At 55.6% G+C, this 85040-nt stretch carries 93 protein-coding genes, 1 tRNA gene and 1 pseudogene; 45 read left to right on the forward strand and 50 right to left on the reverse strand.

Annotation, left to right across the window (positions count from 1 at the left end):
• Positions 1–185: 185 nt before the first annotated feature.
• On the reverse strand, positions 186–1178 hold the full coding sequence (locus tag ACR0ES_RS16630) for a hypothetical protein (RefSeq protein ID WP_480559520.1): 993 nt from the start codon (positions 1176–1178) through the stop codon (positions 186–188).
• 350 nt (positions 1179–1528) lie between these two features.
• Between ACR0ES_RS16630 and rpsJ the strand changes: the two genes are divergently transcribed.
• From rpsJ to ACR0ES_RS16650, 4 genes are read left to right on the forward strand one after another with little or no spacing between them, the layout of a single operon-like run.
• Positions 1529–1843, forward strand: a complete 315-nt coding sequence (rpsJ, locus tag ACR0ES_RS16635; protein WP_008756422.1) for a 30S ribosomal protein S10 — start codon at positions 1529–1531, stop codon at positions 1841–1843.
• Between the two features lie 18 nt (positions 1844–1861).
• Positions 1862–2587, forward strand: coding sequence for a 50S ribosomal protein L3 (gene rplC / locus ACR0ES_RS16640; RefSeq protein WP_171638102.1), 726 nt, complete (start codon positions 1862–1864; stop codon positions 2585–2587).
• Positions 2584–3201: a 50S ribosomal protein L4 gene (gene rplD, locus ACR0ES_RS16645; protein WP_480487328.1), complete on the forward strand. Its 618-nt coding sequence runs from the start codon at positions 2584–2586 to the stop codon at positions 3199–3201. Before rplC ends, rplD begins: the two co-directional genes overlap by 4 nt.
• Positions 3198–3494 carry a 50S ribosomal protein L23 gene (locus ACR0ES_RS16650; protein WP_170609990.1) on the forward strand — a complete coding sequence of 99 codons (297 nt, stop codon included), beginning with the start codon at positions 3198–3200 and terminating at the stop codon, positions 3492–3494. Before rplD ends, ACR0ES_RS16650 begins: the two co-directional genes overlap by 4 nt.
• A gap of 283 nt (positions 3495–3777) precedes the next feature.
• On the opposite strand, the gene ACR0ES_RS16655 is transcribed toward ACR0ES_RS16650, so the two are convergent.
• From ACR0ES_RS16655 to ACR0ES_RS16665, 3 genes are all read right to left on the reverse strand, one after another.
• Positions 3778–3990: a DUF1127 domain-containing protein gene (locus ACR0ES_RS16655; protein WP_209505835.1), complete on the reverse strand. Its 213-nt coding sequence runs from the start codon at positions 3988–3990 to the stop codon at positions 3778–3780.
• A 165-nt stretch (positions 3991–4155) separates the two neighbouring features.
• The gene (locus ACR0ES_RS16660) at positions 4156–4617 is read right to left on the reverse strand and encodes a hypothetical protein (protein WP_480774307.1); all 462 of its coding nucleotides are present in this window, start codon (positions 4615–4617) and stop codon (positions 4156–4158) included.
• Between the two features lie 21 nt (positions 4618–4638).
• Entirely contained in the window at positions 4639–5007 is a 369-nt protein-coding gene (locus ACR0ES_RS16665; RefSeq protein ID WP_171638091.1) for an antibiotic biosynthesis monooxygenase family protein, read from the reverse strand.
• 77 nt (positions 5008–5084) lie between these two features.
• On the opposite strand from ACR0ES_RS16665, the gene ACR0ES_RS16670 reads away from it, so the two are divergent.
• Positions 5085–5516 carry a MarR family winged helix-turn-helix transcriptional regulator gene (locus ACR0ES_RS16670; RefSeq protein ID WP_267364814.1) on the forward strand — a complete coding sequence of 144 codons (432 nt, stop codon included), beginning with the start codon at positions 5085–5087 and terminating at the stop codon, positions 5514–5516.
• Positions 5517–5617: 101 nt separating this feature from the next.
• On the opposite strand, the gene rpmD is transcribed toward ACR0ES_RS16670, so the two are convergent.
• From rpmD to rplB, 18 genes are all read right to left on the reverse strand, one after another.
• Complete coding sequence (rpmD, locus tag ACR0ES_RS16675; RefSeq protein ID WP_267364815.1) at positions 5618–5806, reverse strand: 50S ribosomal protein L30; 189 nt, start codon at positions 5804–5806, stop codon at positions 5618–5620.
• 12 nt (positions 5807–5818) lie between these two features.
• Positions 5819–6388 (reverse strand): 30S ribosomal protein S5, encoded by a 570-nt coding sequence (gene rpsE, locus ACR0ES_RS16680; protein WP_209505839.1) that lies wholly within the window; start codon positions 6386–6388, stop codon positions 5819–5821.
• A 186-nt stretch (positions 6389–6574) separates the two neighbouring features.
• The gene (gene rplR, locus ACR0ES_RS16685; RefSeq protein ID WP_010437103.1) at positions 6575–6934 is read right to left on the reverse strand and encodes a 50S ribosomal protein L18; all 360 of its coding nucleotides are present in this window, start codon (positions 6932–6934) and stop codon (positions 6575–6577) included.
• 11 nt (positions 6935–6945) lie between these two features.
• Positions 6946–7479: a 50S ribosomal protein L6 gene (gene rplF / locus ACR0ES_RS16690; RefSeq protein WP_170467582.1), complete on the reverse strand. Its 534-nt coding sequence runs from the start codon at positions 7477–7479 to the stop codon at positions 6946–6948.
• A gap of 11 nt (positions 7480–7490) precedes the next feature.
• A complete protein-coding gene (gene rpsH / locus ACR0ES_RS16695) occupies positions 7491–7883 on the reverse strand; it encodes a 30S ribosomal protein S8 (protein WP_209505841.1) in 393 nt (130 codons plus the stop codon).
• 13 nt (positions 7884–7896) lie between these two features.
• The gene (gene rpsN, locus ACR0ES_RS16700) at positions 7897–8202 is read right to left on the reverse strand and encodes a 30S ribosomal protein S14 (protein ID WP_142639784.1); all 306 of its coding nucleotides are present in this window, start codon (positions 8200–8202) and stop codon (positions 7897–7899) included.
• A gap of 19 nt (positions 8203–8221) precedes the next feature.
• Entirely contained in the window at positions 8222–8782 is a 561-nt protein-coding gene (gene rplE / locus ACR0ES_RS16705) for a 50S ribosomal protein L5 (protein ID WP_480484777.1), read from the reverse strand.
• Complete coding sequence (gene rplX, locus ACR0ES_RS16710; protein ID WP_010437096.1) at positions 8775–9086, reverse strand: 50S ribosomal protein L24; 312 nt, start codon at positions 9084–9086, stop codon at positions 8775–8777. The genes rplE and rplX overlap by 8 nt, the downstream gene beginning before the upstream one ends.
• A 2-nt stretch (positions 9087–9088) precedes the next feature.
• Positions 9089–9457 carry a 50S ribosomal protein L14 gene (gene rplN / locus ACR0ES_RS16715; RefSeq protein WP_005621870.1) on the reverse strand — a complete coding sequence of 123 codons (369 nt, stop codon included), beginning with the start codon at positions 9455–9457 and terminating at the stop codon, positions 9089–9091.
• Between the two features lie 75 nt (positions 9458–9532).
• Positions 9533–9763 (reverse strand): 30S ribosomal protein S17, encoded by a 231-nt coding sequence (gene rpsQ, locus ACR0ES_RS16720; RefSeq protein ID WP_209505845.1) that lies wholly within the window; start codon positions 9761–9763, stop codon positions 9533–9535.
• A gap of 4 nt (positions 9764–9767) precedes the next feature.
• Complete coding sequence (gene rpmC, locus ACR0ES_RS16725) at positions 9768–9974, reverse strand: 50S ribosomal protein L29 (protein ID WP_209505847.1); 207 nt, start codon at positions 9972–9974, stop codon at positions 9768–9770.
• Positions 9975–10177: 203 nt separating this feature from the next.
• Positions 10178–10681 (reverse strand): hypothetical protein, encoded by a 504-nt coding sequence (locus ACR0ES_RS16730; RefSeq protein WP_480871359.1) that lies wholly within the window; start codon positions 10679–10681, stop codon positions 10178–10180.
• Positions 10682–10830: 149 nt separating this feature from the next.
• Entirely contained in the window at positions 10831–11451 is a 621-nt protein-coding gene (locus ACR0ES_RS16735) for a 2OG-Fe(II) oxygenase family protein (protein WP_480871360.1), read from the reverse strand.
• 236 nt (positions 11452–11687) lie between these two features.
• Complete coding sequence (rplP, locus tag ACR0ES_RS16740) at positions 11688–12101, reverse strand: 50S ribosomal protein L16 (RefSeq protein WP_267364819.1); 414 nt, start codon at positions 12099–12101, stop codon at positions 11688–11690.
• Positions 12102–12113: 12 nt separating this feature from the next.
• Positions 12114–12824 carry a 30S ribosomal protein S3 gene (gene rpsC, locus ACR0ES_RS16745; protein WP_209505853.1) on the reverse strand — a complete coding sequence of 237 codons (711 nt, stop codon included), beginning with the start codon at positions 12822–12824 and terminating at the stop codon, positions 12114–12116.
• Positions 12824–13204: a 50S ribosomal protein L22 gene (gene rplV, locus ACR0ES_RS16750; protein ID WP_039538267.1), complete on the reverse strand. Its 381-nt coding sequence runs from the start codon at positions 13202–13204 to the stop codon at positions 12824–12826. Before rplV ends, rpsC begins: the two co-directional genes overlap by 1 nt.
• Before the next feature lie 3 nt (positions 13205–13207).
• Entirely contained in the window at positions 13208–13486 is a 279-nt protein-coding gene (gene rpsS, locus ACR0ES_RS16755) for a 30S ribosomal protein S19 (protein WP_005980699.1), read from the reverse strand.
• A gap of 3 nt (positions 13487–13489) precedes the next feature.
• Positions 13490–14332, reverse strand: a complete 843-nt coding sequence (gene rplB / locus ACR0ES_RS16760; RefSeq protein WP_170531634.1) for a 50S ribosomal protein L2 — start codon at positions 14330–14332, stop codon at positions 13490–13492.
• 295 nt (positions 14333–14627) lie between these two features.
• On the opposite strand from rplB, the gene ACR0ES_RS16765 reads away from it, so the two are divergent.
• Positions 14628–15749, forward strand: a complete 1122-nt coding sequence (locus ACR0ES_RS16765; RefSeq protein ID WP_480496039.1) for a hypothetical protein — start codon at positions 14628–14630, stop codon at positions 15747–15749.
• Between the two features lie 74 nt (positions 15750–15823).
• Here ACR0ES_RS16765 and ACR0ES_RS16770 read toward each other — a convergent pair.
• A pseudogene (locus ACR0ES_RS16770) lies at positions 15824–15922 on the reverse strand (50S ribosomal protein L23); the annotation flags it as partial.
• Positions 15921–16955 carry a fatty acid desaturase gene (locus tag ACR0ES_RS16775; protein ID WP_480508542.1) on the reverse strand — a complete coding sequence of 345 codons (1035 nt, stop codon included), beginning with the start codon at positions 16953–16955 and terminating at the stop codon, positions 15921–15923. The gene ACR0ES_RS16775 and the pseudogene ACR0ES_RS16770, both read right to left, overlap by 2 nt.
• A gap of 319 nt (positions 16956–17274) precedes the next feature.
• Between ACR0ES_RS16775 and rplO the strand changes: the two genes are divergently transcribed.
• The 18 genes from rplO to ACR0ES_RS16865 all read left to right on the forward strand — a co-directional run bounded on the left by rplO (position 17275) and on the right by ACR0ES_RS16865 (position 33628).
• A complete protein-coding gene (gene rplO, locus ACR0ES_RS16780; protein ID WP_480496037.1) occupies positions 17275–17748 on the forward strand; it encodes a 50S ribosomal protein L15 in 474 nt (157 codons plus the stop codon).
• Between the two features lie 110 nt (positions 17749–17858).
• Positions 17859–19223, forward strand: coding sequence for a preprotein translocase subunit SecY (gene secY / locus ACR0ES_RS16785; RefSeq protein WP_209505860.1), 1365 nt, complete (start codon positions 17859–17861; stop codon positions 19221–19223).
• The gene (locus ACR0ES_RS16790) at positions 19220–19864 is read left to right on the forward strand and encodes an adenylate kinase (RefSeq protein ID WP_267363761.1); all 645 of its coding nucleotides are present in this window, start codon (positions 19220–19222) and stop codon (positions 19862–19864) included. Before secY ends, ACR0ES_RS16790 begins: the two co-directional genes overlap by 4 nt.
• Positions 19865–19880: 16 nt before the next feature.
• Positions 19881–20240: a hypothetical protein gene (locus tag ACR0ES_RS16795; protein ID WP_480871361.1), complete on the forward strand. Its 360-nt coding sequence runs from the start codon at positions 19881–19883 to the stop codon at positions 20238–20240.
• Positions 20241–20504: 264 nt separating this feature from the next.
• Positions 20505–20873: a 30S ribosomal protein S13 gene (gene rpsM / locus ACR0ES_RS16800; protein ID WP_209505862.1), complete on the forward strand. Its 369-nt coding sequence runs from the start codon at positions 20505–20507 to the stop codon at positions 20871–20873.
• Positions 20874–20888: 15 nt separating this feature from the next.
• Positions 20889–21278, forward strand: coding sequence for a 30S ribosomal protein S11 (rpsK, locus tag ACR0ES_RS16805; protein ID WP_170462414.1), 390 nt, complete (start codon positions 20889–20891; stop codon positions 21276–21278).
• A 114-nt stretch (positions 21279–21392) separates the two neighbouring features.
• Entirely contained in the window at positions 21393–22409 is a 1017-nt protein-coding gene (locus ACR0ES_RS16810) for a DNA-directed RNA polymerase subunit alpha (RefSeq protein WP_209598874.1), read from the forward strand.
• Positions 22410–22584: 175 nt separating this feature from the next.
• The gene (rplQ, locus tag ACR0ES_RS16815; RefSeq protein ID WP_480871362.1) at positions 22585–23007 is read left to right on the forward strand and encodes a 50S ribosomal protein L17; all 423 of its coding nucleotides are present in this window, start codon (positions 22585–22587) and stop codon (positions 23005–23007) included.
• A gap of 110 nt (positions 23008–23117) precedes the next feature.
• Positions 23118–23525 (forward strand): hypothetical protein, encoded by a 408-nt coding sequence (locus ACR0ES_RS16820; RefSeq protein WP_480871363.1) that lies wholly within the window; start codon positions 23118–23120, stop codon positions 23523–23525.
• A gap of 65 nt (positions 23526–23590) precedes the next feature.
• A complete protein-coding gene (locus ACR0ES_RS16825; RefSeq protein ID WP_480484767.1) occupies positions 23591–24976 on the forward strand; it encodes a trypsin-like peptidase domain-containing protein in 1386 nt (461 codons plus the stop codon).
• Between the two features lie 3 nt (positions 24977–24979).
• Positions 24980–26290: a replication-associated recombination protein A gene (locus tag ACR0ES_RS16830; protein ID WP_480774299.1), complete on the forward strand. Its 1311-nt coding sequence runs from the start codon at positions 24980–24982 to the stop codon at positions 26288–26290.
• A 186-nt stretch (positions 26291–26476) separates the two neighbouring features.
• Positions 26477–27520, forward strand: coding sequence for an RluA family pseudouridine synthase (locus tag ACR0ES_RS16835; protein WP_480871364.1), 1044 nt, complete (start codon positions 26477–26479; stop codon positions 27518–27520).
• Positions 27517–28188 carry an HAD-IA family hydrolase gene (locus ACR0ES_RS16840; protein WP_480508505.1) on the forward strand — a complete coding sequence of 224 codons (672 nt, stop codon included), beginning with the start codon at positions 27517–27519 and terminating at the stop codon, positions 28186–28188. Before ACR0ES_RS16835 ends, ACR0ES_RS16840 begins: the two co-directional genes overlap by 4 nt.
• 3 nt (positions 28189–28191) lie before the next feature.
• Positions 28192–28899 carry an ATP12 family chaperone protein gene (locus tag ACR0ES_RS16845; protein ID WP_480871365.1) on the forward strand — a complete coding sequence of 236 codons (708 nt, stop codon included), beginning with the start codon at positions 28192–28194 and terminating at the stop codon, positions 28897–28899.
• Between the two features lie 205 nt (positions 28900–29104).
• Positions 29105–30121 carry an amino acid ABC transporter substrate-binding protein gene (locus ACR0ES_RS16850; RefSeq protein ID WP_480474036.1) on the forward strand — a complete coding sequence of 339 codons (1017 nt, stop codon included), beginning with the start codon at positions 29105–29107 and terminating at the stop codon, positions 30119–30121.
• A gap of 128 nt (positions 30122–30249) precedes the next feature.
• The gene (locus ACR0ES_RS16855; protein WP_480474035.1) at positions 30250–31518 is read left to right on the forward strand and encodes an amino acid ABC transporter permease; all 1269 of its coding nucleotides are present in this window, start codon (positions 30250–30252) and stop codon (positions 31516–31518) included.
• A gap of 1 nt (position 31519) precedes the next feature.
• Complete coding sequence (locus ACR0ES_RS16860) at positions 31520–32824, forward strand: amino acid ABC transporter permease (RefSeq protein WP_480484763.1); 1305 nt, start codon at positions 31520–31522, stop codon at positions 32822–32824.
• 12 nt (positions 32825–32836) lie between these two features.
• Complete coding sequence (locus tag ACR0ES_RS16865; protein ID WP_480484762.1) at positions 32837–33628, forward strand: amino acid ABC transporter ATP-binding protein; 792 nt, start codon at positions 32837–32839, stop codon at positions 33626–33628.
• Between the two features lie 44 nt (positions 33629–33672).
• Here ACR0ES_RS16865 and ACR0ES_RS16870 read toward each other — a convergent pair whose 3' ends face one another.
• The 8 genes from ACR0ES_RS16870 to ttcA all read right to left on the reverse strand — a co-directional run bounded on the left by ACR0ES_RS16870 (position 33673) and on the right by ttcA (position 41634).
• A complete protein-coding gene (locus ACR0ES_RS16870) occupies positions 33673–34170 on the reverse strand; it encodes a SixA phosphatase family protein (protein ID WP_480774297.1) in 498 nt (165 codons plus the stop codon).
• Positions 34167–34853, reverse strand: a complete 687-nt coding sequence (locus ACR0ES_RS16875) for a ferredoxin (protein ID WP_480774296.1) — start codon at positions 34851–34853, stop codon at positions 34167–34169. Before ACR0ES_RS16875 ends, ACR0ES_RS16870 begins: the two co-directional genes overlap by 4 nt.
• 22 nt (positions 34854–34875) lie before the next feature.
• Positions 34876–35739: an acetylglutamate kinase gene (argB, locus tag ACR0ES_RS16880; protein WP_480774295.1), complete on the reverse strand. Its 864-nt coding sequence runs from the start codon at positions 35737–35739 to the stop codon at positions 34876–34878.
• A gap of 60 nt (positions 35740–35799) precedes the next feature.
• On the reverse strand, positions 35800–36453 hold the full coding sequence (gene yihA / locus ACR0ES_RS16885; RefSeq protein ID WP_480559544.1) for a ribosome biogenesis GTP-binding protein YihA/YsxC: 654 nt from the start codon (positions 36451–36453) through the stop codon (positions 35800–35802).
• Positions 36450–37187 (reverse strand): MOSC domain-containing protein, encoded by a 738-nt coding sequence (locus ACR0ES_RS16890; protein WP_480484758.1) that lies wholly within the window; start codon positions 37185–37187, stop codon positions 36450–36452. The genes yihA and ACR0ES_RS16890 overlap by 4 nt, the downstream gene beginning before the upstream one ends.
• Positions 37184–39013 carry a membrane protein insertase YidC gene (gene yidC / locus ACR0ES_RS16895; protein WP_480484757.1) on the reverse strand — a complete coding sequence of 610 codons (1830 nt, stop codon included), beginning with the start codon at positions 39011–39013 and terminating at the stop codon, positions 37184–37186. The genes ACR0ES_RS16890 and yidC overlap by 4 nt, the downstream gene beginning before the upstream one ends.
• Before the next feature lie 126 nt (positions 39014–39139).
• A complete protein-coding gene (locus ACR0ES_RS16900; protein ID WP_480871366.1) occupies positions 39140–40675 on the reverse strand; it encodes a putative bifunctional diguanylate cyclase/phosphodiesterase in 1536 nt (511 codons plus the stop codon).
• Positions 40676–40740: 65 nt separating this feature from the next.
• The gene (gene ttcA, locus ACR0ES_RS16905; protein WP_480774293.1) at positions 40741–41634 is read right to left on the reverse strand and encodes a tRNA 2-thiocytidine(32) synthetase TtcA; all 894 of its coding nucleotides are present in this window, start codon (positions 41632–41634) and stop codon (positions 40741–40743) included.
• A gap of 114 nt (positions 41635–41748) precedes the next feature.
• On the opposite strand from ttcA, the gene ACR0ES_RS16910 reads away from it, so the two are divergent.
• Complete coding sequence (locus ACR0ES_RS16910) at positions 41749–42684, forward strand: alpha/beta fold hydrolase (RefSeq protein ID WP_480871367.1); 936 nt, start codon at positions 41749–41751, stop codon at positions 42682–42684.
• On the opposite strand, the gene yidD is transcribed toward ACR0ES_RS16910, so the two are convergent.
• From yidD to rpmH, 3 genes are read right to left on the reverse strand one after another with little or no spacing between them, the layout of a single operon-like run.
• Positions 42681–42914, reverse strand: coding sequence for a membrane protein insertion efficiency factor YidD (gene yidD / locus ACR0ES_RS16915; RefSeq protein ID WP_209598859.1), 234 nt, complete (start codon positions 42912–42914; stop codon positions 42681–42683). The genes ACR0ES_RS16910 and yidD overlap by 4 nt on opposite strands.
• Positions 42911–43336 carry a ribonuclease P protein component gene (rnpA, locus tag ACR0ES_RS16920; RefSeq protein WP_480833386.1) on the reverse strand — a complete coding sequence of 142 codons (426 nt, stop codon included), beginning with the start codon at positions 43334–43336 and terminating at the stop codon, positions 42911–42913. The genes yidD and rnpA overlap by 4 nt, the downstream gene beginning before the upstream one ends.
• A gap of 26 nt (positions 43337–43362) precedes the next feature.
• Complete coding sequence (rpmH, locus tag ACR0ES_RS16925; protein ID WP_005980833.1) at positions 43363–43497, reverse strand: 50S ribosomal protein L34; 135 nt, start codon at positions 43495–43497, stop codon at positions 43363–43365.
• 296 nt (positions 43498–43793) lie between these two features.
• Between rpmH and ACR0ES_RS16930 the strand changes: the two genes are divergently transcribed.
• The 4 genes from ACR0ES_RS16930 (at position 43794) to ACR0ES_RS16945 (ending at position 47489) form a co-directional block, all read left to right on the forward strand.
• Entirely contained in the window at positions 43794–44525 is a 732-nt protein-coding gene (locus ACR0ES_RS16930) for a TVP38/TMEM64 family protein (RefSeq protein ID WP_480487299.1), read from the forward strand.
• A 3-nt stretch (positions 44526–44528) separates the two neighbouring features.
• Positions 44529–45947, forward strand: coding sequence for a dihydrolipoyl dehydrogenase family protein (locus tag ACR0ES_RS16935; RefSeq protein ID WP_480871368.1), 1419 nt, complete (start codon positions 44529–44531; stop codon positions 45945–45947).
• Positions 45948–45965: 18 nt separating this feature from the next.
• Positions 45966–47348, forward strand: a complete 1383-nt coding sequence (locus ACR0ES_RS16940; RefSeq protein WP_480484751.1) for an ATP-binding protein — start codon at positions 45966–45968, stop codon at positions 47346–47348.
• A gap of 64 nt (positions 47349–47412) precedes the next feature.
• Positions 47413–47489 (forward strand) — tRNA-Arg (locus ACR0ES_RS16945).
• A 591-nt stretch (positions 47490–48080) separates the two neighbouring features.
• On the opposite strand, the gene tcmP is transcribed toward ACR0ES_RS16945, so the two are convergent.
• Both tcmP and ACR0ES_RS16955 read right to left on the reverse strand, forming a co-directional pair.
• Positions 48081–49214, reverse strand: a complete 1134-nt coding sequence (tcmP, locus tag ACR0ES_RS16950; RefSeq protein WP_480871369.1) for a three-Cys-motif partner protein TcmP — start codon at positions 49212–49214, stop codon at positions 48081–48083.
• A gap of 30 nt (positions 49215–49244) precedes the next feature.
• Positions 49245–50072: a DUF5131 family protein gene (locus ACR0ES_RS16955; protein WP_480871370.1), complete on the reverse strand. Its 828-nt coding sequence runs from the start codon at positions 50070–50072 to the stop codon at positions 49245–49247.
• A gap of 213 nt (positions 50073–50285) precedes the next feature.
• On the opposite strand from ACR0ES_RS16955, the gene ACR0ES_RS16960 reads away from it, so the two are divergent.
• Together ACR0ES_RS16960 and ACR0ES_RS16965 are read left to right on the forward strand one after the other, a co-directional pair.
• Positions 50286–52418 (forward strand): DEAD/DEAH box helicase, encoded by a 2133-nt coding sequence (locus ACR0ES_RS16960; RefSeq protein ID WP_480871371.1) that lies wholly within the window; start codon positions 50286–50288, stop codon positions 52416–52418.
• Entirely contained in the window at positions 52418–53086 is a 669-nt protein-coding gene (locus tag ACR0ES_RS16965; RefSeq protein ID WP_480871372.1) for a DUF2290 domain-containing protein, read from the forward strand. The genes ACR0ES_RS16960 and ACR0ES_RS16965 overlap by 1 nt, the downstream gene beginning before the upstream one ends.
• A gap of 175 nt (positions 53087–53261) precedes the next feature.
• Here the strand turns inward: ACR0ES_RS16965 and ACR0ES_RS16970 are convergent, their stop codons facing one another.
• On the reverse strand, positions 53262–53777 hold the full coding sequence (locus ACR0ES_RS16970; RefSeq protein ID WP_480871373.1) for a hypothetical protein: 516 nt from the start codon (positions 53775–53777) through the stop codon (positions 53262–53264).
• Positions 53778–53988: 211 nt separating this feature from the next.
• Here ACR0ES_RS16970 and ACR0ES_RS16975 point away from each other — a divergent pair, with 211 nt between their 5' ends.
• From ACR0ES_RS16975 to ACR0ES_RS17005, 7 genes are all read left to right on the forward strand, one after another.
• On the forward strand, positions 53989–54213 hold the full coding sequence (locus tag ACR0ES_RS16975; RefSeq protein ID WP_480871374.1) for a helix-turn-helix domain-containing protein: 225 nt from the start codon (positions 53989–53991) through the stop codon (positions 54211–54213).
• 5 nt (positions 54214–54218) lie between these two features.
• Positions 54219–55169, forward strand: a complete 951-nt coding sequence (locus ACR0ES_RS16980) for a Tn7 transposase TnsA N-terminal domain-containing protein (protein WP_480871375.1) — start codon at positions 54219–54221, stop codon at positions 55167–55169.
• Positions 55166–57304 (forward strand): transposase, encoded by a 2139-nt coding sequence (locus tag ACR0ES_RS16985; RefSeq protein WP_480871376.1) that lies wholly within the window; start codon positions 55166–55168, stop codon positions 57302–57304. Before ACR0ES_RS16980 ends, ACR0ES_RS16985 begins: the two co-directional genes overlap by 4 nt.
• On the forward strand, positions 57297–58289 hold the full coding sequence (locus ACR0ES_RS16990) for an ATP-binding protein (RefSeq protein WP_480871377.1): 993 nt from the start codon (positions 57297–57299) through the stop codon (positions 58287–58289). Before ACR0ES_RS16985 ends, ACR0ES_RS16990 begins: the two co-directional genes overlap by 8 nt.
• Entirely contained in the window at positions 58286–60103 is a 1818-nt protein-coding gene (locus tag ACR0ES_RS16995) for a TniQ family protein (RefSeq protein ID WP_480871378.1), read from the forward strand. Before ACR0ES_RS16990 ends, ACR0ES_RS16995 begins: the two co-directional genes overlap by 4 nt.
• 210 nt (positions 60104–60313) lie before the next feature.
• Complete coding sequence (locus tag ACR0ES_RS17000; protein ID WP_480871379.1) at positions 60314–61126, forward strand: nucleotidyltransferase domain-containing protein; 813 nt, start codon at positions 60314–60316, stop codon at positions 61124–61126.
• 254 nt (positions 61127–61380) lie between these two features.
• Positions 61381–62604: a hypothetical protein gene (locus tag ACR0ES_RS17005; RefSeq protein ID WP_480871380.1), complete on the forward strand. Its 1224-nt coding sequence runs from the start codon at positions 61381–61383 to the stop codon at positions 62602–62604.
• A 425-nt stretch (positions 62605–63029) separates the two neighbouring features.
• On the opposite strand, the gene ACR0ES_RS17010 is transcribed toward ACR0ES_RS17005, so the two are convergent.
• The 4 genes from ACR0ES_RS17010 to ACR0ES_RS17025 form a co-directional block, all read right to left on the reverse strand.
• Positions 63030–64574: a peroxidase family protein gene (locus ACR0ES_RS17010; protein WP_480871381.1), complete on the reverse strand. Its 1545-nt coding sequence runs from the start codon at positions 64572–64574 to the stop codon at positions 63030–63032.
• Between the two features lie 199 nt (positions 64575–64773).
• Positions 64774–66222, reverse strand: coding sequence for a trypsin-like serine protease (locus tag ACR0ES_RS17015; RefSeq protein ID WP_480871382.1), 1449 nt, complete (start codon positions 66220–66222; stop codon positions 64774–64776).
• 34 nt (positions 66223–66256) lie between these two features.
• A complete protein-coding gene (locus ACR0ES_RS17020; RefSeq protein ID WP_480871383.1) occupies positions 66257–68920 on the reverse strand; it encodes a S8 family serine peptidase in 2664 nt (887 codons plus the stop codon).
• Positions 68921–68941: 21 nt separating this feature from the next.
• On the reverse strand, positions 68942–70552 hold the full coding sequence (locus tag ACR0ES_RS17025; protein WP_480871384.1) for an AfsR/SARP family transcriptional regulator: 1611 nt from the start codon (positions 70550–70552) through the stop codon (positions 68942–68944).
• Positions 70553–70980: 428 nt separating this feature from the next.
• Between ACR0ES_RS17025 and ACR0ES_RS17030 the strand changes: the two genes are divergently transcribed.
• The 5 genes from ACR0ES_RS17030 to ACR0ES_RS17050 all read left to right on the forward strand — a co-directional run bounded on the left by ACR0ES_RS17030 (position 70981) and on the right by ACR0ES_RS17050 (position 75186).
• On the forward strand, positions 70981–71211 hold the full coding sequence (locus tag ACR0ES_RS17030) for a hypothetical protein (protein WP_480871385.1): 231 nt from the start codon (positions 70981–70983) through the stop codon (positions 71209–71211).
• Positions 71208–72131, forward strand: coding sequence for a hypothetical protein (locus tag ACR0ES_RS17035; protein WP_480871386.1), 924 nt, complete (start codon positions 71208–71210; stop codon positions 72129–72131). The genes ACR0ES_RS17030 and ACR0ES_RS17035 overlap by 4 nt, the downstream gene beginning before the upstream one ends.
• 1 nt (position 72132) lies before the next feature.
• Positions 72133–72528, forward strand: a complete 396-nt coding sequence (locus tag ACR0ES_RS17040) for a hypothetical protein (RefSeq protein WP_480871387.1) — start codon at positions 72133–72135, stop codon at positions 72526–72528.
• 359 nt (positions 72529–72887) lie between these two features.
• Positions 72888–74933 carry an OmpA family protein gene (locus tag ACR0ES_RS17045; protein ID WP_480871388.1) on the forward strand — a complete coding sequence of 682 codons (2046 nt, stop codon included), beginning with the start codon at positions 72888–72890 and terminating at the stop codon, positions 74931–74933.
• 34 nt (positions 74934–74967) lie between these two features.
• On the forward strand, positions 74968–75186 hold the full coding sequence (locus ACR0ES_RS17050) for a hypothetical protein (protein WP_480871389.1): 219 nt from the start codon (positions 74968–74970) through the stop codon (positions 75184–75186).
• 542 nt (positions 75187–75728) lie between these two features.
• Here the strand turns inward: ACR0ES_RS17050 and ACR0ES_RS17055 are convergent.
• From ACR0ES_RS17055 to ACR0ES_RS17070, 4 genes are all read right to left on the reverse strand, one after another.
• Positions 75729–76586 (reverse strand): DUF302 domain-containing protein, encoded by an 858-nt coding sequence (locus ACR0ES_RS17055; RefSeq protein ID WP_480871390.1) that lies wholly within the window; start codon positions 76584–76586, stop codon positions 75729–75731.
• A 16-nt stretch (positions 76587–76602) separates the two neighbouring features.
• Positions 76603–76977, reverse strand: a complete 375-nt coding sequence (locus ACR0ES_RS17060; protein ID WP_480871391.1) for a DUF4345 domain-containing protein — start codon at positions 76975–76977, stop codon at positions 76603–76605.
• Positions 76978–77103: 126 nt separating this feature from the next.
• Positions 77104–78666: an arylsulfatase gene (locus tag ACR0ES_RS17065; RefSeq protein ID WP_480484940.1), complete on the reverse strand. Its 1563-nt coding sequence runs from the start codon at positions 78664–78666 to the stop codon at positions 77104–77106.
• Between the two features lie 358 nt (positions 78667–79024).
• A complete protein-coding gene (locus ACR0ES_RS17070; RefSeq protein WP_480871392.1) occupies positions 79025–79918 on the reverse strand; it encodes a GNAT family N-acetyltransferase in 894 nt (297 codons plus the stop codon).
• 347 nt (positions 79919–80265) lie between these two features.
• Here ACR0ES_RS17070 and ACR0ES_RS17075 point away from each other — a divergent pair, with 347 nt between their 5' ends.
• Together ACR0ES_RS17075 and ACR0ES_RS17080 are read left to right on the forward strand one after the other, a co-directional pair.
• A complete protein-coding gene (locus tag ACR0ES_RS17075; protein ID WP_480871393.1) occupies positions 80266–81282 on the forward strand; it encodes an amidohydrolase in 1017 nt (338 codons plus the stop codon).
• Positions 81283–81432, forward strand: coding sequence for a hypothetical protein (locus ACR0ES_RS17080; protein ID WP_480871394.1), 150 nt, complete (start codon positions 81283–81285; stop codon positions 81430–81432).
• A gap of 134 nt (positions 81433–81566) precedes the next feature.
• On the opposite strand, the gene ACR0ES_RS17085 is transcribed toward ACR0ES_RS17080, so the two are convergent.
• From ACR0ES_RS17085 to ACR0ES_RS17100, 4 genes are all read right to left on the reverse strand, one after another.
• The gene (locus tag ACR0ES_RS17085; protein ID WP_480871397.1) at positions 81567–82940 is read right to left on the reverse strand and encodes a transposase; all 1374 of its coding nucleotides are present in this window, start codon (positions 82938–82940) and stop codon (positions 81567–81569) included.
• A gap of 210 nt (positions 82941–83150) precedes the next feature.
• The gene (locus ACR0ES_RS17090; protein ID WP_480871395.1) at positions 83151–84059 is read right to left on the reverse strand and encodes a sigma-70 family RNA polymerase sigma factor; all 909 of its coding nucleotides are present in this window, start codon (positions 84057–84059) and stop codon (positions 83151–83153) included.
• A complete protein-coding gene (locus ACR0ES_RS17095; RefSeq protein ID WP_170592554.1) occupies positions 84056–84517 on the reverse strand; it encodes a carboxymuconolactone decarboxylase family protein in 462 nt (153 codons plus the stop codon). Before ACR0ES_RS17095 ends, ACR0ES_RS17090 begins: the two co-directional genes overlap by 4 nt.
• Before the next feature lie 238 nt (positions 84518–84755).
• Positions 84756–85040: MarR family winged helix-turn-helix transcriptional regulator (locus ACR0ES_RS17100; protein ID WP_480871396.1), on the reverse strand; the 285-nt coding region annotated here is incomplete at its 5' end.

The following is an 85040-nucleotide window of genomic DNA, read 5'->3' on the forward strand; positions in this document are numbered from 1 at the left end:
CCGCGAAGGCGGCCGCACCGTCGGCGCCGGCGTCGTGTCGAAAATCGTAGAATAATCCGTAGGCCGGGCTTCAGCCCGGCACATCGGTGAACAAACGAAGGCCGCTCCATAAGGGGCGGCCTTTTTGTTTACTCTAACCATACGCCGAAGAACCTTGGCTCAGAAGGCGGTGCAGTCGCGAGTTTTCATAGTGTGGAAAAATCGATGTTGAGATAAAGTAGCTCCTCCCCGTCTTCGCTAAAGGTGGCTCTCACACCCATGCCATAAGGTACTGCCTTTAGAATGCGAGTCACAATGCCGGATGTTGGAAAGCGTGGGCCATTTCTCTTGATCGACCATCCGCCGTCGACGCGTAATGTGCCATCTCGGTTCTCGTAGGGTTTTTCGGAACTGATATTCTCGCCCACACGAAAGCCTTGGGCTTCTAGCCAAGATGCAGCCTCAGCCACTCCACCCCATTCGTGTAGCAACCTGAACATGCAGACCTTTGCGTCTCCGATCGTCGAAATCTCATCCCAATCCATTCGCAGCAGATCTTCGCGGATTCCAGCATCTGCGCCGCTCTCAAGGCAGGATTGTGTATCTGGAAACCTGTATGATGCACGCACAACACTGATGTTCATTCTGTGTGAAAACTGTAACTGGAACTCTGGCTGACCAGTATTTAATGGCACCGCTGAAAAAATCAGTGCCGTTGCGAGTGATTTCAGAAAGTAAAGAAGTAGGCCCAGAATCAAGAGTGCAAGGGTTTTCTTTGGGAGGTTTGCATTCCGAAAACCCTCAGGTTGCCAGAGATACTCTTGCTTGATCTTCGGACTTTTCATCCAACGAAGCGTCACCAAGCTTAGTAGGGCCAGAACAAGGAATACACCCAGCAAAATGTAGGAGAAGCCCATTGGAGCACTCAGTAAAAGTGCGATTGCAAGTAACATGGTCCAAGGTGCAACCAATCGTTCTGGATCGATCATTCTGGGCGAAAAACAGAAGGCGAGAATTGAACCCAAAAGGAAGAGGGGGGAAGTCAAAGTAAACAACAGCATCAGTAAAAAAAACTGTATCGCGATTGCGTGGGTATAATGGATGTTGGGATCGTCGTTAAACAGGTGTGCAATATCAAACGCGCCCACATGCAACAAAGCAGGGAAAACAAGTGAATTGGATAACAAGGCTTCCGTCAAAGCGTAGGGTTTCCCACTGATTATAAAAGCAAGTGCGGGTAAGTCTGTCAGATACTTAGACCCAAGGACTACTCAGTTTAGAGTGGTATTCAAGTCGGGTATTCCCAACCAAAAAGTGAAAATTCAGATGCTTCGCGTCGATGTCGTTCTCGGTTCGACACGTGTCTCTCAGCTGCCGTCTGAGAGAGAACCAACTTCCCCCTTGCCAAACCCCGCCAACCCCACTAATACGCGCGAGTTCTCAACAAGAACGTCAAGGCGGGGTGATTCCCGCCTTTTGGGTTCGATGAGGGTTGGCGATGCGCGTCTGTCCTCCTCTCAACCTCAACGCCTGATAAAAGGCTGTTACTATGCAAAGCCAAAATATCCGTATTCGGCTGAAGGCATTTGACTATCGCGTTCTGGATGCCAGCACGCAAGAGATCGTCAACACTGCCAAGCGGACCGGCGCGAATGTGCGCGGCCCGATCCCGCTGCCGAACAAGATCGAGAAGTTCACGGTTCTCCGTGGCCCTCACGTTGACAAGAAATCCCGCGACCAGTTCGAGATCCGCACGCACAAGCGTCTGCTCGACATCGTTGATCCGACCCCCCAGACCGTTGACGCGCTGATGAAGCTCGACCTGGCTGCTGGTGTGGACGTCGAGATCAAGCTGCAGTCGTAAGATCGGAGGGTATAGATTATGCGCTCTGGTATTATCGCAAAAAAAGTTGGCATGACCCGCCTGTTCATGGAAGACGGCAAGCAGATCCCTGTGACCGTTCTTCACCTGGACAACCTGCAGGTTGTTGCACAGCGGACCGCTGAAAAAGACGGCTACACCGCCGTTCAGCTGGGCGCTGGTGCTGCCAAGGCAAAACGCACCTCGAAAGCCATGCGCGGCCACTACGCCGCTGCCAAGGTCGAGCCCAAGCGCAAGCTGGCCGAGTTCCGCGTCTCCGAAGATGGCCTGATCGAAGTGGGCGCCGAAATCTCGGCAGAGCACTTCCTGGCCGGTCAGAAGGTTGACGTTTCGGGCACCTCGATCGGTAAAGGCTTTGCCGGTGCGATGAAGCGCCACAACTTCGGTGGTCTGCGCGCCTCGCACGGTGTGTCGATCAGCCACCGTTCGCACGGCTCGACCGGTCAGTGTCAGGATCCGGGCAAGGTGTTCAAAGGCAAGAAGATGGCCGGTCACATGGGTGCTGCCCGTGTTACCACCCAGAACCTCGAGGTTGTCAAAACCGACGCCGACCGTGGTCTGGTCTTCATCAAAGGCGCCGTTCCCGGACCGAAATCGGGCTGGGTCACCGTCAAGGACGCCGTGAAGAAGAAAGCACCGGAAGGCCTGCCTTTCCCGGCTGCTGTGAAATCGGCTGCAACCGAAGCACCTGCGGAAGAAGTATCCGCGGAAGGTGGTGAAGCATGAAACTTGATGTAATCAAACTGGACGGCGGCAAGGCCGGCGACATCGAGCTGGATGCAGACCTGTTCGGCCTCGAGCCGCGCGCGGACATCCTGCACCGTGTGGTCCGTTGGCAGCGTAACAACGCGCAGGCCGGCACCCACAAGGTCAAGACCCGCTCGGAAACCAGCTACTCGACCAAGAAGATCTACCGCCAGAAGGGCACCGGTGGCGCACGCCATGGTGACCGTAACGCGCCGATCTTCCGTAAGGGTGGTGTTTACAAGGGCCCGACCCCTCGTTCGCACGGCCACGACCTGCCGAAGAAGTTCCGCAAGCTTGGCCTGCGCCACGCTCTGTCGGCCAAAGCCAAAGCAGGTGAACTGGTTGTGATCGAGAACGCCGAATCCGAAGGCAAGACCGCCGCACTGGCCAAACAGGTTGCAAACCTGGGCTGGAAACGCGCTCTGGTCATCGACGGCGCGACCGTGAACGAAGGGTTCCTGAAGGCGTCGCGCAACATCGAAGGTCTGGATATCCTGCCGTCGATGGGTGCAAACGTTTATGACATCCTCAAGCGTGACACCCTGGTGCTCACCAAAGCGGCTGTCGAAGCACTGGAGGCTCGTCTGAAATGAGCGCGAAGGCAGAACACTACGACGTGATCCGCAAGCCGATCATCACCGAAAAGTCGACCATGGCGTCCGAAAATGGCGCGGTTGTCTTTGAAGTGGCGATCGAAAGCAACAAGCCGCAGATCAAAGAGGCCGTTGAGGCACTGTTTGGTGTGAAGGTCAAAGCGGTGAACACCACCGTGACCAAAGGCAAGGTCAAGCGGTTCCGCGGCCAGTTGGGCCGTCGGAAAGACGTCAAGAAAGCATATGTGACCCTGGAAGAGGGTAACACAATCGACGTAAGCACTGGTCTCTGATCCAACGCTTACAGCGACACTTTTCGGCCCCGGTGGATCACTCCTCCGGGGCCGATTTCGTTTCAGACGTCAAAGCTCTGGGTTTGCGCGTCGGGGCAGGGCGGTCACACGCCCTCCAGCGGCCGCTCAGGGCGATTCTGGCGTCACCGGCACTGTGGGCCGCATCAAACAGCTATCGCACCCTCTGGCGGCCGCTGAGCGGCCTGCTCGCGGGGCAGGGCCTGCGCTGGACATAGAAAAGGCGCCCTAAGGCGCCTTTGGGTCGTTTCAATAGTGTGAATGGTTACGAGCAATATACGTGCCGGTGCGCGATATCTGCGATGTCGCAGCGGCGGATGCCGATATCGTCCAGCTCACGGTTGCTCAGACGCTGCAACTCGGTATAGGTGCGCTGATACTCAGCAGCACGTGCACGGGCTGTTTTGATCCGTGTGATCATGTCAGCGATCCGGGTGCCGAAGTTGAAGCCGGTATGGGTCAGTGTCGCAGTTGTCATCTCCGTATTCCTTTCTCGTATCAGGGCGTATTCCCTGACGTTTCCTTTTGAGTTCCTTCATTGGACAAGGCAGAGATAGGAGCGTTTGCTATCGCTAACAACGCAGATTTTGGTCTAGCCGATATGCATCTGTTGAATGGCTATACATGTCGTGGGCCACGTCAATCACACGCCGCTTTCATTTCTTTCGCGCGTTTTTTTGCGGGCGGCCATCGCCCGACCATCACGTATGCTCAGCCCCATCAGTGTCAGATTGGTCGCCCCGGCAATCAGTTCGATGATCTGTACAATATAGAAGCTGGTATCAAACGAACCCGCGTTTGCCTTTGCGCTCAGGTAGACAGCGGCTGGAACAAGGACGATGAGCCCGTTCATAGCAATGATCGGCATCCGTTTCTTTTTGGCGAGCGCAGGGGCATCTTTTCGACGACGCCCAAGTGTCGCCCCGGATGCACCGACAATCACCATTGCAGGCACCAGAACAAAGAGCCCGCTGACGATCATGGACTTTACTGCCGCGACGGTCTCATGGTTTGCAAATAACTCACTGTACAAAGTGGATGTCCAGAATACGAGGATCGTAAGAAAGCCTACTACTCCGGCGATGGGGTGGATGGTTCTTAACATGTTGCTACTCCCAAATGAGGGTCAGGCGACGCAGTGGTTTTCGACTGCGAGCTTGCGAAGAAGATGTGGCCGGGCCACTGCGCTTGCTGGATAGTCCGCGATCCGACGCTGGAACTCGGGATGAGTGAATGCGTCGCGAAAGCTTTGCACGTTCTGCCAGATCGCGTAGTTCACAAAGGTCGAACTGCCCGCGATACCCTGATGGAGCTGGGTCGAGATATATCCCGGTTGCGATTTCATGAAATCCGCATCATGCGCCCATGCCCGAAGCAGCGCCTTTTCGTCTTCGGCGTCCACCGTAAACAGGTTGATCAGCACCACCGGTCCTTCCTCGGTCTGCATCTGATCTGCCAGCGTGACGATCGTGTCCAACTCTTTGATACGAGCCATTTCGGTTCCCTTCGATTCTGAAATATAGCAAGCTATATAAAATTGCATAGCATGCTATTCAAGTGTAAATCCAGGACATGGACTTCGAAAAAGAAAACTCGGCCGGGTATCTGGTTAATCACATGGCACGATTGTTCGCAAAGGAGTTGCAGCAACGCATTGCGCCCTTTGGCATCGTCGTCGGACAATTCCCAATCTTGCTGGAACTCTGGCTCAAAGACGGTGTGACGCAAAAGGATCTGCTGACCAAAATTGACGTCGAACAGGCGACATTGGCTAACACGCTTAACCGTATGGAACGTGATGGCTTGATCAAAAGAACGAAGAACCCTGCTGACGCCAGGGCTCAATTGATTTGGTTGACCGAGAAGGCCGCAGCACTTCGCAACAGCGCCTACGAGGCAGCTCAGAACGTGAATGCCGATGCATTACAGGTCTTGAATGACCCTGAGCGCGCACAATTCATGAACTATATGCGTCGAGTCATAGGCGGCATGCGCTCAAGGTGAATTGACGGAGGATCAGTTCACGGCACCGGCAGGCAAGCCCTTAAACAAAAAACGCCCCCGACCGAGGTCGGAGGCGTTTCTAAGTCTTCGAAGCTGCGGGCTTAGCCGCGCTCTTCGATGATCTCTACCAGATGCGGGATCTTGCGGATCATGCCGCGCACCGAAGGAGTATCCTCCAGCTCACGGGTTCTGTGCATCTTGTTCAGGCCCAGGCCGATCAGGGTTGCGCGCTGTTCGGCGGGGCGGCGGATCGGCGAACCGACCTGTTTGACGACGATGGTTTTTGCCATGACGTGCTCTCCTTATGCTTCTGCTTCAGCAGCAGCCGGTGCGTCGTCCCGCTTGGGCAGGATGTCAGCAACCTTTTTGCCACGACGTGCGGCAACCGAACGCGGGCTCTGCTCTTTCTGCAGGCCGTCGATGGTGGCGCGGATCATGTTGTAGGGGTTCTGCGAGCCCAGCGACTTGGAGACAACGTCCTTGACGCCCAGCATTTCGAACACGGCACGCATCGGACCACCGGCGATGATACCGGTACCTTCAGGCGCGGCGCGCATAACCACTTTACCAGCGCCGTGACGGCCCTCGATGTCGTGGTGCAGGGTCCGACCTTCGCGCAGCTGTACGCGGATCATCTGACGCTTGGCTTGCTCAGTCGCCTTGCGGATGGCTTCAGGTACTTCTTTCGCTTTACCCTTGCCAAAGCCGACGCGGCCTTTCTGATCGCCGACAACCACCAGAGCGGCGAAGCCAAAGCGCTTACCACCTTTTACGGTTTTCGACACGCGGTTGATTGCGACCAGGCGATCTGCAAATTCCGGCGTTTCTTCACGGTCGCGGCCACGGCCCCGACGGTTTTCACGTTCTGCCATTTGGCATCCCTTTTCCTCTAGAGGCGCTTGCGGCGCCAATTGCTCAATCGAAGTGAACCCCTGAATGACATTCTGGGGCTCCCCGATCATCGAGGCGGGCGGACCCGCCTTCAAAGTGCCGGTGCCGGGCTGAAGCCCGGCCTACGGCGTCGTATCCGGTAGGCCGGGCTTCAGCCCGGCACACCATCAGATCTTCAGGCCACCTTCACGCGCAGCGTCGGCGACAGCCTTCACTTTGCCGTGGAACAGGAAGCCGCCACGATCGAAATAGGCCTCTTCGACGCCCGCCTTCTTGGCACGCTCGGCGATGGCCGCGCCCACTTTGGTGGCCGCTTCGACGTTGTTCTTGCCAACAACACCCAGGTCTTTTTCCAGGGTCGAGGCCGAGGCTAGGGTCACGCCACGTACGTCGTCGATCAGCTGAACAGAGATGTTCTTGTTCGAACGGTGTACGGACAGGCGCGGACGACCCGCGTTGACCTTGCGAAGTTTGTTCCGAACGCGCAGGCGGCGCTTCAGAAACAGGGTTCTTTTGCTGTTTGCCATTGTCTGCGTCCTTACTTCTTCTTGCCTTCCTTGCGGAAGATGAACTCGCCCTTATAGCGGATGCCCTTGCCTTTGTACGGCTCGGGGCGGCGCCACTCGCGGATTTTGGCCGCGGTTTCGCCCACCAGCTGCTGGTCGATACCTTCCACAACGATCTCGGTCTGCTTCGGTGCGGTGATGGTGACACCTTCCGGAGCTGTGAAATCAACATCGTGGCTATAGCCCAGGTTCAGCTTCAGGGTGTTGCCCTGCATCTGCGCCCGGTAACCAACACCCTGGATCTCCAGCTCTTTTTTGAAGCCTGTGGTCACACCGGTTACCAGGTTGGCAACCATGGTGCGGCTCATGCCCCACTGCTGGCGGGCACGCTTGGACATGCCACGAGGGTCGATCTTGACCACGTTGTCTTCAACCGACAGCGTTACGTCGTCGGTGGCGGTGAAGCTGCGGGTGCCTTTCGGACCTTTGACTTCGATGGTCTGACCCGACACAGAGGCGGTTACGCCGCTGGGCAGCTCGACCGGTTTTTTACCAATACGAGACATTGCAGACCTCCTTAGAAGACGGTGCAGAGCACTTCGCCGCCAACATTGTTGGAGCGAGCGTTTGCGTCCGACATCACACCTTTCGGAGTGCTGACAATCGACACGCCCAGACCCTGACGGACCTGCGGGATGTCATTGACGCCCATGTATACGCGGCGACCGGGTTTCGAAACCCGCTTCAGTTCGCGAATGACAGGGGTGCCTTCGTAGTATTTCAGGCTGATTTCGATGGCCGGATGACCGTTTTCACCGGTCGTCTTTTCATAGCCACGGATGTAGCCTTCGTCCGCCAGCACGTCCAGAACCCAAACACGCAGCTTCGACGCCGGAGTGGAAACGGTGGACTTGCCGCGCATTTGCGCGTTGCGGATACGGGTGAGCATATCGCCGATAGGATCATTCATATCTATGTCTCCCTTACCAGCTCGATTTCACCATGCCGGGGATCTGACCAGCAGAACCCAGCTCGCGCAGCATGATACGGCTGACCTTCAGCTTACGGTAGTAAGCGTGGGGACGACCGGTCAGCTGACAACGGTTGTGCAGACGGGTAGCCGAGCTGTTGCGCGGCAGTTTCGCCAGTTTCAGACGCGCTTTGAAACGCTCTTCCATCGGCTTGCTCTCGTCATTCGCGATTTCTTTCAGCTCGGCACGCTTTGCGGCATATTTGGCCACCAGGCGTTCGCGCTTCTTCTCGCGTTCGATCATTGCTTTTTTAGCCATGTCTCAATCCTCCCGGCGCTTACGCGTTGAACGGCATGTTGAATGCTTTCAACAGTGCCTTTGCTTCAGCGTCGGTTTTCGCTGTGGTGGCAATTACGATATCCAGGCCCCAGACCTCGTCGACCTTGTCGAAGTCGATTTCCGGGAACACGATGTGCTCTTTCATGCCCATGGCAAAGTTGCCACGACCGTCGAAAGAAGGCTTAACACCGCGGAAGTCACGAATACGCGGCATTGCGATCGTGATCAGACGATCCAGGAATTCGTACATCCGGTCACCGCGCAGGGTCACTTTCGCACCCAGCGGCATGTCTTCCCGGACGCGGAAACCCGCGATCGACTTCTTCGCCTTGGTTGAAACGGCCTGTTGACCGGCAATTGCAGTCAGATCCTCGACAGCAGCTTTCGCTTTCTTCGAGTCTTTGACGGCCTCAGCACCACAACCGATGTTCAGAACGATTTTTTCCAGCTTGGGCAGCTGCATGTCGTTCTTGTAGCCGAACTCTTCTTTCAGAGCGGCACGGATGGTCTCGGCGTACTGCGCTTTCAGGCGCGGGGTGTAGGTTGCGTTATCAAGCATCGATCACGTCCCCTGTGGTCTTGGCAAACCGCACCTTCTTGTCACCTTCCATACGGAAGCCAACGCGGGTTGCTTTGCCGTTCTTATCCAGCAGTGCCAGGTTCGACAGCTCGATCGGGTTTGCCTGAGGCAGGCGACCACCTTGCGAGGTTTGCGACTGGCGGGTGTGGCGGATGGCGATGTTGATACCATCGACAACAGCTTTACCGGCTTTGGGGTCAACCGAGGTGATAGTCCCCTCTTTGCCCTTGTCCTTGCCGGCCAGCACGACGACCTTGTCGCCTTTGCGGAGTTTAGCAGCCATGATTACAGCACCTCCGGAGCCAGCGAGATGATTTTCATGAAGTTCTTCGCGCGCAGTTCACGAACAACGGGGCCAAAGATACGGGTACCTACGGGCTCGTTGTTGTTGTTCAGGATGACGGCGGCGTTGCGATCGAAACGGATCGCGGTGCCGTCTTCGCGACGGACTTCTTTGGCGGTGCGTACGACGACGGCCTTGCGGACGTCACCTTTCTTTACGCGGCCGCGCGGGATGGCTTCCTTCACCGAGACGACAATGATGTCGCCAACGGAGGCGTATTTACGCTTGGAACCACCCAGGACCTTGATGCACTGAACTCGGCGTGCGCCAGAGTTGTCAGCGACATCCAGATTGGTCTGCATCTGGATCATGTGGTTTCTCCCGACCTGTGGGGGCTGGTCTGATTAAATCCCCCAGGGTTTCGACAAATGAAAAATCCCGGAAGCTTACGCTTCCAGAACTTCCCAACGTTTCGTCTTCGATTTCGGCGCGCATTCGATGATGCGTACAGAGTCGCCGACCTTGAAGGCGTTCTTTTCGTCATGAGCCCGGTATTTCTTGGACTTACGAACGGTTTTGTGCAGCAGCGGGTGCTTGAAACGGCGCTCGACCAGCACGGTGATGGTCTGTTCGTTGGCGTCGCTGGTCACGGTGCCTTGCAGGATACGCTTGGGCATCTGATTACTCCTCGGATGCCGCGGCAGCGGCCTTTTCGTTCAGGATGGTTTTGACGCGGGCAGCGTTGCGGCGGGCCGCTTTGATGCCAGCAGTGTTTTCCAGCTGACCGGTTGCCTGTTGAAAGCGCAGGTTAAAGCTTTCTTTCTTCAGGTTGACCAGTTCCTCGCGGAGCTGATCAGGGGTCTTGTCACGCAGTTCTTGGGCGTTCATCGCCTTTTTCCTTTGCTCAAAACACCAGAAGGCCCCGTACACGGGTCACCTTTGACCTGGTGGATGAATGATAGACATACGAATCGCCCGACAACGCCGGGAGACCGCAAGATGCCGCTCTATAGGGGGTTAGGGGTGGGGTGGCAAGGGAAAGTTTGCCATGCGGGAACAGGGAAATTCCCAAAATCAAAAACTCGCGTGTGTCACCGTGTCAGACCCTGGCTATTTGCCACTCTGGTCAATACGGACAGCATCTCGGAAACCTCTTCCGGTGAAAGACGGCCATGACCGTCCAGGAACGCTCCGATGTCACGCCCGGTATATCGCCCCGTCAGCTTCCCTTCCTCAAGGATCAGATTGTTTCGCACGAGCTCCACGGCGGTCACATGGCAAATACGGCATTTCTCGATGAAGATCCCGCCCGAGTCCCGGATAATTCGGAAATGAGCAAGCAGAACCTCGGCCTTGTCCGGAGTCACCCCGCCATGACCGGAGCGCAGGTAAATTTCGACCGCCCGTCCGGACCGGGCTCCGACCAGCACGCCATCTGACACATTAAGCTCATCCCAAACGAAATCACCGGAATGGGGGGCGTGGCATCCGGAACAGCTGTTTTCGTAGATGCGGTGCGGGTCGACCTCCTGTCCCACTACGCCAGTCGCGCTTGAGACCAGTAGCCCTGTGATCAATTTGACAAATCTCAGCACGGTGTGTCCGATCAAACCAGATACGCGGCACTCCGGTCCGACTCATCAGGCAGACCGACGCATTGGAGCGGAGTCTACAACGAGCAGGCTTAAGTGTGCTTGATCCCGATCAATCAAACAGGTGCAGAAGTCAGCCCTGCCAGAAACGGTCAGTCCCACTTATAGTTGAAACTCACCGAAATCCGCTCATCCTCGGACATGTTCATCGGCACCTCGTGGCGCAGCCAGCTTTCCCATAGCAGGACATCGCCCACCTGCGGCTTCATATAGATGAAGGGCTGCAAATCGCGTCGCCCGCCTTTCAGCCGCGTCGGCGCGGCCATCATGCGGCCCGAACGCGGGTCTTCCAGCTTTAGCGCGCTCGCGCCTTCAGGCATCGCCACATAGGTGGTGCCGGAAATCACACTGTGCGGGTGCAGATGGCTGGAATGCATGCCACCCTCGGGCAGGATGTTGATCCACAGATCTTCCAGCTTCAGCTTACCCTCACCCAGATCAAACTCCAGATCCTTGGCAAAAGCCGCCACATGGCTGTCCAGCGCCTTGACCAAATCGGCGAATATCGGAAACCGCCAGGGCAGGTCGGTCAGCGAGGCATAGCTGGTGTAACCGGGATAGCCGTTTTCTTCGCACCAGTCCTGACCGGCTTCGTCATCCTCGGCGATGACAAGGCACGAGCTTTCCAACTCCTCCGCATCGATCGGGGGACCGAATTCGGACAAGGAGGCGCGATAGAGGCGGGTGACGAAGAGTGATTCAATCTGTGGCATGGCGCTGTCTTAAACCAGCCTCGCGGTGAAGGCGATGGCTGTTTTGCGAGGCTCTGCCTCGCGCTCCGGGATATTTGCAGCCAGATGAAGAACGGATCCCCTGCTTCATCTGGCCCAAAATATCCCGGGGGAGGCGCGCGGCACGCGCGACGGGGGCAGAGCCCCCTATGGAAAAACCCCCGCCGGTGTTCCGACGGGGGTCAATCTTGTCACGAGCGGGGGTGCCCCCGGATCGCTTACCAGTCTTCGCGAACCACGACGCGGGTCTTGATCGGCAGCTTCATCGCAGCCAGGCGCAGGGCCTCGCGGGCGATGTCGTCATTGACGCCGTCGATCTCGAACATCACGCGACCGGGCTTGACCTTGCAAACCCAGCGGTCGACCGAACCCTTACCTTTACCCATACGAACTTCGATCGGCTTTGCAGTGACCGGAGTGTCGGGGAAGATGCGGATCCAGACACGGCCCTGACGCTTCATGTGACGCGTCATGGCACGACGTGCAGCTTCGATCTGGCGTGCGGTTACACGCTCAGGCTCGATCGCTTTCAGGCCGTAGGTGCCAAAGTTCAGATCAGAGCCGCCCTTGGCTTCGCCCTTGATCCGGCCTTTGTGCAACTTGCGGAATTTTGTACGCTTTGGTTGAAGCATATCTTTCCCTCCTTAGCGACGACCGCCACCAGCACCACGAGGTGCAGGGCCGTCCTGGAGTTCCTGTGCTTTACGGTCACGTGCCTGCGGATCGTGCTCCATGATCTCCCCTTTGAAGATCCAGACCTTGATCCCGATGATCCCGTAGGGGGTCATCGCTTCGGCATGTGCGTAATCGATGTCGGCGCGCAGCGTGTGCAGCGGCACACGGCCTTCGCGGTACCATTCGGTCCGTGCGATTTCGGCACCACCCAGACGGCCAGCGACGTTCACCCGGATACCCAGGGCACCCATGCGCATGGCGTTCTGTACGGCACGCTTCATCGCGCGGCGGAACGAAACACGGCGTTCCAGCTGCTGAGCGATTGACTCGGCAACCAGCTGACCGTCAAGCTCGGGCTTGCGCACTTCGACGATGTTCAGGTGCAGTTCGCTGTCGGTCATCGCGGCCAGCTTCTTGCGCAGAACTTCGATGTCTGCACCTTTCTTGCCGATGATGACACCCGGACGTGCGGTGTGGATCGTAACGCGGCACTTCTTGTGCGGACGTTCGATGATCACACGGGCAACACCGGCCTGCTTGCACTCTTTCTGAATGAACTCACGGATCTTGAGGTCTTCCAGAAGAAGATCACCGTAGTCCTTGGTATCTGCGTACCAGCGGCTGTCCCAGGTGCGGTTGACCTGAAGGCGCATGCCGATCGGATTGACTTTATGTCCCATTAGGCTTGCTCCTCAACTTGACGCACCTTGATGGTGATCTCCGAGAACGGCTTCATGATCTTGCCGAAACGGCCACGGGCACGCGGGCGACCGCGCTTCATGACCAGGTTCTTGCCAACCCAGGCTTCGGCGACGATCAGCTCGTCAACGTCCAGGTTGTGATTGTTTTCGGCATTCGCGATTGCGGACTGCAGGCACTTCTTGACGTCCTGCGCGACGCGCTTGTTCGAGAAAGTCAGGTCGGTCAGGGCCTTCTCGACTTTCTTGCCGCGGATCATTTGCGCAACCAGGTTCAGTTTCTGCGGGCTGGTGCGAAGCATGCGCGTTTTCGCCATTGCTTCGTTTTCAGCCACGCGGCGGGGGTTCTTTTCCTTGCCCATGACTTACTTCCGCTTCGCTTTTTTGTCTGCGGCGTGGCCATAATAGGTCCGTGTCGGCGAATATTCACCGAACTTCTGACCGATCATGTCTTCCGAGACGTTTACCGGGATATGCTTCTGGCCGTTGTACACACCAAAGGTCAGACCCACGAACTGGGGCAGGATGGTGGAACGACGCGACCAGATCTTGATGACTTCGTTGCGGCCCGACTCGCGCGCTGCTTCGGCTTTTTTCAGCACGTAAGCATCGACGAAAGGACCCTTCCAAACAGAGCGAGACATGGATTAACGTCCCTTCTTCTTGGCGTGCCGCGAGCGGATGATCAGCTTCTGGGACGCTTTGTTCTTGTTGCGGGTACGCTTACCCTTGGTGTCCTTACCCCACGGCGTAACCGGCGTACGGCCACCCGAGGTACGACCCTCACCACCACCATGCGGGTGATCGATCGGGTTCATAGCAACACCACGAACCGACGGACGCACGCCCTTGTGGCGCATACGACCGGCTTTACCGAGGTTCTGGTTGCTGTTGTCGGGGTTGGACACGGCACCGATGGTGGCCATGCATTCCTGACGGACCATGCGCAGCTCGCCCGAGCTCAGACGGATCTGAGCGTAACCGCCATCGCGGCCCACGAATTGCGCGTAAGTACCGGCCGCACGTGCGATCTGACCGCCTTTGCCAGGCTTCATCTCGATGTTGTGGACGATGGTACCGATGGGCATGCCCGAGAACGGCATTGCGTTGCCCGGCTTGATATCGGCCTTTGCCGATGCGATGACCTTGTCACCAACAGCCAGACGCTGCGGAGCCAGGATATACGCCTGCTCGCCGTCTTCGTATTTTACCAGTGCGATGAACGCGGTCCGGTTCGGGTCATATTCGATCCGCTCGACGGTTGCCGCGACATCAAATTTGTTCCGTTTGAAGTCAACGATCCGGTAGAGACGCTTTGCGCCACCGCCGCGGCGGCGTGAAGTGATCCGTCCGGTGTTGTTCCGGCCGCCCGATTTGGTCAAACCCTCTGTGAGAGACTTGACCGGACGTCCTTTCCAAAGCTCCGAACGGTCGATCAGCACCAGCCCGCGCTGGCCCGGCGTCGTCGGCTTGTACGACTTGAGTGCCATGCTTTCTGTCTTCCGTTTAGCAAGTGCAGGGGAGGTCCCCCGCTATGTGATAGGCCCCCGTAGGTGCCAAAGGTATAGGGCCCCGAAGGTCCCCGGTTGCAAAATATCTAAGGCCCCGGAACGAATCCGAGGCCGCAAGATTGGGTGCGTTTAGCAGTGTTGGGAGTTGGTGTCTATAGGGTGCGGCAGATTATCTTAGCGTTGCTGACAACACACTGAGGGAGTTGCTCACACTTTTCAACTCTACTACCTCAAAAGGTGAAAGAATCCAGTCTAGAAAGCGGGTAACGCGTTGATGTTAAAAACACTAATCAGCCAATTTGGGAGAAAGGAGCTCGAAGTATATGAATGGGACAGAAATGACATTTTGATGAAGAGGCTGCCGGATCGACCCCAGTGGGCTCACTTCGCAAATGCCAGACCAGCACTTGAGTTTTCAGGCTGGCAGCTTGCGCAGGCAGTTGTTAAAACAGATTTCCTGATAACAAAAAGTAGATATTTGCAAAGCCTTGGGTTTCTCCTCCAATGCCACCACGTTCTTAACCCAAACATGGGTGGAAATTTGAGGCTTGTAGACGGTGGATCCGGCCTGCTTAGCGATGTTTCTCAAACCAGCATGAGCGCTCGCCTAGGGCAAGGTATCTCTGTTCTTTTCGCTCAGAACTTAGGATACGATTTTGTCAGTCATCTAGCTACCGACCCGGACGTCATAGTGCACAAGAAGACCAATAAAATTGGCACAGTAGCAGATTTTCTTTTCGAAAACTCCTCTCGGGAGCGTATGATACTTGAAGCGAAGGCCTCTTTTGCGCTGCAAGAAAACAATCCTTCCGGGGTGAAGCAAGTGCTTAAACCCGCCCTTGAGAAACAAGTTGCACCGTGGCTTAGCGCAATTTCCCCACCTGCCAGTAAAGGATACGCCACCCTTACGTGTTTTCGCGAGGCATCGAGCAATACGCAGAGCGCCCTGGTTTTTGTAGACCCACCAGGGGATGAAACCGTAACAGGAATGAAGTTGCCACCTAGTTGGGTTCTTCGTAGAAATTATAGTTCTTGGCTTGCCGCAATGGGAATGATTGAAACAGCCCAACAGCTTATTGGAGCAGATATCACAGAAAGTCGGTCCCATGACATTGACCTAGCTACAATCAGGGATCGAGCGTTTGTTGTTACCCGGTTTCACCCTGAAATTTCTGAGATGGAAGATATCTACGTCGGAATCGATTTGAGTATATATTCTCTCATTCGCGATACGATAAATGGCTCGGAAGACGCACTATTGGGCTACGAGCAGGTGGAGTGGGAACCTGATGACTTCGGGCAACGGCCAAATGGCAGCCTCATGTCAGATGGAACATTTTTTGGGTCAATTGATGAAATCCAAGAAATTAAATCTCCTAAGAAACATTACACGTAGTTTCGCAATGTTCACGAAAACAAAAAACCCCCGCTTTCGCGGGGGCCTTTATCTCTCTCCAAAGACGGGTTCGATCAGAGACCGGTGGACACGTCGATGGAGCTGCCCTTTTCCAGGGTCACATAGGATTTCTTGACGTCTTTCCGACAGCTCAACCGGCCAAGGAACTCCTCACCCGTAAAGCGCGCGGGCCTCGGCGAATGACAGCAGTCGGCGGCTTTGCTCATCCCAAAGGTGCAGGCGCGCGTTGGCGAGGCTCTCGCGGATGGTCATCCGGTTGCTGTTTGCCAGCTCATCATGGTCGCGCAGCACTTCGGTCAGGCGATAGAATGGAATGCGGCTGTACAGGTGATGCACGTGGTGGATGCCGATATTGGCGGTGAACCACTGCAACACGGACGGCAATATATAATGAGAGCTTCCGTGCAGCGCCGCTTCGTGCAACTGCCAGTCTTCATCGGCGTCCCAATGCGTGTCCTCGAACTGGTGTTGCACATAGAACAGCCATACCCCGGCGGTGGCGGCAATCAGGGTCGAGGGCAGGAAGATCAGCACCATCGGCATCAGCCCGCCAAAATAGTAAATGGCCACAAGCGCAACCAGAATGGCAAGATTGGTGGCCATCGCGCTGACCCAGAACCGGACGCTGTCGGTCAGACCCAGCGGAAGGCGGTTTTGAAACAGGAACAGATATCCGGGGCCAAAAACGAACAGGGTGATCGGGTTTCGATACACACGATACCAGAACCGGTTCATCGGGGTTTTCGCCTGATATTCGGCCACGGTCAGGGTGTGGATATCGCCCATCCCGCGTTTGCCCAGATTGCCGGAACTGTTGTGATGTGTGGAATGCGTGCGGCGCCAGACATCATAAGGTGTCAGCGTCAGAACTCCGATCGAGCGTCCAACCCAGTCACTGACCGTCCGGTTCTTGAAGAACGCGCCGTGCCCGCAATCGTGCTGGATGGCAAACAGGCGCAACAGAAAGGCCGCGTTGAGAACGGAAATCGCAAAAGCAAGCCAATAGCTGACCGACAGCGACATCCAGGACAAAGCCCAGAGCGCGAAGAAGGGGATGATACTGACGCCCAGCTCAAACGCGCTGCGCAGCTGGTCGGGTTCGCGATATTTGGCAAGCGTTGTTACCCAGTCACGTGCAGCGGTAGCCCCAGGCTGTTTCCGGGTCGAGAGAGTGGTTTCAGTCATGCGCCTGCCAAGTTCTTGTTTGTGGCAATCCGGATAGACTACCGCCCGGTCATGGCAAGCGATATTTGCCAAAATCGCCATATTTCGTGCTCAATTTTCGGTCAGACCCCGGTGAAGGTGTCCTTTTGGGTTCACCCGCGGGGCCGGTCCCGGGGCTTTTGCCGGTCATGACAAGCGGCTGGCGATCTACAGTCTTGCCAAGCCCTGCCATCGGGCCTATACGCCTGCGGTGGCTTTTTGGCCGCGAGAATCAAAACCAAGAAATGCCGTGTTTGGCCCATCACGCTTCGGGGGTCATATCCGGCTTAGGAGAAGCGAAATGAAACTGAACGAATTGCGCGACAATCCTGGCGCCGCCCCAAAACGCACCCGCGTTGGCCGTGGTCCGGGTTCCGGCAAAGGTAAAATGGGTGGCCGTGGTATCAAAGGCCAGAAATCCCGCTCGGGTGTGGCCATTAACGGCTATGAAGGCGGTCAGATGCCCTTGTACCAGCGTCTGCCCAAGCGTGGCTTCAACAAGCCCAACCGCAAGGAATTCGCCGTCATCAATCTGGGCCTGATCCAGAAATTCGTCGAAGCCGGCAAGCTGGACGCCAAGGCTGCGATCACCGAAGACGCTCTGGTTGCGTCCGGTCTGGTCCGCCGCAAGCTGGACGGTATCCGCGTTCTGGCCAAAGGCGAGATCAGCGCCAAGGTTGATCTGGAAGTGACCGGTGCGTCGAAAGCTGCTGTCGAGGCAGTTGAAAAAGCGGGCGGTTCACTGAAAGTCACAAAAGCCGCTGCGGCAGAGTAAGCGCTTGTGAGCGGGCAAAGACCCGCTTACATAGACTTCAGAGTTTTCCAAGACGCCGTCCGAGCCGGAAAACGGTTCCGGGCGGCGTTTGCATAAGAGAGACCGACTTTATGGTATCAGCAGCAGAACAAATGGCAGCCAACACAAGCTGGGCTGCCCTTGGCAAGGCCACCGATCTGCGCAACCGCATCCTGTTCACGCTGGGTTTGCTGATCGTCTATCGTCTGGGCACCTTCATTCCGGTGCCGGGGATCGACGGAGCAGCATTGCGCGAGTTCATGGAACAGGCGGGGCAGGGCATCGGCGGCATGGTTTCGATGTTTACAGGCGGGGCGCTTGGCCGAATGGGCATCTTTGCCCTTGGCATCATGCCCTATATCTCGGCCTCGATCATCGTGCAGCTGCTGACATCGATGGTTCCCGCGCTCGAACAGCTCAAGAAAGAGGGCGAGCAGGGCCGCAAGAAGATCAACCAATACACCCGTTTCGGCACCGTGGCACTGGCCACCGTGCAGGCCTACGGTCTGGCTGTGTCGCTGGAATCGGGCGATCTGGCGACCGATCCGGGCCTGTTCTTCCGCATGTCGACCATGATCACGCTGGTCGGCGGCACCATGTTCCTGATGTGGCTGGGTGAGCAGATCACCGCGCGCGGCATCGGCAACGGTATTTCTCTGATCATTTTCGTCGGCATCATCGCCGAGGTCCCCGCCGCCCTGGCGCAGTTCTTCGCGTCGGGCCGTTCGGGCGCAATCAGCCCCGCCGTGATTGTTGGCGTGATCGTGATGGTGATTGCCGTCATCATGTTCGTGGTCTTCATGGAACGGGCGCTGCGAAAGATCCATATCCAGTACCCGCGCCGTCAGGCCGGGATGAAAATCTACGAAGGTGGCTCCAGCCACCTGCCGGTCAAGGTCAACCCCGCGGGCGTGATCCCGGCGATCTTTGCCAGCTCGCTGCTGCTGCTGCCGGTGACGATCTCGACCTTCTCGTCGGGCGCTGCAAACGGGCCGGTCATGTCGTGGCTGCTGGCCAATTTCGGCCCCGGACAGCCGCTGTATCTGCTGTTCTTCGCGTCGATGATCGTGTTCTTTGCGTATTTCTACACGTTCAACGTGTCGTTCAAACCGGACGATGTGGCGGACAACCTGAAAAAGCAGAACGGGTTCGTGCCCGGTATCCGCCCCGGCAAGAAAACCGCCGAGTATCTGGAATACGTGGTCAACCGCGTGCTGGTGCTGGGGTCGGCCTATCTGGCTGCCGTCTGTCTGCTGCCTGAAATCCTGCGGGGCCAATTTGCCATCCCGTTCTATTTCGGCGGCACCTCGGTTCTGATTATCGTCTCCGTAACCATGGATACGATCCAGCAGGTTCAGAGCCATCTTCTGGCGCACCAATACGAAGGGCTTATCGAAAAGTCTCAACTGCGCGGCAAAAGCAAGAAACGCGGCAGGAAGGGACCCTCTCGTCGATGAATATCATTCTGTTGGGCCCCCCGGGGGCAGGGAAAGGAACGCAGGCGCGTCATCTGGTTGAAACACGCGGCATGGTGCAGCTCAGCACGGGCGACATGCTGCGCGAAGCCAAGACCTCGGGCACCGAGATGGGCCGGAAGGTTGCGGCGATCATGGACGCGGGCAAGCTGGTCACCGATGAAATCGTGATCGGCCTGATCGAAGAGAAACTGACCACCGAAACAGGCGCCGGTTTCATCTTTGACGGCTTTCCCCGCACGCTGGCGCAGGCCGATGCTCTGGCCGCTTTGCTGGCCAAGCTGGGCCAGTCGCTGCACACCGTGATCGAGATGCGCGTTGATGACGACGCGCTGGTGGGCCGGATCACGGCGCGGTCAACCTGCGGCGGATGTGGCGAGGTCTATAACGACAACACCAAGCCGATCCCGGCGGATGGCAAATGCACCAATTGCGGCAAGGAAAATGACTTCCAGCGCCGCGCCGATGACAACGAAGACAGCCTGCGCACACGCCTGATGGAGTACTATAAAAAGACCTCGCCGCTGATCGGTTATTACTACGCCAAGGGCGATCTGCGTCCGGTGAATGGGCTGGCGGATATCAAGGAAGTCACCGCGTCGATCGAGGCGATACTGGGTTAGTCCGCCGGGACTTCGTATGATTTATCGAAACGCAGCTGTGCCTCCTGAATTGGAGCCAAAGATTGATCTTTATAGAGATCTTTTGGAAGAGGGGCGCAGCCTTTTCATAAAGTCTACGAAGCGATGGTTTTTGCTTGGATTACCCATCGTTGCATTGTGGCTGTTCTTGGCAGAGTACATTTTGCAGTATATCAGCGTTTCTCTGTTCTACCTCTTCACTGTATTTGGTTTACCTGCTTTGATCACGTGGGATATCCGCCGTAAGCGGGATGCTTTGCAAAACCAGATTTTCGCTATTCAGTATGAGTTTCAACGAAAGGGATTGAGCATCGCTCACGATCCAGGGTCAAACATCAGCGTTGATAAGTGGTCTTAACTGCTCCAAAGTTCGCGATATCTAGGCTTTTGAGTTCTCTGTAATTACCTTCGAGATTGACGGTCCTCGTTTCGGACTTGACGCCAGCGCCAAAAGCCCATATCGACCCCCATCCCTAAAGGGAATCAAGACCGCATGCGGGATTCGTCCCAATTGCCCCGACCACCTCGAATAATACTGGACCCTCTGGCGTCACTGCCACGGTAAAGTGTTGTGAAAAAAGGTTCCGGAGTTACGGAACCGCAACAAAAAGGAAAGTGACACGTGGCACGTATTGCCGGCGTAAACATCCCGACTGCAAAGCGGGTTCCAATCGCCCTCACATATATCACCGGTATCGGCAACACCTCGGCCAACGCAATCTGCGAAGCCGTGGGCATTGAAGCGCACCGCCGCGTCAATGAACTGTCGGATGCCGAAGTTCTGGCCATCCGTGAACATATCGACGCCAACTACACCGTCGAAGGTGACCTGCGTCGCGAAGTTCAGATGAACGTCAAGCGTCTGATGGACCTGGGCTGCTATCGCGGTCTGCGTCACCGCCGCAACCTGCCGGTTCGCGGTCAGCGTACCCACACCAACGCTCGTACTCGCAAAGGCCCCGCAAAGGCCATTGCCGGTAAGAAGAAATAAGGGAGGGTCTGACCGATGGCACGCGATAAGACTCGCATCAAGCGCAAAGAGCGCAAGAACATCGCATCGGGCGTTGCCCATGTGAACTCGACCTTCAACAACACCAAGATCCTGATCTCGGACGTACAGGGCAACGCCATCTCGTGGTCGTCTGCCGGTACCATGGGCTTCAAGGGATCGCGGAAATCTACTCCGTATGCCGCGCAGATGGCTGCGGAAGACGCAGGCAAGAAAGCGCAGGAACATGGCGTCAAGACGCTGGAAGTCGAAGTTCAGGGCCCCGGTTCGGGCCGTGAATCGGCTCTGCGCGCACTGGCTGCCGTGGGCTTCAACATCACGTCGATCCGCGACGTGACACCGATTGCTCACAACGGCTGCCGTCCGCCGAAGCGTCGTCGCGTCTAAGCGATCTGGAATTAAGCTGGGGCTGTGTTTTTGCACGGCCCGAGCACGTCATTTTGAACCTCGGGCGTCTGCACCTTGTTGGTCATGGGGCGCGGGCAGGAATGGAGGGATTACATGATCCACAAGAATTGGGCAGAATTGATCAAGCCGACCCAGCTGGAAGCCAAGCCGGGCAACGACCCTGCGCGTCAGGCGACCCTGGTTGCCGAACCGCTGGAACGTGGTTTTGGTCTGACCCTGGGCAACGCCCTGCGTCGCGTTTTGATGAGCTCGCTGCAAGGCGCGGCCATCACCAGCGTCCAGATCGACAACGTCCTGCACGAGTTCTCGAGCGTGGCGGGTGTGCGTGAAGACGTCACCGACATCATCCTGAACCTCAAGCAGGTTTCCCTGCGCATGGAAGTCGAAGGCCCCAAGCGCCTGTCGATCAATGCCAAAGGCCCGGCAATCGTTACGGCTGGTGACATCAGCGAAAGCGCAGGCATCGAGGTTCTGAACCGCGATCACGTCATCTGTCACTTGGATGACGGCGCCGACCTGTTCATGGAGCTGACCGTCAACACCGGCAAGGGTTACGTTTCGGCTGAAAAGAACAAGCCGGAAGATGCGCCCATCGGTCTGATCCCGATCGACGCGATCTATTCGCCGGTCAAGAAAGTCGCCTATGACGTTCAGCCGACCCGCGAAGGCCAGGTTCTGGACTATGACAAGCTGACCCTGAAGATCGACACCGATGGTTCGATCACCCCCGATGACGCACTGGCCTACGCCGCGCGCATCCTGCAGGATCAGCTGTCGATCTTCGTGAACTTCGATGAGCCGGAATCGGCTGGTCGCCAGGACGAAGATGATGGTCTGGAGTTCAACCCGCTGCTGCTCAAGAAAGTGGACGAGCTGGAACTGTCGGTCCGTTCGGCAAACTGCCTGAAGAACGACAACATCGTCTATATCGGCGACCTGATCCAGAAGACCGAAGCCGAGATGCTGCGCACCCCGAACTTCGGCCGCAAGTCGCTGAACGAGATCAAGGAAGTGCTGTCCGGCATGGGTCTGCACCTCGGCATGGATGTCGAGGACTGGCCGCCCGACAACATCGAAGATCTGGCAAAGAAATTCGAAGACGCGTTCTAAGCATCTTCGACTGCGGCGGCGGGGCCAACCTGCCGTCGCAGGTTTTGTACATTTTGGACCAATCGGGTCCGAAAGCCGGTACAAAACGTACAATCCGGGCAATCCCGCCCCAAGGTGAGCTTCTGACACGCATCGGAAGCCGGACAAAGCAAAACGCGAAAGAAGGAATTGAAAAATGCGTCACGCACGTGGTTACCGCCGCCTGAACCGTACTCATGAGCACCGCAAGGCTCTGTTTGCAAACATGGCTGGCTCGCTCATCGAACATGAGCAGATCAAGACAACTCTGCCCAAGGCAAAAGAACTGCGCCCGATCATCGAAAAACTGATCACCCTGGGCAAGCGCGGCGACCTGCACGCCCGCCGACAGGCCGCAGCACAGCTGAAAGAAGACAAAGATGTCACCAAGCTGTTCGAAGTTCTGGGCCCCCGCTATGCCGAGCGTCAGGGCGGTTATGTCCGCATCCTGAAAGCAGGCTTCCGCTATGGTGACATGGCTCCGATGGCGATCATCGAATTCGTCGATCGCGACATTGATGCCAAAGGCGCCGCGGACAAAGCCCGTACTGCTGCCGAAGAAGCCGCAGCCGAAGAATAAGCACTAAGGTCATCGACCTAATGCGCCTGCCCGAGCAATCGGGCAGGCTTTTTTTGTGCCTCAGCCAGCCGATTGTCATCATGTGGTTTGTCCATTAAGTTCAAACCGTTATGACAAATAAACCTGCAACTGGATACTCGGGCAAACCGCTCTGGTCGAAACTGGGTTTCAAACCCGGATATGCGGTCCGCACGCTCAACGCTCCTGCCCATTATCCCAACCTGGCAGCCGGTGCCGACGGTGTTCTGTTCGACCCTGCAGCCGATCCTGCGGATGCGGTTCACATGTTCCTGAACCATCCGGACCAGATCGCCGAATTGGCCGCTGAGCAAATCGCCCACATACGGAGCGGAGGAATGCTGTGGGTCTCCTGGGCCAAGAAATCTTCGCCCCTGCACGCAGGTGTGACCGAGGATATGCTGCGCAGTGAAATCCTGCCGCTGGGCTGGGTCGACGTGAAGGTTTGCGCGATTGACGCCGATTGGTCCGGGCTCAAGTTCCTGCGCCGCCGAAGCTGAGCGCGCGGCTTGCATTTATTGCCTTTGCCCCGCATATCCCAAAGATAATCAAATCCGGAGCCCCCATGATCCGCGCATCCTTTATCTCTCTTATGCTTGTCATGGCCCTGCCAGCATTTGCCGAAACCCGCGTCCCGCAATCGCAGTCCGAAATCTCTCTGGGCTTTGCTCCGGTGGTCAAAAAGGCCTCGCCTGCGGTGGTGAATATCTACGCCAAGATCGTGCGGCAGGGGCGGGCCAGCCCGTTTTACTCGGACCCGTTCTTTCGGGATTTCTTTGGCGGCAGCCTGGGAACGCCGCAGCCGCGGGTTCAGAACTCGCTGGGCTCCGGGGTCATCCTGTCTGAAGATGGTTACGTTGTGTCCAACTACCATGTTGTAGGCTCGGCGACCGAGATCAGGGTCGTGACAACCGATCGGCGCGAGTTTTCTGCCACGGTCGTACTGGGGCACGAAGAAAGCGATATTGCGATCCTGCGTCTGGAAGAGGCGCAAGATCTGCCCTACCTGACCCTGCGCGATTCCGATCAGGTCGAGGTTGGCGAACTGGCCCTTGCCATCGGCAACCCGTTCGGGGTGGGGCAGACGGTGTCCTCTGGCATCATCTCGGGCTTGGCGCGTACAGGTACGGCGACGGGCAATGCGCGCGGGTATTTCATTCAGACAGATGCAGCGATCAATCCGGGGAATTCCGGCGGTGCGCTGATTGATGTGAACGGGGACCTTATCGGGATCAACACCTCTATTCTAACACGCTCGGGCGGGTCGAATGGCATCGGTTTTGCCATCCCCGCAAATCTTGTGGCCGAGTTTCTGAAACAGGCCCAGCAGGGCAATGACAGTTTTATCAGCCCCTGGGCAGGCATGACCGGTCAACATATGAGCGCGGATATTGCTGAATCCCTTGGTCTTGCCATCCCGCTGGGTGTTGTCATCTCGGACCTTCATGACCTTAGCCCGCTGCGCGAGGCGGGGCTTAAGGTGGGGGACGTCGTGACCCATGTGGACGGGGACGAAGTGAACTCGCCAGCCGAGATGAAGTTTCGCATGTCCGTAGCGGGGGTGGGGGGAACATCGGTTCTGACACGGCTGCGCGGCACCCAGAGCGAAGAGGTTGAGGTGGCACTGATCAAAGCGCCGGAAACCCCCGCCGCTGAAAAGACGACATTGGATGAAGACACTGTCCTGCCGGGGCTGGTGGTGTCCCGCGTCAACCCTGCGGTGATCTCCGATATGGGCTTGCCACTGTCCCAGACAGGTGTCGTTGTTGTTGATCCCGGCCCCTATGGTGGACGCGCGGGTTTGCGATCGGGGGATATTCTTGAAAGCATCAATTCCAATGACATCGAACGTCCTGGGGATGTGGAGAATGCGCTGACAGATCCGGGTCGTCGTGTGCAGATGGGTCTTCTGCGCGGTGGCCGGTCAGTCTCATTGCGGTTCCGGCTGTAACCCGTGAGCGATCTGTTCGATACCGGGCCAACGGAACCCACCGCTGCGCCACACCGTCCCCTGGCGGACCGGTTGCGCCCGCAGTCACTGGCCGAGGTCATCGGTCAGGAACAGGTTCTTGGCCCGGATGCGCCGCTGGGGGTCATGCTGGCGTCAGGCAGTCTGTCCAGCCTGATCTTCTGGGGGCCGCCCGGTGTCGGCAAGACGACGATCGCACGGTTGCTGGCGCAGGAAACCGATCTGCAATTCGTTCAGATCAGTGCGATTTTCACCGGTGTTCCGGATTTGAAGAAGGTTTTCGAAGCGGCCAAGATCAGGCGCCAGAACGGGCAGGGGACCTTGCTGTTCGTGGACGAGATCCACCGCTTCAACAAGGCGCAGCAGGACGGGTTTCTGCCGCATATGGAGGACGGCACGATCCTTCTGGTCGGGGCAACGACCGAAAACCCGTCCTTTGAGCTGAACGCCGCGGTTCTCAGCCGGTCGCAGGTTCTGGTGCTGGAACGGCTTGGCCTTTCCGATCTTGAACGCCTGACCCAGCGCGCCGAAAAAGAGCTGGACCGCGCGCTACCGTTGACACCCGCAGCCCGCGATGCGTTGCAGGAAATGGCAGATGGTGACGGGCGGGCGTTGCTAAACCTGATCGAACAGGTCTCGGCCTGGAAGGTGGATGCGCCACTGGACACGGACGCTCTGTCGACGCGGCTGATGCGGCGGGCGGCGAAATATGACAAGTCGGGCGATGAACATTACAACCTGATTTCAGCCCTGCACAAATCGGTGCGCGGGTCCGACCCGGATGCGGCGCTGTACTGGTTCGCGCGAATGCTGACAGGGGGCGAAGACCCGCGCTATCTGGCGCGTCGGATCACACGGATGGCGGTCGAGGATATCGGCCTGGCCGATCCGCAGGCACAGGCCATTTGCCTGCAATCCTGGGAAACGTATGAGCGGCTCGGCTCTCCCGAAGGTGAGCTGGCGCTGGCGCAGGCGCTGGTCTATCTGGCCCTGGCCCCGAAATCCAACGGTGCTTATGTCGGCTATAAGGCAGCGATGCGGCTGGCCAAGCAATCGGGCAGCGAGCCACCGCCCAAACATATCCTGAATGCCCCTACATCAATGATGAAGGATCAGGGATATGGTGCCGGCTATGCGTATGACCATGACGCCGAAGACGGGTTTTCCGGTCAGAACTATTTCCCTGAAACGATGAAACGCCCGGTTCTGTATCAACCGGTCGAGCGTGGGTTCGAGCGTGAGCTGAAAAAGCGCCTCGATTACTTCGCCAAGCTTCGGACCCAGCGCAACAGCTAGGCTGGCTGGGAATGTATTGATCGTGCCGAGAAGTGGCGGGCGGTGCTGAGCCCCCTCGAACGCCAAAGGTTCCTGTCTGATACCTTGACTCTTGCCGCATTGCGCGCGAGAGACCCCCATGATTTCTGGGACACGGACAAAGACACAATCCGGGCGGATCACCCGCGCGGCGCAAGGGGCAATGGCATGAGTGGCGTACAGATGATTACAGTCGCTGAAGGGGACGGCGATCAGCGTGTGGACCGCTGGTTGCGCCGCCTGTTCCCGCATGTCAGCCAGGGCCGCATCGAAAAGATGTGCCGCAAGGGAGAACTGCGTGTGGATGGCAGTCGGGCCAAGGCCTCGACCCGATTGGAGGTCGGGCAGGTGGTTCGTGTACCGCCATTGCCGGGGCCTGATCACAAACCGGTTGAGGTCAGGCATCGTATCTCGGATGCGGATGCCAAGATGATCCAGTCCTGCGTGATCTACCGTGATGATCACATTCTGGCCCTGAACAAGCCGCAGGGCCTGCCGGTACAGGGCGGCAGCGGGCAGACCCGGCATGTCGACAGCCTGTCCGAGGCGTTGCGGTTTGGGTATGACGAAAACCCGCGTCTGGTTCACCGCCTGGACAAGGACACGTCAGGAGTTCTGCTGCTGGCCCGCACGCGCGAAGCCGCGAAGGGGCTGACAGCCGCTTTCCGTCACCGCGATACACGCAAGATTTACTGGGCGCTGGTTGCAGGTGTTCCCACGCCATATCTGGGTGAAATCAAGACGGGTCTTGTGAAAGCAGCCGGTCATGGCGCCCACGGCGAGGGTGAAAAGATGATCCCCGTCCATATGAACGAGATCGACAGCACCCCCGGTGCGAAACGGGCACATACACATTATGCGACCCTCTACCGGGTGGCCGGGCGCGCCGCTTGGGTGGCGATGGAGCCAATCACGGGCCGCACCCACCAACTGCGCGCGCATATGGCAGCGATCGGTCATCCGATCATCGGCGACGGCAAATATGGTGGCTCGGGGCAGGAAAACCTGGGTGATGGCTGGGGCGCGCAACTGGGTGGGATCATCAGCAAAAAGCTGCATCTGCACGCGCGGCGACTGTCATTCCTGCATCCGATAACGCGCAAACCGGTAACGGTGACTGCGCCCTTGCCGGAACATATGAAACACAGCTGGGACACCTTCGGCTGGACCGAGGATCTGGCCGCCGACGACCCGTTTGAGGCGCTGCAATGAGCGCACCGCTGCGGCTGGTTTTGTTTGATGTCGATGGCACTCTGGTCGACAGTCAGGGCAGTATCGTTCACGCCATGACCACCAGCTTTCAGGCCGCTTCGGTCCCTGTACCGACGCGAGAGGTGATCCTGTCCATTGTCGGGCTGTCCCTGCCACATGCAATCGCACGGTTGGTGCCGGACCAACCTTCCTCGGTCCAGAACGATCTAGTTGAAGGGTACAAGGAAGCTTATCATGCGCATCGCTTGGATTTGGGCGCGGCCAGCTCTCCGCTCTATCCCGGTGCGAGAGAGGCGATTGAAGCTTTGCACGCCGTGCCCGAAGTGCTTCTTGGGGTGGCAACCGGCAAATCCCAGCGCGGACTTGATGCGTTGATCGAAGTACATGGGCTTGAGCGCTACTTCGTCACCCGGCAGGTCGCCGACCACCATCCGTCGAAACCGCATCCTTCCATGGTGCAGGCCGCGTTGGCCGAGACCGGTGTCGAATCCGACTGCGCGGTGATGGTCGGCGATACAAGCTATGACATGGACATGGCCGCCGCTGCCGGGGTGCGCGGCATCGGCGTGGCATGGGGGTACCATGATCGGTCTGCTTTGACCTCGGCCACCTGCATGATTGAGACCTTTGACCAGTTGCCCACTGCGCTGGCCGGGATATGGAACTGAAACATGAGTGACTGGAAACCGAAACGCTTCTGGAAAGAAAGCCGGATTACCGAGGTCGACGGCGGGTTTACGGTTGAACTGGATGGCCGCCGCGTCAAGACCCCTGCCAAAGCGGCGTTGATCCTGCCGACCCGCGCCATGGCCGAAGCGGTTGCGTCAGAATGGGATGCCCAGCAGAGTGAGGTAGATCCGTCGACGATGCCATGCACCCGTTCGGCGAATGCGGCAATCGACAAGGTTCGGTCCCAGCACGGGGAAGTTGCCGATATGCTTGCGGATTACGGCGATTCTGATCTGCTGTGCTATCGAGCGACACATCCAACAGAGTTGCAGGAACGTCAAAGCGCCGAATGGGATCCGGCACTGGACTGGGCCGAGGCTGCGCTGTCTGCTCGCTTGCAGCCGGTTATAGGTGTGTTGCACAAGCCGCAATCTGCCGCTGCCCTGTCGGCGCTGCGTGCTCGCGTCCATGCGCTGGATGCGTTTCAACTGGCGGCGTTCCACGATCTGGTCAGCTTGTCGGGGTCATTGATTCTCGGGTTTGCGGCGGCCATGGATTGGCGCGAACCGGCGGAAATATGGCGCATTTCGAGGTTGGACGAAACCTGGCAGATCGAACAATGGGGTCACGATGACGAGGCCCATGCGGTTGCCGAAACGAAGAAAGCCGCATTTCTGCATGCTAAACGCTTCTTTGATATGTCGGTTTGATCCTTATTTTCCGATTTTTGGCCAAATGTTCAAATTGGTTGGGGTCTGATCCATCGTTTTCGATGATCCGACCCTTGACGTTTGTTTATGAATACGCCCAAACTCAGTGCCACTAAAGGGGAGACACCTTTGGAGTAACCTATCCGGCATCCACTTGCCGGGCAGAGCCGCCTCTGATGGGGCGGGAAATCAGGAAGAGGTAAAAATGAAAAAATCCGTAATCTTGGGCGCGGCAACGATTGCCGGTCTTGCTGCTGGCGCAGCCGTGGCAGGGACCGTTGACGACGTTAAAGCGCGCGGCAAGCTGAACTGTGGTGTGACCACCGGTCTGGTTGGCTTTGCTGCTCCTGACGCCAATGGCGAATGGCAGGGCTTTGACGTATCTCTGTGCCGTGCCGTTGCTGCTGCTGTTCTGGGCGATGCAAGCGCGGTAGAATTCGTTCCGACCACCGGTAAGACACGTTTTACCGCTCTGGCCTCGGGCGAGATCGACATGCTGGCGCGGAACACCACCTGGACCTTCAGCCGCGACGTCGACCTGAAGTTCGAATTCACCGGTGTGAACTACTATGACGGTCAGGGCTTTATGGTTCCCAAGGCACTGGGCGTAAGCTCGGCCAAGGAACTGGACGGCGCAACCGTTTGTATCCAGACCGGCACCACAACCGAGCTGAACCTGGCGGACTTCTTCCGTTCGAACAACATCAGCTACGAACCGGTTCCGATCGAAACCAACGCCGAAGCACAGCAGCAGTACCTGGCTGGCGCATGTGACGTTTACACCACCGACGCTTCGGGTCTGGCGGCAACCCGCGCCACATTCGAAAACCCCGGTGATCACATCCTGCTGCCTGAAATCATCTCGAAAGAGCCGCTGGGCCCGCTGGTCCGTCACGGCGACCACGAGTGGGGCGACGTTGTGCGCTGGACTCTGAACGCGCTGATCTCGGCTGAAGAACTGGGCGTAACCTCGGCCAATATCGATGAACTGGCCGCTGGCACCGAAAACCCCGAAATCAACCGCCTGCTGGGTACCGAAGGCACCCTGGGCGAGATGCTGGGTCTGAACGCTGACTGGGCAGCCAAGGCGATCAAAGCCGGCGGCAACTATGGCGAAGTGTTTGCCAAGAACATCGGTGAAGAAACCCCGATTGGTCTGGCACGCGGCCTGAACGCACAGTGGACCGAAGGCGGCCTGCTGTACTCGCCGCCGTTCCGCTAATATCGACGGAGAAGGGCGCAGGGCAACCTGCGCCCTTTTTCCATCCATAAGAATCACGCCCGTACGGTTTTGAGCAGGGATCAACTCTGCCGACATATTTACGGGATGCACGGGGATATACATAGGTCATGACGACTCTCACTGACCCGCCGAAGGAGCAGTTCCGGCTGTCCATGCTCCTTTATGATACGCGGTACCGATCTGCGACCATTCAGGTCATTGCAATGATTGGTTTTATGCTTCTGGCAGCCTGGATCATTTCCAATACCATCCAAAACCTCGAAGCGCTTGGAAAACCGGTTGAGTTCGGCTTTTTTGCAGAACCGGCCAGTTACGATATCAACCAACGCTTGCTTGAATACGATTCGCGCGACAGTCACTTGCGCGCGGCCTTTATCGGCTTGCTGAACACGCTGGTTGTGGCGGTTCTTGGTTGTATCACAGCAACGATAGTCGGTGTTTTGGTTGGTGTTCTGCGCCTGTCCAACAACTGGCTGGTTGCGCGGATCATGACCGTCTATGTCGAGATGTTCCGCAACGTACCTGTGCTGCTGTGGATCGTTCTGGCCATGGCCATTCTGATCGAAAGCCTGCCAGCACCAAGGGCGTTCCGTGGAGAAAACCCAGAAGCCACGATGAATCTGTTCGATTCTGTCGCAGTGACCAATCGCGGGGTCTATATCCCGGAGTTCCTGTTCTCGCGCAGCCTGGGTGATATACACATCTTCGGTGCGTCGAGCCTGCGGTTCGATATCTCGCTGGACCTGATCGCCATTCTGATCGTGCTTGGTGGCAGCATCTTTGCGATGCGCAAGGTGTCCGCCTGGGCACAAGCCAAGCAAGAGGCATCCGGTGATCGTCCGACTATCTGGCACATCCAGCTGGGTATTCTGTTTGTGCCGATGATTGTCCTTCTCACCATCTTGGGGTTTCACCTTGGTTTCCCTGAGCTGAAAGGCTTCAACTTTACCGGCGGCACACATTTGCGTAACTCGTTGATCGCGCTGTGGCTGGCCTTGTCGCTTTACACGGCGGCCTTCATCGCCGAGATCGTTCGTGCGGGTATCCTGGCCATCTCAAAAGGCCAAACCGAAGCCGCATCGGCGCTGGGTCTGCGCCCGGGCCGGACCATGCGCCTTGTGATCCTGCCGCAGGCATTGCGGGTGATCATTCCGCCCATGATCTCGAACTATCTGAACCTGACCAAGAACTCGTCACTGGCGATCGCGGTCGGGTATATGGACATCACGGGGACCCTTGGCGGCATCACCATGAACCAGACCGGTCGCGAGCTGGAATGTGTTCTGCTGTTGATGCTGGTCTATCTGTCCATCTCGCTGAGCATCTCAGGGGTGATGAACTGGTACAACAACCGTGTAAAACTGGTGGAGCGGTAATATGAGTGATGTTTCATTTGTCCGCACGGAAATGCTGCCCGAGCAGGCACCGCCTGCTTCCGAGGTCGGTGCGCTGGGATGGGTCAAGCACAACCTGTTCTCAAGTTGGTTTAACACGATCCTGACGGTGGTTTCGCTTTATGCGATCTACTACGTGCTGTCAGGTGTTCTGCCATGGATTTTCCAGTCCGTGTGGAATGCCGACTCTCTCAACGAGTGCCGCGAGATCATGATGGCCACCTGGGGGTCGACCCATGGGCACGCCTGCTGGGCGGTTATCAATGACCGATGGTTACAGTTGCTGTTCGGCTTCTATCCAAGCCATCTGTACTGGAGACCGATCCTTGCGCTGGTTCTGTTGCTGGTCGCATTGGCGCCGGTTCTGTATTCGGATCGCGTCCCAACCAAGATGCTGATCTTCACGGCAATCTACCCGTTCCTGATGCCGTTCCTGATGTGGGGCGGAACCATCTGGGGGCCAATCTCGGCCGCGCTTGGGTTTGTCGTCGGTTGGTTCGTGTATTCGGTCCTCAGCAAGCAGGTGAGTGAACTGGTGGGTATGATCGGTGCGGTCGTTGCCGCAGTGATCTGGTGGCTGGTGCTGTCCAGCTATTTCACGGGCGCGTTGGACTCGGTTCTGCCGATTGGCATCGAAGCTGTTGAAAGCCGTCAGTTCGGTGGTTTCATGCTGGCGATCCTGCTGGGCGTTGTGGCCATTGGTGTCTCACTTCCGATCGGCATCGTTCTGGCGCTGGGGCGTCAGTCGGACCTGCTGATCGTCAAATACCTGTGCGTGGGCTTTATCGAGTTCATTCGCGGTGTGCCGCTGATCACCTTGTTGTTCGTGGCGTCGCTGCTTCTGAACCTGTTCCTGCCGCCAGGCACCAACTTTGACATCATCTTGCGGGTGATGATCATGATGACCCTGTTCTCGGCGGCCTACATGGCCGAGGTGATCCGGGGTGGTCTGGCTGCCCTGCCACGAGGACAGTACGAAGGCGCCGACAGTCTGGGCCTGAACTACTGGCAGGCGCAGAGGCTGATCATCATGCCGCAAGCCCTGAAAATCTCAATTCCGGGCATCGTGAGCACATTCATCGGGATCTTCAAGGATACGACGCTGGTGTCGATTATCGGGTTGTTCGACGTGATCGGATTGGCATCTGCTATCCGCGCCGACACAGCCTGGAACGGCATCTATTGGGAACTGTTCGCGTTCATCGCGTTCCTGTTCTTCATCGTCTGCTTCTCTATGTCCCGTTATTCCATGTATCTGGAGCGCAAGCTTCAGACTGGCCACCGTTAAGGAGTTCAACACATGTCTGAACTTGCAATTGACCGCGAAATCGACCGTTCCAAAATGCAGGTGAGCGACGAGGTCGCCATCGAAATCACCAACATGAACAAGTGGTACGGTTCCTTTCACGTGCTGCGCGACATCAATCTGACCGTCAATCAGGGCGAGCGGATTGTTATTGCGGGTCCGTCCGGGTCAGGGAAATCTACCCTGATCCGCTGCCTGAACGCGTTGGAGGAACACCAGCAGGGCACGATCATCGTGGATGGGACCGAGCTGTCGAATGACCTCAAGAACATCGACAAGATCCGGTCCGAGGTTGGCATGGTGTTCCAGCACTTCAACCTGTTCCCGCACCTGACCATTCTGGAGAACTGCACGCTGGCCCCGATCTGGGTGCGCAAGACGCCCAAGAAAGAGGCCGAAGAGCGCGCGATGCATTTCCTTGAAAAGGTGAAAATCCCCGAGCAGGCCGACAAGTATCCTGGTCAGCTTTCGGGTGGTCAGCAGCAGCGTGTGGCAATTGCCCGCTCGCTGTGCATGATGCCGCGGATCATGTTGTTCGATGAACCGACATCGGCGTTGGACCCCGAGATGATCAAAGAGGTGCTCGACACCATGATCGAGCTGGCCGAAGAAGGCATGACGATGCTGTGCGTGACGCACGAGATGGGCTTTGCCCGTCAGGTTGCCAACCGTGTGATCTTTATGGATGCGGGCCAGATCGTGGAACAGAACGAACCGGAAGAGTTCTTCAATAATCCGCAAAGCGAGCGGACCAAACTGTTCCTCAGCCAGATTCTGGGACACTGAACGGCTCAAGATGGTGGAAAGGCGGGGTTTTGCCCCGCCTTTTTCTATTCCAGCAACTCTCGCGCGGTGGTGAAGCCCAGCACGGTGCCCATATGCCATCGCACGTCCGACCAGCTGTCGGCGTTGAATGTCATCACAGTGGTTGCACAAGTCGGATAATCGAAAAAGCGCATGTGATCCGGTGGCCGTTGCACAAGGCGGTTGGCGAATTCGGCGATTCCGGGGTTATGGCCCAGCATCAAAACAGTCGGTTCCGTGGCACCTGCTAACTCGCGCAACATGTCTTCGGCGCCGGCGTGGTAGAGCACATTGTGAAAGCGGACCTTATCGGCCGTTAACCCCATCCGGTCCCATGTCTCGCGAGTGCGGGTTGACGTCGAGCTTAGCACTTCATCCGGCAGCCAGCCGTTATCGCGCAGCCATGCACCAATGGCCGGGGCTGACCTGCGCCCACGCTTGCTCAGGGGGCGTTCATGATCGCCAAGTCCTGGGTTATCCCAGCTGGATTTGGCGTGACGCGTCAGGATCAGAGTGCGGGTCATGACGGGTGAAAAGCCCTCATATGATGGGCTGATTGTTCGGGGTCGCGCCCTGCGCCCGCGCTGAGCGGGCAGGCGAGGCGGGCCAGACAGCCGCCTGTCATGCAGGTTTGACCCTCAGTGGTATCAAGATGGTCGTGGCAGGCTGCAAGGTCATAGAAGTTTTGCGCGTTCAGCGCGCCGACAGGGCAGGCCGTCGTGCACGGAGCGGCGCAGGTGTTACAGGGGGAAACGCCGGGTGTTTCTGGGATGGCAAACTCATGGGCGAAATGCAGTGCGCCGCGATATGAGATCATCATACCGACCGTGTCATGTACCAAAGCCCCCACCGGGCTGCTGAAGGTGCGTCCCGATTTCAGGGCCCAGTCGATGAAAGGCGCATAGGGCGGACCACCAAAGGGGAAATAGGCCTGTGCACCGAACGCATGTGCCATCTGGCCGACGATTCTGGTTGACCAGCGGTCTACTGGATCAGGCCCCCGCCATTCGGGCGAGGCTTTCAGAGCAGACCAGAAATCAGAGCCTGCGCCCAGCAAGATCAACGTGCCAGTGTCAAGTTGCCGGGCCGCCACGCGATGAGGATGCAGCGCACCCATGACAATCAACCCCGCCTGACGCGCCGCGTGTTCTACGCGGCCATAGGTTGCCGCATCCGGAACTGAGGAAGGTTGCGCAAGGTCTGTCATCTTCCCTCGGCTGTTGCTGCGATCAGTCTGGCCGTATCAGCGACCCGGCGCCATGTTCCGTGAACAGTTCAAGCAGAACCGCATTTGGCGCGCGCCCGTCAAGTATCACGACGGCCCGAACGCCGCTGTGCAGGGCATCGAGGGCCGTTTCGGTCTTGGGGATCATACCGCCCGCGATGGTGCCTTCGCGGGTCATCTCGCGGATCTGGCCGGCTTTCAGCTCGGTCACCACATCGCCCGCCGCGTTCTTGACGCCCGAGACATCAGTCAGCAGCAGAAGGCGGTCAGCTTTCAATGCCGAGGCAATCGCCCCGGCAGCCGTATCGCCGTTCACGTTGAACGTTTCACCCTCACGGCCCGCGCCCAGAGGGGCGATGACCGGGATCACATCATGTGAGAACAGATCATGCAGGACTTTCGGGTTCATCTCGGACGGGGTGCCGACATAACCCAGAGACGCATCCGTCTGGTCGCAGATCATCAGGTTTGCATCCTTGCCCGACAGACCCACGGCCGAACCGCCCTGTCCATTGATAGCCTGAACGATGCGCTTGTTCACCAGGCCAGACAGAACCATCTCGACAACTTCGACGGTTGCCGTGTCGGTCACGCGCTTGCCGTTCACAAAGTCGGACTGGATATCAAGTTTGTTCAGCATCGCGTTGATCATCGGACCACCGCCATGCACGACAACCGGGTTCACGCCGACCTGCCGCATCAAGACGACATCGCGGGCAAAGCTCTCCATCGCCTCGTCACTGCCCATGGCATGCCCGCCCAGCTTTATGACGACGATGGCCCCATCATAGCGCTGCAGATAGGGCAATGCGCTGTTCAGAGTTGCTGCGGTGGCGATCCAGTCCCGGTTCATGTCACGTGTCTTCATTGCTAAGGTCCCTCTGACCGTCCGTGTTAGGGCCTTTGCACCGCGCTGCCAAGGGCGAAGCTATTCCAGATGCGCAATGATCGAGCGCAGGGTCGGAATCCCGTCGCCTTTTTCGGACGAGGTCAGGACGATTTCCGGGAATGCTGCGGGATGTTTGGACAAAGCCGCACGGGTTTGTTCCAGAACCTTCTCGCGCTCGTTGGCCTTGACCTTGTCGGCTTTGGTGAGAACGCATTGAAAGGTCACGGCACTGGTATCCAGCAATTTCATGATTTCAGTGTCGACCGGTTTTACCCCGTGGCGCGCATCGATCAGGACAAAGGCACGGCGCAGTGTCTGACGGCCGCTCAGGTATTGCTTGAGAAGCTTCTGCCATTTTTCAACCACGTTAACCGGTGCATTGGCATACCCATAGCCCGGCAGGTCCACCAGATAGAGGTCCGGGCCTTGCGTGAAAAAGTTGATTTCTTGCGTGCGGCCAGGTGTGTTCGAGGCACGCGCCAGACCCTTTGTTCCGGTTAGCGCATTGATCAGGCTGGATTTTCCGACATTCGAGCGACCGGCAAAGCAAACCTCCAGCCGGTCAGGAGCGGGCAGGCCCGTCATGGCGACTACGCCTTTGACAAATTCAGACGGGCCGGCAAACAGTTTGCGACCGCGTTCTTTTGCGAAGTCATCCGGCTCTTCGGCCAGCGGAAACGGAAGCGTGGTCATAACACCTCCAGGGTATCATTCAGGCGGATTTCACCACCCTGAACAACCTCGGCATAGACGCCGAAATCCTGATGATCCCAGCTGTTCAGCGCGCCCAGAGTATCCGCGTCGCGTTCGCCGGTTTCCGGATTTGCGGTGGTGGCCAGACAGCGGACTATACGCTCGCGAACCCGGAGCACGGTTTCGCCAATGCGAAGGTCTCGGCCCAGCCAGTCGAATTCATCCCACTCAGGCAGACCTTCGAACCAGATGTTCCCGCGCCATCGCGCCGCAGACAAAGACTGGCCCAGCTTTTGTTCAACAGCGCGATGAGACGCCATGTTGCACAGGCTGATTGACGGGAAATCGGTATCGGTCATGCCGCGCCCGGGCACCCGGACAATTCGGGCGGACGCAGCGCGATCCGTGGGCATAAGCGGTTTTACCCAGTCCAGGAAAACCGATTCTTCTGTGTCAGGATGAAAGCTCAGATTCGGGCGGTCCGGGTGGTGCAACGTGACCTGCTCGCCGTCCAGTTTCGCCCAAATCGCCATAAGCTTGGGGGCTTTTGAACCGCGACTGAAATTCACACACGGGGCCCATTCCGTTCCGTCGGTCTTGGCCGCTTCATGGGCAACGGCCCAAACGCGATCCCCGGGCATGGTCTGCCCGGGGTTGAGGGTAATCTGGCTCAGGGCTTCACGCCCATGGCTTTTGATCGGGTGACGCCAAAGGCCTGAAACTGTTCCGCTCATTTCTTGTCCGTGTTCGGCAATCGCTTAAATCCGGATTTGATGTTTCCGAACACGTCCGGCGTATAGCCCTGACTGCGCATGATCAGATACTGTTGGGTAAAGGTGATCGTGTTGTTCGCAATCCAGTACACGACCAGACCGCTGGCAAAACCGCCCAGCATGAACATGAAGACCCACGGCATCCACGCGAAGATCATCGCTTGTGTGGCATCGGTTGGTGCCGGGTTCAATTTCTGTTGCAGCCACATCGAGATTCCCAGCAGCAGCGGCAGAATACCGATAAAGATAAGCGCCATCAGGGTGTCCGGCTGCGGGCCGGCCCAGGGTAGCAAGCCAAAGAGGTTCATGATCGAGGTCGGGTCAGGTGCGCTCAGGTCCTGGAAGGGGCCGAACCACGGTGCCTGACGCAGTTCGATCGTGACGAAGATCACCTTGTACAGTGAAAAGAAGATCGGGATCTGTAACAGGATCGGCAAACAACCGGCAGCGGGGTTCACCTTTTCCTTCTTGTACAGCTCCATCATGCCCTGCTGCATCTTCTGACGATCGTCGCCCGCGGCTTCCTTCAGGGCTTCCATCTGCGGCTGCAGTTCCTTCATCTTCGCCATCGAGACGTAGGATTTGAAGGCCAGCGGGAACAGGATTGCCTTGATGATCAGCGTCAGGCCGATAATGGACCAACCCATATTGCCGATCAGTGCATGAATGTTGTGCAGCAGCCAGAAAATCGGCTTGGTCAGGAAGAAGAACCAGCCCCAGTCGATGCTGTCGATGAATTTCTGCACACCGTCAGCCTGGTATTCGCGGATGGTCTCCCACTCTTTTGCACCCGCAAACAGCTGGGTTGTCACCTGCTCGGTCGCACCCGGTGCCACGGTCAGCGTCGGAAGTACCGTTTCTGTCTGGTAAATCTTGCGACGCGAGTCGTATTTGGCAGCCGCCTTGAACGCAGAACCGGGTTCCGGGATCAGCGTGGTCATCCAGAAGTGATCAGTGAACCCGATCCAGCCGTTTTCCTTGACCTGAAACACCTCGGCCTGAGCGCGCTCGTCCGGGTCGATATCGAAATCACGAACGTCGCCATAGTCCACTTCGGTCAGAGTGCCGTCGGCCATACCGATCACACCCTCATGCAGAATGAAGAAGTTCTTCAGGTCCGGCAGGTCCCCGTCTTCGCCAATGCCGTGGCGCGCAAGAATGCCATAAGGTGCCAATCCAATTTCAACCCCGGTGGCGTTTTCGACAGATTGCGTGACCGTGAACATATAGTTCTCGTCGACCGCGATGGTGCGGCGGAACGTCAGTCCATTGCCGTTTTCCCAGGCCAGCGTCACAGGTGTGTCAACACCCAGGGTTTCGCCCTGCTCAAGCGTCCAGATGGTATTTGGTCCGGGAACATCTGCACCGGTCAGGCCCGCGCCAGGAGCCCAGCCATAGAGGGCGTAATAGGCGGATTGCGATCCGACTGGCGACAACAACTCGACAATCGGAGAATCCTCGGCCAGCGAGACCTTGTAGTCTTTCAATGACAGCTCGTCGATCCGACCGCCAGCAAGCGACAGGCTACCGGTCAGGCGGGGCGTGTCGATATTGATGCGGGGCGCTTCGGCCTCGGGTTCAGCTTCGGCAGCTGCCGCAGTTGCCTCTCCGACAGTACTGGTGTCGGCCGCACTGGGCGTCTGAACCTCACTGCCTTCGACGCTGGTTACTTCAGCCTGATCCGGGGTTGTCGTCTGTTCCGGAGGGGGGAACAGCACGAACCAGACCAGGATCACGATAAAGCTGAGCGCGGTTGCGAGGATAAGGTTCTTGTTCTGATCGTCCATCGGGGACAGCCACCTTGAGCAGTGAAAGACACCCGCAGGGTTCAACAGAGTGCAGACCCAAAGGTCAAGCGGAATCGCCCGTCATTTCGTCACGGAGGGGTCTTCTTTACCGCGATTTCCGGTTCCCTACCGCGTTTTCCGCCCGATTTTGGGAACACCGTCGACCTTGTTGCGGTAAGACGTGATCCAATCCTTGGTTTTTTCGAATGGCATGGGCTTGCCGATGCCAAATCCCTGAACATGATCGCAACCCAGTTGGGCCATCAAAGCGTGCTCACCCGGCGTTTCGACACCTTCGGCCAGAGTTTCCAGATGCAAACGTTCTGCCATCATCAGAATGGCGCTGGCAAGCTGTTGCTGGCTTGGGTCCAGATCCGCTTTGGCAACAAAAGACCTGTCGATCTTGATGCGCGATACGTTGAACCGTTTGATAGAACCGATCGAGGCATGTCCTGTCCCGAAATCGTCCAGATCAATACAGCACCCCATTGCGGCAAGCCTGGTGACGTTGCGGGTTATGACATCGTCGGGCCGTCTGGAGAACACGGTCTCCAACACCTCGACCGCCAACCTGTCAGGGGTCAGATCGAATTGATCCAGTTCCCATTTCAGACGGTCGATCAGGCCCGGATTGCGCAGTTCGTCAGATGAAAAGTTGATCCCGATGCGCGGCACCGACAGCATGGACCGATCCCAGTCGCGCATTGCGGAAAAGGAATGATGCCGCATGGCCTGACCCAACCGGTCCATCAGTTCGGCCTGTTCGGCAAAGGGCAGGAACACATTGGGGGCAAGAACCCCTTTTTTCGGATGTTCCCAGCGGGCCAGAGCTTCAAACCCGCTGATACGCCCGGTATCGGTTGAGATCTGGGGTTGAAACCATGGACGGATCTCACCGCTGTCCAGCGCCGCTTCGAATTCTTTGCGCAAGTTGATCCTGACCTGTGCCCGTCTGCGCGTCTGAGAGGAAAAAGCGCGAATCGTGGATGGCCCGTTTTGTTGTGCCTCCAAAAGGGCGTTATTTGCGGCCTCCTGCCAATCGATTGCAGAGCCGTCAGTGATATTGCTGCTCAGGCAAAAGCCGATGGAACAGGACATATACACGCCGGTGCCATTCAGCATGATGGGATCTTCTACGGCGTTTTGCATACGGCCCGACATCTGAATACAAGCTTCCAAATCCAGTTGCCGTGCCGGATGCAGAACAACCATCATCCTGTTTCCACCCATCCGGGTTGCGCAATCATTTGAGCGGATCATGGACAAAACGCGCGAGCAGAATTGCTGTGCAACGTGGTTTGCCGCCGCCTGTCCGTGCAGATCAAGCAATTGCGTAAAGTCATCCAGAACCACCGCGAAACAGGCCGAGTTTTCCCCCTTCAGGCGGGCGTCGGCAAATACCTTCTCCAAAACTGTTTCAAACTGGTCCTTTGACAGCAGACCGCCTGGACGCCAAAGCCCCTTACGCGACGGATTGGCTGCGAACGCATTGATGCCTGCGACGATCAGAGGCAAAACCAGGGCCAGTGCAACCAGGGCCTGTTCTCCCCCAATCCAGAATGCACTCAGACAAAGCGCCGGAACAAAGGCCAGCGCGGCTGGGCCGCTCAGAACGGTTTTCAACGAATGGACAAAACGGTCGGTAAGGGGATGGTTCCGCATCAGCTTTCTGGCCTTGGGCATGATCTGCACAAGGCAAAGCCTATGAAACCAGTCTGAGTCAGTCGTTAACGCAGAAGCGGAATCTCTTCCAAATTCCCGGAATTTTCGTTGGAATTTAGCGAAAGGTTAATGAAATCAAATAGCTTTCCATCCAGAAGGTGCGATGGCCGCGCATTTGTTAACGCTCGGAACATAACCTGTCGCCGACCCGGGCTGTTCTTTTCCCATTGATCCAGAATCTGTTTGACCTGCTGGCGCTGCAACCCATCCTGACTGCCGCACAGGTCACAGGGAATGATCGGGTATTGCATCGCCTTTGCAAATTTCTCGCAATCGGCTTCGGCGACATGGGCGAGCGGGCGGAATACAAAAAGATCGCCTTCTTCATTCACCAGTTTTGGCGGCATCGTGGCCAGGCGGCCGCCGTGGAACAGGTTCATGAAAAATGTCTCAAGGATATCGTCGCGGTGATGCCCCAGGACGACCGCCGAGCATCCCTCCTCGCGCGCGATGCGATAGAGGTTGCCACGGCGCAAACGGGAACACAGGGCGCAATAGGTCCGGCCCTGCGGAACCTTGTCCATCACAACGGAATATGTGTCCTGATATTCGACCCGATGCGGTACGTCCATTCGACCCAGAAACTCGGGCAGGACCGTGGCCGGAAAGCCCGGCTGGCCCTGATCCAGATTGCAGGCCAGCAGATCGACAGGCAACAGGCCCCGCCATTTGAGCTCGTAGAGAACGGCCAGCAATGTATAGCTGTCCTTGCCACCCGAAAGACAGACCAGCCAGCGGGGTGGCTTGCCATCCTTGTCGTGGGCGGACGGATCCACCATCCCGTATTGCTCGATCGCTTCGCGGGTCTGGCGCACAATACGTTTACGCAGCTTCTTGAACTCGGTTGTCGAGGGCGCGCCGGCAAACAGCGGGTGGATATCGTCTGCATCATCAAACATGCGCCGTGGTTACAGCGGACCGAAGGCCCGGGCAAGGCGTAGAAGCAGGATCAACCGCGTTTGGAGCGTAGTTGCACCCGTGTTACCCTGCGCGTATTTTTCAGGAGGTATATTATGGACTACTTCTTTTCGGTCCGCGCCCGCAGCGGCGATCACTATTCAAACAAGATGGGTGCCGCGCGATATCTGGCTATTCCGGGAAATGTCGGGCAACCGGCACGGCAGCATGAAATACCGCAGTCTCAATGGATAAGCCGGATTCAGGCCGAAGCCGGGGCGACGGCTAACGAGAATGGGCATATTGTCGTCTTCGTGCACGGGTTCAATACCGAGCAATATCAGATGCTGGAACGTCACCGCAAAATTCGCACCGGTCTTGAGGCGCATGGCTTTAACGGTGTGGTCATCAGCTATGATTGGCCAAGCGATGGATCGGTTCTGGGCTATAACGCTGACCGGGCTGACGCGCGGCGTGCGGCAGAAAAATTGTTCAGTCACGGGATCACGCGGCTGTCCCGGATGCAGACCGCGGATTGCCGGTATAACGTCCATGTTCTGGCGCATTCCATGGGCACGTTCTTGGTGCGCGAAGCCATGGATTATGCCGATGACGACCATGAAACCGCGCAACACAGCTGGATGACCAGCCAGATCGCGTTTGTCGCGGCGGATGTATCCGCGAAATCGTTCCGCGACGGCAGTTCCAAGACCTCCTCTCTGATGCGACGTTGTACCAGGCTGACATGCTATTACAGCCCCTTTGACGAGGTTTTGTCGATTTCAGAGGTCAAGCGTGTCGGAGTATCGCGCCGACTGGGCCGTGTCGGAATGCCAAACGACCGGCCTGAGAAAGCGGTTAATCTGTATTGCGGGTCCTATTTCAAAAACACCCGCGATGAATACGGGGATGGGCCTTCGGCGACACACAATTGGTATTTTGATTCGCCCCGGTTTTTCGAAGACCTGCACCATACGTTGATGGGGAAACTGGACCGAGAGGTCATTCCGACCCGCAGCTTCACCGACCGCGGCAACCTGGCGTTGACTTAAGGGTCGGCATTGTCGGGCACCGGATCGTAACCGTCACCGCCCCAGGGGTGGCACCGGCAAATCCGGTGCGCAGCCAGCCACGATCCCCGGATCGCGCCATGTTTTTCCAATGCTTCCAGTGCATAGGCCGAGCATGTGGGCTGATAGCGGCAGTTGAAACCAACCCAGGGGCTGAAAATCAGCCGGTACGCGCGAACGGGCAGGGCGACGATATGGGACAGGAAGGTCATTTGCGATCCGCATGCACTTTGCGAAGCGCATACCGCAAGTCGCTCAGCAGGACGTTATAAGGAAGATCGGCGGTTACATCAGCCCGCCCGATCAGCACATAGTCCCAACCTTCAAGACCAGACACAGGCAAGACGGCCCGTGCGACTTCTCTCAGGCGGCGCTTGGCACGATTGCGGGCCACGGCATTGCCGACTTTCTTTGAGCAGGTAAAGCCAACGCGCAGCCCCACCGCTTCATCCGGAGCGCGTCTGCGGGCCTGCACCATCATCGAAGACGTTCCCTGCCTGCGCGCGCGGGCGGCTTTCAGGAAATCGGCTCTTTTTTTCAGGATCGTCAGGGATGTGGGTAGACAAACAGAAGCCGCCGGGGGCGTATTCCCGGGGTGGTTCTTACCATCCTCAGGGGCCTCCGGCGGCGTCATGTTCATACCCTGATCGGTGGGCGGTTTTACGCGCTCAGCGATTTGCGGCCGCGGGCGCGGCGTGCGTTCAGGATCTTGCGGCCGGCTTTGGTGGCCATGCGCGCGCGGAAACCATGGCGGCGTTTGCGAACCAGGTTCGAAGGCTGATAGGTGCGTTTCATCGCTCCGTCTCCAATCTATAGCGGTCGGGTGCGGCGCGGATTCGCCTGGCCCTAGTGTTCGAAGCCCGTCCTCTACTGCCAAGCGAAGTGTAAGTCAAACCCCAACGGTCCGGTTTTCGCGGCTTTTGCAACAATTCTGTAAACCGGATGCAGAAAAGATTTCAAATCGGTCGATTATCGTCTGAAACTGTCACGTTCGCGGCCACATAGATCAAGGCCCCGTGAACCCCCTGTTGCCAAAAGCGCAAGCAGCGCATGTTGGGCGTAAGATGAAGCAAGAAGAACCGGAAGGCCAGATGTCCGAAACAAGCCACGCTCCACGAAACGGGTTGGCGCGTCATATCCCCTTGCTGGTGATTCTCGGTGTCGCCGCGGTGGGGTTTTTCACGCTGGGTGATTACCTGACATTCGAAACCCTGCGCGACAACCGCGAAGCGTTGCTGGCGTGGCGGGACGCAAACTATTGGGCCATGGTGGCCGGGTTCGTTGCCGTCTATATCGTAATCGTCGCGTTTTCGCTGCCCGGGGCTGCTGTCGCCTCGATGACAGGTGGGTTCCTGTTTGGACTGTTTGCCGGAACGGTGTTCAATGTATTTTCGGCCACTATTGGCGCATCGGCCATCTTTTTGGCTGCCCGCTGGGGGTTGGGCAATGCTTTGACGGCCCGGCTGGATGCTTCAAAGGGGACGATTGGGAAGCTGAAAGACAGGTTGCGCGAGAACGAAATCTCGGTGCTGTTCCTGCTGCGGCTTGTCCCGGTTGTGCCGTTCTTTGTGGCCAATCTGGTGCCTGCGCTGGTGGGCGTCAAATTTCGCAATTTTCTGATCACGACGGCGCTGGGCATTATTCCGGGTGGTATCGTTTACACCTGGATCGGCGTTGGGCTGGGCGGTGTGTTCGACCGTGGCGAAACACCGGACGTATCTTTGTTGTGGGAACCCTTCGTCATTGGCCCCATTGTCGGCTTGTGTGTGCTGGCTGCTTTGCCGATTGTCATCAAGTCCCTGCGTGGCGGAAAGGACGCCTGACCCATGCAACACCTCAAGACAGATATCCTGGTCATTGGGGCCGGGTCCGGTGGGTTATCGGTTGCGGCCGGTGCCAGCCAGATGGGTGCGAAGGTGATCCTTCTGGAAGGGCACAAGATGGGCGGCGACTGCCTGAACTTCGGCTGCGTCCCGTCGAAAGCGCTGATCGCAAGCGGCAAAGCGGCCTTTGGTCAGGCGCATTCCGCCGCGTTTGGCGTGGCCGATGTAAACCCTCAGATCGACTATGCGGCGGCGAAGGATCATGTGCGGGATGTGATTGCCCAGATCGAACCGATGGACAGCCAGGAACGCTTTGAAGGTTTGGGTGTCCAGGTGATCCGCGAATATGGCAGCTTTATCTCCCCGACCAAAGTGCAGGCCGGAGATCATGTCATCACCGCGCGCCGGATCGTGATTGCGACCGGGTCGTCGCCAATGGTTCCGCCAATCCCTGGTCTGGACACTGTATCTTATCAAACAAACGAAACAATCTTCGACCTGCGCGAGCGTCCGGAACACCTGCTGATCATTGGCGGTGGTCCTGTGGGTATGGAAATGGCGCAGGCTCATGTCCGGTTGGGCAGCAAGGTAACAGTCGTTGAAGGGCAGAGGGCGTTGGGCAAAGACGACCCCGAGGCCGCGTCCATTGTGCTGGAGGCTTTGCGCAGTGAAGGTGTCGTGATCCACGAAAACGCCGTGGTGGCCCAGATTCACGGAAAGGATGGCGTTGTGGAGGTCGTGACCGAGAACGGCGATATTCACCGGGGCTCTCACCTTTTGATCGCCGTAGGGCGCAAGGCCAATATCGAGCGTCTGAACCTGACTGCGGCGGGAATTGACCGCACCAGAACCGGAATCAAGACGGATGACAGCTTGCGGACGTCAAACCGCCGGGTCTATGCGATTGGCGATGTCGTGGGGGGGCTGCAATTCACCCATGTTGCCGGGTATCATGCGGGTATCATCATTCGATCCGCCTTGTTCGGCCTGCCCTCCAGGGCGAAAACGGCGCATATCCCGTGGGCAACGTTCACCGATCCTGAACTGGCACAGGTAGGTCTGACCGAAGCTCAGGCCCGCGACCGGCATGGCGACAGGCTGGAGGTTGCGCGCTTTGATTTTCACCACAATGACCGCGCTTTGGCCGAGCGCAAAACCAAAGGGTTCATCAAGGTCATGGTGGTGAAGGGCAGGCCCGTCGGCGCCACGATTGTGGGCCATCAGGCGGGCGAGTTGATAAACATGTGGTCGCTGGCTTTGGCCAATAATCTGAAGATGGGGCAGATAGCTGCTATGGTTTCACCCTATCCGACAATCGGAGAGCTTAACAAACGCGTTGCTGGCGCTTATTTCTCTCCAAGGCTGTTTGAGAATCAGACAGTTAAACGTGTGGTCAGGTTTGTTCAGCGTTGGATTCCCTGACCTGTAAAGGAGCGTAAATTGAACTCGCTGTCGGGCCGATTTCTGATCCTGACGACGGTCTTCGTTATGTTGGCCGAAATCCTGATCTTTGTCCCGTCGATTGCCCGGTTCCGCGAGGATTTCCTGCTGAACCGTCTGGAACGCGCTCAGATCGCATCGCTGGCTTTGTTGGCAGATGATATGCTGGCCGAAGATCTTGAGGCGGAATTGCTGGCGAATGCCGGTGTCTACAACGTTGTGTTGCGTCGGGATGAAGTCCGCCAACTCATGCTGTCGTCTCCGATTCCAGAGGCAATCACCAAAACATTTGATCTACGGGATGCCGGTCCATGGATTTTGATCCGGGATGCGGTGAGCCGGATATTTATACCTGAAAATGAAGTCATCCGTATCATTGGCGAGCCGGTCAAGGGCGCGGGGCTGCTGATCGAGGTCACCATCGACAGCGCCCCCCTGCGTATGGCGATGGTTGATTACGGCCTGCGCATTCTGGGGCTGTCCTTTGTCATCTCGATCATCACGGCGTCCTTACTGTTCCTTGCGGTGCGCGTGGTTCTTGTCCGGCCCATCAAAAGCGTGGTTGGATATATGCAGCGCTATGCCAGCGCACCCGAGGACGCGCGCGGCATCATCTCTCCGAATTCCAGAGTGACGGAATTGCGCGAGGCTGAAGAAGCGCTGAAGATGCTGCAAACGGAACTGACGCAGGCGCTCAAACAGCGCGAGCGGTTGGCGCAACTGGGTGGGGCGGTTGCAAAGGTCAGCCATGACCTGCGCAACATTCTGACATCGGCGCAGCTGTTCACGGACAGGATCGAATCCAGTGATGACCCGCTGGTCCGGCGAATGGCTCCGAAGTTGGTGAATTCGATCACCCGTGCTGTATCGCTGTGTGAAAGCACATTGGCATTCGGCCGTGCAGAAGAACCTGCGCCCACCTTGACGATGGTGCCCCTGCGGACAATTGCGGCTGATGTCGCCACCAGCGAACAGCTGGCGGTCGCAGGGGGCTGCGTCGAGATCGTGAACGAAGTGCCGGAAGATCTGATCGCCCGCGCCGACCCCGAGCAGTTGTTTCGTGTCATCATGAACCTCGTGCGTAACGCAAGACAGGCGTTGGAAGCCTCGGGTAAGCCGGGTCACATCACCATCGTCGGGTGTGAATATCAGGATGCCTGGTGTCTTGAAATTCGCGACACCGGGCCGGGTCTTCCGCCAAAAGCACGTGAAAACCTGTTCACACCGTTTCAGGGTGGGGTCCGCAAAGGAGGCTCTGGCCTGGGCCTTGCAATCTCACAGGAACTGGTGCGCGGGCATGGCGGTAACCTGACACTGAAGGAGACCGGACCCGATGGAACGATCTTTGAAATCAGGCTTCCGCGTGGAGACATGACTTTTTGATTTTTTTTTGAAGAATCGGCTTGCACGTCTTTGACCACAGGTCTAAACAGCGCCTCACCAACGCGGACCGATAGCTCAGCTGGATAGAGTACTTGACTACGAATCAAGGGGTCGGGGGTTCGAATCCTCCTCGGTCCGCCACTGGTTTCCTGTTGTCAGGCGACACATAGTTCTGCCACCAGCGACAGAACCTTTCCATTTTCGCCTCACATCCTTCATCCAGCACCTAGACCGGTTTCAATGATCCTGACTTCTCCATTGGGAAAATCAGGGCTGATTTGCAGATCAGACGCCGAAGGCGCCTGTTCCTGCTGATCTGCCTCGTGGCGAACGCGGATGGGGGCGAGGCAATGCTATTCGACAATAGTGGTGCGGCCCGCAGGCGTAGCCGAGGACACGGTGTTGTCTAATAGGGTTGCCCGAGGGGGAAGGCAGCGCCTTACCCCTGATGGCCAGAGGCGTTTGGCTTGTCCAAATCTAACTGGCCCCAAAACAGGTGCGGCGGAGCAGGCTGCGCCTTTACTATTTGCGCCAGAACGCGTTGTTATTCTAATGAACGGCGGAAAGTGTGAATTCGCCGCTCTGCAGCGAGAATCTTCAGAACCAGCCGAAGCGGCCTTCAACACCGGGTATCGTGATCGGTCCTGCTACCGGTCAAATCTCGAGGAACGCGAGGTTTAGCTGCGTTTACAAAGTAAAAACAGGTTAAATCGAACGCCACCATTCAATAACTTATTGATTAATTTTGATTAGATCCTTGTCACTTGGCTTGCGCTTTTGGCCAATCTTCCAATCGGCGGAGACTCTACCTTGAGATGTCAACTCGACCAGTATGTCCTTGAGTTCGGTTCGCCGCAAGTAGAGGCCCTGTTGTGCGAGAGCAGATAGTAGATCAAATTTCAGTCCACCTGGATTCTCTTCTAGCAGCGTGAGCACCTCGTCTGCTGCGCGCTGCAAGTGACTTTCACGTGTTCTTAGGTAAGGTCCCCTGACAAAGAGTTGCTCACCCATGCATCCAAATAGGTCATCTTCAGGCGGTTGTTTCTTGTTAAACCGTGCGCGATCATAGTCTGAAAGGGATTTGAACTCGGCTGTCCGCATAGTCTCCATGCCCATTGGATGGTTTGTCGCAAATGCTAAGTTAAAGTGGATTTGCTCCTTGTCTGGGTTGTGAATCGGTGAGAAGCCAGCAAAACGATAGCCCAAATCGCCGCGCAACATCTTCAGGTATTCTGCTTCTACGTCTTCGATGTCAGCGCCCATATCTAGAAGATACTGAGCACGTTTTGCTCCTACGAGCCCTACAAGAGCCGCTTCTTTGTCCGCATGATCGCCTGAAACAAACCGCTCCATAAACGAGCGCATGAAGTTTACAATGATTTCGCTGGATCTATTGCCAAACAACTTTAGAGCGGCTGGAGGGAAACCTGTGTAGCCTGTAGGATCAACAAATAGCAGTTGAAATGTATTGTTGGCGGCTTTTCGGATCGCAGCCGCATTCTCGGAGAACTCTCCCTGAAACGTCTTAACTTCGATTAAAGGGAACGCGCCGCGAGACCGTTTGATGTAATTCTCAAGACGAGCGTAGGTCTTGGAGTCTTTCTCATTAAAGATGCATCTGATTTGAGGAGAATGCGGCGAATGTCCACGCGCCTCGGCGACATTCGAGAGGGTGCGAAGGGATATCCCAATTGAAGTGTCCGACAAGTTCTCTGTGTCGGAGTTTTTCCATGGGCCAGAAAAACCATCTATGAAATCGATGCTTTTCCATTTCGATAGTATCTTATTGGAAAATGGCTCCAAATATCTCTGTAGGATATCATGCTTCGCGCGGCTTTGTTCGCGCCCGTCATACAAATTAGGCAAACTGAATCCTTTTGACTCTACCAAAAGTAGTTAGACAGACCGCCGCACTCTCGGCAAGCCATCATATTGATGGCCATCCAATGTTCGGCCAGCGGCCTTTTTTCCTACGCGGAACATCTCGGTACCATCTTGCGCGCGCTTCATTCGACGCGCTGGAAGGTTCTCTCCCTGTCCTGGAGCCCAATCGCCCCATTGCTTAAAGTGGAAGGCAACTTCATTTTCCATGCACTGTGCATGAAGAGAACGGAACCACTCGGGTGAAGCCGGTCGCGCTTTCGGGCCGCTCTCACCGCCAGTGATCACCCAATCGATCGTTGTGCCGAGCCAAGGCTCGATCGAGAGCGGGCCAAGTAAAGGCTCGGCCGAGATAAAACGCACCTTAGCTGGAATTGCCTCAAGAAACGGTAGTAACTCTTCGGCACGGTGCTGCATCTCGATGGTAGTGCCAAGCCAAACGTTACTGGGCCATTCGCCTGTCCAACTCGTCATCCTGACGACGTTCTGAGGGCGCTTTGTAAGAAGTAACCAATCAAGGTGTGGGGTCTGCTCAATCATCTCAAAGAGGCGTAAGCGATGTGGAATCAGTTCATCACGGTCTTCAAAGACATCGGCCATCGAAGCGCAGAACACGCGTGGTCGCTCGTCTAATCCCTCTGACTCGCGGTTCCATTTGAATGGCTGTTTCCAGTGGTTTTCACTCATGACGCGTCGCTGAGGCTTCGGCCCCCAGACGTCCTGTCCGACGCGCTTTGCCCAAGTCTCTGCGTAGCAATGTTTGCAGGCCTCAGAGACTTTTGTGCAACCCCACCACGGGTTAAAGGTGTGGGTAGTCCACTCGATCTTGGAATTTGCACCCATGGAAACTCTCCATCAAATGACAATGTTCTCGCATGGTTCTTCCCCTTTGGGAAGCGTATTAGGCCTCTTCCCAGTTGCCATTTCGGAAAGAGTGGAGAAGACGAAGCTACAAAGAAAGTTGACTTCGATGATCAAAGTCTTGTTCGCGGTTTAAGGAACGGAGGATTGTTGTTACTGAGGTGCTGAAAACGTAAGAAATCGAAAGAAGATCGTATGGAAATCATCAGGGGGTCAGCGAGAAAACCTGTTTCGACCGACAGGCTTGTGGAGATTTTTGAAGACAGCTTCTCCGATCTAGAAGGTGTCCTATACGTTGGATATCCAGTGCTGTCGTCTTCTGATGAATCTGTATCCATTGATGCACTGTTGATCTCTAGGGATCATGGCGTGATTGCGATCAATCTTGTTGAAGGCAAGGATGCCGAGGGCTACGGCGAATTGCAGGACGATATTGCAAGCCTGCTGGATGCAAAATTCATGCAGCACAAAGCGTTGCGCAAAGGTCGGAAACTTTTGGCCATACCTGAGACGCTCACTTATGCACCTCTGCTTGATCCGGACGAGGATGATGACCTTCACAGGCTGGTAAATGACTCAAATATTGTCGATGCGATCAAATCCTTTGAATGGGCTGATCCACAGTTGTACGAGTCAGTTCTGTCCGTCATTCAGTCAATCTCTACAATTCGCAGGAACCGGCGTCGTCGAACCAATGTACGACCGGACTCGCATGGCGCGGCTCTTCAAGCTCTGGAAGACTCGATAGCAAATCTTGATGCACGACAGAGCAAGGCAGTTATTGAGACTGTCGAGGGTGTCCAACGTATACGGGGCCTTGCGGGATCGGGTAAGACTATCGTTCTGGCGCTAAAGGCTGCCTACCTTCATTCGCAAAACCCGGATTGGAAGATCGCGGTCACCTTCAATACTAGGTCGCTAAAAGAACAGTTCCTACGGTTGATTGAGACTTTTGTCGTCGAGCAAACGGGTGAGCAACCCAACGATAACATCAAGGTCATCAATGCATGGGGTGCCCCCGGGGGAGCAAGTCGCACAGGAGTATACTACCAGTTCTGTGTTGAAAACGGAGCCACCTACTACGACTTCCAGCAGGCCAAGAACAAATATGGCTACGGGAATGCGTTCTCTGGTGCAACGTCGTCAGCAATGTCTGAGGTGAAGACAATTACGCCAATGTACGACGCCATCCTAATCGATGAGGCACAGGACTTTGATCCGTCATTCTTGCAGTTGTGTTACCATTCGCTGACCGCTGAGAAACGATTGGTATACGCATATGACGAGCTGCAGTCATTGACCGACGCAAGTCTCCCCGCACCTGAAGAGATTTTTGGCGTCGATGCCCAAGGAAAGCCCCTTGTGACGTTTGATGGTTCAGTAGCCAGCCAAGATATCATCTTGGACAAGTGCTATCGCAATTCACGTCCAGTATTGGCATCGGCACATGCATTAGGGTTTGGCATATTTCGTGAACCAGACAAGAAGCTGGGTACTGGTCTAACCCAAATGTTTGATCGAGCAGAGCTTTGGACAGATGTGGGCTATGAGGTCCTTGATGGTCAACTTGAAGACGACCATAGGGTGAGGTTGGGTCGAACGAAGCTGGCAAGCCCAGACTTCCTAGAGAACCCTGGTGTGGTCGATGACTTGATTGTCTTTGGTCACTTCAACAACGCGAATGAGCAGGCTCAATGGATAGCAGATCAAATTATCAAAAACCTGACAAAGGACGAGCTTCGCCCAGAGGATATTATCGTTATCAACCCAGATCCTGTAAGCACCGCTAAACAGGTTGGACCGATCAGAAAGATCCTATTCGACAAAGGAATCCCTTCGCACCTCGCGGGCGTGGACACATCAGGAGATGTCTTTTTCAAGCCCGATGAAGGTTCCGTCGCATTCACTGGAATCTTCCGAGCAAAGGGTAACGAAGCCGGGATGGTCTACGTCATCAATGCTCAGGATTGCTACAGTTCGTTTGGCGAAATCGGAAAGGTCAGGAATCGGCTATTTACTGCGATGACCCGAAGTAAGGCTTGGGTGCGGGTCGTTGGGCACGGCGGAAATATGGAAGCACTCACAAGAGAATATCAAGCAATTGCAAAGAGCAACTATTGCCTAGACTTTGTCTATCCGAATGAGGAACTCAGGGCGCGACTTCGTGTCGTCAATCGGGATATGTCCGCAGAAGAAAAGCAAAAGGTGAAATCGGCCAAGCAAACCATGTCCTCCCTGGTTCAGCAACTTGCGGCGGGAGATGTTCAACTGGACGACTTACCGGAAGGGGACCTCCAGGCTCTTCGTGACCTGCTAGGCAAGCAGTGATGGCAGACATAAAATCTGTAGCGTCGGAAATCCGTGATTTGACCTCAAAGATGATTGAGGTTGGATTGTGCGTGGAGTCAAATTTCCCCAAGCAGGCAACCTACGCCTCAGACGATGGTGCTATCGACGAGGTTTCGATATCTGGGCTGGAAGAAGCGTCTGTCGCGCTTAGAAACAGGCCATACTCTGAGACATATGAAGTACTTCGGGAAAAACGTGCGTTCAATATGCGACTCATTGATGGCGCATTGATCCAATTTCGGTACCGTTTTCGGAAGGATGAACTAGTCAAACACGTACTCTCTTTTTACCCGTCGCCCGACCTGCTCGAATATCAAAATGATCCCGAAGTCTATGAAACCGATATACTTTTCGCCGAGGTTGTAATGAAGGATATTGTGACAACTCCGGTAAGGTTCGATTTCGATCTCGCTGCATTTGAAGACTATGTTCATCCGGCGTCACATTTCACGGTTGGTCAGTATCGGAACTGTCGGATACCAGTGATTGGGGCGTTGACCCCACACAGGTTCCTCAATTTTGTTCTTAGGGCATTCTACAATACACCTTACCATGAACTATGTTCGGAGTGGAAAAGTGGAGCGCCAGATTTCGCAGTAACTGTAACTGACCGCGAACGTTCCGATTTACACTGGAGTTTCGTGTGAACAACGTTCATTTTTCAACTCAGGGAGCTGATGTGCTGCCGAATTTGTGCGCTCTGTGAATGTCTGCAATGTGAGCTGCGATCGCAGCACTTGCCACCCATGTCGAGTGACGGCAAAGGGTCGGCCGTAACTAAATTGGATTTTCTAGAACGCCCCTGAGACGCATACGAAAAACCTACGGTGGCTGTGACGATTTTGAGAGTTTTCTCGGTCGACCTTTATAAACCACGATCAGGTTTTCGTCCTTAAGTAGATATAACGCCGTTTCCCACCGAATATCGAACGCTCGCGCCACCCTGTTGATTACTTGGGTCTCTGTCCAGATGCGGCGCAGCTTTTGTTTTGGCACTTTGGGCCTGCGAACACCGCGCTGCACCTCAAAGCCGCGTTCCCTAAAGAGTTTGGACAGCGTTGCAGGCTTCATCCCGTTTGCGTTGGCGATATCTGAACAGGTCTTTCCCCTTTCATACTGCCTATAGAGGCGCCGAACATAGTCGACGCCAAGCAAATCCAAGAGCCGTCGCACAACCAACGGGCTAATTCCGAGTCGCTCAGCAAATTCCTTATGGGTTTTACTTTGTTTAAGCAAAGCGAGGATTTTGCGGCGCAGGTACGGCTGCCATGCATAGGGCGTCTCTCTCAAGAAAATAGTCGGAACTCTGCCGCACTTTATTTCGACTACTGTGTTCAAGCCTTATCCAGTTTCTTCAAGGTCAGAGATCTTTGTTTGCATCCGTTGGCGCAAAGCCGTCGACGTTACAGCAGCTTAGCCGATCCACGCTGGACATTGCATTGAGTTTTTGAGGCACAAATACGTAAACATCAGAAATTAAACAATAAAAATGACACCTGCAAAGTCATTTGTTAAGTTTCGTTAACTGGAATCAGTCGGAACATTTGACATGACAGGGAATTTGATTGTCGATCTCGCGAAACATGAGCAGATCAAGTGTGACCTTCGGCTAAAAGGCAGTTCACTTGCAAAGCTGAGTCGGGACATCGGCCGTTCCATCAGCTCTGTGTCTACTGTGTCTCAAGGATACAGACGCTCCGATTACATCCAGAAGGCCATAGCAGAGAAGCTTGGGACAACACCCGAGGCTCTTTGGCCAGAACGTTATGAATAACGGAGGTGCCTGCAGATGAACTAAAAGCAAAAAAACCCAGGAAGAAAAAGAAGAAAAGGTTTCGTGAGCGCCAACCCAACGAAACCTTCTATTCTGTATCGATACGTAACCGATACACCTTCTTCCCCCGCCATGATCTCAAAGTCAACTGTTTCGTCGTCGCTATTGGCGATGGGATGGCTTGGCTTTGCCCTAGGAACACCAAAAGAAGGTGGAGAGGCACGATCGGCCCAAGCTGGCCGGCGCTCCAAATCACAGACATGAAAGATGAAGAGTTCACACTGACGGGCGAGATGTCGCCTGAGCCCAGCCGTGCGACACGGGGTATCCCCCGGAGATCGACGCATAGCTCCAGAGGCGGTGTTGTTATGCAATTGCCTGGGCAAAACCGCCCGAGGGTCGTTCAATTTGAAAGTAAGCTGGAACAGCAGGTACTGTTTTTGCTGCTGGCTAACCCTGAAGTCGCCAACGTTTGGGAGCAGCCGCAATTCATCAGCTACCGCGATCAATCAGGCACTCGGAAGACCCACTTCATAGACTTCTTGGCGGAGCTTAAAAACGGTCGCCGATTGGCTATAGCGGTGAAGCCGTGGAAGGTGGTGTTAAAGAAGAATTTCTTACGCGAGCTTCAGCAGATTCGCGCGGCGATGCGCAAGGATTTTGCCGATGACATTGTGTTAGTGACGGAGCGCGATTTCACCCGCGCAGAGGCCCTCAACGCACAACGTTTCGTTGAGTTCTCAAAGACGAGAAATTCGGAGCATCAGGCTCATCTCTTATCCATCATCTGTGACGTTTGTTTTCCAGTAACGGTCGACGAGCTTTGCCAGCTATTGGTGCTCGGTGGCGCAGGGTTCAGGAGCATTGTGATCGCGGTCTTCGAAGACGTTCTCACTGCCGACAGAAAGCACCTGATTGATCTCGACACTTTGCTTTCGAAGGGAGGTGCCGAATGAACCTGCCTTTCAGAGTGAGTGTTTTTGGCCGTCTGACTGTCGATGGCCGGAAGTACAAATTGGACCGGAAAACCGACTTTGGTTACCACTTCGAAGATTTTGATGAGACTGGCCGAAACCTATCTCTCACATTCGACGAATTTGCCGACATTCTTCAAAGGCCCGATGTGACCTTTGATCCCGGATATTTTCTGCCTGAACGCCAAGATGTGCGTATGAGTGCGGGTGTTGAAGCAATTGCAAGCCTGCCGGATGACGTGAGATCCGAAGTGGTATGGCGCTTCTGCTGGGTCGACGGGTTTTATCAGTTCGAGCGTGTTGATGAGGCAAAGCGGACAGATATCTCACTTCAGAGCGTCATTCCTTCCATCGAGGCCCATGTGAACAAACAGGCGCGGGCTGCCCAAAGCAATTGGCAGAACCCGAGGGCTGGAAAGAAAAACGTTTATCGGGACCCACCCAGTCCAAGAACCTTGAGAGAATGGGTGAAACGATACGAGAAAGCAGGCGGCTCTCCGCTCGGGTTGATCCCGGGTACACATAGGTCTGGCAACCGGACTGCGCGGTTCTGCCTCGAGGCTTCGAGATTGCTGGGCGAATGCCTCGAAGCCTATTTGACCCGGAAAAGGCTGACCAAGAAGAACGTCGCTGATGTGTGCCGAGACCGGTTTAAGGCCGTAAACGAGCAACGAATGGTGGAGGGCAAACCGGAACTCACAATTCCGTCGCGGCGCAAAGTTGAGCGCGCACTTTCTGAGCTTGATCCGTATTTCACATGCGTCCAAAGGCACGGCGTGGACTACGCCAATCGCAAGTTCGCGCTCTATGAGGAAGGTGTCACAGCCAGCTACCCAATGGAGCGTGTTGAGATAGATGAATGGTGCGTTGATCTAATCACGATACTTGCTGAAAGGGGTGCGCTGGATCACTTGAGTCCCGAAGAGCTCGCCAAGCTAGATCGTGGGCGTCGTTGGCTTTACCTCGCGATCGACTGTGCCACGCGATGTGTGGTGGGTATGAGACTGGCGGAAAAGCCGAATTGCCAAGACGCCATGGCTCTTTTGTCTGACATCACACGCGATAAAACGGACCTTGCGATAGCGGCTGGCTGCAAATCGACCTGGCATCACTACGGCGGGGTGAGTTCCCTGGTGACCGATCTTGGCGTTGCTTTTGTGGACGATGCGTTTCGAAGTGCGGTCTTTGATGCGCATGGGGTTGTTGAGACGCCTCGTGGCGGGCTACCGCGTTTGCGAGGGCGAGTGGAGCGCATCTTTCGAACCTTTGGGACGGCCTTGATGCCGCTTCTCGCCGGTCGCACATTTTCTGATCCTAAAGAGCGAGGAGACTATCCTTCGGAAGAGATGGCCTCTCTTTCAGATGATGTGTTGATGGAAATCCTCATCAGGTTCGTTGTGGACGTGTATCACAACATGCCGCACCGCGGGCTGAATGGCGAAACCCCCAATAATTGCTGGAAACGCCTCGCCGAGAAAATGGGTATTGTCCCTCAGCTCGCGGAAACCACCCGACGCAAAGCCTTTGGTGTGGGGTATCGCAGGCGTGTTTTTGGCAAAGGAGTGAGGCTGTTTGGCATCGACTACACCTGCCAGGCATTGCGTGAGTTTTATGTGCACGACCGCCGCCGTCACGTTCATATCAAAGTTGACCTGAACGATCTCGGATGGATCATGATTCAAATCGGGAAAAAGTGGTATGCGGCGCGCGCTCTGCAGAAGTGTTTTGACGCCGTGTCTTATGAACAGTGGGAAGCGACCGCGCGTCAGTTGCGGCTGAAATACAAGGCCGAGGCCGTGCTTCAGGAGAAGACTGTCTCTGACGCATTGCACGCCATCATCCAAAAGAACTCAGAAGAAGAGCGCCGGTTCGGGGCTGTCCTGAAGCGTCAGACACCGGCTGGGCTTAGACGAGCCAGGGAAGATCTGTTCCTTGGTTTGAGCATCGAAACGGATGATCCTGAAGGCTTTGACCTTCCGCCGGAGCCAGATCTATTCGGCCACGTCATCCCGTCATTGGACGAAGGAGAAGATACCACCGAGGTTACAGTTGATCAGGGGCAAAGCCCCACAGGGGATCGTCCCAGACCTTCGAAATGGAGGATTGAAAATGACTGATCTCCCTGACAATCCATCTGATGAGATCGACGTCCAGATAGCGCGTCTTCGAGACATGTTCGTTTCACATCAGGTGTTCCACGATCTCAAACTGGTTTTTGACCGTCATCTGCGCCAAAGACGAGCGGCTATCCGATTGGGTAGTCGCAGCGAGGCGCGCGGTATTGCTCTGATCGGGGCGTCTGGCAGTGGTAAATCCACCGCCGCAGACCGCTTGTTTGACAATCACACTGACCTGATCCTGCCAATGGCGGGTCAGGATGTGGCGGAGGTGATCCGGCTACTGGTGCCGTCGCCAGCGACGCTAAAGAATGTTGGTACGACGATCCTGTCCGGTCTGGGATATCCGCTCGCTCGGGACAAGTCGGTAGGCATCATCTGGACGCAGGTTCGTCAGTTCCTCCGAATGCGAAGGACCCTGTTTGTGCATCTGGACGAGGCTCAGGACCTCTATACCAGCAAAGGCGTCAAAACCCGCAATGACGTGGTGAACACCCTGAAGTCTCTGATGAACGATAAGGATTGGCCGGTTGGTCTCGTTCTGTCTGGCACGCCTGATCTGATCGAGATGATCAATTCGGATGTTCAGCTTAAAAGGCGCATAGATGTTGTGCACCTGGGTGCAGTGAGCTGGATATCCCATGAACCCGAAATCACAGAGATATTTGGCGAGTTCGTTGTGAAATCTGGTCTGATACCTTCCATCGAACTTCAACAGAGAGAGTTTCTCAAGCGGCTGGTCCATGCAGGTGGCAATGAGTTTGGATTGCTCATCGAAATGTGTCTGAGCGGGATAGAAGAGGCACTTTATGACGGTGATACCCAACTCCGTCTTGCACATTTTGCAGAGGCATTCCGGCGCAAGTCGGGGTGTATCCCTGCATTCAACCCGTTCCTTGCCCAAGACTACCTGAGCATTGATGTCAGAACCATCATGGGCTGGTTGGATCTCGATGACCCTTCGCCGGATGGAGGATTGTCATGACAGCACTACTTGCTCTGACCTTGTCTCATCATCACATGGAGACGCCTGCTTCCTATGTCGCCCGCCTGTCACGTCGCAATCGCAGTATTCCGAGGGAGTTCTGTTCAGATCTGGGTCTGAGATGGCCCCATATCTGCTCGGCCCATCCGGATCAGCTGGAGCGGCTGTCACAACTGGCTGGGGTGCCACTTGAAGCGTTGGAATTTGCGGCGGCCAGGTTGGTTGGCCCCTGTCGGTACCGCGTCGGGCATTCCTTTGCCACCACAGGTTCGTTCCGCAGGGCTACCACCCGAATCTGTCCGAGGTGTATTTTGGATGTCATTGATAGGTCGGGCCCTGAGAACGCGTTTCAACTTGTTGAGTGGTTGGTGCTTCCGATTGGGACTTGCGCAAAACACGGCGTTCCGCTGCTCCAGCTTCCCAACGCGTCATACGTACATCGCACCTATGATGTGGTTGAACAAGTGACGCGTCACCAAGATTTGATCTTTGAAGCCGCTCAAGACGCGACATCGCTTGGGCGATCCTCGTTTGAAACTTACCTGAGCCGTCGTATTGAGTTTGGGGTCGCCGGTGACTGGTTGGACTCGCTGGAGCTAACGCATCTTCATCAGGCTGCTCTGACATTAGGTATGGCGATTGCCATGGATCGCGGCGTTGGCCGCTCGGATTTGGACTTCGAACAAGAGCGTACTTCCTTGTCAGCTGGTTTCGAGGTTCTGAAGAGTGGGCCGGAAGCCCTGAAATCTGAGTTGGAGCGTGCCAGGCGCCGGTCTTCCGCCAAGCGGTCCTATTTCACGACAGATATGGGCGAATTCTACACCTGGCTTAAGGAAACTGAAGAGGACCCGGCGACAGCAGTCCTCAGGGCTTGTGTGCAGGATTTTGTGCGTGAAAACTATCCGCTGCAGACCGGCGCAAAAGTTCTGGGTACGGAAATCTCAGCGCCCAAACTCATCACGCTTGAACGCGCGAGGGAGCTACATGGGGTCGGCGAGGTTCGGGTGCGAGGTATTCTCGCCCATCTTCGCGGTATAAATGCGAGCGACCTGTCATACATGAAAGATGTCAGCCATGAGGATCTGGCTGCCGTGCTCGACTTCTGGTCTGGGTTGCAGAATACCAAATCCACCGCGGTCCAGCTGAATATCCATCCGGTCCATGTTAAGGCACTGATCCGGCATAATGTTCTGGAAGCCTATCGTTTTGGAACGTCTCTGCGCTATGTTCCATCGTCCTCGGTACAGACCTTGCTGACTAGGCTTGAAGGCCTGCGCATTGCCTCTCGGGCACGTCATAGGTTGCCCCTCTCGGAGTACAGCCGACAGAGCAGGGTGGCCCTGGCTCGCGTTGTCGCCGATTGGGCAGCAGGCCGACTGACCGGCGTTTGGAGAGATCCGGACGTAGAGGGGTTGGCTGGAATTCTTATAGACTGCGCTGAGATCTTGGAAAAATCGGAGCGCGTGTTTTCTGGTGATCTGTCGCTTCTGGATGCAGCGGCGCGCTTGAGAATTAGTGTCGGGTCGATCCGGCTCTTGCGGGATTGTGGATACCTTAAGCAGGTAAAGCTGCGAAACCCGGACACGCAGCATTATCGTTGCTACATCACTGAAGAGAGTATTCAGGCTTTTGAAAAACAATATGTAACGCTGGGCCAAATGGCAGAGCAGTTTGAGATCGCCGCGATCCATTTGGCTCCGGCACTTGATCGCAGAGAAGTTGAGACAATCCCCTGCGAGGCAGGGTTTATTCGTGCCTACCCGAACGAGACACGAGACGTGGTTCGGGAACTGGCGACCAGAGTAACGAGTTAATCTGACTTGATGGTCTCGACGGATATTTGAACCAGTGCGCGGCGGAGTTGGCCAGATACTCTACCGCGCATGCTCACCAATAATAGCAAGGTTTGGGACATGATAATGCCGCCTCCGATGGCCATAGTTCCGCGGTTGCTCCCCCAGGTCTTGTTGATAAAACAATGATGTACCGTTCCAGATGGCCGTCTTGATACTGCGAGAAACCCAATGAACCGTCTAACTTTCGCGTCCAGCGTTTCGCCTGAGATCGACCAGGTCATCCAATCTAAGCTCACCGCTTTGGAAGCGGATCATGATGTCCGAGTGCTGTTCGCCATTGAAAGCGGCAGCCGTGCATGGGGTTTCCCGTCTCCCGACAGTGACTACGATGTACGCTTCATCTATGTACATCGGCCAGACTGGTATCTGAGTATTGAACCCGGTCGCGATGTCATCGAACTGCCTCTTGAGGGCCATTGGGACATAAACGGGTGGGATATTCGCAAAGCGCTTGGTTTGTTGATCAAACCTAACCCCGTGATGTTGGAATGGTTGTCTAGCCCTATCAGGTACAGATGGAATGATGCGGCATGTGAAAGGCTGATTGCCTTCGCAGCCAAGACGACGTTCGGAGAATCCTGCCTGCACCACTATCGCAACCTGGCACAGAAACAGTGGGACAAGCATGTTGGTGAGAGCCAGGAGGTGAGTTTCAAGGCGTATTTCTACATACTGAGACCTGCCTTGGCGATCTCCTGGATCAGGCAGATACCCGACACGCCACCGCCAATGAACCTGCATGATCTCATTAAAGATCAGGACATGTCTCCCAACCTACTCGGGCATATTGACAGGCTTTTGGTGTCAAAAAGCAAAACCAAGGAAATGGGCCGTGGACAACGCATAGCGATCATTGACGATTTCATCCAAGATCAAATGGCGTGGGCATCCGATGTGAAAAAGAACGAAGATCGCCACGACCTTATGGCCGAGGGTAATAACTTGCTGCGGTTCATCGTTAAGGAATTTGCCAAGCCTTAGGATGCCATTGTCCAAGATCTATGAAATCGCAGTCATGACGAGAGACCAGTGCTATAACACCCGAACTGCGATGTGCAGGGGCTTTCTGCTATTGTCTTTTTTCCAAGAAATCAAAACCGGACCCTAGCACAGCGTGCGGTGAAGGTTCCAAACGAGCCCTAAACTAAATGATTTAGCGATGCAGTGAACAGCAGCTTTAATCCATCGCCCATATTCGATATTTTCCATATCAGAAAGCTGGCAAGAGGCGCACAATGTTCGAGCAACTTAATATCAATCTAGCCGATCAATGGGCCGACACCACGCTCGGCAACATAGTTGAATCCTCAATTTTCTATAGAAAAGTGCGGCTGACCACACCAGTCTCTCGGCTTTCAGACCTTCTTTCTGCTTCTCCAGAAGCTATTTCACTGATCACTCAACTTATTGATGATGGGCATCTCGAGGTGGAGATCGAACAGTTTCCGGCGGGGGAACTTGCGAACGATTTACGACTGTTGAGTGCGGAAGGCACTGACATCCTCAGGAAGCCACTCAAGACAGCAAATGGAGAAATGCCGTTTATAGAGGAGAAAGACATACGCGAAGTTATGGAAGAGGAATACAAGCTTGATTTTCGTCTCATCGATACGCTGAGCTTTCAAGCTTTGGCCAAATGGGGCAGTGAAAATGATCAGGAGACTTTCAGATCCGTGGAGCGGTTGTCCCAAAAACTACTAATTCCGAAAGTGAGTGATGAAGCGATAACCAGTAGACTGCAAAGATTGAGGGAAATACTCGAGTTCGGCAAGGACGGCCTCCTGCAAAGCCTCTTGGATACTGGCTTTGGTGCTGACGGCGAAATCATTCATATAACTGGCTACAAAGAAAAATATGGAATGAACTTTCCTGTGATTCGGACATCAAACCCGATCAATCCAGCCAGCCTTTTAGATGCGGTTAGCTTTGCAGGGTTTATGATGGACAATGCCAAGCGCACAGAGTTCGGAGATGTGTTTACGTCTGATCGGTTTAACGAGACGATGCACAATCTCTATGGAAGTGCGATCAGTCGTCTTACGGGTCAGTCACAAGTTGAGGTATTTCAATCGACGGTTTTGAATACAGCACCAATTAAAGAGCTATTTGACGATGGTGAAATCGATATGTCATCTCTCGCGCGCGCCCTAGAACGGAAAGAGGAATTGCTCAAATATACTGTCGACAAACCGGACGAAGTTAGCCTCACAAAGTGGTACTTCGAGCAGAAGAACAGTGATCCCCTTTCAGGCACAACTGCTCGAAAGGCCGTGAGATTTGGAGTGTTCTCCGGAGCAGGCATGGGATTGGATCTTCTGTTAACCGGCGGCCTGGGAACAGCCGCCGGGGTCACGCTAGGAATATTCGATAGTTTTTTCCTTGATCGGCTTGCTAATGCAGGTGGACCGAGTACTTTTGTGGATGGCCCTCTGAGAAAGTTGGTTCAACCAAGAACTTGAGCAAGGCGGCAACAGTTCTGTAAATACTTTTTTAGAAAGCGGCTATTATCATTGCTCAGGCGAATTGGCTCTTCGCCCACTAGGCAGCCTTTCGTACTTGTTCCATTGAACGGCCATCACTCAACCAGAGATCGCTTCACATAAAACCGCTTCAGCGATGTTCGCGGTTTGTTTTGGAGAGGTGTTTCAGCCAAAAGTTGTATGCGCGTGCCTCTGTATCGGGAAACACGCGCAGACTTTTGAGAAACCTGCCGGGCGTCTGGCGCGGCATGAGAGACCCCGACGGGTTCGCCGTCCTTCCCATCATCGCGCTTGATCCGCCCCACCGAGCGGCGTCTGCTTGCGACGAATTGGAAACCGAACCGGCGAGAGGGGTCGGTCTGGTCGTGTGTATGAACCGTCATCGTCGGCGCCCCGCTGCTCTGTCAAGTGGGCTGAGTCCGAACATCCCGAAGCGGATCGATAATCGGCTCGTGGGAGTCCATCCATAGCAAGATGTCGGAAATGGTGTTCAATGCCGTGGCTGCGCCAATGGCGTCGCGAGCCTCGTCCGGAGTCCAGTCGCCTTCTTCGCGGACGATTGACACACGCGAGGCAATGGTCATCGTCAGGAAAGTTTCGGCAACAATAATTGAACCCAACTCACCTAGTTGGTTGCCACCGGCAACGGCTGCTTCGAGCAGCAGGTACAGCCACAGCGGCGTGCGGTCGAATAGACCGAGGTTTTGCATTTCCGCCGCAAAGTCATCGTCGATGACCGCTCGCATTTCCTGTTCGGACAAGGTTTTGACGTTTGAAATCGATCTCGAGAGGTCCTGTCCAGCCATCATACCCCGCAATGAGCCTTTTCGCAGGTTCAGGCTGGCAAGATTGGTGAAGGGCAAGTTCGGATTGCCCGCTAGCTCGGGCAGGTCGCCCAGCACCGGTGCGATGTAGGGGTCCAGGGACTTGGCAAAGTTTAGCGGCGGCGTTTCTGCTGCGTCAATCTGGTCGAAAGTGATGCCGTCGAAGTCATAGAGACGCCGGAAGTCTGCGATCCAGTTGGTTGGAAGCGATGGAGCGCCGAAGAATGGATTGCTCCCGCCAGAGACTTCAGAGAAGGCGAAGAGTAGTTGCATTGTGCTATCAGGGAATTCAACATTCCATGAATATCGTTCGCGCACTTGGCTGTGCCCGTGCCGGTAGGCAGCGGTGGAAAACTCCAACGGCATGAACGGCTCTTCGCCTACGGTGGCCGTGAGGAAGCGGCGCTTGTGCTTGACGATGACGTCTTCGTGCACCTGTGGGTCAATGAAACGAGGCAGGAAATCGCGCAGCACCACATGCTGGTAGTGCCGGACTACTAGGTCCCGGGTCTGGGCGAAGAGCAGGTCGTTAGAAAGGCCGGGCTCTGCCGCAGCCAGAGTGTCGGCAACATGGTTGTGAAACTTCAGCCACATCAAATGGGTCTGAGCTACGGCCAGGTTCTCGTCGTTGCGTGGATCACCAATCAACGCGCGTCGCGCGGGCGGACCGTTAGTGTCCTCATTGGGAACCCGCGGTAGGTCGTATGGCAATGCGCGACGCAGAACGGGGTTGTCAGAGTTTGCGAGCGGTGTGGTTCTACCAATCTTGAATCGTGGCCCATCGAAGAGAGATAGGCCGAGATCGTTCGGTTCGGTGTAAAGTGAGTCCAGATCGAGATGTGGAGACCGAAATTGCTTCGTTGCCGTCTCGCCAACCGGCGTCAGCGGGTCGTCGTTGTGATTGTTTTGATCCTTAGTGGCATCAAATGATAGGTCATGATCAACGAACTGTCCAAAATAGGTGTAGCCCGCCGGAAGGTTACTATCCTGTCGCGACTGTTCAGGCATGGCGATCATTCTATCGCCGATCCGGGCACAGGTAGACAGCTTTAGAACCATCGCATGATTGTTGTCGAACGCTGGGAACATACGGCCGAACCTGTGGTGTGTATCGCGTTCGCTCATGCCGGTCTCGGCGCGATCGCCGCTATGTGTATTCCTATTCGCTTGCATCTCTGTCTCCTTCTTCTGGTCAGGCTAGGCTAAGAAGGAAGGGCTAAGCGGGCGGGAACTCGCCGTGAAATTTGCGGGAAATCAATAGCAGTGCGCAGTTTATCGGTCCCGATCGGCATAGCGAGTGCAGGTCAGGCATCGTGCTTCGACTTCAATTGTCTGCGGCCACAATTATTTCTGGGCCGGGCACGTCGACGAAAGTGATCGTTTCGCCAATTGCCTCCGCGGTTTTGGAAAGCCAAGCTTGCACTTCCGGCGAGTCGAGCCGCGTTACTGTCGTTGGTCCACTTTCGAATGCACTTAAGCCAGTCGTACTGTCTACGATGAAGCATTTGTTGAAGACGCCGACTTTCGAGGCAATCCCGGCGAGTGCTCTGTCGAGGCGATCACCGTCGTGACCACAACTAACATTTGATGGTACGAACAGCCCCGAGCCGCTATCGCCGGGGCAGACTGCGTGATCAGTACGGTCGAATAGACTGATCGTTACGCCGGGGCGCTTGGCGATCCAGGTTTCAGTGGCAACGTTGTAGGTAAGATCCCGGCGCAGTCTCCGGTTCTGTGTGTCCATCACATTGGGATTGATGAGCGATCGCCCGACGCCAAACCCCAGAGTCCGAAACTGGCAAGATTCGGGAGACCAGATTGATTGGTTGGGCTTCGCGACATCGGCCACGGAAAAGTCTGCGATCAGGCGCAGGCTCTCGTTTTGTGCTGCTGCCAGCGTCGAAGGTATGCTTTGTGCCAGTTTCAGCAATATGAGATCGCCGTATGCGAGCCTCTGCTTGTGCGTGCCTGTGTTTTCACAAAAGGATTTGTCGTCAGTTCGGTACTGCACAAATTGTTCAACCTTGATTTTCACCTGAAGCGGCCCAGATTGGCTCTCGACACCGAACTGTGGCCTGAAGTTGACCGTGAAATTCCCGGGAGTTTCAAGGTGCGGACCGCAAAAGCAGTGCGCCGCGCTAAGGACCAGAGAGGGCGCAATCGTGACACCCGTGCAATGCGGCAAACTACCAGTGGTCAGTCCGTAGATTGCCACGGTGCTCCAAGATGGCGTTTCGTGGCTCAGCACTTCTGTGGGCAGTGAGCCGATCGCTGCCAAGTCATTGCGACCAATGCTTACACGGATCGGAGCGGGTGAATAATCTGGGTCACCTGTGTTGAATACTTTGACATCGCCGACAATAGTACCGTCGCCGCCGATGAGATTTTGCCACAGTACATGTTCGGTTGGAGTGGAAATAGTATCGAATAGAAGCTGGTCGTAATCGCCGAGGTGGATATCGATGATGGTGCCATCCTCGACACGGAGTCGAACCTGACGGGCATCGTGTTTCAGCATGAAATGCGTTACAAGGTTTTTGAATTCGCGAAACTTCTTTGATGGCTGAACCTCCAAAGGGACGATTGGCGAAGGGCCAAGTTTTGCCAGAGCGACGGGGTTGTCACGCCAGATTTCCAAGTGCGACTCGAATGTCGGCATGTTCGGACCGTTGGCGCCGAACATCCGTAGCTCGCCGCCTTCTTGGGCAAGAGTCGGCAAGGGGTCTGAAAAGGTCAGTATGGCGAGTGTGATTGCTATGAAGGTACGAATCATTTTGGGCGATCCTTCGCAGGCTAAGGGCGACGTGTCACGATGTGCCAAGGCGGGCGAGACGAAACCTACTGTTCTCGATCTCGGTCGCATCAGTTATCAGCTTACTCCGCATTTCGTCAGGCCGTAGCGTGCCGCCGCTGCTTTCACTGATCAAAGCCAGCAGCCCTGCCACTAGCGCCGATGCCGCCGAAGTGCCTCCGAATCCGAACCGCTGGTCGCTTTCGGCGACATGCGCGTCAGGATCGTTGGCATAACCGCCCGGGCCGTGGAGGTCGGCCACCGAGATCGGATTAGTCCACTTGGCAGAGCCGATGTCCCGGCAACGGAAGGGCGGGCTATAGTCGCTATCCGACGGTGCCAGTAGCCTCAGGCCAGGGCCGGTTTGGGTATAAGCGGTCTTCTTCGGTGAATTGGTGTCGTCCAAGTATGCGGCGCCGACTGCGATGATTGCTGAGCCGTCAAAAGGGTCGTCTTCCGTGTCATGCCCATCGGTCGAGAGATATCCCCAGCGCCCTTCCACGGCGAACCCGTCGACGAGCAGCTCTTGCGCAGCCGCAATAAAAGTGTCGCGTTGGCCAGCGGGGTCGTCGGCGTCGGCATCGCGGGATGGGGTTAATAGGCCCTCCATCATGTCGACGAGGACCCGCGTGACGAGAGGGAGAGTCAGTTCGTCGTTGATTGCTCTAAGGATCGGTTTGTAATCATCGAAACTGGCAGGGTAAGCCATCTGGCTGCCACCCTCGTTGCCAGAAGGAATGACGACAGGAGCGAATAGTTGTGCAACTAGGATGGCGAGGGCGACGGGATCGCAGGGCGCGTTCTTATCCAGGGCGTCGATTAGTTGTTCGCCGTGCTCGATTGTGCGCAATATGTCAGCATCAAATATCCACTGGCCATCAGGGTCTAGGGGTACTTCACCATCGTACGCATCGTAAAAGGCGCGGATCATTCCGATTGTGCGGTCATCGAGATAGCGATTTATGCCCGGGTCGGGCCGCGGTAGATCAAGGCCGATCAACAGCGCTGAAAGGTCAAATGGCGGGCGCGCGAGGACCGCTGGCTGTCCAGTGTGTTCTGCAACGGTACGCAGGATCAATTGCCCGAGCGCTAGCCTATCTTCGTGGTCGTCGCGGGCGAGGTTCGCTGCTCGAATGTGAAGAATTCGGGCGTCCGGTGCGACTCCAAGCCGCCGTTCAGTGGCGTTTGGATTTTCCGTCACGGTGTAAGCGCCCCCAACGAGGGAGGCCATAGCCGTACCGTGAGCGCGGCCCTTCGAACCCATGGCCCAGATGTCACCATTGGGCACTGGGTAGTCGTCGTTCACAACGCCGATGAATGCATTGGCTCCCAACGCCGGGTGTGTCAGATCGATGGCGGTATCGATCATGGCAACGATGGCGCGATCGCCTCGTCGTGTTTCGTCTTGTGCTACTCCGATCAAATCTAGGTGCTCATTCGGTGGACGTGATGGGGCGCGGGGTAGTGTTGTGGACTGACTGGATGTGAGGTCGCCAAGGAAACGGCAGTTCGCAAATGGTTCTTGGTTGAACTCGGCAATAGCGTCGACAAACACGTTGTCTAAGATTAATCGCACTAGAGGGAAGACCCCCTTGGCAATGATTTTGCCAGCTTCGGTATCTGAGGGATAGTGTACGCCAGCGTATTCGCGATTGATCGAGATCCGCTCCGCGACGTCAAAGAACTCGCCAATATCGGCAGAGTTTTCGAAAACCTCCCCCAATGCGTGGGCGATTAGGTGAGTTTGCACGGCATGAGCCGAGGGGTAAGAGGAATGGCTGGGTACCGTGATCATCGGGTCAATCCGGTGGTCAGCTACATGAGGGCGGGGTCGGTCAAAAATTCCTTTAAAGTGATAGCCGATCACATAGCCGGCCATGTCCATCATATTCATCAACCGCAAAAGTCCGCCGGATGCGCCGGTGGCATCGGTGAATTGTTCAAGGAATGGGGTGTATATATCATCAATCTCTGCCTCGATCTCGTAGCGGCGGTCTTCCCGTTCTACGGTATCTGCCTGCATCTCGAGCACGCTTTGGATATCGTCATGGTAGGAGTTGCCTAAGAGGTCGGGTTTGGGCAGGAAAAAGTCTAGTTCCGGGGTGTTTTCTCCGAACCCGAAGCCCAGCAGTTTTTCGATAGCCGGCAGGTTCTTTTGAACTTGCTCACGGTAATAGGCAGTTTCCTGTTCGAATACCGCGTCCAGCGAGATGAACGTGCGGCCGCGTCCACGTCCTCTGCCCCGCCCTCTACCCCGCCCTCTGCCTCTACCCCGCCCTCTGCCGCGCCCGCGGCCCCGCCCGCGCCCAACACCTGCGGTCGTGTCGAGCTGGATGGCATCGGCCGGGAGAATGCCTGGCGCACTGTAACATGACAGTCCGATTTCGCCGACTGGCGGGCTGTCGGACAGTTCGGCAACAAACTCAATACTGTCGTCAACGATTTCAGGCTTGCTGAACGTGTGGCCAAAGAAAAGCCTGTCCATATGTCTATCGGCGTCGAGTGCGCAATTGGCAAGGCTGACGCGGGTATTGATCAACTTGTCCAGTTCTTCGCGCAGAAGCGTCATGAAAGAAGAGTCTTGTGGGTCGGCGGCCTGTGCCCAGGCGGTGCCGTGAACGATCGGATAAGCCGCTACCGCGGCGCTAGCTAGTAGCAATTGGCGCCTGGTTAAAATCATTTGTTTACTCCATCTTTGGGTTCAATACCCGGCTTTCTTAAATGCATGTGCGATCAATTCTCGGCTGGCATTTGACGGTAGGGCCGCACGTCCAGCGCAAATGTCCGCAAGGTTGAAGCTTTGGTCGCGGATCTGAATGGTTTCGATCATGTTCCGGGCATCTTCCAAACGGCCGGTAGCCACCATGCTGGCAGCTAAGTGGCGTTGAACGGCCAAGAACCCGGGTAGATGCGACAGAACCTGGCGCCCAACCCGTAGCGCGGTGTCGTGATCCCCTGCCACCGACGAACTGATCGCCAGTGATGACAAAAAGAACTGGCGGTAGGGACTTTGTCGGCTGAGACTGGCGGCTTTCTTGCTGTAGTCCAACGCCTCGTTCGGCTCGTTTCGATACAGCGCGTTCATGGCAGAAAGGTCCCACACAAGCGGAAGGAACTTACCCTGCTCGCGCGCGCGCGCCGCCAGGTCACTCGCGTGTCGGATTTGACCGAAGAGAAAACTGTAGACGTGACTGACGAGCATCAGAACCAGCGGGTTGTACCGTCCTGTTTCAAGAGCGTATGTACAGTGTGCCCTTGCCTCGTCCAACAGATCGGCCGTTCCAGACCGACCGCGTTCTCCGATGGAGTTGGCGATGCTAAGCGCGTACCAGGCGTTTCCGACCGCGCTGTGGTCAAGTGTGCCAGAATCTTTAAGTATCGAACGTGCTGATTGCTGGGCGTCCGGGGACATGTTCATGATCTGATGCACGCTGCTTATCAGCGTTGGCTGTAAGTTGCGCTTCTCGACTTGGGTGAGCACTGCATTCATGATTGAATCGGTCGCCATGCAGACGAAATCGGTTAAGTTTGTGCCCGAAAGTAGAAAGCCGCTGTCCTGATCGGCGCCGATCGAGCTGTTCCAAAGTACGGTCCCACTGCACGGTTGGGTGACTGAGATCGACAGGCGCGCGAAACTGCCATGTTTCATCAGCTTCAGCGTGACCAATGCTGTGGGTGCAACGGCATTGAGTTGGTTCAAGCGCATCTGATCGGAAACCGTGTCGCGCAGATCCAAAACCGACACCAACTCCTGGCTGCGGAAGACAGAGACAATGTGATCGCAAAGCACAGTGGCCGCGATGTCAGCATGGTTGTCGTCAGATTGGACCACTGGCAGGTTGATGGCGATCACCGGAATTGAAGCTGGGTCAATGTCAGGCTGGATCAGCGTGAGGGGTGGGTGTACTTCTGCATGGAGTCTTAAATCGCGCAGCCAGTCCTCAAATTCCTCACCGAGGTTAGTGGCGGCGTCATCGAAGAGCCGCGTGTTATTACTCTGCTTCAGTGGGACGAGTGATACGTCTTTGATCCAGACGCAGCTGCGGTCGGCTTCGATTACATGCAGGCCGCCTTGGTTATGACGCCGCAGCGCTGACAATGCGTTTCGCAGGCTTTCAAAGCTTTGTTTCTCGCCCGAGTTAGGCCAGAGGACCGCTCTGAGCCACTCACGCGAGCGCTTGCCTTTCGGAGAAGTCGCGAGAATGGCTAGGATTGCCTTGCAACGCGCGCTAGGCACACGGATTTCCCGGCCGTCGGGAAATGTCAGTGTAAATGGTCCGTTTAGGTCGAGATTTAACGGTTTAGGTCGCAAAATACCCCCCTTGTACAACTAAGGGTCGCAGCAATCCTGAACGTTTTTCAACTATTTTTGCGGATTCCTCTGTTTTTTTCACGGTTCATTCACGGTCGCTGGCTCCCTCAAACTTGGAGACAAACGGCTAGCACTACTGAATCAACGCATGCCGGACGGCGCGCTGCAGCGTTGCTAAGGCTCAGAAAGAAAAGGCCTTCCCAAGCCAGCCCACGTCGACTGCACCGACCGAAATGACGTCGCTAGTGGCATGTTTCAGCGCGGCCCTACTGGTTTCCCGGAAGGTTAACGCCTGCATGCAACATGGGTTGCGTACCGAGTGCTTCGACTGGGGTGTGACGTGTCAAGGGCAGGCTGAACTTCGCGTGCTCTAGGGCAGCTCGGCCCTTCGAGCGCTCGGCCAGAGTAAGACAGGAAAGGAAAAGTTCATGCCAAAAATGGAAACGCTTGTACCGACACGCAAGGTGGCCGGTGGCGCACTGGCGGGGGCGGTTTCGACCATCCTGATAGCTGTGCTGAACCACAATGATTTTCGCATCTCAAACGATTTGGCCGTGGCAATCACTACAGTGGTGACCTTCGTCGTATCATATTTCATCCCGCCAGCCGCCCGCGATCAAGTGGTGGAAACGGAGCCTTTGGGAGGGCAGGCGCAATGATGCGCGCGATGCTTGTGGGGTGCCTAGTGACGCAAGCCGCCTGCACCGCGCCCGATATGTCAAACGAGATTGCCGCAGGTAGTGTGTTGGCTACGGAGACCGGCAAAGCACTGCGCACACGGCTAGCGCCGTTGGCCAAGAGCGAAAGGAACGCTGCGGAGAGTGCTGCGATCCGGGCAGGAGAACCAGTGTTGGCGTTGGATGGCACATGTGACATCTCCGCCGCACGAGGCGGTGGTTTAGCGCGAACGGATTGCGTGCTGGTAGAACTGATTGATCCCGGGGCGGGGCCGGTCAATGCCACTGCTACGATAGAGGCGACCACGGTGCTGGAGGCTTACTTCGCGGCATTGAAGGCACTGGCTGAAACATCGGCTAGCGGCGAGATAGCCAGCAAAACCGAAGCCCTGCTGACGGCCTTGGGTCAGACTGGGTCACTACGTTCGGAAACCATGCAACAGATTGCGGCGACCGCGTCAGACAATGCCGATGTGGTGGTCAAGGGCGTTGGATTTGCGGCCGAGCGCTATCGCGTGAGGCAGCTACGCCGGGTGGTGCGTAAGGCCGACCCGGTGGTCGGAGATCTGACACGCATCGCTGCGGCCTATCTGGACACTAAGGTCGACCCCTCAGTGCTTAGGGCGCAGAACACTCTGACCAATGCGCGCGAAGAATTGATTCTTGCCCGTGGTTCCGGCGACGCCGCTAGATATGGCCGCGCGGTTTCGGGCATGCGTAGTGCGTTCGCTCAGTACCAAAAAGCCGAAGCCAATGCGACGGCCGCAGGAATTCTAACACTGCGCCAGTTACATCGCGATTTGCTGATCCGGCTGACCAGCGGCGGTACGCCTGACGAGATTCAGGGGACATTGAACGACGTGTTCGAGATCGCCGAACTGATCGAGAAGAAAGGAGATTAAAATGAGTATTGAACGAGATCGGCATAAAGCGCTCGAAGCGTATGACTCATTGCTTGTCGCCAAAGGCGCTGCCCAAAAAAAGTTGAATGCGCAAGCGCTGGAGCTTCGCACTCGGGCTAGGACCGAGTCTGACGAGACAAAGCGCAGAAAGCTGAACGACCTGGCCGATCAGATCGCGTTGAAGGCGATTCAGCTCAATCGTGAAAACTTGCGCCTGTTGCACACGCGCAATCGGATTTTGGTGTCGACATCGCTGTCTGGCGTGCTGGCGCAGTTGCGTAGCTTGACTAGAGACGCCGAAAAGGCGGTGGAACAGATGGAGAATCTGGCGAAGGTCCTCGGGGCGGCGGCCGATATCATCAACATTATCGTGCGTTTCGCTGCTCTAGTCACATAGGTAGGAGACGTTGATGAAACGCAAATTTGTAAGTGCCAATCACGGACCGCGCCCAATCAATGGTGCTGTCTGGTGAAATGAGATCGAAAGCGGTTCCGGTTGACGCGGTTGGCAGCTTGAAATGGTAGTGGGCGGAGTGCCCGATCGGCTTTGTTGGTTTGATCGAAGCGGGAAGGACGCAAACGATGGGCAGCGATGAGATGAGCGATTGCCCTTCAGATCGTGAGACGTGGCCAGGTGTGATGCGGGCCCAAATCGCAGCGATCGGCGGCCAGTTGGACGATATGCCCTCGAGCCGCTTGAGCGCGAATCCTGACAGGCCTGAACTAGCGCCGCAATTCGTACGGTGAGGATATGTCATGACAAAGAGATTAAAAAACCCGCCTGATGGTCGCTGTGTGGCTGTCGAAAAGGGCCACCGTTGCCCTACGGTTGCTGTCGACGCCAGCAAAGGGTTGCTATGCGAAAGGCATCTGGCCGCGCTGACCAAAGAAAAGGTCTCTGTCCTGACCAGCCTGAAATCCGCTGAAATCTCAAAGCTCTTGAGCCTCGGCTCAAAAGAGTCCAACAAACGACCTTCGCGTCTTGCCGACATGGTGTTTTCCACTCCGGGGCTGCTTGTAATAACGGGAACGACCATTGTCGCGCTTCTTGAACGAATTTGGCGTCATGAACTTGGAATCGTACTGCCCATTGGCGACAACAGTTCGACCTTTGATCGGTTTCTTTCAGCTGAGTTTTTAATCCTAGTCCTTATTTTTGCTTCACTTTATCTGCTCGCCGCGCTTGCCGCTTGGGCGGTGCTCTATGTTGTTGGTGTAGTGATATCTCCTACACTTGTGACGGTGCTCAAAGGAGGGTGGCTTCAATTGGCAGTTTTGATGTTGAAGCACCGTATCAAGTTTCTCGCGGTTCAAATTGGCCTGCGGTTTGGACATGGCCGGAGAATGGAGCAAAGTGCAAGGATGCGCATCGAGCGCGAATTTGAATGCAATAGACAAGCAGAGCTCGCTCAGGCACGCAGGATGCGAGATAGTTACGAGTCCTCGCGCAACATGTGGATTGAGAGAACCAACAATACAGTTGGTTTTTTGGTCGGGGCACTTCTGAACAGCAAGCAGAAGGGAATTAGTTCTGTCGTAGCCAGGTTAGGAGTGATCGTAATATTGGCTATTGGTATGACAGTCAAAACCAAAGCTATTGCGGCAAGAGTGAACGAACAAATTGAAACTGCTTCGAACAACTGCACGTCGATTTCTGTCGGCAGCTTTATCCTGAAAGACGCGGAAAAACTGTGGCTTCCGATTGCTGCGCGGATACCCTGTGGCAGGATCGTTATTTCGGCCCCACCTGCTCTGGAAAACTCTAGGATTGTGGATGCTGGCTTGTCCGCTGGGCGAACGGGCCCGGTTGTGTCCAAACCTGTTTTCCATCTTGGCAAATATGGTGGATGGGCGGCGCTTGCTCCAGTTGATCAGCCCGGTCGGCTCGTATTCCTCAATGTATCTACGATAAGACAATTCCAACTCGAAGATGTCCAGCCTGTCCGGCCAACGGTGAAACTCTATGCTCAAAAAGCGATTCAAGCTGGTTCTTCGGTGGCAGCTCTTGTTTCGGCAGTGCAGAATTTGCTGCCAAATCAGTCTATGGATGTTGAGACCCAAATTGTGCGTCTGGAACGCGAGATAAAGGCGCTGAGGAAGCGGCCGCCCATCGAGGTATCCCTGCCGACGACCGTCAATGAGATCCAAAAAACCGTGAAACTTGAGGTCGTAGCCAAGTTTCCAAGGGAACCTGAGCTTAGAGACGTCCTGGAAAACCTTGGTGGTGCGGCAAACTCGTTGGCAGCTGCCGCGACGGCGGTGGGCGGATCGGGGGAAAGCGCGTCGATACCTCCTCTGCAAGTCTACTGGCGACAATTGGCCAAACATGTCGGGCAGGACGCTCTTGCTACGTGCATCGCCGGTGAAAGGAAGGTTGGCCCAAGTATCTATTTCGACGAAGGCGAGATCGAACCCAACGACCACAAGCCGGTTAAGGATTTTGCGAATAAGATGAAGAAACATCGCGATAGTGACAGTCGGCTGATCGTTCTGTTGAAAGGGCGGGCCAGTACATCTGGCCTGCCTGAAGAAAACAGGAAACTTGCTGATAGGCGTGCCGATCGAGTTAAACAGATGTTGATCGAGCACACGTTCGACCTTTCATCGTCTAAAGCCAGCGCCGAAGGGCACAGTCGACTAGAAGACGCCAAGATCACCGTCCTGACCTATGAGCAAGGCGAGGCTATAGATCCGGTGGAGTCACAGAAATTCAAATCCGCCAGACGGGTCGAGGTTGAGCATTGCCTCATACCGGCAATGGTCCCCGCCAACACTGATTCCGCCCAATTGGCGAAAAAATAGCGGTCGATGCCGATGGAAGGTCTTTGAGTCGCAAATGGCAAAACCTGTGCGTCCACGAAAAATGGAATGCTTCAAGATCAAAGGCTTGGTTGCAGAAAAATGGCAAAACTATGTGTCGCCTGACACCTGTTGTGAGGCGACACATAGTTCTGCCACCAGCGACAGAACCTTTCCTTTTTTGGCCTCACATCTTCCATCCATCACCCAAACCGATTTCGTTGGTCCTGACCTCCTTTTGGAAAATCAGGGCTGATTTGCAGATCAGACAGCGAAGCTGCCTGTTCCTGCTGATCTGCCACGTGGCGAACGCGGAAGGGGGCGAGGCAATGCTATTCGACAGGGGTGGTGCGGCCCGCAGGCGCAGCTGAGGACACGGCCCTGTCTAATAGGGTTGCCCGAGGGGGAAGGCAGCGCTTTCCCCCTGACGGCCAGGGGCGTTTGGCTTGTCCAAATCCCGCTGGCCCACGAACAGAAGCGGCGGGGCGATACACCCCGCCACCACTTGCAGACATTCAATCTCAGTTGGACGAAATCACACCAAGCGGGACCTTCCCGACATAAGCCGCGCCAGCAAACTGTTAGGTAAGATAAGAGGCCACCAAGCTGCCTTTCGCGGCGTTTGCAGCATAGACAGGTCAGTGTGGCTGTTATGCGCAGAAAGCGGCCTTTGCAAAGTTTAACGAACGGCCCAAAGCCTGGTAGGCCTGTTGCGTTGAGAACCGCTGAAATCAACCCAAAGCGGACGACGAAAAGATGGCCAATCGGCAAAGGTTTTTTGCGTTTTCCTAACAGCGGCTACTCAATTGCCTTGCGAAATGTCTCCGTCAGCCGTTTGTTCAAACCGTGATGAGGTTCGGCTGAAGAACCGTAGTGCAACTCCGCCAAAGCAGCGATGTCATTGAAAATGACTACGGAGCCGCCTTCTTCATTCGCGTAAACCAATAGTTTTTGGCAAAAGGCATCCAAACCAATTGCCGGAAAGTCCGCCATAGCCACACCACCGGGCGCTGGTCCGCCGAATAGCAAGAGAACAGCATCCGGCAGCTCCGTCCCCAGTTGGGACGCTTCGGCCGCAAAATCGATCTCCCCAAACCAGACTGTATCGTCCTGTCCCATCACAGCTGTCCTGACACGTTCCACTGCCTCTGGAACGCTGAGCTCAGATCGCAATTCGATGATGCCATGGTTTGCAACTAATCCTTTGGTCGGCGCTGGTGCTGCATCCAAGTCGTTCAGGACTTCGAGCAACTTGTTCTCAAATGCATTCAACGCTTGGGTATTGATTAGACCATGCCGAACTTTGAGAAACTGAGAGTCTGTGTATTCGATCTGCGGTCGACCATCCTGATCGAATGAAAGAACGCGAAAAGGAAGGTCCAGACCTGCACGTACGTTCTCCTCCAGTATAGGTGTGTTTACCTCTGGATCAGAGAAAACGAGTACACGAGATGCTGGCATTTCGACGCCTTCGGCCTTGGCCAGGCGCGCGTGATCTATCGATGCGATTGGAGCAGCTCCCGCTTCGGCAACGGCAGTCTCAATCCCTAAGAAGTTTTCGTCCACCGCAGTCTGGGCAGATGAAGATTGTGCAAAAGCGGATGTCGAAACTGATAAAGTTGCGATCATCGAGAAAACAAAGCCAAACCTCACCATTTTACTACTTCCTGTTTCACCGTACTTTTTTAAGAGAAACCGCCGCCAGAGCTGCAAAAGCTATCTCGGCTGCAAGATAAAAGAGAAGTACCCCGTTCGGAACTCCATCGATAAGGATGCTTAGTATGCGTCCAACGGCCAGTCCTGACATAAACAAAAAAAGAACCCACAGCGCGGGGCGTTGTAATTCTGGTTTTGAAGCGGCTGCCAACCAAAACAAAGCGTTTGCCAGATAAAGACCCATAATCGCTCGGAAGACATGCGTCAGGTTCGTCCCTTCCACTGGAAATCCCAGCAAAACTGGGATCGAACGGCCGGGCATCAGACCGTATGACAACGCAATTGGCACGAGGCCGACGGCAGCAAGCAGAAGGACTAATCTAGCACTCATGGAGGACTCCTTCTCGTAGAGGTTTCGCTTTTTGCGAAATTCCTAGTCGGTTATTTTGGGCATCCGATGATCCGAGCCGGATGCCCACGCTGCGGTGGGAAAGGCGTATTGGTTGCCTCGCTTCCTCTACTGAGAGATGCCGCCTTCGGTTGATGTTTGTTCTTCAACATGGTCTTGATTGGCGACCGGCTTCCCGCGCGGAGGGAACTCCTCGAAAGTAGCGAGATGTGCCTGCACTAACCGGGCGGCTGGGCCGAATGCCCACATTTTCTCACCCATCCAGCGGACGTACATACCGCTTTCCTCCGCAGCTTTTTCGTAGGGATCGCGGCGGAGGTTGAAAAGCAAGGGGGCGACCAATTCTTCCTTCGGGCCTGACCAGCCGTGGTTTTGAACGACAAAGTGCGCTTTCCAATCGTTGTAGCGTACTGCTTGGAGGTCTGTACCCTGATAGTAAATCAGCTCGCGGCGATTGCTCTCTTCATCCTCACCCGTCAGGTAAGATAGTTGATTGTAGCCATCGAGATGCACTTTATAGCCTTCATATCCCTCTAGGAGCTTTTCTCTTAGATCTGTCGGACCTCCAGCCGCAGCTACAAATGTTGGCATCCAGTCCATTCCGCTGAAGATGCCATTCAAGACTTGACCTTCTGGAATTTTGCCCGGCCAGCGAATAATCGCAGGAACTCTAAAGCCACCTTCCCAAGTAGTACCCTTTTCCCCATGAAACGGTGTCGTACCACCATCAGGCCACGTCAGTGTTTCCGGGCCATTGTCTGCGGTGAACATCACTATGGTATTATCGGCGACTCCCAGATCCTCAAGGTGGCTGAGAACGTTACCAACGTTGTTGTCCAACTCCTTCATGACAACATCCTGAAGTCCGCGCCCATTGCCCAACATAGCTTCGTATTCGGGGCTGAGGTGGGTCCAGACGTGTGCACGGGCTGGAGCCATCCAGACAAAAAACGGAGTGTCCGACTCTACTGCACGAGAAATGAAGTCCTTCGTGTGAGATGTCACTTCGTCATCCAAAGTCTTTTGGCGCTCAGGAGGCGCAGGCCCGTCATCAATAATGCGCTGCTTCCCGACTTTTCCAAATCGCGGGTCGACTGTTTCGTCTACCTCCTCTGTTGCAAATGAATGAATGATGTTGCGAGGCGCAAATTGCGCGTTGAATTCTGGGTCGTCTGGCCAATCCGGATCAGACGTATATTCCATAGCATTCAAGTGATAGAGCCAACCCCAATACTCGTCGAAACCTTTTGCAGTCGGTAGGAACTCATTGAGGTCGCCTAGATGGTTTTTTCCGAACTGCCCCGTCGTATACCCCAACTTTTTCAGGAACATCGGAAGCGTTGGGTCATCTGGGTTTAAACCTACCGGATCTCCCGGCAGTCCAACCGTGTGCATACCAGTCCGTATTGGCAATTGTCCGGTCATGAAAGCTGATCGACCGGCAGTACAACTTGGCTCGGCATAATAATCTGTGAGACGAGCACCCTCAGAGGAGAGGCGATCCAAGTTCGGCGTCTCGATGCTTTTGACACCTCCGTGGTAAACGCCGACGCTCGCCCAACCTACGTCATCTGCCATGATGACAAGAATGTTGGGCGGGGTATGTTCGTCGGCCCAAGCTCCAGTGAAAGCAAAGCAGACGGCACCCGTTACTGAGATAAGCTTGTTCATTAAGACCTCCCGACTTGGTACTTCTTACCAACCATAGGAAAAACATCGGCTTAGAGGAACGGTCTGATTTGTTAACTTTTTGGGCTCAGCACCTTGGTGCAAGAAATTTCTTCGACCAAAAAGCCCGCCAAGCCGGAATTGCAAAGTCCTGGGTTGAATGTCCGGTTTGGGCTGCGATCTGCCGAATACAAACGCAGCGCTCAAACTGTATGGCAATGGCCGCTCAGGGCTCGAACTACCCGTCAATGCTTGCCGCGGCGAACGTCGACTACGAGCCCATTTTGCTCAAGCGACGCCGTGCCGCGAATGTCTGGTTGTCTATGCGCGGCTGCACTTAGCGTATAGCCCAGTCGTGAGATCAAAGTGTGAGGTCCCAGGTTTCTTGCACGCTCTCACTGCCAAAGTGATATCCGGAAATGCGCTCGGTCAAAGTGAATCCGAATCTAGCGTAAAGCGCGCGTGCGACTACCTGTGTCTCGTGGGTCATTAACGTCATGCGTTTGAACCCTGATGCACGCGCGTGATTCAGACAGATCGTCATTAAACGCTTGCCCAAGCCCATTCCGCGGGCCTCGGGTTCCAGAAAGAACAATCGCAGTTTCGCGACGCCGGGTTCTTCTGTACTCATGCAAAAAATTGATCCCAGCCGCGTCTCGCCGCTATGAGCAATAAAGGCGCGGTTTCCATCAATGCCTTGGACCGGAAAAAAAGCCGTCAGGATTTGCATGACGAGCATTTCCATGCGGTAATCAAATTTATATTCCGTGTAATAGGTCTCGGCGTGCCGATTGACGACCCATCCGGCGTCGCCTGGGGTTAAATCGCGAAATTCGACTGGACCCGGCAGGTCAAATGATCTCACCGCCTGCTCCAAAGCCCGGGCGACGCGCCCTGCATCTGCCCCATCCAATCGCTTGTGGACCTCAAGTGCCATCCGGTCGACAAGCTCGCTAAACTTCTGGTGCCCAGATTCAGTAAGATCAAGTTCCTTTTGCCGTGCATCATGTTCAGAAGGTTTTCTTAGAATCCATCCGGATCGCTCAAAGTTCTTCAGGATACGACTGACATAGCCTTCGTCGAGGTCCAGGGCATTGGCGATCAACCGGGCAGTTGAGCCATTTTGCACTCCGATCTCATAGAAAACCCGTAGTTCTGTGAGGTTCATTCCACTACCGCCGTAGTCGGGGGAGAACAAACCCATTCTCTGTGTGTAGAACCGATTGAAGGCGCGAATTGTCGAGATGTGATCCATTCTGCAATTCCATTTACTTGACAAATTCAAGCAAAATAGAATTACTTGATTGTGTCAAGTAAAAGCGCACTACCGTAGTGCCAGCGCATTTTCTGTGTCCCCGACAATACAATAGTTAAGCCCGTGTGAAGGCCAAGTTCAAAACTAGTGCTGGCCGAAACCGGCATTCATTCGGTGTCGGCTCAGTCCCGCTCAGCCTACCAAGGCATGTACAAGCAGACTGATTTTGGCCCGCCGAACCGCCGCATGACCGCTCTGAGCCCCAAGGCTGCTGAAGAACCGCCAATTGATCATGATCGCTTTAGTGTAGCATCATGTTGTTAAAAGTCATTTCTGAGGGCAGACCCATGGTTCACACTGAAGTTTTTGACACGCAGCTAACTGAACTATTTGAATGGCGTCGCGACTTTCATGCTCATCCGGAAATCACATTCGACGTTCATAGAACCGCCAGTTTGGTTGCTGAGCGCTTGCATGAGATGGGTGTCGACGAAGTTTTTACTGGTATTGGGAAAACCGGCGTCGTTGCAGTGATAAAAGGTGAAAGTACAGCAAGCAACAAAGTGATTGGCTTACGCGCGGATATGGACGCTTTGCCCATGCAGGAGCAGACAAATCTTCCTTACGCATCCAAAATAACAGGCCGAATGCATGCCTGTGGACATGATGAGCATACAACGATGCTGCTGGGCGCTGCTCGCTATCTGACTGAGACCCGTAAATTCAATGGAACTGCGGTTCTGATTTTCCAACCAGCGGAAGAGGCGGAAGGCGGTGGCCTCGCCATGGTTCAGGATGGCCTGATGGACCGTTTTGGTATTCAAAGCGTTTTTGCGCTTCATACGTCTCCTGGTCTGCCCATCGGCCATTTCTCTACTCGCCCGGGAGGCATAATGGGGTCTGCGGACCTATTTGAAGTGCAAATAACTGGAAAAGGCTGCCATGCAGCTTTTCCACACGAGGGTCACGACCCGGCCATTGCCGTTGCTCAGATCATCCAAGGTTTCCAGACGATTGTGTCGCGTTCAATAAATGCGTCGGCACAACACGTCGTTTCAATCACGCAAATCCACATGGGGAATGCAGATAACATCATCGCTGAGACAGCGGAGATCAGAGGGACCGTGCGCAGCCTATCCAGCAAGGCACGTGCTTTGGGCAAACAAAGGATGTACGACATTTGCGCGGGTGTAGCGTCCATGACGGGTACGGATATCGATTTCAATTACATTGACGATTTGCCGGTGACGGAGAACGACCCGAAACAAACCGACTTTGCCATAGATGCGGCCACTAGACTGGTGGGCTCCGAGACAGTTGACAGCAACCGAACACCAACCATGGGCGGAGAGGATTTTTCTTAAATGCTTGAGCAACGTCCGGGCAATTTCATGTTTATCGGCAACGGAGATAGCGCGGCATTGCACAACCCAGCCTTCGATTTCAATGATGACGCACTCGCTTATGGCTGCGCGTACTTTGCTACAATTGTTGAGCAACAGTTAGCGATCTGACCCGCACGGAAGTCCGATTGCCGGAATTGACATTGGTGCCGCCGCCGCGAATTGAAGCTTTGTCCGGATAGTGTTGAAGAAGTCGCCGTTTGGGCGCGTTCAGGATGCGGCCTCAATAGGCTTCCGCCTTCCCTTCATCCCGTCAGTCTAGGTTGTGGCACCAGCTTGGCGAGTTTCCGAAGGTTTTGGGCGGTTGCTGCGAGTTGAAACTGTTCATATGCGCCTTTGGGTCCTCGTAGCCGCATCGTCGGAACGCCTATGTATCGTTTCAGATGTGCGAAGAGCATCTCAACCTTCCTTCTCTGAATGAACGAGGTCATGTACGCATCGGTCTTGCGGATATCGCGGGCGACGTCGCGAGCCGCTTCATGGACGGAACGAAGCACGTTCCGGGCTGGCTGATTTGGACAGCAATTTGCTTTCAATGGGCATGCGTCGCAGTCGTGCTTTGATGCACGATATTTAATGAAACCGTCTTTGCCGCCATTTGGCTTGCGCGGTTTGGAGAAGTTTCGCCGATATGTTCGCAGCTCTTTATTGCCGGGGCATGTGTAGCTGTCGGTCGTGGGGTCGTAGACGAAGTCTTCGCGCGAGAACGTGCCGTCCGTCCGTTTAGATTTATCCCACACCGGGATGTGCGGAGCGATGCCGCGCTCTTCCACCAACCAGCCCAGCATCTCCGCTGAGCCGTAGCCCGTATCGCCGACCAGCTTGTCCGGCGTCATGCCGAAGCGGTCCGTAATCCGGTCGATCATGCGTCGTGCAGCAAAGGCCTCAGCGGTTCGGATCGGAACCGATGGTTCAACATCGACGATCACCGCATTATCCAAATCCACCATATAGTTGGTGGAATATGCGAAGAAGGCAGCCCCACCGTCCGCGCCTGTCCAGCGTGCGGCGGGATCAACGGGTGAGATGTATTTGGGGACAACTTTGGTGGATGCGCCGAAAGCCGCATCATCCAGCGTTTCGAGATATTCCTCAACCACACGAGTGGCTAGGTCGGGCGGCAAACCCACTTTGCTATCGACACCCCGCGTCTGGTTCGCATTCGCCGGGATCAGGCTGGCATCGACGCCGAAGCTATCGCCGCCAACCAGGCCCTCATCGATGCAGCGCCTCAGGACAGTCTCGAAGAGGTGGCGGAATAACCCGCACTCACGGAAACGCCCGTGTCGGTTCTTCGAGAAGGTCGAATGGTCTGGCACCGGATCGGTCAGATCGAGCTTGCAAAACCACCTGTAGGCCAGGTTGACATGCACCTCTTCGCAGAGCCGCCGCTCGGACCGAATGCCTTGGCAATAGCCCAACAACAGCATCCGGATCATCAACTCTGGATCAATCGAAGGACGACCGTGAGCACTGTAGGACGGTGCCAGCAGGGGGCGAACTTCCGAAAGATCAAGGAAGCGATCAATGCCGCGTAACGGATGATCAGCAGGCACAAACTCTTCAATCGAGAACTCATAAAACAGCGCCCCTTGCGCCACCTGCCTCGGTCCCATCATCACCGCACCTCCACTCTCAAAAACGAGTGAATCAGCGACAGGCAAACCAATCAACGGAATTTTTCAACACTATGTCCGCGATCTGTAAGTTCGACCTGCATGGAATTTTTCGCTCGCGGCAAAGGACCGCAATGCGGGCTGCGACCGCAGAATCCAGATGGGTCGTTGGATGTCGGCTCAGGGCCGGTGTTTTCTCCGTATGTAGTCATCCTAGTCAGATAGGCCGCCACTAATGGGCGTGTGTTCGTCGAACGACAGATGACGTGTCTTTTCCGGATTGCGAACAACGTAAACAGCGGTAATCACGTCGTATTCGATCTCCAACGACATCGTTTGCAAAAGGCCGCTCGCTTCATGGCTGAGGATCGATGGCAGATTGTTCAGGTGGCAGAATTGCCATTGCTGGACAGATTGATCAGAGTATTTACGCGCCAATCCAGACAATAGCCGCATCACCTTATCTCGGCCCAAAATCGGATTGAGTGTCGCCAGCACTTTGCCGCCGCCATCCGAAACAAATCTTACGTCTTGCGCAAGCAATTTGGTAAGAACGTCGGTGTCGCCGCTTTTGGCGGCCATGAAAAATGCCTTGGCGATGGCTTCGCCTTGTTGCGGCTCAACCTGTGTTCGAGGTTTGCTGCGCTGCACATGTTTCCGCGCTCGGCTGACAAGCTGGCGGCAGGATTCAGGTGTGCGTTCCAGTGCCGATGCCAGCTCGTCATATGATTGCTCGAACACATCGTGGAGCAGAAATGCTGCCCGCTCGAGAGGTGTCAGCCGCTCCAGCGCCAGTAGGAGTGCCACTGAGACGTCACGGTCCAGTCGCTCGGTGGCATCATCTGTGATCAGTGGTTCCGGCAACCACTCGCCGGGATATGTTTCGCGTCGAATACGCGCGGCCCGCATGTGATCCAAACATAACCGCGTGACGGTTCGGATCAGAAAACCCGTCGCGTCCCGCACACTGGCATGATCAACCTTCTGCCAACGCAAAAATGCGTCCTGTACTACATCCTCCGCGTCGCCAACGGTGCCCAGCATTCGATAGGCGACCGCAAACAAGCGCGGTCGCAGATCGACAAAAATCTGGTCGTTGACGGGTGAAATCATATGACTCATGCGGCCGAGGCCTCCTTGGCGGCAGGATGTGGCGTTGCAAAGCCAATAGCAATGCGGTTCCAGGCATTGATCGTTGTCACAACCAGCGTTAGGGCGATCTTTTCCTGATCTGAAAACTGAACGGCCATCTCTTTATAGATGTGATCCGGTGCACCATTCTGCTCGATGCGGGTCAGCGTTTCGGCCCAGGCAAGAGCGGCGCGTTCACGCCCGGAATAAAGAGACGACTCTCGCCACGCGTTCAGTAAGTGAAGCCTGTCTTCACTCTCACCCTGCGCACGCGCGTCATGGGTGTGCATGTGAATGCAGAAAGCGCAGCCGTTGATCTGCGACACGCGCAATTTTACCAGTTCGATTAGACTGTGCTCAAGGCCGGATGTTTTGAGGCATTCCTCCATGTCGAGCATTGGCTGCATAAGTTGCGGGGCAACGGCGAAGTGGTTTAGGCGGGATTGCATGAGGTGCTCCTGTATTCGGGTGTATAGAAACAGGACGCGGCAGGCGTGGAGTTTGTGACATGGGTGCGTAACAAATCAGTTTTTATTGCGTAGGGTGGACAGTTATATATCAATCGAGTTGCGCAAAGTTCACCAGTGTTTCGCGAATGCTTTACTCGACTGCAGGTGCCCTGTTTCCAAGGTGCGCCATGTTCTGAAAATGTGATGGTTTCTTGGGAGGCGCTTAATTTATCAGTATTTATTTCGTATCTTCGTCAACCGCCTCGCCCAGTGCTTTAAGCAGTCCATTCAAGTTATCGCGCTGCTCGGGCGATAAACCGTTCATAAGCCGATGTTGTGTTTCAACGTGATCTGAGACGGCATTTTCGATTTTTGAGAACCCGTCCCTCGTCAATCGGATCAAGAAGCCGCGTTTGTCTTCCGGATTTGGCGCGCGCTCGACCAAGCCGGCCTTGACGAGCTGGTCAATTCGGTTGGTCATTGTCCCCGATGTCACCATGGTCAGGTCAAGCAATTCCCCCGG

This window comes from Ruegeria sp. N7, from assembly GCF_056531345.1.

Excerpts from the sequence above, each read along its gene's own strand:
- rpsJ (WP_008756422.1), top strand. The coding sequence starts at position 1,529 with ATGCAAAGCCAAAATATCCGTATTCGGCTGAAGGCATTTGACTATCGC.
- rplC (WP_171638102.1), top strand. The coding sequence starts at position 1,862 with ATGCGCTCTGGTATTATCGCAAAAAAAGTTGGCATGACCCGCCTGTTC.
- rplD (WP_480487328.1), top strand. The coding sequence starts at position 2,584 with ATGAAACTTGATGTAATCAAACTGGACGGCGGCAAGGCCGGCGACATC.
- ACR0ES_RS16650 (WP_170609990.1), top strand. The coding sequence starts at position 3,198 with ATGAGCGCGAAGGCAGAACACTACGACGTGATCCGCAAGCCGATCATC.
- ACR0ES_RS16655 (WP_209505835.1), bottom strand. The coding sequence starts at position 3,990 with ATGACAACTGCGACACTGACCCATACCGGCTTCAACTTCGGCACCCGG.
- ACR0ES_RS16660 (WP_480774307.1), bottom strand. The coding sequence starts at position 4,617 with ATGTTAAGAACCATCCACCCCATCGCCGGAGTAGTAGGCTTTCTTACG.
- ACR0ES_RS16665 (WP_171638091.1), bottom strand. The coding sequence starts at position 5,007 with ATGGCTCGTATCAAAGAGTTGGACACGATCGTCACGCTGGCAGATCAG.
- ACR0ES_RS16670 (WP_267364814.1), top strand. The coding sequence starts at position 5,085 with ATGGACTTCGAAAAAGAAAACTCGGCCGGGTATCTGGTTAATCACATG.
- rpmD (WP_267364815.1), bottom strand. The coding sequence starts at position 5,806 with ATGGCAAAAACCATCGTCGTCAAACAGGTCGGTTCGCCGATCCGCCGC.
- rpsE (WP_209505839.1), bottom strand. The coding sequence starts at position 6,388 with ATGGCAGAACGTGAAAACCGTCGGGGCCGTGGCCGCGACCGTGAAGAA.
- rplR (WP_010437103.1), bottom strand. The coding sequence starts at position 6,934 with ATGGCAAACAGCAAAAGAACCCTGTTTCTGAAGCGCCGCCTGCGCGTT.
- rplF (WP_170467582.1), bottom strand. The coding sequence starts at position 7,479 with ATGTCTCGTATTGGTAAAAAACCGGTCGAGCTGCCCAGCGGCGTAACC.
- rpsH (WP_209505841.1), bottom strand. The coding sequence starts at position 7,883 with ATGAATGATCCTATCGGCGATATGCTCACCCGTATCCGCAACGCGCAA.
- rpsN (WP_142639784.1), bottom strand. The coding sequence starts at position 8,202 with ATGGCTAAAAAAGCAATGATCGAACGCGAGAAGAAGCGCGAACGCCTG.
- rplE (WP_480484777.1), bottom strand. The coding sequence starts at position 8,782 with ATGCTTGATAACGCAACCTACACCCCGCGCCTGAAAGCGCAGTACGCC.
- rplX (WP_010437096.1), bottom strand. The coding sequence starts at position 9,086 with ATGGCTGCTAAACTCCGCAAAGGCGACAAGGTCGTCGTGCTGGCCGGC.
- rplN (WP_005621870.1), bottom strand. The coding sequence starts at position 9,457 with ATGATCCAGATGCAGACCAATCTGGATGTCGCTGACAACTCTGGCGCA.
- rpsQ (WP_209505845.1), bottom strand. The coding sequence starts at position 9,763 with ATGCCCAAGCGTATCCTGCAAGGCACCGTGACCAGCGACGCCAACGAA.
- rpmC (WP_209505847.1), bottom strand. The coding sequence starts at position 9,974 with ATGAACGCCCAAGAACTGCGTGACAAGACCCCTGATCAGCTCCGCGAG.
- ACR0ES_RS16735 (WP_480871360.1), bottom strand. The coding sequence starts at position 11,451 with ATGCCACAGATTGAATCACTCTTCGTCACCCGCCTCTATCGCGCCTCC.
- rplP (WP_267364819.1), bottom strand. The coding sequence starts at position 12,101 with ATGCTTCAACCAAAGCGTACAAAATTCCGCAAGTTGCACAAAGGCCGG.
- rpsC (WP_209505853.1), bottom strand. The coding sequence starts at position 12,824 with ATGGGACATAAAGTCAATCCGATCGGCATGCGCCTTCAGGTCAACCGC.
- rplV (WP_039538267.1), bottom strand. The coding sequence starts at position 13,204 with ATGGGCAAGGAAAAGAACCCCCGCCGCGTGGCTGAAAACGAAGCAATG.
- rpsS (WP_005980699.1), bottom strand. The coding sequence starts at position 13,486 with ATGTCTCGCTCTGTTTGGAAGGGTCCTTTCGTCGATGCTTACGTGCTG.
- rplB (WP_170531634.1), bottom strand. The coding sequence starts at position 14,332 with ATGGCACTCAAGTCGTACAAGCCGACGACGCCGGGCCAGCGCGGGCTG.
- ACR0ES_RS16765 (WP_480496039.1), top strand. The coding sequence starts at position 14,628 with ATGTTAAAAACACTAATCAGCCAATTTGGGAGAAAGGAGCTCGAAGTA.
- ACR0ES_RS16775 (WP_480508542.1), bottom strand. The coding sequence starts at position 16,955 with ATGACTGAAACCACTCTCTCGACCCGGAAACAGCCTGGGGCTACCGCT.
- rplO (WP_480496037.1), top strand. The coding sequence starts at position 17,275 with ATGAAACTGAACGAATTGCGCGACAATCCTGGCGCCGCCCCAAAACGC.
- secY (WP_209505860.1), top strand. The coding sequence starts at position 17,859 with ATGGTATCAGCAGCAGAACAAATGGCAGCCAACACAAGCTGGGCTGCC.
- ACR0ES_RS16790 (WP_267363761.1), top strand. The coding sequence starts at position 19,220 with ATGAATATCATTCTGTTGGGCCCCCCGGGGGCAGGGAAAGGAACGCAG.
- ACR0ES_RS16795 (WP_480871361.1), top strand. The coding sequence starts at position 19,881 with ATGATTTATCGAAACGCAGCTGTGCCTCCTGAATTGGAGCCAAAGATT.
- rpsK (WP_170462414.1), top strand. The coding sequence starts at position 20,889 with ATGGCACGCGATAAGACTCGCATCAAGCGCAAAGAGCGCAAGAACATC.
- ACR0ES_RS16810 (WP_209598874.1), top strand. The coding sequence starts at position 21,393 with ATGATCCACAAGAATTGGGCAGAATTGATCAAGCCGACCCAGCTGGAA.
- rplQ (WP_480871362.1), top strand. The coding sequence starts at position 22,585 with ATGCGTCACGCACGTGGTTACCGCCGCCTGAACCGTACTCATGAGCAC.
- ACR0ES_RS16820 (WP_480871363.1), top strand. The coding sequence starts at position 23,118 with ATGACAAATAAACCTGCAACTGGATACTCGGGCAAACCGCTCTGGTCG.
- ACR0ES_RS16825 (WP_480484767.1), top strand. The coding sequence starts at position 23,591 with ATGATCCGCGCATCCTTTATCTCTCTTATGCTTGTCATGGCCCTGCCA.
- ACR0ES_RS16835 (WP_480871364.1), top strand. The coding sequence starts at position 26,477 with ATGAGTGGCGTACAGATGATTACAGTCGCTGAAGGGGACGGCGATCAG.
- ACR0ES_RS16840 (WP_480508505.1), top strand. The coding sequence starts at position 27,517 with ATGAGCGCACCGCTGCGGCTGGTTTTGTTTGATGTCGATGGCACTCTG.
- ACR0ES_RS16845 (WP_480871365.1), top strand. The coding sequence starts at position 28,192 with ATGAGTGACTGGAAACCGAAACGCTTCTGGAAAGAAAGCCGGATTACC.
- ACR0ES_RS16850 (WP_480474036.1), top strand. The coding sequence starts at position 29,105 with ATGAAAAAATCCGTAATCTTGGGCGCGGCAACGATTGCCGGTCTTGCT.
- ACR0ES_RS16855 (WP_480474035.1), top strand. The coding sequence starts at position 30,250 with ATGACGACTCTCACTGACCCGCCGAAGGAGCAGTTCCGGCTGTCCATG.
- ACR0ES_RS16860 (WP_480484763.1), top strand. The coding sequence starts at position 31,520 with ATGAGTGATGTTTCATTTGTCCGCACGGAAATGCTGCCCGAGCAGGCA.
- ACR0ES_RS16865 (WP_480484762.1), top strand. The coding sequence starts at position 32,837 with ATGTCTGAACTTGCAATTGACCGCGAAATCGACCGTTCCAAAATGCAG.
- ACR0ES_RS16870 (WP_480774297.1), bottom strand. The coding sequence starts at position 34,170 with ATGACCCGCACTCTGATCCTGACGCGTCACGCCAAATCCAGCTGGGAT.
- ACR0ES_RS16875 (WP_480774296.1), bottom strand. The coding sequence starts at position 34,853 with ATGACAGACCTTGCGCAACCTTCCTCAGTTCCGGATGCGGCAACCTAT.
- argB (WP_480774295.1), bottom strand. The coding sequence starts at position 35,739 with ATGAAGACACGTGACATGAACCGGGACTGGATCGCCACCGCAGCAACT.
- yihA (WP_480559544.1), bottom strand. The coding sequence starts at position 36,453 with ATGACCACGCTTCCGTTTCCGCTGGCCGAAGAGCCGGATGACTTCGCA.
- ACR0ES_RS16890 (WP_480484758.1), bottom strand. The coding sequence starts at position 37,187 with ATGAGCGGAACAGTTTCAGGCCTTTGGCGTCACCCGATCAAAAGCCAT.
- yidC (WP_480484757.1), bottom strand. The coding sequence starts at position 39,013 with ATGGACGATCAGAACAAGAACCTTATCCTCGCAACCGCGCTCAGCTTT.
- ACR0ES_RS16900 (WP_480871366.1), bottom strand. The coding sequence starts at position 40,675 with ATGCGGAACCATCCCCTTACCGACCGTTTTGTCCATTCGTTGAAAACC.
- ttcA (WP_480774293.1), bottom strand. The coding sequence starts at position 41,634 with ATGTTTGATGATGCAGACGATATCCACCCGCTGTTTGCCGGCGCGCCC.
- ACR0ES_RS16910 (WP_480871367.1), top strand. The coding sequence starts at position 41,749 with ATGGACTACTTCTTTTCGGTCCGCGCCCGCAGCGGCGATCACTATTCA.
- yidD (WP_209598859.1), bottom strand. The coding sequence starts at position 42,914 with ATGACCTTCCTGTCCCATATCGTCGCCCTGCCCGTTCGCGCGTACCGG.
- rnpA (WP_480833386.1), bottom strand. The coding sequence starts at position 43,336 with ATGACGCCGCCGGAGGCCCCTGAGGATGGTAAGAACCACCCCGGGAAT.
- rpmH (WP_005980833.1), bottom strand. The coding sequence starts at position 43,497 with ATGAAACGCACCTATCAGCCTTCGAACCTGGTTCGCAAACGCCGCCAT.
- ACR0ES_RS16930 (WP_480487299.1), top strand. The coding sequence starts at position 43,794 with ATGTCCGAAACAAGCCACGCTCCACGAAACGGGTTGGCGCGTCATATC.
- ACR0ES_RS16935 (WP_480871368.1), top strand. The coding sequence starts at position 44,529 with ATGCAACACCTCAAGACAGATATCCTGGTCATTGGGGCCGGGTCCGGT.
- ACR0ES_RS16955 (WP_480871370.1), bottom strand. The coding sequence starts at position 50,072 with ATGGGTGCAAATTCCAAGATCGAGTGGACTACCCACACCTTTAACCCG.
- ACR0ES_RS16960 (WP_480871371.1), top strand. The coding sequence starts at position 50,286 with ATGGAAATCATCAGGGGGTCAGCGAGAAAACCTGTTTCGACCGACAGG.
- ACR0ES_RS16965 (WP_480871372.1), top strand. The coding sequence starts at position 52,418 with ATGGCAGACATAAAATCTGTAGCGTCGGAAATCCGTGATTTGACCTCA.
- ACR0ES_RS16975 (WP_480871374.1), top strand. The coding sequence starts at position 53,989 with ATGACAGGGAATTTGATTGTCGATCTCGCGAAACATGAGCAGATCAAG.
- ACR0ES_RS16985 (WP_480871376.1), top strand. The coding sequence starts at position 55,166 with ATGAACCTGCCTTTCAGAGTGAGTGTTTTTGGCCGTCTGACTGTCGAT.
- ACR0ES_RS16990 (WP_480871377.1), top strand. The coding sequence starts at position 57,297 with ATGACTGATCTCCCTGACAATCCATCTGATGAGATCGACGTCCAGATA.
- ACR0ES_RS16995 (WP_480871378.1), top strand. The coding sequence starts at position 58,286 with ATGACAGCACTACTTGCTCTGACCTTGTCTCATCATCACATGGAGACG.
- ACR0ES_RS17000 (WP_480871379.1), top strand. The coding sequence starts at position 60,314 with ATGAACCGTCTAACTTTCGCGTCCAGCGTTTCGCCTGAGATCGACCAG.
- ACR0ES_RS17005 (WP_480871380.1), top strand. The coding sequence starts at position 61,381 with ATGTTCGAGCAACTTAATATCAATCTAGCCGATCAATGGGCCGACACC.
- ACR0ES_RS17010 (WP_480871381.1), bottom strand. The coding sequence starts at position 64,574 with ATGAGCGAACGCGATACACACCACAGGTTCGGCCGTATGTTCCCAGCG.
- ACR0ES_RS17015 (WP_480871382.1), bottom strand. The coding sequence starts at position 66,222 with ATGATTCGTACCTTCATAGCAATCACACTCGCCATACTGACCTTTTCA.
- ACR0ES_RS17020 (WP_480871383.1), bottom strand. The coding sequence starts at position 68,920 with ATGATTTTAACCAGGCGCCAATTGCTACTAGCTAGCGCCGCGGTAGCG.
- ACR0ES_RS17030 (WP_480871385.1), top strand. The coding sequence starts at position 70,981 with ATGCCAAAAATGGAAACGCTTGTACCGACACGCAAGGTGGCCGGTGGC.
- ACR0ES_RS17035 (WP_480871386.1), top strand. The coding sequence starts at position 71,208 with ATGATGCGCGCGATGCTTGTGGGGTGCCTAGTGACGCAAGCCGCCTGC.
- ACR0ES_RS17040 (WP_480871387.1), top strand. The coding sequence starts at position 72,133 with ATGAGTATTGAACGAGATCGGCATAAAGCGCTCGAAGCGTATGACTCA.
- ACR0ES_RS17045 (WP_480871388.1), top strand. The coding sequence starts at position 72,888 with ATGACAAAGAGATTAAAAAACCCGCCTGATGGTCGCTGTGTGGCTGTC.
- ACR0ES_RS17050 (WP_480871389.1), top strand. The coding sequence starts at position 74,968 with ATGGCAAAACCTGTGCGTCCACGAAAAATGGAATGCTTCAAGATCAAA.
- ACR0ES_RS17055 (WP_480871390.1), bottom strand. The coding sequence starts at position 76,586 with ATGGTGAGGTTTGGCTTTGTTTTCTCGATGATCGCAACTTTATCAGTT.
- ACR0ES_RS17060 (WP_480871391.1), bottom strand. The coding sequence starts at position 76,977 with ATGAGTGCTAGATTAGTCCTTCTGCTTGCTGCCGTCGGCCTCGTGCCA.
- ACR0ES_RS17065 (WP_480484940.1), bottom strand. The coding sequence starts at position 78,666 with ATGAACAAGCTTATCTCAGTAACGGGTGCCGTCTGCTTTGCTTTCACT.
- ACR0ES_RS17070 (WP_480871392.1), bottom strand. The coding sequence starts at position 79,918 with ATGGATCACATCTCGACAATTCGCGCCTTCAATCGGTTCTACACACAG.
- ACR0ES_RS17075 (WP_480871393.1), top strand. The coding sequence starts at position 80,266 with ATGGTTCACACTGAAGTTTTTGACACGCAGCTAACTGAACTATTTGAA.
- ACR0ES_RS17080 (WP_480871394.1), top strand. The coding sequence starts at position 81,283 with ATGCTTGAGCAACGTCCGGGCAATTTCATGTTTATCGGCAACGGAGAT.
- ACR0ES_RS17085 (WP_480871397.1), bottom strand. The coding sequence starts at position 82,940 with ATGATGGGACCGAGGCAGGTGGCGCAAGGGGCGCTGTTTTATGAGTTC.
- ACR0ES_RS17090 (WP_480871395.1), bottom strand. The coding sequence starts at position 84,059 with ATGAGTCATATGATTTCACCCGTCAACGACCAGATTTTTGTCGATCTG.
- ACR0ES_RS17095 (WP_170592554.1), bottom strand. The coding sequence starts at position 84,517 with ATGCAATCCCGCCTAAACCACTTCGCCGTTGCCCCGCAACTTATGCAG.